Origin of the sequence: Oceanicella sp. SM1341 (assembly GCF_003448965.1) — a bacterium.
Taxonomy (GTDB): Bacteria; Pseudomonadota; Alphaproteobacteria; order Rhodobacterales; family Rhodobacteraceae; genus Paroceanicella.
Window position 1 is genome coordinate 1 of record NZ_QRGC01000004.1, and the last position, 112,056, is coordinate 112,056.

Sequence of the window (112,056 nt, forward strand, 5' to 3'; positions counted from 1 at the left end):
ATGCCGCCGCCCGGGCCGCGCAGGCCCGCCGCGCGCGCGAGGCCGCCGAGCAGCTCGGCGCGCAGCTCACCCGCGCCGAAGCCCAGCAGCGCAGGCGCGACGATGCAAACGCCCGGCTGAAGGCCTCCGCCACCACCCCGGCCTGGCTGGAGAAGGTGACCGCCGCCGAGGCCCGCCTCGGCCAGGCGCAGGCCGCCCTGCGCGCCGGCGCCGCCACCGCGCGCATCACGTATGACGGCCCCGCGCGGGCGCTGCTCGACGGCGCAGAGCTGCCCGGCGACACGGAGACGCCGCTTGGCGAAACGGCGGTCTTCACGCTGCCCGGCATCGGCCGGCTCACCCTGCGCTCGGGCGAGGGCAGCGATGCCGGCGCCCTCGCGCGCGCGGCGGAGGCCGCCGCGGCCGAGCTCGCCACCCTGCTGCGCGCGGGCGGGGTCGGCAGCCTCGCCGAGGCCCGCACCGCAGCGCAGGCCCATGCCGAGGATCGCAGCGCCGCCGAGCTCGCCGGGGAGATGCTCAAGGCCCTCGCCCCCGAGGGCCTTGACCACCTGCGCGCCATGAAGGCCGAAGCCGAGGCGCAGGCAGGCACCGCCGATACCACCGAGCACCCGCCGCTCACCGAGCTCGAAGCCGCCCTCGAAGCCGCAACCGCTGCCGAGGACAGCGCCCGAGCCGCGCTCGACGCCGCGATGGCCGATCTCTCCCGTGCCCGCGAGGCTGCCGCCGCCGAGGGCAGCGCGCGTGACGCAGCCGCGCGCGAGACCGGGCGCGCAGCCGCGGCCGCCGGCCCCGAGGAGGGGCAGGAGGATCGCCGCACCGCTGCCGCCCGCGCGCTCGCCCTCGCCGAGGAGGCAGAGGCCGCCGCGCGCGAGCAGCTCGACACCCTGCGCCGCGACGCCCCCGACCTCGACACCCTGCGCGCCGACCTCACCCGCGCCCGGCAGGCGATCGACGGCGTGGCCGCACAGCGTGGCCGCCTGCGCGACACGCTGCTGCGCGCCACCGGCCACATCCGCGCGCTGGCCGATGGCGCCATCGAGGAGCGGCGCGACGAGCTCGCCGGCCGGCTCGACGCGGCACAGGCCCGCGCCGCCCGGCTGGAGGCGGAGGTGCGCGCCCTGCAGCGCCTGCGCACCGCGCTGGAGAGCACCCGCTCGGCCGCGCGCGACGCCTATTTCGGCCCGGTGCGCGACGAGCTGAAGCCGCTCCTGAACATCCTGCACGCGGAGGCGGAGCTGAGCTTCGACAGCGACAGCATGCTGCCCGCCGCCCTCACCCGCGGCGCGGCGGAGGAGGCCTTCGACACGCTCTCCGGCGGCACGCAGGAGCAGATCGCCATCCTCACCCGCCTCGCCTTCGCCCGGCTGTTCGCGCGGCAGGGGCGGGAGCTGCCGATCATCCTCGACGACGCGCTGGTCTATTCCGACGACAGCCGCATCGTGAAGATGTTCACCGCCCTCACCCGCGTCGCCTTCGACCAGCAGATCCTGGTGTTCTCCTGCCGCCAGCTCGCCTTCCAGGACCTCGGCGGCGCCCGCCCGCTCATCGAGGTGGCCGAGACGGCCTGAGGGCGCCGCCCCTCAGCGCGCGGCCAGAAACCCCTCGGCCATCATCCGGAAGGCGGCCTGGGCGCGGGGCAGGACCTCCGCCGGGTCGGGGCTTTCGGCCACCCAGAGCGCCGCGTTCAGCGCCGCGCCGTTGAGCAGGCGGGAGGCCGCCTCGATGTCCACGGGCCGCAGCGTGCCCTCGGCGAGAAGCTGGCTCACCGCCTCGCGCGTGGCCTCGAGGCAGCGGTTCTGGCTCGGCCATTGCGTGGGGTCACCGAGAAAGGCCGGCCCGTCGAGCAGCACGATGCGCCGCACCTCCGCGTCGAGCGCCATCCCGATATAGGCGCTGCCCTCGGCCAGCAGCCCCTCCCAGAGCGTGGGCGCCTTGCCGCCGAGCGCCCGGGCGCGGGCGGCCATGTCCTCGTCGATCTGGTCGACCACGGCGGCGAGCAGCCCGCGCTTGTCACCGAAATTATGGTAGAGCGCGCCGCGGGTGAGGCCCGCGGCCGCGGTGAGATCATCCATCGAGGTGGCCGAAAACCCGTGTTCGGCAAAGGCCTTGCGGGCCGAGGCCAAGAGCTTTGCCCGGGTTTCCTCCATCATCGCGGCGCGTGTCCTGGCGGCCATCGGAGCCTCCTTTTCCAGATACGTCGCGTATGCCAGTTGACATACGAGACGTATGTGCACATGTTTTCCATACGCGACGTATGTCAGTGCGGCGCGTCGGTCAAGACCGGGGGCAGGGCCCGCCGCCCGCGTCTTGTCCGCTTCCCCCCACGAGGCCGGCCCTGCCGGCGAGAAAGGACCCGACCCATGGCACAGAGCCAGACCGTATTTCCCGCCAACCGCAACGCGCTCTACGAGAAGCACCGCTATTCCGCCGCCATCCGCTCCGGCGACCTGCTCTTCGTCTCCGGCCAGGTGGGCAGCCGCGAGGACGGCTCGCCCGAGCCGACCTACGAGGGCCAGGTGAAGCGCGCCTTCGAGAACCTGCGCGCCGTGCTCGCCGCCGCCGGCTGCGGGCTGGAGGATATCGTGGACATCACCAGTTTCCACACCGACCCGGAAGCCCAGTTCCCCGCCTTCCTCGAGGAGAAGGACCGCGCCTTCCCCGCCGCCCCCTTCCCGAACTGGACCGCGATCGGGGTGACCTGGCTCGCCGGTTTCGACGTGGAGCTGAAGGTGATCGCCCGCATCCCGCAGGCGTGAGCGCATGAAAAAGGGCTCTCCCCCGGCCGGGGGGAGAGCCCGTCGCGAAAGGCCTGCGCTCAGTCGAGCGTGGCGAGCAGCCCGGCCATGATGCGGGTGCGCGGCACGATCATGTCGGCCTCGATATGCTCGGTGAGCGTGTGCAGCCCGTTGCCCCAGACCCCGAGATCGCAGAGCGAGGGGATGCGCAGTGCGCCGGTGAAGTTGGTGTCGGCCCCGCCGCCCTGGCTCGCATGCGGCATGTCGAGCCCGATCGCGGCCGAGATCGCCTTCGCCTTCTCGTAGAGCGCCATGGTCTCGGGCTGGCCGTCTTCCCAGATCGGCCGGGTGAAGGTGCGCTCCACGGTGAAGCTCACCCCGTTGCGCTCCCCCGCGAGGGCCAGCATCTTCTCCACGCCGGCGTCGAGATCACCTTGCGTCTTGGCCATGGAGAGACAATCGGCGGCGGCGTGGCTCGGCACGCAGTTCACCCATTGCCCGGAGGAGATGTTGTTGCACGAGAAGGTGCAGCTCTCCGAGGTCATCTCCTCGATCTCGATGATGCGCTTCGCGAGCTCGCGCACCGCCGACACCCCGTCCTTGAGCCGCGCGCCGGCGTGGCTGGGCTTGCCGGTGGCGGTGAGGCGGAAGCGCGCGATGGCATAGCGCCCGGTGCACACGCCGTTGTCGGGCAGGGAGGGCTCGGGGCAGAGCACGTATTTCGCCCGCTTCGCCTCGGTCTCGATCAGGGTGCGGGTGGAGGGGGTGCCCACCTCCTCGTCCGGGGTGAAGAGGAAGGTGACGGGGAGCTTCGTCTGCATGCCGGCGGCGAGGATGGCCTTCATCGCCGCAAGGGTGATGAAATTGCCGCCCTTCATGTCCTGGATGCCGGGGCCGTAGACGCGGCCGCCTTCGCGGCGGAAGGGGTTCTTCTCCAGCGTGCCGACGGGGTGCACGGTGTCGAAATGCCCGGTGATCATGATGCCGGGCTTGCCCATGTCGGGGTGCGGGAAGCGCGCGCGTACCGAGCCGCCGAAGCCCATGGAGCCGGGAATGCGCTCGATGAAGGCGCCGAGGTTGGCGCAATCCATCGCCACCATGTCCATCATCCGGTCCACGGCCGCCGCGTCCCATGTCGGGCTTTCGCATTCGATCCAGGGGCGCATGCCGTCGATGATCTCGTCGGTGTCGAAGGCGAGGTTCTGCCAGGTGCTCATGCGGCGGCTCCCCGGGTTTCGGCCAGGCGGGCGAGCAGGCTCGCCCCCACGGGCAGGATACCGTCATCGAGCACGAAGCCGGGGTTGTGCAGCGGCACGTCGCCGGCATGGCCCACGGTGCAATAGGCGCCGGGCACCACGCGCAGCATGTCGGCGAAATCCTCCGAGCCCATCACCAGCTCTTCCTTGATCGAGACATTCTCGGCCCCCACCAGCGGCGTGGCGGCGGCGGCGAGCTCGTCGGAGAGGGCGGCATCGTTCATCAGCACGTCGAAGACGTTGCGCAGGTCGAGCGCGATGTCGACACCGTAGGATTTCGCGGCCCCCTCGCAGAGCTCGGTCATCCGCTCGGAGATGAGATCGCCCACCGCGGTGTCGAAGTAGCGGATGGTGCCGGCGAGCGTCGCGGTGTTGGGGATCACGTTGTAGGCCGAGCCGGAGTGGATCTGCGTGACCGAGACCACGGCCGGTTTCGTCGGGTCGACGTTGCGCGAGACGATGGACTGGATCTGCCCCACGAGGGCGGAGGCGATCACCACGGGGTCTTTCGAGGCCTGCGGCATGGCGCCATGCGCGCCGCGCCCGGTGATGGTGATGTCGAAGAAGTTCGAGCCCGCCATCGCCGGCCCCGGCTTCACGCCGATCTTGTTGGGCGCGTGGTAGGGGGAGTTGTGCAGCCCGTAGATCTCGTCGCAGGGGAACTTGTCGAACAGCCCGTCGGCGAGCATGGCGCGCGCGCCGCCCAGGCCCTCCTCGGCGGGCTGGAAGATGAACACCACGGTGCCGGCGAAGTCCCTGGTCTCGGCGAGGTATTTCGCGGCGCCCAGCAGCATGGTGGTGTGGCCGTCATGGCCGCAGGCATGCATCACGCCGGGGGTTTTCGAGGCATAGGCGAGGTTGGTCTCCTCGTGGATCGGCAGGGCGTCCATGTCGGCGCGCAGGCCGATGGTGCGGCCCGGCTTCGTGCCCTTGAGCACGCCCACGACCCCGGTCTTGCCGAGGCCGGTGGTCACCTCGATGCCCCAGGATTTCAGCTTCTCGGCCACGATGCCGGAGGTGCGCACCTCCTCGAAGCCGAGCTCGGGGTGCTCGTGCAGGTCGCGGCGGATGGCGGTGAGTTCGTCGGCATATCCGGCGATACGGTCAATGACCGGCATTGCTTGTCTCCTTCGGGGAGGTCTGTTCTGCAGGTTGGAACACGGGCCCGTGCGGGCGCATGCGCAGCCCCGGGCGCAGGCGCGTCCAGGGCAGCAGTGCGGGGTCGACGGCCATCGGCCCCGGCGCCGCACACACGAGGATCTCCTCGGCGATGGGCGCGAAATCGGCGCGGAAATGCACCGAGGATTTCACCACGAGGAGCGGCTCCTCCTCCGGGATGATGCCCAGCGTGCGGAACATCTCCCGGTCGGCCATCTGCGCCTTGGCGGAGGTGAGCGCGATGCGCACATCCCCGATGCGCAGGCAGGCGGAAGGGCCCATGTTCATCATCCGGCCGAGGTAGTAGGGCCCCTTGGCGAGGAACGCGCCATCGGTGAGCGCCTCCACCACGAACTCGGCCTCCAGCGGCGCATCGCCCGGGATGGCGGATTTCGCCCCGAGCGACAGGCGCACCGTGGCGCCCAGCCCGGCGGCATGGGCGGCGCGGGCGCTCTCGGGGTCGTAGAGATTGCCGATCGCCGCCCGGCCGCCCTCGGCGATGAGGGCGCGCAGCATGCCGGTGGTGTCGCTGTCGGCCCCCGCGCCGGGGTTGTCCTGCGTGTCCGACAGGATCACCGGGCGGGAGGCGCCGGCGGCGAGGCGGCGGGCCTCGGCGATGCCCTCCTCGGGCGTGTAGACCCGGCCGGCGAAGGCGGCCTCGGCGGCCTCCACCGCCTTCATCATCTCGCGCGCCGCGGTGTCGGCGCCCGCACCATAGGCGAGCACGGTCATGCCGCAGCCGGGGAAATCGGCGGCGGGGAAGCCCATGTTGAAGCTCATGGTGAGCTGGTCGCGCGCCAGCTCCTCCATCTTCGCGTAGAGGCCCTTCGCCGGCTCCATGTCAGTGCACTGCCAGGCGATGGCGGTGAGGAAGGGCGCCTCGAGAAACGCCTTGCCGGGACGCGAGCCGGTGCCGATCATCGTGGCGAGCGCCGCCGCGCCGCGCCGGCCGGTCTCGGCCATGTCGACATGCGGGTAGGTGCGGTAGCTCTCCAGCACGTCCGCGGTCTCCACCATCAGGGGTGTCACGTTGGCGTGCAGGTCGAGCGCCACCACCACCGGCATGTCCGGGCCGACGATCTCGCGCAGGCGGCGCAGCAGCTCGCCCTCGCCGTCGTCGAGATGCTCGGTCACCATCGCGCCGTGCAGGTCGAGGAAGATGCCGTCGAGCGGCAGGGCGGCCTCGATCAGCTCCAGCATCCGGGCGGAGATGCGCTCGAAGGCGTCTTCCGTCACGTGGGCGGAGGGGGAAGTGGCGCACCACAGGGTGGGGATCATGTCCCAGCCCCGGGCCTCGCCGGCCTCGATGGCGCCGGCGATGGCGGCATTCATGCCGCGCGCCCGGCCGAGGATCGCCTCGCCCTCCACCATGCGGCCGGAGCCGCCGCCGGAGGCGAAGTCCTCGTAGGTGGCCTTGGAGGGGCCGAAGGTGTTGGTCTCGTGGAGAAAGCCGCCGACGGCGATGCGCGGGGCGGTGGATGGGGCAGGCATGCAGCTCTCCTTCAGGCCGCGCTGACGGGCGCGAACGCGGCGAAATCCCAGTGACGGCCCGGCGCCGCCTCGAGCAGGGCGCGGGTGTACTCGTGGCGCGGATTGCCCAGCACGGTGGCGGTGTCGCCGATCTCCACCACCTCGCCGCGCCGCATCACCGCCACGTCGTCGCAGATCTGGGCGGCCACGCGCAAGTCATGCGTGATGAAGAGAATGGCGATGCCCATGCGCTCCTGCACTTCCGCGAGCAGGTCGAGCACCTGTGCCTGCACGGAGACATCGAGGGCGGAGACCGCCTCGTCCGCCACCAGCAGGTCGGGCTCCATGGCGAGCGCCCGGGCGATGGCGATGCGCTGGCGCTGGCCGCCGGAGAACTGGTGCGGGTAGCGCGCGGCGGCGGTGCGCGGCAGGCCCACGAGCTCGAGCAGCTCCTCGGCCCGGGCGCGGGCCTTTGCACGCGGCGTGCCGTAGTTCACCGGCCCCTCCATGATGCTCTCGGCAACGGTGATGCGCGGGTTGAGCGAGCGGTAGGGGTCCTGGAAGACCATCTGCAGCTTCTTGCGATAGGGCTTCATGCCGGTGCGCGAGAGGGTGGCGATGTCGTGCCCCGCCACGCGGATGCCGCCGGCGCTGGGGTCGATCAGCCGCATCACGCAGCGCGCGACCGTGCTCTTGCCCGAGCCGCTCTCGCCCACGATGCCCAGCGTGCGGCCGGCGCGCAGGGTGAAGTTCACGTCGTTCGCCGCCAGCGTCTCGGGGGATTTCGACAGGAACCCGCCGCCGCCATAGCGCTTCACCAGCTCGGTCACCTGCAGCACCGTGCGGTCGGAGGCAAAGCTGCGCGCCGCCCGCGGCGTCAGCGAGGGCACGGCGGAGAGCAGCTTGCGGGTGTACTCCTCGCGCGGGCTGCGCAGCAGCGTGTCCACCGGCGCGCTCTCCACCATGTCGCCGCGGTTCATCACGTAGACCCGGTGCGCGATCTCCGAGACCACGCCCATGTCATGGGTGATGAACAGCACCGCGGTGCCGTGCTTCTCCTGCAACTCCTTGATGAGAAACAGGATCTGCTTCTGGGTGGTGACATCGAGCGCGGTGGTGGGCTCATCGGCGATGAGCAGCTTCGGCTCCAGCACCAGCGCCATGGCGATCATGATGCGCTGGCGCTGGCCACCGGAGAGCTGGTGCGGGTAGGAGCCGGCGATGCGCGCGACATCGGGCAGGCCCACCTGGGTGAGCATGTCCATCACCTTCGCGTGGCACTCGGCGTTGGAGAGCTTCGTGTGGGCCTTGAGCACCTCGGTGATCTGGTCGCCCACCTTCATCACCGGGTTGAGCGCGGTCATCGGCTCCTGGAAGATCATCGACATGCGGGTGGCGCGCAGGTCTCGCAGCCGCGCGGCGGAGCAGGCGAGCAGGTCCTCGCCCTCCAGCCGGATGGCGCCGCCCACCGGCTTCAGCGAGCCCTTGGGCAGCAGCCCCATGGTGGCGAGCGAGGTGACGGACTTGCCCGAGCCGCTCTCCCCCACGAGGCACACGGTCTCGCCCTCGCTGATGGTGAGCGAGATGCCGCGCACCACCTCCGCGCCGCCGGGGGCGTCCACGGCCACGCGCAGGTTCTCGACGTTGAGCACTTCGGCCATGGCTCAGTCCTTCCTCTTGCCCATGCGGGGGTCGAGCACGTCACGCGCCGCGTCGCCCAGCAGGTTGATCGACAGGATGCACAGCGACAGCGCCAGCCCCGGCCACAGGATGAGCGAGGGCTTGAGCTGGAAGTAGATCCGCGCCTCGGCCATGATGTTGCCCCAGGTCGGGGTTTCGGTGGAGACACCGGCGCCGAGGAAGCTCAGGATCGCCTCGGTGAGGATGGCGGAGGCACACACGTAGGTGGCCTGCACGGTGAGCGGCGCGAAGGTGTTGGGCATCAGGTGGCGCCAGAGGATGCGCGGCATCGAGGTGCCGAGCGAGAGCGCCGCCTCCACGTAGGGTTCCTCGCGCGCCGAGAGCACGATGGAGCGCACCAGCCGCACCACGCGGGGGATCTCGGGGATGGTGATCGCGGCCATCACGGTCCAGATGCTCGCGCCGAAGAGCGAGACGATGGCGATGGCGAGCAGCACCGAGGGCATGGCCATCAGCCCGTCCATGATGCGCATCACGATGGCATCCGCCACCCGGAAGAAGCCGGAGACGAGGCCGATGGCGAGCCCCAGCACCACGGCGAGCACCGTGACACCGAGCCCGATGATCAGCGAGATGCGCGCGCCGTAGATCACCCGCGAGAGCAGGTCGCGGCCGTAGGCGTCGGTGCCGAGCGGGAAATCGGCCGAGGGCGGCTTGAGGCGCAGCACCGGGTTCTGGGCGATGGGGTCATGCGGGGTGATCTGGGGTGCGAAGATCGCGGCGAGCACGATCAGCAGCAGCACCACCGCGGCGATGATCGGCGCGAGCCCGAAGCCCGCCCCGGCGAGTTTGCCGGTGGGCAGGCGCAGGCCCGCGCGAATGGGCGTGGTGTCGGCCATCAGTAGCGGATCCTCGGGTCGAGCAGGGTGTAGGACAGGTCGATCAGCAGGTTCACCGCGACATAGATGCCCGAGGTGAGCAGGATCAGCGCCTGGATCACCGGGTAGTCGCGCGCGAAGATGCTGTCGACGGTGAGCCGGCCGAGGCCGGGGATGTTGAACACGCTCTCGGTCACCACCACGCCGGAGATGAGCAGCGCGAAGCCGGTGCCGATCACGGTCATCACCGGCACGGCGGCGTTGCGCAGCGCGTGGCGGAACAGCACCCGGCGCTCGGCGAGGCCCTTGGCGCGGGCGGTGCGCACGTAATCCTCGTTGAGCACGTCGAGCAGGCTCGCGCGGGTCATGCGGGCGATGAGGGCGATGTAGATCGAGGCGAGGGTGAGTGCCGGCAGCACGGCGCGGATGGCGAAGCCGCCGAAATCGCCGCTCGGGGCCTTGTAGCCCTGCACCGGCACCCAGCGCAGGTCGATGGCGAAGAGCTTGATGAGCAGGTAGCCGATCACGAAGACCGGGATGGAGAAGCCCAGCACCGAGAAGGTCATCACGATGTGGTCCACCCAGGTGCGGTGGCGCCAGGCGGCGAGCACGCCCATCGGCACGGCGATGATCACCGAGAGGGTGATGGTGATGAGCGCGATCCAGATGGTGGGCCACATGCGGTCCTCCACCAGCTCGATCACCGGCTTGTTGGAGATCAGCGAGGTGCCGAAATCGCCCTGCAGGATGCGGCCCATCCAGCTCAGGAACTGCACGTGCAGCGGGTCGTTGAGGCCGAGCGTGTCGCGGATGCGCTCGAGCTGGGCCGGGGTGGCCATGTCGCCGGCGATGATCGCGGCGGGGTCACCGGGCGTGAGCCGCAGCAGCAGGAAGACGAATACCGCCACGACGAGCATCACGGGGATGGCAGCCAGGACGCGGCGGACGAAATAGACGGGCATGGCTTTCCCCTCCGTCGGAAGTGGCCCCGGGCGGGGCATGGCCGGCCCGGGGGAAATCAGCAGGGAAGGGCGCGGCTCAGTCGGCCGCCTTCTCCACACCCCAGAACACCGGGAAGGGCGCGTCGGAGACACCGGAGAGCGAGGCGCCCCAGGCGGAGGGCGAGTTGTACTGGCCGAGATGGATGTAGTTCACGTTTTCCATCACATGGGCCTGGATCTTCTGCGCCACGGCCTTCTGGGCGTCGAGCTCGGAGGCGGCGGCGTATTCGCCGAGCAGGCTCTCGATCTCGGGGTCGCTCGGCCAGCCGAACCAGGCGTCGTCGCCGCGGCCGTTGAGCATGATGTTGGCGAGCGGGTTCGACACCTCGGGCACGATCCAGTTGGTGAAGAACAGGTTCCAGCCGCCCTCGGAGGGCTTGGCCTGGCTCGCGCGGCGGGTGACGAGGGTCTGCCAGTCCATCGGCTGCATGTCGACGGTGAAGCCCGCGGCGCGCAGCGCCTGGGCGGCCACGATCGGCTGGGCGGTGAGGGTGACCACGTCGGTGGGCTGCATCAGCACCACCGGGGTGCCGTCATAGCCGGCCTCCTCGAGCAGCGCCTTCGCGCCCTCGATGTCGCCGCCCGAGGTGAGCGTGTCGGAGCCGTCGGCGAATTCGAGCGGCGTGCCGCAGCCGAAGATCGCGCCGCAGACGGTGAAGTACTCGGGGTTGCCGATCAGCGCGGTGAGCACGTCCTCCTGGCTCAGCGCCATCAGGGCCGCCTTGCGGATCTTGGGGTCGTCGAACGGCGGGTAGAGGAAGTTCATCCGCCCGATGGTGACCGAGCCGAGCTTGGCGAGCACTTCGGTCTCCACCGTGTCCATGCCCTCGAGCAGCGGCAGCAGGTCGACCGGCACGGCCTCCATGTAGTCGATCTCGCCGTTCATCAGCGCATTGATCGAGGTCTGGGCGTCGGGCATGGTCACCCATTCCACCCGGTCGACCTTCACGTCCTTCGCACCCGAGAACCAGCTCTGCGGGCCCTCGGCCGGCACGTAATCCTCGAACTTCTCGTAGACCACCTTCACGCCGGGCTGGAACTCGTCCTCGACGAACCTGAACGGGCCGGAGCCGACATATTCGGTGATCGCCTGGTCGGCCGGGGTGCTGGCGATGCGCTCGGGCATCATGAACAGCGCGAGGCCGGAGGGCTTGGACATCGCCTGCAGCGTGTAGGGGAAGGGCTCCTTGAGCTTCAGGGCGAAGCTCTTGTCGCCGGTGGCCTCCAGGCTCTCCATGCGGTCGGCGATCATCTGGCCGCCGCCGTCGCGCACCATCCAGCGCTTGATGGAGGCGATGCAGTCGGCCGGGGTCACGTCGCCGCCGTCATGCCACTTCAGCCCGTCGCGCAGGGTGAAGGTGTAGGTGAGCCCGTCCTCGGACATCTCCGCCGAGGCCATCTGCGGCGTGACCTCGAAATCCGAGTTCATCGCCAGCAGCGTGTCGTAGATCATGAAGGCGTTGTCGCGCGTGATATGCGCGGTGGTGATCACCGGGTCGAGCACGCGCAGGCCCGAATGCATCACCGCGGTGATGGTCTGGGCCGAGGCCGGGGCCGCGAGGCCGAGGGCCACCGCGGCCGCCGCCACGAGCCCCTTTGGCCGGATCGAGCTGAAAGCGTTCATGAGTTCTCCTTCCTGCTGGGAAAACGACAGGATCTTGCACCGGCCCGCAGACCGGTCCTTTTCGGCTGTCCTGTCTTGTTGCGCCCGAGCCTAGCAGCACGTCACAGCGGCGAAACTAAAATTTAATTATTTTTGCGAATACGATTATTAAAGCCTGCAATTTGTGCAGCTGCCCGGCAGTCCGCACGCGCCGTATGCAATCGGACCGCGATACGGCCCGATTGCGCGCACATGCGGCCCCATCGCAGGGGTGCAAGGCTTGACGGGATGCCGAGCCGGGGCGCAGCATGCGGCCTCCGGGGTGGACGCGCGCCCGCGCGCGCGCCGCCCCGCTTCCCGTTTGCTTCCAAGGAGTTTGCCCCGTGGCCCTCGACAAGACCCTGCGCGACACCATCGAAGACGCCGTCTCGGCCGGTTTCGACGAGCAGATCGCCTTCACCTCCGCCCTCGTGGCCTGCGCCTCCCAGCGCGGCGAGGAGCACACCGTGCAGGACCTGATCTTCCGCACCCTCAAGGCGCGCGGCTACGCGATGGACCGCTTCGAGATGGACCGCGAGGCGCTCGCCCGCCACCCCGGGGCGGGGCGCTGGTCGGACACGCATTCCGAGGCGCCCATCGTGGTGGGCATCCACCGCCCGAGGCAGGAGACCGGGCGCTCCGTCATCCTGCAGGGCCACGTGGACGTGGTGCCCACGGGCCCCGAGCACATGTGGACCCACCCGCCCTACGAGGCCACCATCGAGGGCGACTGGATGTACGGCCGCGGCGCGGGCGACATGAAATCCGGCTTCGCCTGCCTGATCGGCGCGCTCGACGCGCTGCGCGCCGCGGGCTACCAGCCGGCGGGCACCTGCTACGTGCAGTCCGTGGTGGAGGAGGAGAGCACCGGCGACGGCGCGCTGATGACCCATCTGCGCGGCTACAAGGCCGATGCCGCGCTGATCCCCGAGCCCACCGGCGAGAGCCTCGCCCGCGCCAACGTGGGCGTGCTGTGGTTCCAGGTGGCGGTGGAGGGCTTCCCCGTGCACGTGCAGGAGATGGGCAACGGCGCCAACGCGATCGACGCGGCGATGCGCGTCACCGCCTCGCTGCGCGAGCTGGAGGCGGCCTGGAACGCCCGCAAGGACGAGCACCCGCTCTTCGCCGGGTTCGACCACCCGCTGAACCTCAACATCGGCAAGATCGCCGGCGGCGACTGGGCCTCCTCCGTGCCCTGCTGGGCGACGATCGACTACCGCATCTCGCTGCTGCCGGGCTGGAACGCGGCCGAGTGCGCGAAGGAGATCGAGGACCATATCGCCGCCTTCGCCCGCGCCGACAGCTACCTTGCCAACAACCTGCCGAAGGTGACCTTCAACGGCTTCTTCGCCGAAGGCTACGTGCAGCCCGAGGGCACCGAGGCCGAGGCGGTGCTCGCGCGCGCGCACGAATCCGCCATGGGCGAGCCGCTGGGCGCACATGCCATGCTCGCCTATCTCGACGCGCGGGTCTACGCGCTGTTCGACGGCATCCCGACCCTGTGCTACGGGCCGAAGAGCCGCGCGAGCCACGGGTTCGACGAGAGCGTGAGCCTGTCCTCGCTCAAGCGCACCACGCTCTCCATCGCGCTGTTCATCGCCGAGTGGTGCGGGCTGGAGCCGGTGGAGGGCTGACCCTCACGGCGTGCCGCGGGGTGACCGGCGCCTCGGGGGGCATCGAGCCCCCCTCGGCGCCTGGCCGCTTGCCGCGGCCGCCAGGCCCGGCGGAGGCGCGGGCACCGTCCGCCCGGCGGCGGCCGCACCGCCGGCACCGGGGCCGGTCCGCCACCGCCACGCCAGCCGCGGCTGCGTGATCGCGGCTGCGGGTGGCCCCGGGTTCAGGCCGGGGAGATGCCCACCACGGCACCGGCGGAAAAGATCTCGGTGAGGCCGGCCGCGAGCTCGGCCTCGCCGCCGCCCGCGGCCGCGGCTGCCTCGCCCAGCGTGCCGCCGGCGGCGAGCAGCTTCAGGAAGGCCGCGCGGGCAGGCGGGATCACCCGGGTCTGCACCTCCCAGTCCGGGCGGATGACGAGGGCGGTCTCGGCCCGCGCCATGTCGGGCTGCGAGGGTTCGGCGCGGCCCGTGGTCTCGGCCCAGATGGTCACCACCGGCCAGTCCGCCTCCACCAGCGCCAGCGAGGGATGCAGCGTGAGGCGCAGCGCGCCGAGCGCCCGGGGCGCGTAGCGGCCGAGGGCGGCGAGGGCGAGGGGCTCGGCATCGGCGGCATGGTACGCGCGCAACCGCGCCCATTCCAGCCGCGCCACCGCCTCGAGCCAGGGATAGCGGGCGAGCGGCGGGAAGCCCGCCACGAAGCCGGCCATCTCCGCCCCGTATTCATGCATCACCGGGCTTTCCGGCGGGTGGGCGTGCAGCACCTCCTGGCACATCGCCTCGAAGAAGCGCGGGCCGGTGAGGGCGCGCAGGGCGGGGTAGGTGGCCGCGAGCGCCCGGCAGCCGGAGGCCCGCACGTTGTTGCGCCACACGGCGAAGCCGGCGGCGGCGGCAGGGGGCGGCAGAGCGGGGTCGCGCAGGGCGGCCGCGGCGAGGGCTTCGAAGCTGGTGCCGCGGGCGCTCCCGGCGGTCTCGCCTTGCGCCGCGCTGCCCGCAGGGCCGCTTCCAGCCGCGTCTCCGGCCACAATTGCGGGCCCGTCACCGGCCCCGTCTTCGGTCCCGTCGCGCATGGTCATCGCGGCGCGCCGGCGGCGCCGAGCGCCGGGGCGCGCGCATCGGCCGGGGCCGCGGCCTCGGCCAGCAGCCGGTCGACCGTGGCCGCCTCGGCGGCGAGCACCGGCCAGGCGGGGATGTCGGCATCCCATTCCACCAGCGTGGCAACCGGGCCGGTGCGGGCGATCACCCGGGCGAAGAGCTGCCACACCGCCTCGGCCACCGGCCGGTCGTGGGTGTCGACGAGCAGGCGCGTGCCGTCGGCCGCGACATCCACGCAATGGCCGGCGAGGTGGATCTCGCCCACCTGCGAGAGCGGCAGCGCGTCGAGCCAGGCAAGCGCATCGAACCCCAGGTTCGTGGCGGAGATGTGCAGGTTGTTCACGTCGAGCAGCAGGCCGCAGCCGGTGCGCCGCGCCACGGCGGCAAGGAACTCGGGCTCGGGGATCTCGGAGCCGGGGATCACCGCGTAGGCCGTGGGGTTCTCCAGCAGCATGCGCATCCCCAGCGCCTCCTGCACCTGGTCGACATGGGCGCAGATGCGCGCGAGGGCGGTCTCGGTGTAGGGCAGGGGGAGGAGGTCGTGAAACGCCGTGCCCTCGTGCGTGGACCAGGCGAGATGCTCGGAGAAGCTCTCGGGGCGGTAGCGGCGCACCAGCTCGGCCAGCCGGGCGAGATGGCCCGTATCGAGCGCCCCCTCGCCGCCGATCGACAGGCCCACCCCGTGGAGCGACAGCGGGTAGGCCTCGCGCAGGGCGGTGAGCAGGCGGTGCGGCGGGCCGCCCGCACCCATGTAGTTCTCCGCATGCACCTCGAACCAACCCACGTCCGGCCGCCCGGCGAGAATGCCCCGGGCATGCTCGTGGCGGAAGGAGACGCCGGCGCGGGCGGGCAGGGTGGCCATGCGGGTCAGCTGTTCCCTTCGCCGGGTTCGGGGAGGTCCCGGTCCAGCGGCTCGAGCGAGCCGCGGCGGGTGCCGTACATCATGTAGTCGGCGTTGGCGCCGGGGGCGCCGTATTTCAGGCAGTCGCCCTCGGGCACCCATTTCCAGGCATTGCCCTGGAAATGCACGGTGGAGGTGCCGGCGCAATTGGTGCCGGGGCCGGCCGCGCAGTCGTTCTGCCCGGCAAGGGAGATGCCGAAGCACTGCTCCTTGTCCTTCATCGGCGGCGTGGCGGAGGCGGCGCCGGCAAGGGCCGTGGCCACGGCGCTGGCCAGCAGGGCGGTGTTGGTGGCGGAGCTTCGGCTGCTCATGGTCTGCTTGATCCCTCGGATGTCTGCCAAACGCACCGGGCCCCGAAACCCGGGCCCGGGCGGGAGCGCGGGGGCGGTGCGGGCCTTCACGCGCGCCGGCGATGTCTCGCCGCGGCGCCCGGGGGCCGTCTGCTCCGCGCTGTCCCTGCCTTTATGTGCTGCAACTGCGTCCATGGTCAACGTCCCTCGCTTTCGCGCGCGAAACCGTGACCGGGAAATGTGGAATTTCCGTGGCGCGACCCTATCTCCTGCTGCGCCGCACAGCACGGCACCCCATCACCAGCCAGACTGACGAGGCGGCCCGTTACCGTGACCGTTGCAAGACCTGTTGCCTGCCGCCGGGCCCCGCCCGGAGCCGCCCTGCGCCGGAGACCCGCGCGATGGAGCTGATTTCCTTCGCGCTGATCGGCTTTGCCGGCATCCTCACCTTCCTCGCCCTCGCGGTGCCGCTGGCGCGCTGGCTCTCGGTGCCGCTGCCGGTGGTGATCGCGGGCGCGGGGCTCGCCTATGGCGCGGTCGCCTCGGGCTGGGGGGTGACCCTCTCCGGCGCCACGCTCGACCCCTACGACTTCTGGTTCCTCCAGCAGATCTCGCTCGACAGCAACGCGCTGCTCTACCTGTTCCTGCCGCCGCTGCTCTTCGAGATGGCGCTGGCGGTGAACGTGCGCCGCATGCTCGACGAGCTGCCCATCGTGCTCATCATGGCGGTGCTCGCGGTGGTGGTGGCCACGGCCGTCATCGGCATGCTGGTGTGGTGGGTCTCGCCGCTCGCGCTCATCCCCGCGCTGCTGATCGGCGCGGCCGTGGCCACCACCGACCCCGCGGCGGTGGTGAGCACCTTCCGCGAGATCGGCGCGCCGCGGCGGCTCACGGTGATCCTCGAGGGCGAGAGCCTGCTCAACGATGCCGCCGCCATCACCATCTTCAGCCTGCTGCTCGGCGCGGCCGCGGCGGGGCCGGAGGCGCTGCAGGTCTCCGACCTGCTCATCGGCTTCGCCCGCACCTTCACCATCGGCGCGCTCACCGGGCTGGGCACGGCGCTGCTGGGCTCGCGCCTCTACCCGCTGCTGCGCGGCTCCACGGCGGCGGAGGTCTCGCTCACCCTCGCGGTGGCCTATGGCGCCTTCGTGATCGCGGAGGACTGGTTCGGCGCCTCGGGCGTGGTGGCGGTGGTGTTCGCCGGCCTCGCCACCGGCTCGGTGAGCTTCGTGCGCATGGGCCCGCGCAACTGGAGCACGGTGACGGCGATCTGGCAGCAGATCGGCTTCTGGGCGAGCGGGCTCATCCTGCTGCTGGTCTCCGCCCTCACCCCCGGCATGCTGGTGGCGCTCGAGGGCTGGCAGGCGCTCCTGCTGATCCCGGTCTATCTCGGCGCGCTGGCGGCCCGGGCGGTGGTGCTCTGGGGCGTGCTGCCGCTGATGGACCGCGCCGGGCTTGCCACGCCCATCACCCGGCCGCAGAAGCTGCTGGTGCTCTGGGGCGGCGTGCGCGGGGCGGTGACGCTGGTGCTTGCGCTCTCGCTGGGCAACCTGCCGGCGCTGGGGCCGGACGCGCGGCTGGTGGGCGCGATGGCGGCGGGCTATGCGCTGCTCACCCTGGTGCTCAACGCCTCCACCCTCGCCTGGGTCACCCGCAGGCTGGGGCTCGACCGGCTGTCGCTCGAGGACCTCGCCCTGCGCGAGCGCATCGTCGAGGGCTCATTCACCCGGGTGAAGGAGGCGGTGGGCCAGCTCTCCGAGCTGCGCCGGCTCGCGCCCGACACCCGCACCGCGGTGGAGGACGACCTGCGCGCCGCCCAGGCCGATGCCCGAGGCCGCTCGGGCGGCGGCAGCATCCGCTTCGGGCGGCGCCTGCGCCTCGGCCTCGCCATCCTCTGCGCGCAGGAGGAGCGGCTGGTGCGGCGCGGCTTCGAGGCCGGCGCCACCGGGCCGCGGGTGACCATGCGCCTGCGCCTGCAGGCCGACCGCATCTCCGACGGCGCGCGCCAGCACGGCCGGGCGGGCTACATGGCCGCCTGCGAGCGCGGCCTGCGCCACCCGCCCTACATGCGCGCCGCGGTGTTCCTGCAGCGCTGGCTGCGCTGGGACCGGCCGCTGCGCGCCGCCATCGAGCTGCATCTCGCGATGATGCTGGAGAGCGAGCGCCACCTCGGCATCCTCGACCGTTTCGCCGCCGGCAGCCTCTCGCCCATGGTGGGCGAGGACGTGACGGAAAACCTGCGCGCCCTCCTTGCCCGCCGCCGCGAGGCGGTGGACGCGGCGATCGGCGCCGTCGGGCTGCAATACCCCGCCTATGCCGCGGCCCTCGACCGCGCGCTGGTGGCGCGCGCCGCCCTGCGCCGCGAGCGGCAGGAGTATGACCGGCTGTTCCGCGACGGGGTGATCGGGCCGGAGCTGCACACCGATCTCTCCCGCGGGCTCGACCGGCGCGAGCGCCGGCTGGGCGCGCCGCCGCGGCTCGACCTCGCGCGGCCCGCGGCCGAGCTGCTCGAGCGCGCGCCGATCTTCGCGGCGCTGAGCCAGGCGCAGCGCGAGAAGGTGGCGCGCAAGCTGCGCACCCGCTTCACCACCCATGACGAGGTGATCGTGCAGCAGGGCGCGCGCGAGGACCGGATGTACTTCGTGGCCGACGGCGCAGTGGAAGTGCGCGGCGGCGAGGGGCGCCCGGTGCGGCTCGGCACGGGCGATTTCTTCGGCGGGCGGGCCATCGTCTCGCCCACGGGGCGGCGCGAGACCAGCGTGGTCTCGCTCGGCCTGTGCCGGCTGCTCACGCTCTCGCGCCAGGAGTTCAAGCGCCTCGCGCGCGCCGACCCGGAGATCGGCGCGGCGATCCGCGACGCGGCCGAGCAGCGCCTGTCGCACGGGCACAAGCGGCGGCGGCCGAGGGCCGCCCTGCCGGCGGCGCCGCCGCCCGCCGGAGCGGGGGCGGCGCCGCCCGGGCTCAGCCCAGCAGGGCCCGGGTAAGCGGACCCTCGGGGTCCTCCAGGTCGGCGATCACGTCGAAATGGTGGCGGCCCGGCTCGTGGTGGCAGGCGACAGGGGCGCCGAGCCCGGTCCAGACATTGGCCAGCAGGTCGTTCTGGCGCAGGAACTCGGGCAGCTCGTCGCCGCCCACCCAGGCGGTGATGCCCTTGCCCGGCGCCGGCAGGTGCAGCGCCGCACTCTCGGCCGTCGCCTCGGCGAGATCGAGCTTCAGGCCCTTGTTCATCTCGCAGTTCATCAGCGGGCGCAGGTCGTGCAGCCCGCTCACCGAGATCACCTTCTCCAGCCGCGCCATCACCGGCTCGGGCAGCGGGCTGTCATCGCAGACCATGCGCGAGACCAGATGCCCGCCCGCCGAATGCCCGGTGAGCCGGATCGGCCCCTCGACCAGGCCTGCGGCACAGGTGATCGCCCGGCCCACTTCCTGCGTCATGCGCGAGATGCGGGCCTCGGGCGCGAGCGTGTAGCTCGGCATCGCCACGGCCCAGCCCTGCGCCAGCGGCCCGGCGGCGAGATGCGACCAGACGGACTTGTCGAAGGCGAGCCAGAAGCCGCCGTGCACGATGATGGCGAGCCCCTTCGGCGTGCCCTCGGGCAGGAAGAGGTCGAGCTTCTCGCGCGCGGTCTCGCCGTAGGCGATGTCGGCGCGCAGCCGCTCACCCATGCTGTCGCGGAAGGCGGCGGCGGCGGCGATCCAGCGCGGCGGATAGTCCATGCCGGCGGGAATGGCGCCGGTGTTGGAATAGGCGGCGTCCCAGTCGGTGACCGGCAGCCAGCCGTGGCCGTCGCGCCCGCCGATGCCGGGGATGTCGGGATGGGTCATGGGGCGGGCTCCTCTCAATCCGGTTTCACGAGGCTCAGGGCCACGCCCTGGCCGACGCCGACACACAGCGTGGCAAGCGCGCGGTTCGCCCGGCCCTCGGCCACCGCGCGGGCGGCGGCAAGGGCGATGCGCGCCCCGGTCATGCCCAGCGGATGGCCGAGCGCGATGGCGCCGCCCTGCGGGTTCACATGGGCCGCGTCATCGGCGAGGCCCCAGGCCCGGGTGCAGGCCAGCGCCTGGGCGGCGAAGGCCTCGTTGAGCTCGATATGGTCGAAGTCGGACGGCTTCAGCCCGGCCCGCTCCTCCAGCCGCTTCAGCGCCGCGATCGGCCCCACGCCCATCACCCGGGGGGCGACACCGGCAGAAGCCGAGGCCTCGATGCGCGCAAGCGGGGTGAGCCCGTGCTTCGCCACCGCATCGGCCGAGGCGAGGATGAGCGCGCAGGCGCCGTCGTTCACGCCGCTGGCGTTGCCCGCCGTCACCGTGCCGTTCTTGCGGAAGGGCGTGCCGAGGGCGGCGAGCTTCTCGAGGCTGGTCTCGCGCGGGTGCTCGTCGGCCGAGACCACCAGCGGGTCGCCCTTGCGCTGCGGGATGGAGACCGGGGCGATGCTCTCGGCATGCCAGGCGCGCGAGGCCAGCGCCCGCTCCTGCGAGCGCAGGGCGAAGGCGTCCTGGTCGGCGCGGGAGACGTTGTAATCCTCCGCCACGTTCTCGCCGGTCTCGGGCATGGAATCGACGCCGAATTCCTTCTCGATGCGCTTGTGCACGAAGCGCCAGCCGATGGTGGTGTCGTGGATCTCGGCGGCGCGGGAGAAGGCGGTGGCGGCCTTGGGCATCACGAAGGGCGCGCGGCTCATGCTCTCCACGCCGCCGGCGACGATCACGTCCGAGGCGCCGGCCGCGATGGCCTGGGCGCCGGCGATCACCGCGTCGAGGCCCGAGGCGCAGAGCCGGTTCACCGTGAGGCCGGGCACATGGTCGGGCAGGGCGGAGAGCAGCACCGCCATGCGCGCCACGTTGCGGTTGTCCTCGCCGGCCTGGTTGGCGCAGCCGAAGATCACCTCGTCCACGGGCAGGCCCGGCGCGCCGGCGAGCACGGCGTCGATCACATGGGCGGCCATGTCGTCGGGGCGCACGGCGGAGAGGGCGCCGCCGTAGCGGCCGATGGGCGTGCGCTTGCCCGCGCAGATGTAGACCGGGGTCATCGGGTTTCCTCCAGCGAAGCGGCCGGCACGTAGCGCGGCCTGAGGTCTTCGGGGGCAGAGGCGGAGGCCTCCGCCAGCCGGGCGAGCACCGCCTCGCGCCCCATGGCGGCGAGGATCTCGAAGGGCCCGCGCGGGAAGTTCAGGCCCAGCTTCATCGCGGTGTCGATGCCGGCCTCGTCGGCCAGGCCTTCGTCGCGCGCGAAACAGGCCTCGTTCACCAGCGCGGCCTCGATGCGGTCGGCCACCGCCTCGGGCGCGGGCTCGGCCTCCACCGGCGGGGTGACGAAGCCGCGCCCGGTCTTGCGGCCCAGCTCGCCGCGCTCCACCTGGCCGCGCAGGGCGGCGAAGGGCAGGTAGCGCGGGTGGCGGCCGAGGCCGTTCCACACGCCTTCCGTGGCAGCGAGGTTGATGTCGGCGCCCACGAGGTCCATCAGTTCGAAGGGCCCCATGCGGTAGCCGCGCTGGCGCATGGCCGCGTCGATGGCCGGTGCGTCATGGTCACCCTCCTCGAAGATCGCCAGCGCCTCGCCGTAATAGGGCCGCGCGCAGCGGTTCACGATGAAGCCCGGGCTGTCGGCGCAGATGACCGGGGTCTTGCCGATGTCGCGGCCGAAGGCGGCGAGCCGGTCGGTGAGCCCCTCGGGACTTGCGGCATGGCTCACCACCTCGACCAGTTTCATCACCTGCGCGGGGTTGAAGAAATGCAGCCCCGCGAGGCGGCCCGGCGCGGCCAGCGCCGCCGCGATCTCGGCCACGCCGAGCGAGGAGGTGTTGGTGGCAAACACCGTCTCCGGCCCGCAGACGCGCTCGAGCGTGGTGAAGAGCGCCTGCTTGGGCTCGGCCTTCTCGATGATCGCCTCGATCACCAGGTCGGCGGGGGCGAGCTCTTCCGGCGTCGCCACCAGGCGGATGCGGGAGAGCACGCCATCGGCGGTGGCGCGGCTGATGCGGCCCTTGGAGATCTGCCGGTCGAGGTTCTGGGCGATCGCGTCGCGGCCGCGCTCGCGCGCGCCCTGCGACAGGTCGAACAGCAACACATCGCGGCCCGACTGGGCGCAGACCTGGGCGATGCCGCTGCCCATGGCGCCGGCCCCGGCGATGGCGATGGTGGCGAAGTCAGTCATGTCCGTCTCCCGGATGGGGGTTCAGCGGCCCTTGAACGCAGGCCGGCGCTTGTCGCCGAAGGCGGCGATGCCCTCGGCCTTGTCCTCGGTGTCGAGCAGGTCCTCGAAGGCGGTGCGGGTTTCGGCCAGGGTGGCGGCGAGGGGCGATTCGGCCGCGCCGATCACCGCGCGCTTGGCCGCGGCCAGCGCCAGCGGCGCGCGCCGCGCCAGCCGGCGCGCGAGGTCCTCCGCCGTGCCCTGCGCATCCTCCGCGAGATAGGCCGCAAGGCCCCAGTCATGCGCGAGGCTGCCGGGGATGATCTCGCCCGAGAGCACCATGCGCATCGCCCGCGCCCGACCGATGAGCGCGGTGAGCCGCTCCGCCCCGCCGGCGCCGGGAATGATGCCGAGGTTGGTCTCCGGCAGGCCGAGCTGCGCGGAGGGGGCGGCCACGATGACATCGGCCATCAGCGCCAGCTCGCAGCCGCCGCCGAGGCAATAGCCCTCCACCGCCGCCACCAGCGGCTTGGAAAAGCCGCGGATGCGCGCCCAGCTTTCCTTGCGCGGGTCGGCGCGGCCGTCAGCCGTGGTCTTGGTCGCGATCTCGCCGATATCGGCGCCGGCGGCGAAATTGCCCTCCGCCCCGGTGAGGATGACCGCGCGCATGGCGGGGTCTGCGTCCAGGCGCTCCAGCGCCTGCGCCACCTGCGCGAGAAGCGCGGTGTTGAGTGCATTGCGCCGCTCGGGGCGCGAGAGGGTGAGCCGGGCCCAGCCCTCGTGGAGTTCGATGCGAAGCGTGTCTGTGCTCATGGGTGTCATTAAGACCCTCTCGGAATGGTATTTCAAGCATAAAGGTTTATACTTGAAATGACGGGGAATCGGTGCAAGGCTGATGGTCGAGAACGAGATTCAGGAGTCCACGCCATGAAAGTCGCTTGCCTCGGTGGAGGGCCCGCGGGCCTCTATTTCGCCATCAGCATGAAGCTGCAGGATCCTGCGCACGAGGTCGTCGTCTTCGAGCGCAACAAGCCGGACGACACGTTCGGCTGGGGGGTCGTGCTGTCGGACGAGACGCTCGACAACCTCGCCGCCAACGACCCGGTGAGCGCGGCCGCGATCCGCGAGCATTTCGCCTACTGGGACGATGTGCAGGTGGTGCACAAGGGGGTGACCACGGTGTCCTCCGGCCACGGGTTCTGCGGGATCGGGCGCAAGCGGCTGCTGCTGCTGCTGCAGGACCGCGCGCGGGAGCTCGGCGTGGAGCTGCGCTTCGAGACCGACGTGGCCGACACCGAGACCCTGATGGGCGAATACGACCTCGTGGTGGCGGCCGACGGGCTGAACTCGCGCACGCGCACCAAGTTCGCCGGTGCCTTCAAGCCGGATATCGACGTGCGCAAGTGCAAGTTCGTCTGGCTGGGCACGCATCAGAAGTTCGACAACGCCTTCACCTTCATCTTCGAGAAGACCGAGCATGGCTGGGTCTGGGCGCATGCCTACCAGTTCGACGCCGACACCGCGACCTTCATCGTGGAATGCGGGCCCGAAACCTGGGAGGCCTTCGGCTTCGGCGAGATGTCGCAGCAGGAGAGCATCGCCACCTGCGAGAAGATCTTCGCGAAGCACCTCGGCGGCCACGCGCTGATGACCAACGCGAACCACATCCGCGGCTCGGCCTGGATCAACTTCCCCCGCGTGCTCTGCGAGAAATGGCACCACGAGAACGTGGTGCTGCTGGGCGATGCCTCGGCCACGGCGCATTTCTCCATCGGCTCGGGCTCCAAGCTGGGCATGGAAAGCGCCATCGCCCTCGCGCGGCTGGTGAACGAGGAGGCCACGCTCGAGGCCGCCTTCGAGCGCTACCAGGAGGAGCGGCGCACCGACGTGCTGCGCCTGCAGTCCGCCGCGCGAAACTCCACCGAGTGGTTCGAGGACGTGGAGCGCTACCTCGACCTCGACCCGGTGCAGTTCAACTACTCGCTGCTCACCCGCTCGCAGCGCATCTCCCACGAGAACCTGCGCCTGCGCGACCCCGAGTGGCTGAAATCGGCCGAGCGCTGGTTCCAGGCCCAGGCGGGTTCCAACTCCGACCGCGTGCCGATGTTCGCGCCGTTCCGGCTGGGCGACATGACGCTGAAGAACCGTGTCGTGGTCTCGCCCATGGCGCAGTACAAGGCGAAGGACGGCGTGCCGACCGACTGGCATTTCGTGCATTACGCCGAGCGGGCGAAGGGCGGGGCCGGGCTCGTCTTCACCGAGATGGCCTGCGTGAGCCCCGAGGGGCGCATCACCCCCGGCTGCCCGGGGCTCTACAGCCCGGAGGCCGAGGCGGCCTGGGCGCGGCTCACCGCCTTCGTGCACGAGGAGACGAGTGCGAAGATCTGCTGCCAGATCGGCCACGCGGGGCGCAAGGGCTCCACGCAGCTCGGCTTCCACAAGATCGACGCGCCGCTGCCCGAGGGCAACTGGCCGCTGATCTCGGCCTCCGCCATCCCCTACCAGCCCGGCAACCAGACCCCGAAGGCGATGGACCGCGCCGAGATGGACACGGTGCGCGAGCAGTTCGTGGCCGCCACCGAGGCCGCCGCCCGCGCCGGTTTCGACATGATCGAGATGCACGCCGCCCACGGCTACCTGCTCGCCTCCTTCATCTCGCCGGTGGCCAACACCCGCGAGGACGAGTACGGCGGCAGCCTGGAAAACCGCATGCGCTACCCGCTCGAGGTGTTCCACGCCATGCGCGCCGCATGGCCGGCGGGCAAGCCGATGACCGTGCGCATCTCCGCGCATGACTGGATGGAGGATGCGGGTGTGACCCCCGACGAGGCCGTGGAGATCGCCAAGCTCTTCACCGCCGCGGGGGCGGACGCGATCAACGTCTCCTCCGGCCAGACCACCAAGGCGGAGAAGCCGGTCTACGGGCGCATGTTCCAGGCGCCGTTCTCCGACCGTATCCGCAACGAGGCGGGCATCACCACGCTGGTGGCCGGCAACATCTACGAGCCGGACCACGTGAACTCCATCCTGATGGCCGGGCGCGCCGACCTCGTGCTGCTCGCGCGGCCCCATCTGGCCGATCCGTACTGGACGCTGCATGCCGGTGTCGCCCTGGGCGACACGGAGGAGCCCTGGCCCGCGCCCTACGAGGGCGGCCGCCGCCAGGCGATCACCCTCGCCGAGCGCGCCCGGGCACAGGCGGGTTCGTGACCGGGGGCGCCGACATGCTCGCCGGCCGCACGGTGCTCATCACCGGCGGCGGCACGGGGACGGGGGCCGACATGGCCCGCGCCTTCCATGCCGCCGGCGCGCGGGTGGTCATCACCGGCCGCCGGGCGGAGCCGCTGGAGGCGGTGAGCGAAGGCCGGATGCAGGTGGTGACCGGCGACGTGACCGACGAGGCCTCGGTGGCGGCGATGTTCGCCGCCGCGGGCAAGGTCGACATCGTGATCGCCAATGCCGGCGCCTCGGAAAGCGCGCCCTTCGCGCGTACGGAGCTCGATGCCTGGGAGCGGATGCTCTCGGTCAACCTCACCGGCGTGTTCCTCACCTTCCGCGAGGGGCTGCGGCAGATGGAAGGCTGGGGCCGGCTGATCGCCATCGCCTCCACCGCCGGGCTGAAGGGCTATTCCTACGTGGCGCCCTACACGGCGGCCAAGCACGGCGTGGTGGGCCTCACCCGCGCGGTGGCGCAGGAGGTGGCGCGCAAGGGCATTACGGCGAACGCGCTCTGCCCGGGCTTCCTGGAAACCGAGATGACCGAGCGCTCCGTGGCCAACATCATGGAGAAGACCGGCAAATCGGCGGAGGAGGCGAAGGCCGCCCTTGCCGCCACCAACCCGCAGCGCCGCCTCGTGCAGCCGGCGGAGGTGACGGCGGCGGCCCTATGGCTCTGCGGCCCGGGCTCGGACGCGGTGAACGGCCAGGCGATCTCCATCTCCGGGGGCGAGACATGAGCCCGGAGCCGACCCCGCCGCAGCACCCGGAGGTCACCCTCACCGAGGGCAAGCTCTCGCTGCGGCTGTGGCTGCAGATGCTCAAGACCACGCGCCACCTCGAGAACGGCATGCGCGAGATGCTGCGCACCGAGTTCGAGACCACGCTGCCGCGCTTCGACGTGATGGCGATGCTGGAGCGCTCGGGCAGCGGGCTGAAGATGTCCGAGCTCTCGCGCCAGCTCATGGTGTCGAACGGCAACGTGACCGGCATCGTCGACCGCCTCGTCTCCGACGGGCTGGTGCTGCGCGAGGCGGTGGCCGGCGACAAGCGCGCCACCATCGTGCGCCTCACCGCGAAGGGCGAGGAGGTGTTCGCCCGCATGGCCGCGCGCCACGCCGAATGGGTGGCCGCAGAGATCGGCGACATTCCCGCAGAGGACATGCGCCGGGCAATAAAGATGATGACCGACATACGGAGGAAAGAGCGATGACCAGCATGGCCGGGCTCACGCCGCAGCATTTCGACTGGCGCATGGAGGGCCGCGTGGCGGTGATCAACCTGCGCCGCCCCGACCGCAAGAACCCGCTCACCTTCGAGAGCTACGCCGAGCTGCGCGACACGTTCCGCGACCTCGTCTATGCCGATGACGTGGACGTGGTGGTGTTCGGGCCCAACGAGGGCAATTTCTGCTCCGGCGGCGACGTGCATGACATCATCGGCCCGCTGGTGAAGATGGACATGAAGGGCCTGCTGGCCTTCACCCGCATGACCGGCGATCTCGTCAAGGCGATGATCACCTGCGGCAAGCCGGTGATCGCGGCGGTGGACGGCATCTGCGTGGGCGCCGGCGCCATCGTGGCCATGGCCTCCGACCTGCGCCTCGCCACGCCGGGCGCCAAGACCGCCTTCCTGTTCAACCGCGTCGGCCTTGCCGGTTGCGACATGGGCGCCTGCGCGATGCTGCCGCGCATCATCGGCCAGGGCCGGGCCTCCGAGCTGCTCTACACCGGCCGGGTGATGAGCGCCGAGGAAGGCGCCGCCTGGGGTTTCTACAACGCGCTGCACGAACCGGATGCACTGATGGAGGCCGCGCTGAAGCTCGCCGGCCGCATCGCCTCCGGCCCCACCTTCGCCAACATGATGACCAAGACCCAGCTCAACCACGAATGGTCGATGACCCCCGAGCAGGCCATCGAGGCCGAGGCCCAGGCGCAGGCGCTCTGCATGCAGACGCAGGATTTCGAGCGCGCCTACCACGCCTTCGTGGCCGGTGAGAAACCGATCTTCGAGGGCAACTGATGGCGGACCGCAGCTTCCTCACCTGGCCGTTCTTCGAGGAGAAGCACCGCGCGCTGGCAGCCGAACTGGAGGCCTGGTGCACGGAGAACCTGCCCGTGAACCACGACGACGTGGACGCCGCCTGCCGCGGCCTCGTCACCGCGCTCGGGGAGGCGGGCTTCCTGCAGCACTCGGGGGGCGAGGCGCTCGACGTCCGCTCGCTGTGCATCATCCGCGAGACGCTGGCCCGGCATGACGGGCTGGCCGATTTCGCCTTCGCCATGCAGGGGCTCGGCATGGGCGCCGTCTCGCTCTTCGGCAGCCCGGAGCAGCGCGCGTGGCTGGAGAAGACCCGGGCGGGCAAGGCGATCTCGGCCTTCGCGCTCACCGAGCCCGCCTCGGGCTCGGACGTGGCCAACATCTCCTGCGCCGCGCGACGGGAGGGGGACGAGTATGTCCTCTCCGGCGAGAAGACCTGGATTTCCAACGGCGGCATCGCCGATCTCTACGTGGTGTTCGCCCGCACCGGCGAGGGGCCGGGGGCGAAGGGGCTCTCCGCCTTCCTCGTGCCGGCGGACAGCCCTGGCTTCGAGATCGTGGAGCGGCTGGAGGTGATCGCGCCGCACCCGCTCGCCCGGCTGCGCTTCAACGACGTGCGCCTGCCGGCCTCCGCGATGATCGGCGAGCCGGGGAAGGGCTTCCGCATCGCCATGTCGGTGCTCGACGTGTTCCGCTCCACCGTGGGCGCCGCGGCCCTCGGCTTCGCCCGCCGCGCGCTGAAGGAGACGCTCGCCCGCGCCACCAGCCGCGAGCTCTTCGGCGCGCCGCTGGCGGAAATCCAGATGGTGCAGGGGCATATCGCCGACATGGCGCTCGACATCGACGCCTCGGCGTTGCTGGTCTACCGCGCCGCCTGGACCAAGGACAGCGGCGCCCCGCGGGTGAGCCGCGAGGCCGCGATGGCCAAGCTTCATGCCACCGATCATGCCCAGACCGTCATCGACAAGGCGGTGCAGATCCATGGCGGAGACGGCGTGCGGAAGGGCTCGAAGGTGGAGGAACTCTACCGCGAGATCCGCGCGCTGCGCATCTACGAGGGCGCGTCAGACGTCCAGAAAATCATCATAGCCCGACAGACACTCGGAGGTTAGTCACATGCTCGGTCCCACTGCCCATGTCGATACATTCTGCCGTGACAACCTGCCCGCGGAGGCGGACCAGCCGGTCTACCTGCTCGAGCGGTTCCAGTATCCCGACTATCTCAACGCGGCGGTGGAGATGACCGATGCCATGGTCGCCAGGGGCTTCGGCGACCATGTGGCGCTGATCGGCAACGGCCGCCAGCGCACCTACAAGGAACTCACCGACTGGACCAACCGCATCGCCAACGCGCTGGTGGAGGATTACAAGGTCAAGCCGGGCAACCGGGTGCTCATCCGCTCGGCCAACAACCCCGCCAAGGTGGCCTGCTGGCTGGCGGCCACCAAGATCGGCGCCGTGGTGGTGAACACCATGCCGATGCTGCGCGAGAAGGAACTCACCCAGACGGTCGACAAGGCCGAGATCGAGTTCGCCCTCTGCGACACGCGGATGATGGACGAGATGATGGCCTGCGCCAACAAGTCGAAGTTCCTGCAGACCGTGATCGGCTTCGACGGCACCGCCAATCATGACGCCGAGCTCGACCGCGCCGCCCTCTCCAAGTCGGTGAAATACGAGGCGGTGAAGACCGGGCGCGACGACGTGGCCCTGCTGGGCTTCACCTCCGGCTCGACCGGCGTGCCCAAGGCCACGATGCATTTCCACCGCGACCTGCTCATCATCGCCGACGCCTACGCGAAGGAAGTGCTGAGCGTGACGCCGGAGGACGTGTTCGTGGGCTCGCCGCCGCTGGCCTTCACCTTCGGGCTCGGCGGGCTCGCCATCTTCCCGCTGCGCTTTGGCGCCACGGCGGTGCTGCTGGAAAACGCCTCGCCGCCGAACCTCATCGAGATCATCCAGAAGCACAAGGCGACGATCTGCTTCACCGCCCCCACCGCCTACCGCGCCATGCTGCGCGCGATGGAGGAGGGCGCCGACCTCTCCTCGCTGCGCTGCGCGGTCTCGGCGGGCGAGACGCTGCCCGCCCCGGTGTTCGACGAGTGGGTGAAGAAGACCGGCAAGCCGATCCTCGACGGCATCGGCGGCACCGAGATGCTGCACATCTACATCTCCAACCGCTTCGGCGAGGCGAAGGCCGCCTGCACCGGCCGGCCGCTCACCGGCTACGAGGCGAAGGTGGTCGATGACGACATGAACGAGGTGCCGCGCGGCACGCCGGGCCATCTCGCGGTGCGCGGGCCGGTGGGCTGCCGCTACATGGCCGACGACCGGCAGAAGAAATTCGTGCGCGACGGCTGGAACCTGCCCGGCGACACCTTCGTGCAGGACGAGGAGGGCTACTTCCACTTCGCCGCCCGCTCCGACGACATGATCGTGTCCTCGGGCTACAACATCGCCGGCCCGGAGGTGGAGGCCGCCCTGCTCTCCCACCCCGCGGTGCTGGAATGCGGCGTGGTGGGCGTGCCCGACGAGGACCGCGGCCATATCGTGGAAGCCCATGTGGTGCTGGCCCCGGGCTATGACGCCTCGCCGGTGATGGTGAAGGAGCTGCAGGACCACGTGAAGAACACGGTGGCCCCCTACAAGTACCCGCGCTCGGTGAAATTCATCGAGGCGCTGCCCAAGACCGAGAGCGGCAAGGTGCAGCGTTTCCGGCTGAAGACGGAGGCCTGATGTTCACCCTGCGCAGACAGGTCGAATTCCAGCACTGCGACCCGGCGGGGATCGTCTTCTACCCGCGTTACTTCGAGATGATCTCGGCCACGATCGAGCGCTTCTTCACCGACCATCTCGGCAAGAGCTTTGCCGAGATGCACCTCACCGAGAAGCTCGGCGTGCCCACGGCGCGCATCGAGGTGGATTTCCGCAGCCCGTCGCGGCTGGAGGACTGGCTCGATATCACCGTGTCCGTGGCGCGGCTGGGGCGCAGCTCGGTGGAGCTGGCGCTCGCCTGCCGCTGCGGCGAGACCCTGCGCTTCGAGGCGCGCAGCACGCTGGTCTATGTCGACCTCACCACCGGCAAGCCCCGCTCCTGGCCCGACGGGCTGCGCGCGGCGCTCGGCTCCGAACTGACTGAAAGCGAGAACCAAGATGTCTGACAGCCCGCATGAATTCCTCGACCCCAAGGGCTGGAAAGCTGCGAAGGGCTATGCCAACGGCATGGTGGCCGAGGGGCGCTTCGTGATCCTGGGCGGCCTGATCGGCTGGAACGCCGACCAGGAATTCGAGACCGACGATTTCGTCGGCCAGGTGAAGCAGGCGCTGCTCAACATCCGCGCCGTGCTTGATGAGGCGGGGGCGAAGCCCGAGCATCTCGTGCGCCTCACCTGGTACATCACCGACAAGCGCGAGTACCTCTCCAGCCTGCGCGAGATGGGCGCCGTCTACCGCGAGGTGCTGGGCAAGCATTTCCCCGCCATGGCCATGGTGCAGGTGGTGGCACTGATGGAAGACCGCGCGAAGGTGGAGATCGAGGCGACGGCCGTCATCCCCAACGCCTGAGCCGCGCGACAGGATGCGAAGGGGCCCCGGCGCAGGTCGGGGCCCTTTTCGTGTGTGCGTTCGGGGGGGAACGCCCGGCGCGCCGAGGGGGCTGGCGCCCCCGCAGCTTGCCGGGCGTGGCGAAGGCCCTTTCGGGCCTCCGCCGGCGCGGGGTGGCGACGGGGTGGAGGGCAGGGGCTGAGCTCGGAGGTATCGCCCGGGCGGCCAGACCGGGCCGCGCCCGACCCTCCCCCCGGGAGGGCGCGATGGCGATGTCGGTCGGAGTTCAGCCGTCGTCCGGGGCTTCGGAGATAAATCGCTGACCACGAGCGGAGATGCGCCCACCCAGGGTCGAGCGCGGCCCTCGGCGCAGAGCACGGATGGCAGGACCGTTGGGCACGGCCGGGCATAACGTGTTGATGCGCTGCGACTTTCACCCGATCGGGACCGATGCCCGAACGGCATCCGCGCCGGTCCGCGCGGGGGAAATCCGCCCGCGCCACGGAGGGCGCGGGCGGGTGATTCAGGCGCCCTGGGCGGAGCGCAGCACGTTCACCGAGAAGCCGGCAGTGCCGGCGTAGCCGCCGACGATGGCCTGGCGGTCGGCGCGCGAGAGCACCTCGTTCACGTCGTCGAAGCCGGCGGGGGCGCGCTTCTCGACCTCGTCGATCACCCGCTCGGGGCCGCCCTTGCGGTTGAGCATCACCACCTCGGCGGTCTTGGGCAGGCGCTCCTTCTCGTAGGCCCAGAGGGCGGCGCGCGGGTGCTCGGCCTTCGCGAGATTGTCGGCGAGGCAGCGCGCGTCGAGGATGGCCTGGGAGGCGCCGTTGGAGCCCACCGGGTACATCGGGTGCGCGGCGTCGCCCAGCAGGGTCACGCGGCCGAAGGTCCAGCGGGGCAGGGGGTCGCGGTCGGCCATCGGGTATTCGAAGATCTGCGGGCTGGCGCGCACCAGACCCTCGATGTCGAAGCCGGGCACGGAGAAGCGCTTCGCGAAGGGCAGCACCTGCTCGAGCCGCGCCGGGCGCGACCAGTTGTCGGGCGGGGGCGGGGACTGGGCGGGGTCCTTCACCCGGATGTTGACCACCCAGTTCATCAGCTGGCGGTCGCCCTCGGGCGGCGCGATGGGGTAGAGCACGAACTTGCCGCCCATGCCGCCGCCGATGGCCATGGTCCGGCCGTCGAGCCACACCGGCCAGTCGGCGGCACCGCGCCACATCACAACGCCGGTCCAGCTCGGCGCGCCCTCGTCCGGGTAGAAGCTGCGCCGGCCCACGGAATGGATGCCGTCGGCGCAGATCAGCACGTCGCCGCGGGCGGTGAGGCCGCCGGCGCCCTCCACCGTGTCGGTGAAATGCGCGGTGACACCGCCCTCGTTCTGGATGAAGCCGGAGAGGCGGCAGCCGGTGCGCACGGCGTCGGGGCCGAGGCGCTCGAGCACCGCGTCATGGATGACCTTCTGCAGCCGGCCGCGGTGGATGGAGAACTGCGGCACCACGTAGCCTGCGTCCATGCCGCGCTTCTCGCGCCACACTTCCTGGCCCTGGCGGGTGAGGTAGATCAGCTCACGCGTGCGCATGCCCACGGCGTCGAGCGCGGGCAGCAGGCCGATCTCGGCCAGCTCGCGGATGGCATGGGGCAGGGTGTTGATGCCGACCCCCACCTCGCGCACCTCGGGGGCTGCCTCGTAGATCTCGGCCTTGATGCCGCGGGCGTGCAGCATCAGCGCGGTGGTGAGGCCGCCGATGCCGGCGCCTGCGATGATGACCTTCATGGCTCACGCCTCCTCGGGCGGAAGGAAATCCACCTCGTGCTTCGCCGACACCGCCACCACGTCGGCCGGGTTCGCGTTCGGCCCGAGGTTGTGCAGCGCCCAGAAGAGGTCGAACAGCTTGCGCGAGGGCGAGACCCAGAACAGGCATTTTACCGAAGTGTCGGTCTTGTTGAAGATGCCGTGCGGCTGGCCCATCGGCAGGCGGACGAGATCGCCGGGCTCCGCGTGCTCCTCGGTGCCGTTGAGCACGAAGTCGAACCGGCCCTCGAGGATGTAGAGGAACTCGTCCTGCGTGGGGTGGATGTGCGGCGGCACGAAGGTTCCCACCGGGAAGGTGGCGTGCCAGGACATCGAGCTCTCCGAGAGCTGCTTGGGCACGTAGAGCTGGCCCATGACGTTCCACTCGATGCCCTCGAGGCTCTCTTCGGAACGGGTGATGCCGGCGGTCATGGTCATGGTTATCTCTCCTGTGAGACGGTGCGCGGGGCCGCGGGGCAGCCCTGCGCGGGTATGCGATGCTCAGACATGCAGGAAGCGGTCCTTGATGTCGGGGGTGGCGAGCAGATCGGGGGTGGAGCCCTGCCACACCACGCGGCCCTTCTCGATCACCACGTGGCGGTCGGCGAAGCGGGCGAGGGCGTCGACGTTCTTGTCGATCACCAGGATCGCCTCGCCCTCGTCCTTGAGCTTCGTGAGGCAGGACCAGATCTCCTCGCGGATCAGCGGCGCAAGGCCCTCGGTGGCCTCGTCGAGCACCACGAGGGAGGGGTTGGTCATCAGCGCGCGGCCGATGGCGAGCATCTGCTGCTCACCGCCCGAAAGCTGGTTGCCCATGTTGCGCCGGCGCTCCTTCAGGCGCGGGAACAGCGCGTAGACCCGCGCGAGGCCCCAGCGCGCGGCGCGCCCGCCGCGGGCGGTGGCCACGAGGTTCTCCTCCACCGAGAGGGTGGGGAAGATCTGCCGGCCCTCGGGCACCAGGCCCAGGCCCGCCTGCGCGATGCGGAACGGCGGGTGGCCGGTGAGATCCCGCCCCCCCACGCTCACCCGGCCGCCGCGCGGGCGCAGCAGGCCGAAGATCGAGTTCACCGTGGTGGTCTTGCCCATGCCGTTGCGGCCCAGCAGGGTCACCACCTCGCCGGCCTCCACCGTGAGGTCGATGCCGAACAGCACCCGGCTCTCGCCATAGGCCGCTTCGAGGCCTTCCACTTTCAGCATCAGGCCGCCTCCTCGCCCAGATAGGCCGCGCGGACCTCGGGGTTGTTGCGGATCTCCTCCGGCGTGCCGGTGGCGATCACCCGTCCGTAGACCAGCACCGACAGACGGTCCGCGAGCGCGAAGACCGCCTCCATGTCATGCTCGATCAGCACCACGGTGTGGCGGCGCTTCATGCCGCGCATCAGCTCCACCAGGGCGGCGGATTCCTCGTGGCCGGTGCCGGCCAGCGGCTCGTCGAGCAGCAGCAGCTTCGGCTCGGTCGCGAGCGCCACCGCGATCTCGAGCTGGCGCTGCTCGCCGTGGCTGAGGGAGCCTGCGAGCCGGTCGGCCCTGTCGGCCAGCTTCACCCGGCGCAGGCAGACCATGGCGTCGCGGTTCAGCTCGTCCTCCTTCGCCGCCTGGGCGAAGAAGCGGAACGAGGAGCCCGAGCGCGCCTGCACCGCCATCGCCACGTTCTCCAGCACCGTGAAGCCGGGCAGCAGCGAGGTGATCTGGAAGGAGCGCGCGAGGCCGCGGTGCACCCGCTCGGCCATGCTCAGGCGCATGATGTCCTCGCCCTGGTAGATCAGCGCGCCCGCGTCCGACGGGTTCTGCCCGGAGAGCTGGGAGATCAGCGTGGTCTTGCCGGCGCCGTTGGGGCCGATGATGGCGTGCAGCTCGCCCTCCTCGATGTCGAGGGTCACGTCGTCGGTGACCTTCAGCGCGCCGTAGGACTTTCGCAGGTTGCGGATCTGCAGGAGCGTGCTCATGCCCGTCCTCCCAGGAACCGGCGCAGCAGGCCGGTGAGGCCGCCGCGGGTGAAGAGCACCACGAGGATGAGCAGCGCGCCCATGCCAAGCTTCCAGTGCTCGGAGAAGATCGCCAGCCATTCCTCGAGCATCAGGAAGGCCGCGGCGCCGAGGATGCCGCCCACCAGCGTGCCGATGCCGCCCAGGATCACCATCACGATCAGCTCGCCCGAGCGATGCCAGGTCATGAAGGCGGGGGAGACGAACTCGGTCTGGTTGGCGAGCAGCACCCCCGCGATGCCGGCCATGCAGCCCGAGATCACGTAGGCGGTGAGCTGGTAGCGGAAGGGCGTGAACCCCACCGCCTGCATGCGCAGCGGGTTTTCCCGCGTGCCGGTGAGCACCCGGCCGAAGCGCGAGCCGATGAGCGCGTTGGCAAAGAGGAACAGCAGCACGAGGGCGGCAAGGGTGACGTAGAAGAACACCCGGTCGTCCTCCAGCAGCGCCATGCCGGCGAGGGTGGAGCGCGCCTGCAGGGTGAAGCCGTCATCGCCGCCGTAGGAGGAGAGCGAGACGAAGAAGAAGAAGGCCATCTGCCCGAAGGCGAGGGTGATCATGATGAAATACACCCCCTTCGTGCGCAGCGAGATCGCGCCGGTGACCGCGGCGAAGGCGGCGGAGGCGAGCACCGCGCCCAGCATCTGCAGCCCGAGGTCGCTCACCCCGTTGGAGGAGAGCACGGCCACCGTGTAGGCGCCGATGCCGAGGTAGGCGGCATGGCCGAAGGACACCAGCGCGCCGTAGCCCAGGATGAGGTCGAGCGAGAGGGCGGCGATGGCGAACACCATCACCCGCGTGGCGGTGATGACGATGAAATGGTCGTCGAGCGCGGTGGCGAGGAAGGGCAGCAGCGCGAAGAGGACGAAGAGCAGCGCCGCGGCGAGAAGCCGGGTGCGGGGGGCGAGGGCGATCATGCGCGGGCGCCTCCGGTTGCAATGGGGGCCATCACGACTTCCTTCCGAACAGCCCGGCGGGGCGGAAGAACAGGATGGCGGCCATCAGGATGTAGATGAGCATCGGCGCGAGGGTGCGGCCGGTCTGCGAGGCGGCGGAGGGCTCGAGCACCATGCGCAGCAGGATCGGCCCGAAGGTGCGGCCCAGCGTGTCGACCAGCCCGACGAGAATCGCGGCAATGAACGCCCCGCGGATCGAGCCGATGCCGCCGATCACGATCACCACGAAGGTGAGGATGAGCACGCTCTCGCCCATGCCGGGGTCGACCGAGAGGATCGGCGCCACCATGGCGCCGGCAAAGCCCGCGAGCATGGCCCCGAAGCCGAAGACGATCATGAACAGCCGGCGGATGTTCACCCCGAGCGCCGAGACCATCGCCCCGTTCGAGGCGCCGGCGCGCAGCAGCATGCCGATGCGGGTGTGCCCGATCATCAGGTAGAGCCCCAGGGCGGTGAGCAGCCCCGCGGCGATGATGGCGATGCGGTAGACCGGGTATTGCAGCGGGCCCACCAGCGGCACCGAGCCCGAGAGCAGCTCCGGCATCGGCACGCTCAGGGGCGCTGCCCCCCAGATGATCTTCACCCCCTCGTTCACGATCATGATCAGCCCGAAGGTGGCCAGCACCTGGTCGAGATGCGATCGGTCGTAGAGCCTTCGGAAGATCAGGAACTCCAGCACCAGCCCGAAGGCCAGCGCCACCGGCAATGCGATCACCAGCCCGAGCCAGAAACTGCCCGTGACCCCCACGAAGGTGGCCAGCAGGTAGGCGCCCACCATGTAGAGCACGCCATGGGCGAGGTTGATGAAGTCCATGATCCCGAAGACCAGCGTCAGCCCGGCGGCGACGAGGAACAGCAGGATGCCGAACTGCAGGCCGTTGAGGGCCTGTAGGAGGAGAAGATTTGTCATGGCATTCCGTCTCTGCCCGGGCGCGGGAAGGCCGCGCCCGGGAGGTCAAACCGGCGTGCGCCTTACGGCATCACGCATTCGGAGACGTAGTTGTCCTGGTAGTCGTCGAAGATCTTCTCGACGATCCGGGTCTCGTACTTGCCGTCCTCGCGCTTGGCCGCCTTCACCAGGTAGAAATCCTGGATCGGGAAGTGGTTGGGGCCGAGCGAGAACTCGCCGCGCAGGCTGTCGAAATCGGCCTTTTCCATCGCGGCGCGCAGGGCCTCGGTGTCATCGGCATTGCCGACCTCGCGCACGGCGGCGTCGATCATCAGCGCCGCGTCATAGGCCTGCATGGCGTAGGTGGCGGGGATGGAGCCGTATTTCGCCTCGTAATCCTTCACGAACTCGAGGGAGGCCGGCACGTCGAGGTCCGGCGCCCAGTTCGAGCCGGCGAGGAAGCCGTCGGCCGCGTCCTGCTGGGCGGGCAGGGTGGTTTCGTCCACGGTGAAGGCGGAGAGGAAGGGGATGCCCTCGAGCCCGGCCTGGCGGTACTGCTTGACCAGGTTCACGCCCATGCCGCCGGGCATGAAGGTGAACACCGCGTCGGGCTGCATCGCCGCGATCTGGGCGAGCTCGGCGGAGAAGTCGAGCTGGCCGAGCGGGGTGTAGATCTCGCCGGCCACGCCGCCGGTGTAGGAATGCTTGAAGCCCGCGAGGCTGTCCTTGCCGGCCTGGTAGTTCGGCGCCATCAGGAAGACGTTGCTGTAGCCCTGCTTCTGGGCGTAGGCGCCGAGCACCTCGTGCACCTGGTCGTTCTGGTAGGAGGACACGAACAGGTTGGGGTTGCACTCCTTGCCGGCGAAGCTGGAGGTGCCGGCGTTCGGGCTGATGAGGATCACGTCCGCGTCGGTCACCGGCTTGGCGATCGCCTGGAGGATGTTGGAGAAGATCGGGCCGACGACGAAGTCCACCCCGTCGCGCTCCACGAGCTCACGCGCCTTGTTCACCGCCACGTCCGGCTTCTGCTCGTCGTCGATGACCACGACCTCGGTGTCGAGCCCGCCGAGCTTGCCGAGCTTCTCGACCGCGAGGAGGAAGCCGTCACGGCCCTGCTCGCCCAGCACCGCCGCGGGGCCGGAAAGGGTGAAGACGAGGCCGATCTTGACCTTGCCGTCCTCGGCCATGGCGCCGGAGGTGAGGAAAGTGGAGGCCGCGAGGCCGAGGGCAATCCTGCTAAGCGAAGACATTTGCATCTTCTCCCTGTTTTCTGCGGCGGCGCGGTGCAGAGCCGCCGCCCCCGTATGCGGCACCGTCCCTTCGGGGGCAGGCGCCAATTCCCTGTTGTGGCGGACCAAAGCTGACAATGGCGCGGACCGTGGAGATATTTTATGCATGAAGCTTCTCGGGCCGCAACAGATTCATGCTGCCGCCATCGGCATTTTTCCGCCACCGCCCGGATATTGTGCACTGCACAAGAAACCGGCGGCAACGGCAGGCCACGGGGGGGCGGGGGTTGAACCACGCGCCGGAGGGCTTACCCTCAGGACAGGGGCCGGCGCCCGCTGCGGTGCGCCAGGGCCACACGGACACGATCAGACCAGACATGGCAGGAAAGGACGGCACCAGATGATCTACAGGGATCTCGGCGGAATGCGCATGCCCGCCCTGGGCTTCGGAACATGGGAGCTCACCGGCGAGAGCGGCATCGAGGCCGTGCGCACGGCGCTCGACACCGGCTTCCGGCACATCGACACCGCGGTGCGCTACGAGAACGAGCGCGAGGTGGGCACGGCGCTGAAGGCCTCCGGCATCGCGCGGGACGAGCTGTTCGTCACCACCAAGGTCTGGCACGATTCGCTGCGCCCCGAGCAGGTGGCCCGCTCGGTGTCCGAGAGCCTGGAGCGGCTGCAGCTCGACCGGGTGGACCTGCTGCTGGTGCACTGGCCGTCGCCCGAGGGCGTGCCGCTCGACGAGACGCTCGCCGCCTTCGCCGAGGCCCGCGCCGCCGGGCAGACCCGCGCCATCGGCGTGAGCAATTTCCCCGTCGCGCTCATCGAGCAGGCGGTGGACCGGCTGGGCAGCCCTATGGCAGCGAACCAGGTGGAGTATCACCCGTTTCTCGACCAGTCGGCGCTGCTCGGCGCGCTGCGGGCGCGCGGCATGGTGCTCACGGCCTACCAGCCCATCGCCGGCGGCGCGGTGTTCGGCAACCCGGTGCTGGAGGAGGTGGGCCTGCGCCACGGCAAGTCGGCCGCCCAGGTGGCGCTGCGCTGGCTGATGCAGCAGGAGGGCGTGGCCGCCATCCCGCGCTCGGGCAACCCGGCGAACATCCGCGCCAATTTCGACATCTTCGACTTCGAGCTCGCGCCCGAGGAGATGAAGGCCATCTTCGCGCTAAGGGGCAACGGCCGCCGGGTCAACCCCGACTTCGCGCCCGACTGGGACGTGCTGGAAAGCGCCTGAACCCGCCACGCCCGGCGCGCGGAACAGGCGCGCCGGGCATGACGGAGGCCCCGAGAAACCCCATAATCCATCTTATGTTAAGTTTTCGATTTCCCGCGGCTCACGAGAAACATGAGCTTCCTGCCGCACGCCTTTATCATGCCTTTCCTTTCAGCTCAGGCACCCATCCTGCAGCCGCAGGCGCCGGGTCGCGAGGCGGTCCACCAGGCCGGCATCATGCGACACGAGGATCATCGCGCAGCCGAGGCCCTCGAGCAATTCGGTCATCCGTGTGGCATGCTGTTCGTCGAGCGCGTTGGTAGGCTCGTCGAGCAACAGCACCTCGGGGTCCATCGCCAGCACCGCGGCCAGCGCCACCAGCCGTTTCTCGCCGCCCGAAAGCCGGTGCGTGAGCCGGCCGGCCAGCGCACCGATGCCGAAGGCCTCGAGCCGCCGGCGCGCCACCGCCTCGGCCTCGCGGCGCGGCAGCCCGAGGTTGAGCGGGCCGAAGGCCACGTCCTCCAGCACCGTTGGCGAGAAGAGCTGGTCGTCCGCGTCCTGGAACAGCAGGCCCGCGCGGCGGCGCACCTCGCGGAAGCCGGCCTCGTCGCGGCGCTCGGCGCCGAAGGCGATCACCCGGCCTGAGGCCGGCCGCTCCAGCCCCACGAGGGTGCGCAGCAGCGTCGACTTGCCGGCGCCGTTGCCCCCCGTGACAGCCAGCCGCTCTCCGGGCGCGAGGCTGAAGCTCACCTCGCGCAGCACCGGGCGCGCGTCACGCAGCACGGTGACGGCGTCGAGCGCCAGCAGCGGCGCGGCGCTCATGCCAGCCGGTCCAGCGCCACCAGCGCCAGGGCGGCCAAGGCGGCGGCAAGCGGCAGCGCCAGCTCGCGCGCCGCCAGCGGCGGCAGCGCGGGGCCGCGCGGGGCCTCGCCGGTCCAGCCGCGGCAGCGCATCGCGTCCTCCACCCGCTCCGCCCGCTCGAAGGCGCGGACAAGAAGCATGCCCATCATGTTGCCGTAGCTGCGAAATCCGTGCAGCGAGAGCCGCGGGGCAAAGCCGCGTGCCCGCATCGCCTCGTCGAGCCGGCGGAACTCGGCGCGGAACAGGTGCACGTAGCGCGGCACCAGCTCCATCAGCCGCACCAGCCCGCGCGGCAGGCCCAGGCGGCCGAGCGCCGCGGCCAGCTCGGAAGGCTCATACGGGTCGAGCAGCGCGAAGACACAGAGCATGGCAGCCGCGGCGCGCAGCATGATCGCGGCGGCAAGCTCCAGCCCCTCGGCGCTGAGCGCAAGCGGCCCGAGCGAGAGCACAGCCGTGCCCGGAACCGTGAGCGGCAGCAGCACCAGCAGCACCGCCATGAACCCCTCGAGATGCAGCAGCCGGCGCAGCACGCGCCCCCGGCCCGGCACAGCCAGCAGGCACAGCCCGAGCGCCAGCGCGAAGCCAAGCCCCAACGCAGGCAGCCCGCGCAGGCAGATCATCCCGCCCACGAGGAGCACGGCCGCGAGGCAGGCCGCCCGCGCGTCCGGCCTCCGCCGTGCGGCACCGATGCCCTCGATCAGGCTCACGGGCGGCCTCCCCGGCGCGACATGGCCCAGAGGCCGATGCCCGCAAGCCCGACGATCATGCCAACTCCGCCCATTATGTCATTGAAGCGTATGCGTGATTCCGCCTCGGCCTGGGCCTCCAGCAGCGGGCGCATCTGCCGCTCCACCGCGAGGTCGACCGCCTTCACCAGCCGGGCCTCGAAGGCGGCCTGGTCTTGCCTCTCGTCACTTTCAGGCGTGGCCACCGCCGCCGCGGCCTCGAACCGCTCCGCCCCTAGGGCGAGCCGGGCGACATGGCCGTCGCCCGCGTCGATCACCAGCGCATGGGCTCCGGGCGCCACCGGGCCGAGCGCGAAACTGCCGTCTTCCGCCGTGCGCACCTGCGCGAGCGGCGCGCCTTCGCCGTTGAACAGCGTCACCTCGGCGCCGCGCGGCCGGCCGCCGCCGATGAAGAACCCGTAGCCCGACACCGTGTCGCCCTCCACCGCGGCGAAGAGCTTCAGCCGGTGCGCCGCCGCCGGGCCGGCGAGCGCGAGCGCCAGCGCGAGGCCGGCGAGCAGCGTGCCCCGCCTCATGCCGTGGCCCCGCGCGGCCGGAAGGTCTCGGGCCGCACGCGCTTCAGGAAGGCGACGGCAAAGCCGGTCACCAGCGCCTCGCCCAGCATCAGCGGCAGGTAGGTGAGGCCCAGCACGCGCGCCGAGGGCACGTAGGCCGAGGAGGAGAGCGCCAGCGCCAGCGCCACGCCCCCCGCGGTCATCGCCGTGGCGAGGGCCGCGGCGCCGCCTGCCATCACCCCGGCCGCACCGGGCCCGGCGCGGTCGACCAGCGGGCGCAGCGCGAGGCCCGCAAGCGCGCCGGGCAGCGCGATGTTCACCGTGTTCACCCCCAGCGTGCTGAGCCCGCCGAAGCCGAACATCAGCACCTGCAGCACCAGCGCCACGAAGACCGCGGGGAAGATGGCCGGCCCCAGCACCAGCCCCATCAGCGCCGTGAGCAGCAGGTGCACGCTCGACGGCCCGACCGGCACCGACACGAGCGAGGCGGCGAAGAACACCGCCGAGAGGATGGCCCCGCGCGCAAGCCGCGCCTCGTCGAGATGGCGCAGGCCGATGCCGATGCCGGCGGCGGCGATCACCCCGCCCGCCGCCAGCACCGGCAGCGACAGCAATCCGTCGGGGATATGCGCCATCCCGCGCGCCCTCAGTCGGCCGCGGGGGCGGGGGCGGTGGCCTTCACCCAGATCAGGCCGCCCTCCTCGACCGGGGCCATGGTGCCGTCCGGTGCCTCGAGCTGCAGCGGCCCTTCGGTGAGCGCCGCGAAGCCCCACCAGCCGGGAAACGGCATGGCATAGGCGAAGCTGCCGTTCGCGTCGGCCTTGATGACCTGCGTGACGAAGGCGTCGTTGGGGATGTCGTAGCGGCCGTCGTTGACGAACTCGACCTCGATCTCGGCGCCAGGCAGCGGCGCGCCGTCACGCAGCACCACGCCGCGGAAGATGTTGCCCGCCCAGAGCCCGGTGGGCCGCACCAGCGGGGCGATCTCCACCGGCAGGCCGACCAGTTCGTCCCAGCCCTCGCCGGAGGCCCAGGAATCCACCACCACCTTGGTGTAGTGCACGATGAACTTGCCCTCCGCCGGCTCCCAGTAGGGCGCGGGGCTGACATGGAAGATGGCCGCTCCCGGCTCCGGCAGGGAAACCTCGGCACTCCAGGCAGTTGTGCCGCCTTCCTCAACTTCCGTGAGAGCAGGCAGAAGGTCGTGATCGGCGCCGCCCTGCCACATGCCGAAGCTCTGCGGGCGCGCCATCTCCATCTGCGGGCCGCCCTCCACCGGATGGGTGAAGCGCAGCGCGAGGCTCAGCGCGCCGCCCTCCGGCAGCACGTCGGCCGAGGGCAGCAGCTCCTGGAAATGGGCGGCGGCCGGGGCGGCGGTGAGCAGGATCGCGGCGAGGGCTGCGGGCAGTCGGGGGGTCATGCGGGCTCCGGTACGGCTCACCGGGCCGCGGCCCGGTATGACAACTTTCAAGAAAGTTCATACCAAGCCGGCGACTCGTGTCAACCGCCGATGCCCGCGCGGGCGCTACATCGCGTCCACCAGCCTGTCGAAGAGATCGGGCCGGCCCATCTGCCCGCCCTTGAGGATGAGCGGCAGACCGGCGGCCGGCCCGCTCCCGGTGGCGCGGCAGAGCGCCACGCCGGGGTCGACATCGCAGACGTATTCGATCGCGTCCGGGGCGAGCGCGCGCATCGCGAGGCTCGAGGTGTCGCCGCCTGCGATGGCGAGCGCGCCGGCGGCACCGGTCTCGCACAGGGCGGTCACCAGCCGGGCCGAGGCGGCGGCGATCTCCGCGCCGCTGTGGCCATGACCGCTTTCGGCGGTGAGGCGCAGCAGCACGTTCTCGCCCTGCCCCAGTGCCGCCGCCGCCTCGGAGGCCGCCGCCGCGCCACCGGCACAGAGCGCCTCGGGCGAGACCGGCACGAGGCGGAAGCGCGAGGCGGCCTCCACCTGCGCATCGGTGAGCGGCGAGCGCGAGCCGGCGAAGAGCAGCACGGGGCGCGCGCGGGGGCCGGGCGCGGGCACGGGCGGGGCGGCGCGCGGCGGGCGCAGGGCCTCCATCACGCTGCTCGGGCCGATGCAGACCAGCGGCGCTTCGGCGGCCAGCGCCTCGAGGGCTGCGCGCAGCGCCGGCAGGTCGTCGTTGCGGCCGAGGTCGAAGAGGAAGCGGCGCGCGCCGGAAGCCCTTGCAGTGGCGAGGGTTTTGAGCGGCGCCGTGGCAAGGTCACGCTCGTCGATCAGGGTGAGCCCGTCGAGGCCCTGGGCGGCGAGATGCAGCCGCAGGTCGGCCTCGGCCATCGGTGTCACCGGGTGGCGGGACATGATCGGGTGGCGGTCGATCCGGTGCACGGCGCCGTCGGCGGTGGCGGCGAAGAGCGTGCCGTGGTGGCAGTAGCGCCCCAGACCCGGCTGGCCGCCCACCACGGCGATGAAGGGCTCCCCTGCCCCGGCATGGCGGAACGCGTCGCGAAATCCCTCCGCCGCAGCGCCGATGGAGCCGATCTCCGGGCTCGAATCGAAGGTGGAGCACACCTTGTAGTGCAGCACCCGCGCGCCCCGCGCGATCAGGCCGGAGGCGAGCCGGGTGATCTCGGCGCGGATCTCGTCCGGCCCGACCGAGCGCAGCGCGGTGGCGACACCGGCGATGCCGTCATAGCCCGGGCCCGGCAGGTCGAGATGCAGGCGCACCTTGTGCCCCGCCCGGCCGAGCACGCCCAGCGTGTCGGAGGCGCCGGTGAAATCGTCGGCGATGAAGGCGAGGTCGGTGCTCACGTGCGCGCCCCGAAGAACTCGAGCGCCTCGGCGAGCGGGCGGCTGTCGCGCGCGGCCTCTTCCAGGCCCACGCCGTCGCGCACCGCCTCCCAGGCGTCGAGCAGCGCGCGCACCCCGGCCTCGGCGCCGGAAGGGTGGGCGAGGATGCCGCCGCCGGCCATGAACAGGAAGTCGCGCGACTGTGCCGCGGCATGGGTGGCCGCCAGCGTGCCCGCCCACTGGCCGGAGGAGAAGGCCGGCATCACCGGGTCATCTGCCCCGGGCGCGAGCGGCGCGAGGCAGAGCCGCGCGCCCTCGGCCACCTCGGCCGGATCGTCGGAGAACTTGCCGCCGATGCCGTGCACATGCATGTGGTCGACGCCGGCGAGCCGGTAGAGCGCCTGGTAGGCCGGGAAGGCCATGCCGATGGCCGGGTGGCGGCCGAAGCCGCCGAAGCCGTTGCGGTGGCCGTGGATGGCGAGCGGCGTGGAGCGGCGCAGGCTCTCGACCGAGGAGAGGCCGACCCAGTTGAGGCTCACCATGGCCGAGGTGCCGCCCTCGGCTTCGATGAGGTCGGCGTGGCGGCGCATGGCGTCGGTCTCGTCGGTCACGTTGAAGGCCATCATCACCTGGCGGCCGGTGCGCTCGCGGTGGCGGCGGATCACCTCCATGATGGCGGGCACGCGCTCGGCCAGCGGGGCGTGGCGCGGGTTTGCGCAGGTCTCGTCATCCTTGATGAAGTCGAGCCCGGCGTCGCAGAGCCGCTCCACCAGTGCCACCAGCTCAGGCGTGCGCAGGCCCACGTTGGGCTTGATGATGGTGCCGAAGAGCGGCCGGCCCTGCACCCCGGTGGAGGCGCGGGTGCCCGCGACGCCGACCAGCGGGCGCGGGTAGTCGGCCCGGATGTCGGCCGGCACCAAGAGCCGCTCCAGCCGCAGGCCGGTCACCTCGCCGAGATCGAACAGGTTTCCGGCCACGGTGGCGGCCATGGTCGGCAAGTTCACGCCGAAATTTGCCTCCGGGAAGGCCACGCGCACCCGCGCGCGGCGCCAGGGCGCGCCCAATCCCTTGCGGTCGAGATAGGAGGAGGAGAGCGAGGGCCGCTCGGCCGGGGCCAGCTCCTCCACCGAGAGCACGCGGGCGGCGGCGCGGGCGCGCAGGTCGTCGCTCTCGCCCTCCACGCGCACGAAGGTGCCGCAGCTCTGCTCGCCGGCCATGATCTCGGCGACGCGGGCGGGGTCGAGCGGGGTCTCGACGAGGTATTGCGCTTCGAGCATGGTTCAGATCCTCGAGAGGTCCGGGAAGGGGCGGACGGGCTCTGAGCCGTCCCAGCCGGTGGAGGCCTCGCGGATCAGATCGAACATGCGCCCCTTGGGGCCCATCACCTCGGAAAGCTCGATGACCGTGCCGGGATGCGCCTCCTTCGAGAAGTAGACGAAGCGCCCGTTCGCCCCCACGCAGCCGCTCATCTTCACCTCGAAGCCGGCCTTCTCGGCCCGGGCCAGATCGGCGTCGAAGCTCTGGGTCCAGTAGGCGACATGCTGGAGGCCGAGGTTTCCGGCCGCCTGGAAGTCGCGGTACATGGAGGGGGCGTCGTTGCGGGTCTCGATCAGCTCCACCTGGATGAAGCCGGAATTGGCCAGCGCCACCGAATTGTGCACCTCGTAGGGCTTGCCGTCGTAGCGGTAGTCCTCGATCGGCACTTTCGGGTTGTAGAACCACGGGCCCACGCCGAGCTCGGCGCTCCAGTGCGCCATCGCGGCCTCGATATCCTCGACCACATAGCCGAGCTGGCGGATTTCACCGAAAATGGTGCTCATGGCGCCTCACTTGATGAGTAGGTTGGGAAGCCAGGTGGAGAGGCCGGGAAACAGCGTGACCACCAGAAGCGACAGGAAAAGCGGGATCAGGAAGGGCACCACCCCGGCGATCACCCGGTGCAGCGGCATCTTCGCGATGATCGAGACCATGTAGAGGCTCATGCCCACCGGGGGCGTGAGCAGCCCGATCATCAGGTTGAGCACGAAGACGATGCCGAGCTGCAGCGGGTCGACCCCCGCCATGGTGAGCGCCGGCGCCACGATGGGCGCGATGATCAGGATGGCGGCGATGCTCTCGAGCACCATGCCCACCACCAGCAGGATCACGTTGACGATGAGCAGCAGCACGAGGGGGTTGTCGCTCAGCCCCAGCAGGAAGGCCGACACCTCCGCCGGCGCGCGCGCCACGGTGAGCACCCAGGCGAAGAGGGCGGCGGCCGAGACGATGAACAGCACGTTGGCGGTGCTCTCCACCGTCTCGCGCGCGGAGGCGAGGAAGGCCTTCACGCTCAGCGCGCGGTAGATGAAGATGCCGACGAAGAGCGCGTAGGCCACGGTGATGCCCGCCACTTCCGTGGGCCCGAACAGCCCGCTCATCAGCCCGCCGATCAGCAGCACCGGCGCGAGCAGAGCGGGCGCCGAGATGCCGGCCTTGCGGGCGATGTCGCGCCTCGTGGGGCGGATCGTGTCGCGCGGCAGGTCGGAGATCCGGCCGATGATGGCGATCTGCAGCATCAGGAACACGGTGATGATCAGCGCCGGCACCACGCCCGCGAGCAGCAGCTTCACGGCCGAGACATTGGCCGCGGCGGCGTAGATGATGATCGGGATCGAGGGCGGGAAGATCGGGCCGATGGTGGCGGCCGCCATGGTGATGCCGGCGGCAAACTCGCGCCGGTAGCCCTGCTCGGCCATCTGGCGGATCTGGATGCCGCCGAGCGCGCCGATATCGGCCAGCGCCGCGCCGGAGATGCCGGAGAAGATCAGGCTCACCAGCACGCTCACCTGCGCCACGCCGCCGCGCAGCCGGCCCACCAGCATGCGGATGAGATCGAACAGATGGGTAGTCACCCCGGTCGCGTTCAGCAGGCTGGCGGCGAAGATGAACAGCGGCACGGCGAGGAGCGGCCCGCTGTCGAGCGCGTTCTGCAACCGCTGCGCCATCACCGCCACCGGCTGGCCGAAGGCGAGGATCGTGGCCGCGGCCGAGAGGCCAAGGCACACCGCCACCGGCGCGCCCATCACCAGGAGGCCCAGGAACAGGCCCAGAAGCATCAGTGTCATACCCGGCCCTCGAAGCCCTCTCCCGCCTCGTCGACCTCACCGCCGGCGAGCAGCGTCACGAGCCGCGCCAGCGCGATGAGGCCGAGGAGGACGAACCCCGCCACGGCCGGGGCATAGAATATCGAATTCGGCATCCCCATCGCCGGCGTGGCGAATTTCGCCGCCCGTTCCAGGAAGGCGGAGAAGCCGTGCAGCACGATGCCGGCAAAGCCGAGCACCGCCAGTTCGGTGAGCGCCAGCACCCCGCGCCGCCAGCCGCCGGTGAGCCGGGCCGAGACCAGGTCCACCGCGATATGCCGGCCGCGCAGCGCGAGATACGGCACGCAGAGATAGACGAGCGCGATGCCGCAGAACCGCGCCCCCTCGTCGGCCCAGGGCAGGCCCAGGTCGAGGAGGTTGCGCGCCAGCACCTGCAGCACGATCAGCCCGGTGATGGCGAGGAGCAGGGCCATGCCCGCCCAGAGCCCCGCCGTGCTCACCGCGCCGAGCAGCCGGAAGACACCGCGCCCGAGCATCATTTCACCGCGTCGATCTGGGCGTAGAGATCGCCGTATTTCTCGTCGAAGCGCTCGTGCACGAGGGCCTGGACCGAGGCGCGGAAGGCCTCGATGTCGAGCCCCTCCTCCGGGCCGATCACGGTCATGCCGGCGGCCTTCAGCTCCTCGATCTGCTCGGCCTCCTTGTCGCGCACCGCGGCGGTGGCGCGATCGCGCACGGTGCTGGCGGCGGCGCGGATGCCCTCGCGCTCCTCCTCGGTGAGCGACTGCCAGACATCCTCGTTGATCACCACCAGCTCGGCCGAGGCGATGTGCCCGGTGAGCATCAGGTGGGACTGCACGTCGAAGAGCTTGTTCGACAGGATGATGTTGACCGGGTTCTCCTGCCCCGCCACCACGCCGGTGGCGAGCGCCGTGGGCACCTCCGACCAGTCGACCGGCACCGGGGCCGCGCCCAGCCCCTCGACCGCGGTGAGGTAGATCGGGAAGGGCACGGCGCGGATCTTCTCGCCGGCAAGCTCGGAGGGCGACCGGAACGCCTCGTTGGCGGTGAGCTGGCGCGCGCCGAAGTAGAAGGCGTAGAGCACCCGCACCCCGGCGGAGGCGATCAGCCCCTCGTTGAGCCCGGTCATCACCGGCCCGTCCACGTCCATCACCTTCATCAGGTGGTCGACGTCGCGGTAGAGATAGGGGGTGTCGAGCGCGCCGAGCGGCTCGTAGAGGGTGGAATAGGCCCCGGCGGTGTTGTGCGACAGCGCCACCGTGCCCAGCGACACGGCCTCCGCCAGCTCCTGCAGCTTGCCCAGCTGCGAGGCGGGATAGACCTCCACCTCCACCGAGCCATTGGTGTTCTTCGCGATCTCCTCGGCCAGCCAGTCGGCCTGCTGGCCCACCACGCTGTCGGGCGAGTTGTTATGGCCGTAGCGCAGCACGGTCTGGGCCGAGGCGCCAGCGCCCAGTCCGGCCAGTGCCGCAGCGAACCCCGCGCCCAGCAGGACGCGCCGCGTGAGTGAAAATGACATTCCTATCTCCTCCCTTGATGCTTTTTGAGCGCGATGCGCCTTTTTCTTGACGTGTGCCCCCTGTTTGTGCGCCATTCCCCCTGATGCGTCAAAACGTAGATTATGAGGCTTTTTGAGGTACCGCATGAAGGATGGCCCTGCCCCGCGCCCGCTGATCGAGGATGTCGCCGCCCGCGCCGGCGTGTCGCGCGCCACGGTCGACCGGGTGCTGAACCGCCGGCCCGGCGTGCGCTCGCGCACGGTGGAGCGGGTGCTCGCGGCGGCGGCGGAGCTGGGCTATCTCTCGGGCGCCGACGTGGCGCGCATGCACCAGCCGGAGGCGGCGCAATACACCTTCCTGCTGCCGCGCGGCGGAAACCCCTACCTGCGCCTGCTCGGCGCGCGGCTGCGCGAGATCGCCGCCCAGCCCGCCCCCGGCAGCCCGCGCATCCGCTGCCATTTCGAGGAGAGCTTCAACCCCGCCGCCATGGCCGAGGCGCTGCGCCGCCACGGCGAGCGCTCCGACGGCGTGGCCTTCATGGCGGTGGACCACCCGCTGGTGCGCGCCGCGGCCGACCACCTCGTCGACCTCGGCAAGCGCGTGGTCACCCTGGTCTCGGACGTGCCAAACGCCCGCCGCCACGCCTATATCGGGCTGGAAAACCGCCAGGTGGGCCGCACCGCGGGCTACCTGATGGCGCGCTTCGCGGCGGGGCGCACCGGCTCGGTGGCGCTCATCGCCGCCACCCGCGCCTACCACGCGCATGGCGAGCGCGAGATCGGCTTCCTCTCCATCCTCGACGAGATGATGCCGGGCATGCGCCTCACCGGCACGCGCGAGGGCCATGACGACCGCGACGAGAACTACCACCACGCCCGCGAGCTCATCGCCCGCAACCCCGACCTGGTGGGGATCTACAATGTCGGCGGCTCGTCGGATGGCATCGCCCGCGCCCTGCGCGAGAGCGGCCGGCGCATCCTGTTCATCGGCCACGCGCTGACCCCCGACACCCGCGCCGCCCTGCTCGACGAGACCATGGACGCCTGCATCAGCCAGAACCCGGAGGCGGTGATCACCACCGCCCTGCGCGCGCTGGCGGGCGAGGAGCTGCCGGTGCCGGTGCTGCCGATGCTCATCATGCTGCGCGAAAACCTCGACTGACCGGGCCTGGGGAAATTTTTGCAATTTTTCGGCTATGTGCGCCGCAACAAACGAAAATTTGGCTGGCACCCCGCGCGCAAGCTGATAAACGGGACCCCAGCCGAAATACCAAGAAACGATCACGTCAGGAGGAGATCATCATGGACCGGCGTTCATTCATCCGCACCGCTGGCATCGGCGGCGCAGCGGCAGCCCTTGCGACGCCCGCCATTTCCCAGGGCAACGAGACCTGGCGCATGGTCACGACCTGGCCGAAGAACTTTCCCGGTCTGGGCGTCGGCGCGCAGCGCCTCGCGGACCGCATCACCGCCGCCTCGGGCGGCCGGCTCACCGTGCAGCTCTACTCCGCGGGCGAGCTGGTGCCGCCGCTGCAGTCGCTCGACGCGGTGATCGACGGTTCGGCCGAGATGTGCCACGCCGCCGCCTACTACTGGCAGAACAAGAGCGCCGCGCTCAACTTCTTCACCGGCGTGCCCTACGGCATGACGGCGCAGGAATACGGCGCCTGGATGCGCTTCATGGGCGGGCAGGAGATCTGGGACGAGGTCTACGACCAGTTCGGCGTGCAGGCCTTCCCCTCGGGCAACACCGGCACCCAGGCCGGCGGCTGGTTCCGCAACGAGATCACCAGCCTCGAGGACCTGCAGGGCCTGCGCTTCCGCACCCCCGGCCTCGGCGGCCGCGTGTGGGAGAAGATGGGCGTCACGGTCACCAACATGGCCGCCGGCGAGATCTTCCAGGCGCTGCAGTCCGGCACGCTCGACGCGGCGGAGTTCGTGGGCCCCTACAACGACCTCGCCCTCGGCTTCTACCAGGTCGCCAAGAACTACTACATGCCGAGCTTCAACGAGCCCGGCCTCGCCACCGAATGCGTGGTGAGCAAGGAGAAGTTCCAGGCCCTGCCCGAAGACCTGCAGGCCATCGTGCGGGATTGCTGCCAGGCGGAATACGACAATGTCTCCGCCGACATGTACGCGAACGACCCCCGCGCGCTGAAGACCCTGGTCGACGACCACGGCGTGATCGTGCGCCCCTTCCCCGACGAGGTCTACGAGGCCGGCGCCAAGGCCGCGGCCGAGATCATGACCGAGCTGCGCGACAGCGGTGACGAGCTCACCAAGAAGACGGCCGAGAGCTTCCTCTCCGCCCTCGCGCTGCTGCGCTCGCGCACGGAAGGCACCGAGGTGCCCTATCTCGAGGCGCGCCAGAAGTACTACCAGATCTGAGCGGCACTCCCGCGCGGACAGGCGAAAGGCCCGGTGGCATCCCACCGGGCCTTTTTGCTGCGCCCGTGCCGGGCGGCTGCGGCCTGACCGTCAGCGGATCTCGGCAACACGCCCGTCCCGGGTCACCCAGCAGTTCGCCCGCGCACCGCCGGCGTTGAGGGTGACGACATCGGTCTGCCCGTTGCCGGGGCGCGAGGAGACCATTTCCACCTGCCCCACCGGGATGCCACGGTTGCGCGACACGGCGGCCACGCAGGCCTGCTCCTGGGTGTGGCTGGTGGCGCGGTCGTTCGGCGCCGGCTTGGAGCGCGCGTCGGTGCCGAAGCTCTTCAGCTCGCGCACCTGGTCGCGGGCGCTCACCCGGCAATGGGCCAGCTCGCCGCGCACCGACATGTGCACCATGGCGCCACCGTTTGGCCCCAGCTCGGCGCCGGTGACGGCAATGTCGCCCACGGCGGTGTCGTACTCGCGCGAGGCGGCGGCCACGCAGGCCTGCCGCTGCTGCGGTGTCACGGTCTGCTGTGCGGCGGCGAAGGGGGCGGCGGCGACAAGCGCGAGCGCGGCAAGGGGGGCTGCGCGCAGGACGGTCCTGTGGAGCGGCATCGTTTCTCTCCCGTTGCGGGAGGGGGCCCCGGCGGGCCGCTCGCCTCCCTGACTGAAGGAGAAACGCCGCGCCGGGGGGAAGGTTCCGCCCCCCGGCGCGGCGTGACCGGCGCCGTCGGCCCGCGCCGGCGCGCTCAGCGGTAGATGGCCGCGGGCAGCCAGGTGGCGATGCCGGGGAAGATGAACAGCAGCGCGATGGCCAGGATCTGGATGCCCACGAAGGGCACCACGCCGCGGTAGATCATCGAGGTCGAGATCGCGCCCGGCGCCACGCCGCGCAGGTAGAACAGCGCGAAGCCGAAGGGCGGCGTGAGGAAGCTCATCTGCAGGTTCACCCCCACGAGGATGCCCAGCCACACCGGGTCGACCCCGAGGTCGAACAGCACCGGCGCGGTGATCGGGATCACGATGAAGATGATCTCGAACGTGTCGAGGATGAAGCCGAGCAGGAACATCACCAGCATCACCGAGATCAGCGCGCCGGTGACACCGCCCGGCAGGCCGGAGAGCAGCTCGTGCACCAGGTTGTCGCCGCCCATCAGCCGGAAGACGATGGAGAACACCGAGGCGCCGAACAGGATGATGAACACCATCGAGGTGATGCTCGCCGCCGACACCGCGACGTCGCGCAGCACCGAGAGCGAGAGGCGCCAGCGCGCGGCGGCGAGGATGGTCGCTCCCACCGCCCCCACGGAGGCGGCCTCCGTCGGCGTGGCGATGCCGCCCAGGATCGAGCCCAGCACGGCGATGATCAGCAGCAGCGGCGGCACCAGCGCGGTCACCACCTCGCGGGCGAGGTGCTTCTTCTGCTCGGGCGGCACCGGGGTGGCCGGGCAGCTCTCGGGGTCGATGATCGCCTTGATGAAGATCCAGGCGAGGTAGAGCCCCACCAGCATCAGCCCGGGCAGGAAGGCGCCGGCGAAGAGGTCGCCCACCGAGACCGGCGTGGGGGCGAAGTTGCCCTTGGCCATCTGCACCTGCGCGTTGATGCCCGAGAGCATGTCGCCCATGAAGATCAGCACGGTGGAGGGCGGGATGATCTGGCCCAGCGTGCCCGAGGCGCAGATGACACCGCAGGCGAGCTTCGGGTCGTAACCCGCTCTGGTCATTGCCGGAAGCGAGATGAGACCCATGGTGACCACCGTGGCGCCCACCACGCCGGTGGAGGCGGCGAGCAGCGCACCCACCAGGATCACCGAGGCGCCCAGGCCGCCGCGCATGTTGCCGAAGAGCTTGCCCATGGTGAGCAGAAGCTGCTCGGCGATCTTCGAGCGCTCCAGCATCACGCCCATGAAGATGAACAGCGGCACCGCCACCAGCACCTCGTTGGTCATGAAGCCGGTGTAGCGCGGCGCGAGGGAGGAGAGGTTTGAGGGGTCGAACACCCCGAAGCCCAGCCCCACCAGACCGAAGATGAGCGAGACCCCGGCGAGCGTGAAGGCCACCGGAAAGCCCAGCATCAGCACCCCGATGATGCCGAAGAACATGACACCGGCGAGAACCTCGCCGATCAGAACCGTATCCATCGGAGGTTACTCCTGGCCAGATTTGTAGCGCAGCCGTTCGGGCAGGTCTGCCTCGCGCCCGGAGAGCACGAGGATGCTGCGCCCGGCCATGGCGAGCCCCTGCAGGGCGACAAGAGCCGCGAAGGCGATGATGAAGGCCTTGAGCACGTAGAGCCCGGGCATGCCGCCGTAGTTCGCCGAGCCCTCGCCATAGCGCCAGGCCCGCGCCACGAAGGGCCAGGCATAGAAGGCCACCACGTAGCAGTAGGGCAGCAGGAAGACGATGACGCCGAACAGGTCGATCGCCGCCTTCCGCCGGATCGGCGCCTTGCGGTAGAAGACATCGACGCGCACATGGTCGTCGCGCATCAGCGCGAAGCCGGCGACGGCGGTGAACATCGCGCCGTTGAGCCAGATGTAGAGGTCCTGCATCCAAACGTAGCTGGTGGAGAACAGGTAGCGCTGCACCACCACGGCGAAGCAGACCACCACGATGCCCAGCGACAGCCAGGCAAAGACGGAGCCGACCAGGCGGTTCAGGCCGCTGATCAGTCGGACGAGAGCAACAAGAGCAGACATGCCGGGGCCGGCCTTCCTCAGTTCGGCCCGCGGGGCCGCTTCGCGTGTGTGACGTGCCGCGCCGCTGCCCCGCACCGGGCTGCAACGGGTTCGGCGACGGGCGGTTGACGCTCCGTCGCACGGGCCTTTCCCTTGCCGCCCCGGCCCCCTCGATGCAACCGGAATCTTGGCGAATCCCTGCCGCGCCGCAAGAATCGGCCCCGAAACCGGCGAAACAGCGGCCCGAACCCTCCGAAAAGGTCAGCATTACAGCCATATATGCGAATATCCGCCCGCCGTCGCGCATCGAGGGCTTTTGCAGCTTGCAAGGGCCGGGGCGCTGCTGGTTCACTCTCCTCCCCTGGCCCCGAAGGAGGTGAACCCGGCGCATGGCAGCGGAACCCGAGCAGAAGACCGACCGCGCCGCCCTGCGGCCGCGCACGATGTATCTCCTCAACCAGGTGAACCAGTCCATCCGCACGGTGCTGGAAACCCGGCTGCGCGACCATCGGGTGACCGGCAACCAGTACACCGTGCTCGCCATCGTGCGGGCGCGAGACGGCATCTCCTCGGCCGATCTGGCGCGCCGCTTCTTCGTCACCCCGCAGACGATGAACGAGATCGTCACCGGGCTGGAGAAGCGCGGGCTGATCGAGCGGCGCGAGCTGCCGGAGAACCGGCGCATCCTGCTCACCTACCTGCGCCCCGAGGGCGCGCGGCTGCTCGAGGCCTGCGACGTGATCGCCGACGAGCTGGAGGCCGGCGCCTTCGACGAGATGCCGGAGGAGGATTTCATCGCCCTGCGCCGCATCCTGCGCGACCACCTGCACCGGCTGCTCGACCTGCCGCTGCCGCCGCGCTGAGCCGCGCTCTCAGATCGCCACGTAGCGGTCGCGCCGGTGGTTGAAGGCGAGGATGAGGTTCATCACGACAGCGCCCGCGATGGACATCAGCACCGAGACCGGCGGCACCACGAGGAAGGCGAGCACCAGCACGCTGAGGTCGACCGCCATCTGCACCCAGCCGGCGCGGATGCCGTGCCGGTCCTGCAGGTAGACCGCCATGATGCCCACGCCGCCGAGGCTGGCGCCATGCCGGAACAGCGCCAGCAGCCCCACGCCGGCCACGCAGCCCCCGAGCAGCGCCGCGGCCAGCGGCGGCACCTGCCCCAGCGGCACCACCTGCGGCGCGATGGTGGTGAGCAGCGACACCCCCGCCACGCAGCCCAGCGTGCGCAGGGTGAAGCCGCGCCCCATCTGGCGCAGCGCGAACCAGTAGAACGGCAGGTTCACCACGAAGAACACCGGCCCGAAGCTCCACCCCGTGGCATAGGCGATGAGAAACGCCACCCCCGCGGTCTGCCCGGTCAGCAGCCCGGCCTGGCCGATGAAGCTCACGCCGAGCGAGGTGAGCACCATGCCTGCCGTGAGGCCCTGGGCGTTTTCGAGGGGGGAATGGCGGGGGGCGGTCATGTCGGGCATCGCGGGGATCCGGCGCAGGGGAATGCTGTCTTGCTCCCCGACTCTACCGCTCCCGGGCCGCGGGTTCACCCGCTTTTTTGCACCGCACCACCGCCCGGGGCACCAGCCATCCTTCCCGGCCGGGCACAGTGCCCGCGGCCCCTGCCTCACGGCCCCCGCGGGTTTAAACCTCAGCCCTTCTCGGGCATTTTGCTTGACAGGCGACCCTCCCGCGAAAATCCTGCAAATATTGTGCAATGCATTACTGAGATGCGGACCCCAACTCGATCCGCGCTCCGCCCGGCCGTTTCTTTTCTTCCCCGGCCCGCGCGCGGCACGTGACTTCCGGGCGAGGCGAAACCGCATCCCGGCCCTGGGCCCGGAAGCCTCCGGGACATCGGCCGCAGCAGCGAAGGAGAGACAGGGAAATGGCATTCCAGGACACGCTCGGCACCCCCGCACAGCTTGCCGACCCCGATTACACACCCCCGCTCGCCCGCGCGGTGCCGCTGGGCATCCAGCACGTGCTGGCGATGTTCGTGAGCAACGTCACCCCGGCGATCATCGTCGCCGGCGCCGCGGGTTTCGGCTTCGGCACGCCCGGCGTGGGCGATCTCGTCTACATGATCCAGATGTCGATGCTCTTCGCCGGCATCGCCACGCTGTTCCAGACCATCGGCTTCGGCCCGGTGGGGGCGCGGCTGCCCATCGTGCAGGGCACCAGCTTCGCCTTCCTGCCGATCATGATCCCGCTCGTGGCCGGCAAGGGGGTGGAGGCGATGGCCGCCCTCACCTGCGGCGTGGTGGTGGGCGGGCTGTTCCACGCCTCGCTCGGCACGGTGATCGGGCGCATCCGCTTCGCCCTGCCGCCGCTGGTGACCGGGCTCGTGGTCACGATGATCGGGCTCGCGCTGGTGCGCGTCGGCATCCAGTATGCCGCGGGCGGGGTGCCGGCCATCGGCACGCCGGAATACGGCTCCGCGCAGAACTGGACCGTGGCGCTGGTGGTGCTCTTCGTCACGCTGGGGCTGAAGTTCTTCACCCATGGCATGATGTCCATCGCCTCGGTGCTGATCGGGCTTCTCGCCGGCTACGTGGTGGCCTGGGCCTTCGGCATGGTCGATTTCGCCTCCGTGGGCCGGGCGGCCTGGTTCACCCTGCCCACGCCCTTCCACTTCGGCTTCGAGTTCAGCCTCGCGGCGGTGATCGGCTTCGCGCTGATGGGTTTCATCTCCGCCATCGAGACGGTGGGCGATGTCTCGGGCATCACCAAGGGCGGCGCGGGGCGCGAGGCGACCGACCGCGAGATCTCCGGCGCCACCTTCGCCGACGGGCTGGGCTCGGCGGTGGCGGGCGTGTTCGGCGCCCTGCCCAACACCTCGTTCAGCCAGAACGTGGGCCTCATCGCCATGACCGGCGTGATGAGCCGCCATGTCGTCACCTGCGGGGCGATCTTCCTCATCCTCTGCGGGCTGGTGCCCAAGATCGGCGCGGCCATCTCCACCGTGCCCATCGAGGTGCTGGGCGGCGGCGTGATCGTGATGTTCGGCATGGTGGTGGCCGCCGGCATCTCCATGCTCGCCGATGTCGACTGGAACCGCCGCAACATGGTGATCTTCGCGGTCGCCCTCTCCGTGGGCCTCGGCCTGCAGCTCGAGCCCGGCGCGGTGCAGCACCTGCCCCAGACCGCACAGGTGCTGATGACCTCGGGCCTGCTGCCCGCGGCCCTCATCGCCATCGTCCTCAACCTCGTGCTGCCCGACCCGGTGACGGCGGACCAGACCGAGGAGGTCTCCGGCGGCCTCGCCGGGCATCGCAATGACGCCTGAATCGGGGCCCGAGCCGGGGCCCGAGCCGGACCCGAGCGCATAACTTCGACTTATCGAAAGCACGGCACAATATATTTGCGCCGTGCTTTCCCCCGCGCCATGCTCCGCCGCGAAAGGATGGCGAGATCATGGCGTTCACCAGACTGGCCGAGACCGGCCGCCCGCCCGTGGCCTTCACCGTGGACGGCATTGCCGCCGAGGGCTGCGAGGGCGATACCGTGATGGTGGCCCTGCTCACCGCCCGGGGGCACCTGCGCCGCGAGGAATTCGGCGGCACTCCGCGCGCCGGCTTCTGCATGATGGGCGCCTGCCAGGACTGCTGGGTGCGCCTCGCCGACGGCAGCCGCATCCGCGCCTGCACCACGCCGCTCAGCCCCGGCATGGACATCCGCATCGACACCCCGGAGGATACGTGGCCGACCCTCGCGTGATCGTGCTCGGCGCCGGCCCCGCCGGGGTGCGCGCCGCCCAGACCCTTGTCGCCGCCGGCCTGCGGCCGGTGGTGATCGACGAGGCCCCCCGCGCCGGCGGCCAGATCTACCGCCGCCCGCCGCCGGGCTTCACCCGCTCCGCCGCCGCGCTCTACGGCACCGAGGCCGGCCGCGCCACCGCCGTGCACGAGGCGTTCGACGCGCTGAAGGCGCAGGTCGACTACCACCCCGAAACCCTCGCCTGGGCGATCTGGGACGGGGTGGTTCACGCCGCAAAGGGCGCCACCGCGCTCGAATTTCCCTATGACGCGCTGCTGCTCGCCACCGGCGCCACCGACCGGCTGATGCCCGTGCCCGGCTGGGACCAGGCCGGGGCATGGAGCCTCGGCGCCGCCCAGATCGCGCTCAAGGCCCAGGGCTGCGGCATCGGCCGGCGGGTGGTCTTCGCCGGCTCCGGCCCGCTGCTCTACCTCGTCGCCGCGCAATACGTGAAGGCCGGGGCCGAGGTGGCCGCCGTGCTCGACACCGCGCCGAAATCCGCCCAGATCCGCGCCCTGCCCGGGCTGATGGCGCGCCCCGCCGTGCTCGCCAAGGGGCTCGTGCTGCGGGCAAAACTGCTGCGCGCCGGCGTGCCCGTGCACCAGGGCGTCACCCTCACCCGCATCACCGGCAGCGGCGAGGCGGATGGCATCAGCTGGCGCGATGCGCGCGGCGCCGAGCATCACATCGCGGCCGAGGCGGTGGCCCTCGGCTGGCACCTGCGCCCTGAGACGCAGCTCGCCGATCTCGCCGGCTGCGCCCTGCGGCTCGACCCCGAGACCCGGCTCTGGCTGCCCGAGATCGACCCGGACGGGCGCAGCTCCGTGCCCCGCGTCTACCTCGCGGGTGACGGCGCGCGCCTGCTCGGCGCCGACGGGGCGGAAGCCGCGGGTCGCCTCGCCGCCCTCGCCGCACTGCAGGACATGGGCCGCCCGGTATCGGCTGCCGAGCAGGCCCGGCTGCGCCGCGAGATCGCCCGGATGGACCGTTTCCGCCGCGGCCTCGTCACCGCCTTCCCCTGGCCCGCCGCGCAGGCCGCAGCCCTCCCCGACGAGACGATGATCTGCCGCTGCGAGGCGATCACCGCCGGCGAGATCCGCGCCGCCGTCACCGGCAAGGGGGCGAAAGAGATCAACCGCGCCAAGGCGTTGAGCCGGCTCGGCATGGGCCGCTGCCAGGGCCGGTTCTGCGGCGTGGCGGGGGCCGAGCTGATCGCCGCCGCCGCGGGCTGCGGGCTGGACGAGGTCGGGCGCATCCGCGGCCAGGCCCCGGTGAAGCCCCTGCCCGTCGCCGCCACGCCGGAGGGCGCGGCATGATCCGCACCGACGTGCTCGTGGTGGGCGGCGGGATCATGGGGGCGGCCACCGCCTTCTTCCTGCGCCGGCGCGGGATCTCCGTGGCGCTGGTCGAGCGCGCGCTCATCGGCCAGCAGGCGAGCGGGGTGAACTTCGGCAACGTCCGCCGCCAGGGCCGCTTCCTCGGCCAGCTCCCGCTCGCGCATCGCTCCCGCGCGCTCTGGGGCCGGCTGCCCGAGCTGGTGGGCGAGGATTGCGAGTTCACCGTCACCGGCCATGTGCGCATCGCCCGCGATGCCGCCGGGGTGCAGCGCCTCACCGACTACGCCGAGGCCGCGCGCCCGCTGGGGCTGGAGCTGGAACTGCTCACCCCCAACATGCTGCGCAGCCGCTTCCCCTTCTTCGGGCCGGAGGTCACCATCGGCTCCTATTCGCCGCATGACGGGCAGGCGAATCCCCGCCTCGTTGCGCCTGCCTTCGGGCGCGCGGCGGCGCGGGCGGGCGCGCAGGTGTTCGAGGGCACCGAGATCGTCTCGCTCACGCATGGCAGCACCGGCTTCGAGGCCGAGACCGCCGACGGGCAGCGCCTCAGCGCCCCCGTGGCGGTGGTGACCGCGGGCGGCTGGGCCGACCGCCTCTCCGCCGCCCTCGGCGAGCCGGTGCCGCTGGAGCTGCACGCGCCGCAGATGGCGGTGACCGAGCCGCTGCCCCACCGCATCACCCCGGTGATCGGCATCTCCACCGAGATCCAGGAGGAGGGGCTCTACATCCGCCAGGTGGAGCGCGGCAACGTGGTGTTCGGCGGCGGCCGGCGCGGCGCCATCGTCGATGGCCGCGCGAAGGCCGTACCGTCGAACCTGCTGCTCCAGCTGCGCGAGCTGCAGCGCTTCCTGCCCGGCACGCGGCATGCCCGCATCATCCGCACCTGGGCGGGAGTGGAGAGCTACCTGCCCGACCACCTGCCGGTGATCGGCCCCAGCGCCCGCGTGCCCGGCCTGCACTATGCCTTCGGCTTCTGCGGCCACGGCTTCCAGCTCGGCCCCGGCGTGGGCGACGTGCTGGCCGAGATCATCGACACCGGGCGCACCGACGTGCCGCTGGAGCCCTTCTCCATCGCCCGCTTCGCCGCTCCCATGCCATAATGGCAGATTATTCCTCGGGGGCACTTTTTAATTTCCGTGTAGCGCCATCGCGTGGTGAAATCGTATGCGAAGGCCGCCGCCCGGCCCAGTTCCGAAACCAGTGGGGATGACCACCGACATGTCCAATTCCGTCCTCTCGGTCCGCAATGCGGTGAAACGCTACGGCCCGGTGCGGGCGCTCGACGACGTCTCGCTCGAGATCGGCGACGGCGAGTTCCTCACCCTGCTGGGCCCCTCCGGCTCCGGCAAGACCACGCTGCTCACCGCCATCGCGGGCTTCACCGAGCTCGATTCCGGCTCGCTGTCGCTGCGCGGCACCGACATCACCGGCCAGACGCCGGACAAGCGCAACTTCGGCATGGTGTTCCAGGGCTACGCGCTGTTCCCGAACATGACCGTGGCCGGCAACATCGCCTTCCCGCTGAAGGTGCGGAAGTGGAACTCCTCCGACATCAACACCCGCGTGGCCGAGTGCCTCGCCCTGGTGCAGATGGAGAAATACGCCGACCGCCTGCCCAGCCAGCTCTCCGGCGGGCAGCAGCAGCGCGTGGCGCTGGCGCGGGCGCTGTCGTTCCGCCCCTCGGTGCTGCTGCTCGACGAGCCGCTCTCCGCGCTCGACAAGAAGCTGCGCGCCGACCTGCAGTGGGAGCTGAAGGACCTGCACCGCCAGCTCGGCGTCACCTTCATCTACGTCACGCACGACCAGGACGAGGCGCTGTCGATGTCCGACCGGATCGTGATCCTGAAGGACGGCTCGATCCAGCAGATCGGCGGCCCGGGCGAGCTCTACAACGCGCCGCGCACCCCCTTCGTGGCCGATTTCCTCGGCAAGTCGAACTTCATCGAGGCCGAGGTGACCGGCGGCGCCCCCGGCGCGGTGCAGTGCGCTGCGGGGGGCGAGAGCTTCACCGTGGCCTCCGCCGCGGCACCGGCCACCGGCAGCCGCCGCAAGCTCGCCCTGCGCCCCGAGCGGGTGCGCATCGGCGCGCCGGGCGCGGAGGCCTTCACCGGCCAGGTGCGCCAGCTCTCCTACCTGGGCGAGCGCGCGCATGTCATCGTCACCCACCCGGGCCTGGGCGAGATCCTCGTCTCCTGCCCGACCTGGAAGGCCGGGATCACCCCCGAGCCCGGACTCGGCGTCTCTTTCGGCTGGGACAGCGACGCCTGCGTGTTCCTCGAGGACGCGTGAAGAACACCAGCCTTCAACAAGGAGCTTTCCGATGACTGATTCCGTCGATCACGAATTCCGCAGGGACCTCGTCGAGGTTGCCGCGCACCGCTACCGCGAAGGCCGGCTGACCCGCCGCGGCTTCATCGCCGCGCTCGGCGCGCTCGGCGTGCTGCCGATGATGGGCAAGGGCGCGATGGCCCAGGCCAGCGAGCTGGTCATCGTGAACTGGGGCGGCACCGCCGCCGACATCATCAAGGAAGTCCTCGGCGACACCTACACCGCCGAGACCGGCGTGCCGGTGGTGATCGACGGCTCCGGCCCCTCGGCCGGCAAGATCCGCGCCATGGTCGAGAGCGGCGCCGTGGTCTGGGACGTGTGCGACAGCGGCCCGGGCTCGGCCATCATCCTCGGCCAGCAGGGCGTGATCCAGCCGATCGACTACAACGTGGTCGACAAGTCCAAGGTCATCGAGGGCGCCACCTGGGAATACGGCGTGGGCAACTACGTCTACTCCTACGTGCTGGCGTCGAATCCGAAGATGCTGGGCGGCAACACCCCGCAGACCTGGGCCGACGTGTGGAACGTGAAGGACTTCCCCGGCATGCGCACCTTCCGCAAGTCGGTGCGCGGCATGCTCGAGAGCGCCACCATGGCGATGGGCGTGGCGCCCGAGGACGTCTACGAGGCGCTCGGCACCCAGGACGGCATCGACGCCGCGATCGACAAGTTCCGCCAGCTGCGCGAGAACATCATCGTCTGGGGCTCGGGCTCGGACAGCCAGAACCTGTTCCTGCAGGAAGAGGTGTCGATGGGCAACATCTGGTCGACCCGCGCCCACCTGCTGAAGGACGAGATGGAAGAGGGCAGCTTCACCGTCACGTTCAACGGCGGCGTGCTGTCGCCCGGTGTCTGGGTGGTGCCGAACGACAACCCGGCCGGCACCGAGGAAGCGATGAAGTTCATCGCCTTCGCGCAGGACCCCGAGCTGCAGGTGAAATGGCTCGAGCTCATCGGCTCCGGCCCGGCAAACCCCGCGGCCTCGCCGCTGGTGCCGGACGCGCTGAAGCCCTGGAACCCGTCCTCGCCCGAGAACCTCGCGACGCAGATCCTCTACAACGACGAGTGGTACGCCAAGAACCAGATCGCCGCCGAGGAACTCTACGTCGACGCGCTGATCAACTGATACCGGCGCGCGCCGCCGACCGGCCCTTCCTCCGCCGCCCCGGGCCTGACCCGGGGCCTCCCGGCCTCCGCCGGGGGATGCGCGGGGAGCTTCGAGGCCCCGGGTCAAGCCCGGGGCGCCGGGGCGCGGGGGCGGGGGCGGCGCGCTCCCTGCCGCACCGGAGGGGACACATGACACCCGGCCTGCTCACCGACCGCCACCGCTACTGGCTCCTGATCCTGCCCGCGCTGGCGGTGATGATCATCTTCTACATCTGGCCGCTGGTGAACATCCTCGGCATCTCGGTCACCGAGCCGGAGCCGGGCCTGGGCAACTATGCCCTCCTCGCCGAAAGCCGGCCGATCCAGACCAGCTTCATCATCACCTTCCGGGTGGCGGCGATCACCACCGTGTTCTGCCTGGTGCTGGGCTACATCGTGTCCTACGCCATCTACAACGCCTCGAAGCGCGGCGTGGGGCTGATGGTGGCCCTCGTGCTGCTGCCGTTCTGGATCTCGGTGCTCATCCGCTCCTTCTCCTGGATCGTGCTGCTGGGCCGCTCGGGGCTGGTGAACGACGCGTTGATGGGCATGGGGCTGATCGACCGGCCCCTGCGGCTGATGCACAACGAGTTCGGCGTGCTCATCGCCATGGTGCACGTGATGCTGCCCTTCGCGGTGCTGCCGATCATGGCCAACATGAAGGGCATCGACCGCTCCTTCGTGAACGCGGCCCGCGGCCTCGGCGCCTCCGAGTGGACCGCCTTCTGGCAGGTCTACTTCCCGCAGACCAAGCCCGGCGTGCTCTCGGCCGCGCTGCTGGTCTTCGTGCTCTCGCTCGGCTTCTACATCACCCCGGCGCTGCTGGGCGGCGGCCGCGTGCTGATGATTTCCGAATACATCACCTACCAGATCCAGGAGTTCCTCAAGTGGGGCACCGGGACGATGCTCTCCGTCACCCTGCTGGTGGCCACGGGCGTGGTGATCCTTGCCGCCGCGCGCTTCGTGAACCTGCGCCGCGCCTTCCTGGAGAGAGGCTGATGCACAACCGCTCCTTCTTCCGCATCTTCATGCAGACGGGTGCGTGGCTGATCCTCGCCTTCCTGCTGCTGCCGATGCTGGTGGTGATCCCGGTCTCGCTCACCGACAAGAGCTACATCTCGCTGCCCCAGGACGGGCTGTCGATGCAGCATTACACCAACTATTTCACCTCGGCGGAGTGGCTCTGGGCCACGGGCACCAGCCTGTTCATCGGCGTGGGCGTGGCGCTCTGCGCCACGGTGCTGGGCACCGCCTTCGCCATCGGCTGCTGGTTCCTCTCCGACCGGATGTCGACCATCGCGCGCTGGATCCTGATCACCCCCATCCTGGTGCCGCCGGTGGTGCAGTCGCTCGGCTTCTACCGCTTCTGGGTGCAGCTCGGGCTGATCGACACCTATACCGGCGTGATCCTCGCCCACACGCTGCTGGCCCTGCCCTATGTCTCCATCTCGGTCTTCGCGGCACTGGCAAACCTTGATCGGCGCATCCCGCAGGCGGCGCGCTCGCTCGGCGCCTCGGTCTGGACCACGGTGATCTCGGTGGTGGTGCCGGCGGCAAAGCCGGGCATGATGGCCGGCGCGATCTTCGCCTTCATCGTGTCCTTCGACGAGATCGTCGGCGTGCTGTTCATCACCGTGCGCAACGTGCAGACCCTGCCGAAGATGATCTGGCAGGGCATCCAGGACAACATCGACCCCACCATCGCCGCGGTGGCGACCGTGCTCACGGTTATCACCCTGGTGCTGATGGCGGTGGGGGCGCTGCGCAAGTCATGACCCGCCTGCTGCTGCGCGACGCGCGCTACATTGCCCATGACGGCACCGGCCCGGTGCTGCGCGCCGGCCATATCGCCATCGAGGGTGACCGGATCGTCGCCCTGCCCGAGACACTCGAGGGCAGCGATTTCGAGAGCTTCGAGCCGGTGGAGTGCTCCACGAAAGCCGTCTCGCCCGGCTTCATCAACGCCCATACCCACGCGGTGCTGCTGGCGCTGCGCGGCACGGTGGAGGACATCGAGGGCAACCTCGTCTACCAGTACATGGTGCCGGCGAGCTACCTGCTGGAACCGCATGAGCGCGCCGCCATCGCCCGGCTCGCCTGCGTGGAGGCGATCCGCTGCGGCACCACCACCATGGTCGACCCGCTGCGCCACGTGGCCGATTACGCGCCCGCGATGATCGACACCGGCATGCGCCTGTGGCTGGCCGAAAGCTGCGCCGACGCGGTGACCACCGAGGTGGGCCGCGGCACCTACCGCTTCGACCGCGACTGGGGCGAGACCTTCCTCGCCCGCACCCGCGACCTGATCGAGCGCTTCCACGGCGCCGAGGACGGCCGGGTTCAGGTGATGATCGCCGCCCATGCGCCGGACAATTGCTCGCCCTGGATGCTGGCCACGCTCAAGGAGATGGCCCGCGCCCACGGCCTGCGCCGCACGGTGCACCTCAGCCAGATCGTCTCCGAGGTGGCGCAGGTGCGCGCCCTGCACGGCTGCACCTCCACCGAATACCTCGCCCGCGAAGGCTTCCTCGGCGATGACCTGCTCGCCGTGCACTGGACCTTCTGCACCGAGGAAGACGTCGCAATCCTCGCCGAAAGCGGCACGCATTTCGCCCATTCCCCGGCCTCGATGTCGGTGAAGGGGCCGCACCAGCTGCCCATCCGCGCCATCCTCGAGAGCGGGGTGAACATCGCCTTCGGCACCGACAACATGACCGAGGACATGTTCCAGGCGATGAAGCTCGGCCTCACCGTGCACCGCGGCGCCTGGGGGCGCTCGGTCACGCCGCAGCCCGGCCGGGCCTTCGACTGCGCCACGATCAACGGCGCGAAGGCGCTGGGGCGCGACGATCTCGGCCGCATCGCGGTGGGGGCGAAGGCGGATCTCGCCTTCCTCGACCTCGGCGCCCCGGCGCTGAACCCGCGGCTCTCGCTGGTCTCGAACCTCGTGCATTACGGCCACCCCGGCGTGGTCACCGACACGATGGTGGACGGCCGCTTCCTGATGCGCGACCGCCGCCTCACCACGGTCGACGAGCGCGCCGCCGTGGACGAGGCCCAGGCCGCCACGGACGCGATGTGGGAGCGCTTCGCCGCGCAGGAAAAGGACGTACCGCTGCCGCAGCGCGACACGGTCTGAGAACAGGCAAGGGACTGGACACGAAATGACTTTCTCCATCATCGGCCGCTGCGAGCGCACCGGGGCCTTCGGCGCCGCGGTCACCACCTCGAACCTCGCGGTGGGCTCGCGCTGCGCGCGGCTGAGCCACCGCAAGGGCGCCTTCCTCAGCCAGCACCGCACCGACCCGCGGCTGGGCGACCTCGGCATCGAGCTGCTCTCGCAGGGTGTCTCGGCCGACGAGGCGGTGGCCCGCGTCTGCGAGAGCACCCCGGACGTGGAGTGGCGCCAGCTCGCCGCACTCGACACCGAGGGCCGCGCCTCGGTCTACCACGGCCGGCGCATGTACTCGATCTACACCCATTCGGTGGGCAAGAACTGCGTGGCGGCGGGCAACATCCTCGCCAATGACCGCATCACCGCCGCGATGGTCGCCGCCTTCGAGGAAGACCCCGAGGAGGTGCTGGCCGAGCGGCTGATGCGCGCCCTCGAGGCCGGCCGCGACGCGGGCGGCGAGATCATCGGCCCCCTGCGCTCCTCGGTGCTGCGCGCCACGGGCGAGCACGGGCTCGACCGCTGCGACCTGCGCGTCGACATCTCCGCAAAGGACGCGGTGGCCGACCTGCGCGCCCTCAAGACCGCCTACGGCGACCAGGAGGAGGAGCTGCGCCGCATCGCGCTCGAGCCCGACGCCCTGCCGGTGTCGCGCACGCTCTTCGAGGCCTCCATCGAGCGCATCGAGGCCCTCGGCCTCGCCGACCGTTTCCCCACCGCGCGGCGGCGCGACACCTGGGTCCTGCGGGGATGACAACCGCCCCGGCGCGCACCGGCTTCGCGCCGGTCGCGGCAGTGATGGTGGCCGCGCAGGCGGTGTTCTGCCTCAACGACGGCTTCGTGAAGGCGATCACCGCCGAGGTGAGCGCCATCCAGTACGGCGTGCTGCGCGCCGGCTTCATCTTCGTCTTCCTGTGCATCGGCGCGCTCATCTTCACCGGCATGCGGGCGCGGCCGGTGAAGCTGCTGCCGGTGCTGGCGCGCAGCGGCTTCCAGGCCTGCTCGATGCTGCTGCAGATCTTCGCGCTGTCGCTGCTGCCGCTCTCCACCGCCGCGGTGTGCTTCTACACCTTCCCGCTGTTCTCCACCCTGCTCAGCGCCCTCGTGATGCGCGAGCGGGTGAGCCGCATGCAGGTGGGTGCCGTGGTGCTCGGCCTCCTCGGCGCGGTGCTCATCATCGGGCCGGCGCGGGCCGAGGGGCTGGCGCTCGTGCTGCCCTTCGCCGCCGCCTTCTGCTACGCGGCCTCGGTGCTGGTCACGCATTACCACTGCAAGGAAGAACAGCCGGTGGCGCTGGTGCGCACCCAGGCGCTGGTGGCGCTCTGCGTGGCGGGCGTGGCCCTTGCCGTGGTGCCGGCGGCGGCCGGGGGCACCTGGGTTTCGATGCCGCTCGAGCTCTGGGGCGCGGTGGCGCTGGTGGGGGTGGCCAGCATCGGCTCGGGCTTCCTGCTGGTCTGGGTCTACCAGCGCGCCGCCCCGCCCGACCTCGCGCCCTTCAGCTACACCTACCTGCTCTGGGTCATGCTGCTCGACTTCGCCGCCTGGGGCCACCTGCCCCGCCCGGCGGCGCTGCTCGGCTCGGTGCTCATCGCCCTCGGCGGCATCATGGTGCTGCGCGAGGGCCGCAAGCTCACCCGGAGGTTCAACCAGCCGCTTCGATGAAGCCGCGGAAGAACTCCATGAACCGCCCCGCGAGGTTCGAGGTCGGGAACAGCCGCGAGGTGATGGAGGACATGCGGATGGGCAGCACCGGGTCCGTCGGCACCTTCACGATGCGTCCCGGCTCGCGCCCGATCAGCGCGAAACTGTCCACCAGCGCCACGCCCATGCCGGAGGCCACCAGCTCCAGCGCCGTCGCGGTGTGGCGCACCTCGCAGGAATAGCGCCGCTCCAGCCCGCGCTCGGCGAACACCTGGTCCACCAGCCGGCCCAGCGGCGTGTTGGTGGCGTAGGAGATGTGGTTCACCAGGTTGAGGTCGGTGATGCTCACCCGCTTCATGTAGGCGAAGTCGTGCCCCGGCGGGCAGACGCACACCAGCTCCCCCGCCGCGATCGGCCCGACCGAGAGCGACGGGTGCCGCGGCACGGTGATCGACAGCCCGAGGTCGGCCCGCCCGCTCACCAGCTTCTCGGAGATCTCGTCCACCGAGCCGAGCTCGAGCGACAGCCGCAGCTTCGGCCGCGCCTTCGAGAATTCCGCCAGCGCCCGCGGCAGCACCCCCAGCCCGATGGAGGGCGAGGCGATGATGTTGAGCGTGCCCATGGTGCCGCCGCGCAGCTCCTCCACGATGGAGGAGATGCGCTTCTGCTGCATGAACAGGTGCTGCGCCTCCTGCGCGATGTGCCGCGCCTCGCGCGTGGGGATCAGCCGGCCGCGGTCGCGCTCGAACAGGGTGAGGCCGGTGATGTCCTCCGTGTGGCGGATCATGTTGCTCACCGCGGGCTGCGATACATTGAGCAGCTCCGCCGCGCGCGCCGTGGTGCCGACCTCGATCACGGTGCTGAGCACCTCCAGCTGACGGGCATTGATCATATAACGTGACCTTATTTCCAAGGGGGTGCTATTTTATTTCAACATATCGGCGTGCTCGTCTAGTCCTGTTTGTGATCCGTTAAGGAAGGGAGCTGCCATGAGCCGCAAGGAAATCCTCGCCGTCGCCCAGATGGGCCCGGTCCATCTCAGCGACACCAAGGAAGCGGTGGTCGCCCGTCTCATCGACATGCTGCGCGAGGCGGCGGGCCGCGGCGCGAAATGGGTGACCTTCCCCGAGCTCGCCCTCACCACCTTCTTCCCGCGCTACATCTACGACACGCCCGAGGACTACGACCGCTTCTTCGAGGAGGGCCTGCCCTCCCCCGCCATGGCGCCGCTCTTCGAGGTGGCGAAGGACCTCGGCGTCGGCTTCTACCTCGGCTATGCCGAGAAGATCACCGAGGGCGGCGAGACGCATCGCTACAACACCGCCGTGCTGGTGGGCCCGGACGGCACGATCCTCGGCAAGTACCGCAAGGTGCACCTGCCCGGCACCAAGGACCCGCTCCACAAGGCGAATTTCGAGCATCTCGAGAAGCGCTACTTCGAGGTGGGCGACCTCGGCTTCAACACCTTCAAGTCGCCCATCGGGCGCATCGGCATGTGCATCTGCAACGACCGCCGCTGGCCGGAGACCTTCCGGGTGATGGCGCTGCAGGGCGCCGAGATCTTCATGCTCGGCTACAACACGCCGACGCTGAACATCCACCACCCCGAGCCCGCCCACCTGCGCGCACTGCACCACAAGCTCTCCATCGAAAGTGCCGCCTACCAGAACGGCGCCTGGGTGCTCGCCGCGGCCAAGTGCGGCGCCGAGGACGGGTTCGCGATGATCGGCGGCTCGGCCATCGTGGCGCCGACCGGCGAGACGGTGGCCTACGCGGTGTCGGAGGATGACGAGGTCATCACCCATGCCTGCGACATGGAGCTGGGCGCGTACATCCGCCGCTCGGTGTTCGACTTCGCCCGCCACCGGCGCATCGAGCATTACGGGCTGATCACCTCGCAGACCGGGGTGGAGATCAAGGAATGACCTTCTCGCTCGCCGGCATCTGCGCCGAGACCGGGGAGATCGGCTATGCCGTGACCACCTCGAGCGTCTGCGTGGGCGCCCGGGTGGGGGCCATCGGGCCCGATTGCGTGGTGTTCTCCCAGGCCCGCACCGACCCGCGCCTGCACGGCGTGGGCCTTGCCGCCCATGCCGCCACCGGCTCGGCCGCGGCGGCCATCGGGGCGATGCAGGGCGCGGCCGTGGCGGCGCACTGGCGGCAGCTCGGCATCCTCACCCGCAGGGGCGAGGCGCTGCATTTCACCGGCGCCTCCTGCCTGCCCGAATGCGGCGGGCTCACCGGCGAAGGCTGCCTCGCGCTCGGCAATTTCCTCGGCGCGCCGGAGGTGATGCCGGCAATGGTGGCAGGCTTCGAGGCGGCCACGGGCCCGCTCGCGGCGCGGCTCATCGCCGGGCTCGCCGCCGGCGTGGCGGCCGGGGCGGAGCGTGACCCGCTGCAATCCGCCGCCCTGAAGGTGCTGGGCTCCGAGGGGATCTTCTCGGCCGACCTGCGGGCCGACCGCTCGCCCACCCCAGTGGACGCGCTGGCCGAGCTCTGGGCCGACTGGGCGCCCAAGGCCGATGCCTACCGGCTGCGCGTGCTCGACCCCGATTCCGCCCCGCCCTCGCGCGAGGTGGAACACGCGAACCGGGGCTGAGCCCCGCGCCCGGCCGGCCCGCCCGGCGCACGGGCGGCCGATCGGCCGCCGGGACACCGTCTCACACCCGCCCGGGCGCTTCCCCCCTGCCGCCACGGGCGATGACGCCGCTCCACGCACACCCGGCGAGGACGTCCCGGGCCGGAGGGCGGGCAGCAGCAGGTCCCGGAGGACGTGTCCGCCCCGCTCGGGCCCCGGCGCGGTTGCCCCGGATGCTGGCGCGGCCGGAACCCCGGCGAAAGCCGGGGTCGCCCCGGTGTCTCCGTCAGGCCGCCGCCCCGCGTCCCCTGCACCCTCCCGCGCCCGCCGGGCGAAGCCGCCTACCACGGGCCGTCTGACCGTTGCGGCCGGGGGCTGGCGGCCTCAGAAGGCCTCCTCGTCCACGTAGGTCACCGCGCCGTCGCAGATGGTGAGGACAGGGCGGATCTCGGGGAATTCCTCGGCATCCGCCGCCTCGAGATCGTCGTCGAGCACCACGATGTCGGCGAGGAAGCCGGGCGCGAGCCGGCCCTTCTCGTGCTCGCGGAACTCGGCCTTCGCACCGGCCAGCGTGTAGCCCTCCAGCGCCTGCAGCAGGGTCTGGCGGTTGTCGGGCTGGTCGTCGTCCCATTTCTCCCGGGTCATCGCGGCAGCAACGCCGGCCAGCGGGTCGACAGGCGACACCGGCCAGTCGGAGGCGAAGAGCATCTCGGCCCCGGCTGCGCGCAGCGCCGCCCAGGGGTAGGCCAGCGGCCAGCGCGCCTTGCCGATGCGCGACAGCGTGGGTTCCAGCGGCAGCCCGGCCTGGCCCGGCGGGTGCGGCGGCTGCACGGAGGCGATGACCCCGAGCTCAGCAAAGCGCGGGATGTCGGAGACGAGCGCCACCTCGATATGCTCCACCCGGTGGCGGCTGTCGCGCGGCCCGTTCGCCGCCCGGGCCTTCTCGAACCCGTCGAGCACCATGTTCACCGCCCGGTCGCCGATGGCATGCACCGCCACCTGCAGGCCCCGCCGGTCCGCCTCGGCGATGATGGCGTGGAAGCGCGCCTCCTCGAAGCGCGGCTCGCCGCGCCAGCCCGGGCGGTCGGCGTAATCCTCGGCCATCAGGGCGGTCCAGCCGTCGAGCACACCGTCGATGAACAGCTTCACCGTGCCCGAGGCGATGCGCGGCGAGGCATAGCGCGCCGCCATCCCGGAGGCCTGCTCCAGCGCCTCGATCTCCATCTCCGGCACGAAGTGGAAGGGCACGCGGGCGCGGCAGGTGAGCTCGCCCCGGCGCTCCAGCTCGGAGAGCAGCTCGAGCTGGTAGGCATTGCCGTCCATGTTCTGGAAACTGGTGATGCCGTGGGCGGCGAGATGCGCGAGCCCCTTGCGCAGCGCGGCGAGATCGGTCTCGCGCTGCGCCGCGTCCGGGGCGGGAACCGGGTCGGCGCCGGTGCCGAGCCCCGCCCCCTCGCGCCCCCCGGTCGGGCCCATCGCCTCCACGGGGCCGAAGGCGGCGGGCTCGCGCAGCTCGCCGGCCGCCAGCCCGTCCTCCCCCATGACGATCTCGTTGCCCGGCGGCAGCGCGCGCCCCTCCAGCAGGCCCGCGGCCTTCAGCGCCGCGGTGTTCGCCCAGGCGGTGTGGTGGTCGGGGGCGACCAGCAGCAGCGGGCGGTCGGGCAGGATGGCGTCGAGCACGTGCCGGTCGAGCGCGCGCCCCTCTCCGAGGATGGTGTAGTCGCAGGCCTTGCCGACCAGCAGGTCGAGCCCCGGGTGCTCCGTGTCGAAGTCCCGCACCCGCGCGCGCAGCTCCGCCTCGCCGCTCACGCCCGCGAGCGAGAGCTGGTCCAGCGCCACCGAGCCGGGGAAGATGTGGATATGCGCCTCGTTGAACCCGGGCAGCACGGTGGCGCCGCGCGCGTCCACCGTGCGGGTGCGCGGGCCGGCGAGGCCGGCGATCTCCTCCGCATCGCCGACGGCAATGATCCGCCCCCCGGAGACGGCCAGAGCCTCGGCGCGGGGCCGGCTCGGGTCCATGGTGAGGAGGATGCCGTTGGTGATGATGATGTCGGCGGTTTCGCCCATTCTTGTCTCCCTGTTGCCCTGCTGCGGCGCTGCCCCGGCTTAGCCAGTGGCGGAGGCGGATTGCAACCACCTGCCGCGGTTTAATTTCTCCCGGGGCCCGCCCCCCGGCCCTGCCGCCTCAGCCCGTCACCCGCGGCAGCCACTCCCGCACGAAGAGCAGCTTCTCGCGCACGCCCGCCGAGACCACGAAGGGATAGAGGTCCGGCAGGCCCATCGACCGGGCCATGTGGTTCATCGCGATGGCAAGGTCGAGGGCGGCGGCCAGAGTGTGCTCGTCGGCCGGGTCGTCGTAGGCATCGCCCTCCACCTGCGAGCGGGGGGTGGCGAGCTGCATGGCCGCGGCACTGTCGAGCATGTCGGTGAGGTGCAGGGCATGGGCCACGGTCTCGGCCCAGTCCTCGTGCGGGTGGGCGCGGGCATATTCGCTCACGTGGCTCTCCTGCCAGCCGGCGGGCGGGCTGCCGGAGGCGTAGTAGGCCTCCAGGGCGGCGCCGTAATCGGCGGTCTCGTCGCCGAACAGGGCGCGGAAGGCGGGCAGGAACCCCTCGCGCGGCTCGAGCCGCAGGAAGAGGTAATGCGCCAGCTCGTGGCGGAAATGCCCGGTGAGGGTGCGGTAGGGCTCGCCGAGCTGGTCGCGCCGCTTCTCGCGCAGGGCGGTGTCCGCCTCCAGGACATTGATCGTGATCACGCCGTCGGCATGGCCCATCATCACCTGCTCGCGCCCCCCGGCCACCAGCTCGGACAGCAGGTCGAACACCGGCGGGCTCGCGGGGTCGCGCGCGGTGAAGATGCCCCAGCGCATCAGGTTGGCGAGCACCCAGCGCTTGGCGGCCTCCGCCTCGGCCCAGAGCGCCGCGTTGCGCCGCACCGAGAGGTCGGGGCGGGTGCGGGTCATCGCGCAGGAGGCGCAGAGCCCGCCGCTGCCGGCCGCCGCCCAGTTGCAGTCGATCCCGGCGCGGTTGGCGCAGCCGGTCACCTGGTCGGCATCGCGAAAGACGCGGGCGCCGGGGTCCCAGACCACCGGCTGGCCGCAGGCACAGGCGAGGTTCTCGAAGTAGAGGGTTCCGGAACAGCTCGGGCAGGCAAAGGTTTCCATCCTGGAACTCCGGGGCAGAGAGGGGGGCAGCGGGACTGTCTGGCTCCTCAACCTAGCGCGCGGAAGCCGCCGCGCAACGGCGCGCGCGAGGTGCCTGTGGCAGCGGCTGCGGCCCGCGCGCACATCGCGAAAAGTTCCCCGGCCGGGGCGAAATTTCCTTGAGAAGAAAATCGGAACTCTCCTCGTGGCGGCACGTTGAACCGGCAGAACACCCGGCACGAAACGCAATACCCGCCGGGAAGGAAACAAAAGGAAGAGGAGATTCGATATGAAACGCCTTATTGCTACTACCGCGATTGCTCTCGTCATGGGCGGGGGTGCTGTCTATGCGCAGGACGTTACCGAGTCTACTTATCTCGAGGCGCCGACTGCCAGCGACGTCTACGCGTCCGAGCTGATCGGCAGCCGCGTCTACGGCTCGGAGACTCCGGCCGAGGCCGACATGGCCCGCCCCGCCGACGGTGACGAGAACTGGGAAGACCTCGGCGAGGTGAGCGACGTCGTGATGGACGAGAACGGCGACATCCGCGCCGTGCTGGTCGATGTGGGCGGCTTCCTCGGCATCGGCGAGAAGACCGTGGCCGTCGAGATGAGCGACCTGTCGTTCCTGCACGAGAACGACGACCCGGACGACACGTTCATCGCCATCAACACCACCCGCGAGGCGCTGGAAAACGCCCCGGCCTTCGAGCGCGAGGACGACACCGCGGCGATGGCCACCGACAGCGACACCGCGGCGGTCGAGGGTGACAGCATGGACAATGCCGACACCGCGATGACCACCAACGAGAACGGCACCGACCAGATGTCGGCGGACAACGTGCCCGACACCGAGATGGCCGAGGCCGACACCGACATGGGCGCCGACCGCACCACCAGCGCCGGCGGCGGCACGATGATGGCGGCTCCCGAGGGCTACACCGAGACCCCGGCCGACCAGATCAAGTCCGACGCGCTGATCGGCGCCACGGTGTACGACCAGAACGAGGCCGAGATCGGTGAAGTGACCGAGATCGTGCTCAACGAGGACGGCACCGCGCAGGACGCGATCGTCGACGTGGGCGGCTTCCTGGGCCTGGGCGCCAAGCCGGTGGCCGTGGACTTCAAGGAACTGCAGGTGATGCAGGGCGAGGACGAGAACGACCTGCGCATCTACGTGCCGACCACCGAGGAACAGCTCAACGACATGCCCACCTACGAGGGCTGAACCCCGACAGATCGGAACGGCCGCTCTTGATCCCCATCCCTGACGGCCGGACCGAGGCCCGCCGACGCCCTCCGTCGGCGGGCTTTTTCCACCCCCCCGCGCCCCCCGCGCGGGGGGTTTCGCTGTTCCGGGCCCCTCCCCCGCCGTATGTCGCCCGAACCGGCCCGCCTCGCGGGCGGAGGCAGAGAGGCAGAGAGGCAGAGAGGCAGAGAGGCAGAGAGGCAGAGAGGCAGAGAGGCAGAGAGGCAGAGAGGCAGAGTCGCGCGGGAACCGCGCCTGGCAAGGGCAGAATTGATCGGGCAGCAGCACCGATGACATGAGCGCGCCCGAGCGGGGTGACCACGTGGCGCGGCGTGTCGACACCTCCCCGCCGGGATCGCCGCGCCAATGCAGCGCCGTCGGTCTGGCCTTGCGCCGGAGGAAGACGTCCTGCCTGCTTCGGCCGGCCTCCCCGGAAGTGGTGGCTGAACCGGAGCCGGGCTGGCGATTGCGCCGCCAGGCCATGCGGCTCACCAGCTGCGGCGGGCCTCCCCGGAGGCGGCGGCAGAGCCGGAGCCGGGCAGGCGACGGCGCGGGGGCGGGCAGGCGCGCGCAGCCGCGGCGCATCCGTCCGTGTCACTGAGCAGCGCGAGCCGGTCCGTCGGCGGAGCCGCGGCGCTCCGCTGAATGCGCAGATCCGGAGCCGGTCTCCCCGGTAGCCGACTGCCGTGTCGACATGAGGAGCGCGCCGGCATCCCCGCCAGGGATTCCGGCCGGGGCCCCGGTTCCCGGGCATCCGGCGCGATCTCCGCCAGTCATCCCCGAGCGCCCGGATGCGGCCGATCGGAACGCTCACGACAGAGCTCCGGCATTGCTTCGGCATCCGCACGCGCAAGGAGGCGACCAGGCCGGCGCACACCGCGCCCGGCCTCGTCTCTAAATCGCAAGGCCGCCCGCCGCCGGCAACACGCGGACGTGACGTTCGGCATCCCCCGAGCAACTCCGCCGCGCGCCCGGCCCCGGGGAAACCGGACGGCCGCCTCCGCTTGCCCGCGCCCGGCGGGCGCGGGGGGAGCCTCAGAAGTCGGTCTTCCAGCCGATACCGATGTTCGAGCTGGTGGTGCCGACATTGCCCTCCGCGGTCACGCCCTCGAAGATGTCGACCTCGACGGTGACAGACTCGCCGCCCTCGCCGCCCACTTCCTTCGAGGCGCCCACGAACACGCCGTCGGCCACGTTCTTGCCCACGGTCACCTCGGCGCCGTCCTCGGTGGGGTCGACCTGCAGCACGTCCACGCCGAGGGCGGAGCGCGCGGTGTCGAGGGGGCCCGCGTCGCCGGTGGTGAGGGTGCGGATGCCGATGGCGAGCTGGATCGCCTGCGCACCGGAGAGCGACTGTTTCGAGGTGCCGAACAGCAGGCGCGGCAACACCTCGTCCTGCGGCAGGGCCGGGGTGGAGTCGAAGCTCACCTCCGGGTCGGAGGCCGGGCCCTGCACCCGCACGCGGCCGGTGATGTCGTTGTCCGAGCGCTCCAGCACCACGTCGAGATCGGGGTCGATGTTGCGGCCGCCGTTGAAGCGCACCTCGCCCTCCGAGAGGTTGAAGGTCTTGCCGATCAGGTCGAACGTGCCGCGCACCCGCTCCACCGAGCCGGTGATCTGCGGCGCGGCGGCGGTGCCGCGCACGTCGATATCGGCCTGCCACTCGCTGTCGAGGCCGCGGCCGCGCACGAAGATGTTGCCCGGTGCATTCACGTCGACGTTCAGCCGCACGGTGCTGCCGGCCTCCGCCTCCTCCTCCGGCGGCTCCTCGCCCTTGATGCGCACGTCGCCCAGCGTGACGATGGAAGGCGGCAGCGCATCGACCAGCCGCACCTCGGCGCGGTCGATGGTCACGTTGCCCTCCACCCGCAGCGCGGTGAAGGGCCCGCGCACCACGATGTCGGAGGAGATCATCGCCGTCACGTCATCGCGGCGCACCAGCACGGCGCGGTCGGCCTTCACCTCGGCGCGCAGGCGCGGCTCGCCATCGCCCGAGAGCAGCCGCACCCGGCCGGTGACCGTGCCCTCGTTGCCGTCCTGCCCGGAGATGTTCAGCACCAGGTCCTGCGGGCTTTCCAGCCGCGAGCGCACGGTGAGATCGGTGAGGATCACGCCCAGGGCGAGGTTCTGGTAGCGGCCGTTCTCCAGCCCGATGCGCCCGGCCACGCTGGGCGCGTCCGGCGTGCCGGAGAGCTCGAGCGCCACGTTGGCATCGCCGGTCACCTCGTGGTCGGCCAGCGGCACCAGCGCCCAGAGCGGCGCGATCTCGCCGCGCCAGTTCACCGAGCCGGTGAGCGAACCGTTGCCCACCACCTGCGGAATGCCGCCCGCGCCCGCGCGCAGCGGCACGCCGGCCTTCACCCGGATGGGCTCGCCGAAGCCGCCCTCCACCCGCAGGGAGACATCGGCCAGCCGGCCGTTCCAGTTTGCCACCAGCCGGCTGCGGAAGGGCTCGGCCTCCGGCGCCACGTCGCGCAGCTTGAGGTTTTCCGCGCGCAGGTCCACGTCGGCGCTGGCGCGGCCGGGGCGGGTGTCGAACACCGCCGTTCCGTGCAGCGTGCCCGACTGCACGGGCGCCTCGCCGAAGTTGTTGGCAAGCGTGAGATCGAGCCGCTCCACGTTGAGATCGCCCGAGAACCCGGCCGCGGAATAGCCCGCGTCGCCGCTCACCCGGCCGCCCTTCGGGAAGCTCAGGTCGAGCCCCTGCACGTCCACCGCCCCGCCCGAGGAGCGCAGGGTGAGCGGGCCTTGCTGGCTCACCTCCAGCTCGCCGTGGCTGGCCTCAAGCCGGCTCACCCGCGCGGTGATGGTGCTGCCCTGCACCGCCAGCGCCGAGGTGAGCCCGGCGGCGAACGGCTTTTCCATGATCTCGCCCGCGGTGTCGGCGGTCACCTGCATGCCGCTGAGCGGGCCGCTCGCGCGCAGGGTGATGGTGTCGAGCCGGCCGGTCTCGCCGAGGTCGAGCACCGCCACGTCGGCGGTGGCGTTCACCGAGGGGGTGCCGAGCGCGTCCGCCACCCGGGCGTCGAGCCGCACCGTCTCGGTGGAGATGTCGGCGGTGCCGATGCCGCGGCCGTTGAGCCGGGCGGCCACGGACTGGCCGCTCTCCGCGGCCTCCAGCGTCACCGTGCCGTCGAGCGCGCCCGCCAGCGGCGTGCCGGCGAAGCGGCCGAGCGGCGCGAGATCGCGGCTCGAGAGCTTCAGCGCGCCGGTGGAGAGCGTGGTGCCCAGATCGGTCGTCATGTCGCCGGTGATCGCGAGGCCGAGGGCCGAGACATCGATGCCGCTCAGCGCCAGCTCCTCGCCCGCGAGGCGGAAGGCGGTCTCGATGCGCGCGTCGCCGATGGCGCCGTTGCTCGCGTCCACCTGCAGCGTGCCCTCCGGCGCCTCGCCCAGCGTCACGTCATGGGTGGCGACGATGTCGCCGTAGCCGGTGCCGGCATAGGCGAGGTCGCGCAGCGCCGCGGTGCCGGCGATGGCGGGCACGGCCTGAGCGAGGGTGAGCGTGCCGTCGGCCTCCACCGCGCCGGTGACATCCTGGTCATAGGCGGCGGCCACGGGGCCGATCTCGGGCGCGCGCAGGGTGTAGTCGAAGCTGCCGTCGGTGGCCGCGAGGTCGAGCGCGCCGCTCACCGAGGCCTGCAGGCGCGGGCCGTCGAGGGCCGCGGTCTCGAGCGTGAGGTCGTCGCCCTCCATCGCGCCGCGCACGGTGAGCTGCGTGGTGCCCAGAACGTCCGGGCCGATGCGGTCGAGGCGCAGGCGCTCCACCGTGCCGTCGGCGGCGAAGGTGAGGCGTTCGCCCTCCTGCGCCACGTCGGCGGTGAGGTCGAAATTCCCGAGGTCGGCCATGGGTGAGCGCACGTCCGAGACCGTGCCCTCCACATGCGCGGTGGGCGCGCCGCCGGCGATCTCCACCCGGCCCTTCACGTCGGCCGCGCCCTCGATGTCCTGGCCATAGGCGCGGGCGAAGGGGCCGAACTGCGGCAGGCGGGCGGTGAAGCTCAGCCCCGCCTCCTGGAAGGCGAGATCGGTGCTGCCCGTGGCCGTCACCTGCATCAGCGGCCCGGCGAGCGAGAGGATGGTGAGGTCGAGCTGCTCGCCCTCCTGCGTGCCCGAAGCGGTGAGGTTGATATCCCCCACCACGTCGGGCTGCAGCTGGTCGAGGCGCACCTGCGTGCCCTGCCCGTCGACGTTGAAGGCGATGCGCTCGCCGGTGCGGGTGACATCGATGTTCAGCTCCAGGTCGCCCGCGTCGGCCGGCGCGGTCTTCAGCGCCGCGAGCGAGGCGACACCGTTGGCCGCGAGATTGTCCGGCGTGCCCTGCACCGTGCCGCGGAAGCCGAAACGCTCGAAATCCACCCCGTCCGCCAGCTTCGCGAGGCCGGACTGGCCGGCGAGGTCGAGCACGAGGTCCATCGCCCCGCTCTCGCGGGCAAAGGTGCCCTGGGCGTTGAGGTTCAGCTCCGGCGAGGTGAGCGCGAGCTCCTGGAAGCGGATCACCCCGGCCTCCTCCGAGACCCGGGCGCGGATGTCGGCGGAGGGGGCGAGCAGGCCGCGCACGTCCTCGGACATCGCCTCGCCGGGCCGCAGGGCGAAATCGGCCGTGACCGAGAGCGGCGCCACGTAGGAGACGGTGGCGGTGCCGTCGGAGGAGAACACCCGGTCGACCGAGGCGTCGAAATCGACCTTCCAGTCCTCCTTCGGCCCGTCGGCGACGAGGCTTACCTGGCTGCGGCTGTCATCGGGGAAGCCGGCGGCGGTGGCGACGATGCCGCCCGGGGCCTCGTCGGCGTCGAGCTGGATGCGCAGCGTGTCGTTGGAGAAGTCGCGCAGGTAGTCCACCGCGATCTTGCCTTCGATCGCGTCGGTGCGGGTGACGTCGAGTTTGAGCGACTGCTGGTCGCCCTCGTCCACCGCCGAGCCGAGCGCGTCGAAGGTGATCTCCTGGGGCAGCACGCCCTCGGCGATGTGGATGTTGTCGAGCCGCATCTCGGAGATGCGCAGGGTGATCGGGCTGCGCGGCCAGTCGAAGGGCGAGGCGTTGGGATCCTCCTCGCCCTCCTTCAGCTCCGGCGCCTCCTGGCCCGGCGCGGGCGGGCGGATCACGTCGAGGTCCTGCACCAGGATCTGCGGGATCTCCAGCTCGCCGCGCAGCAGGCGCGAGGCATTCCACTCCAGCGAGACCACCCCCGCGGTGATCCACACCCCTTCTGAATCGGCCACCTTCAGCCCCTGCAGGCGGGTGACCCCGCTGTCCGGGCTGTCGACCTCCTCCACCGTCACCTCGAAGGATCCGGGCGTGGAGACCTGCTCCAGCAGGAACTGCACGAGCCGGCTGCGCACGTTGAAGATCGAGGTCTGCGCCTGCGCCTCCGGCGCGGCGAGGGCGAGGATCAGCGCGAAGCCGAGGAGGTGGAGAAAGCGCATCAGAAGGCCTGCCCGATGGAGAAGTAGAGCTGGAAGTCGTCGTCGTCGTCCCGCGGGTTCAGCGGCACGCCGATATCGAAGCGGATCGGGCCGACGGGGGAGTAGTAGCGCCCGCCGATGCCCGCCGCGGTCTGCACGCCGTCATCGAAATCCGGGTAGGATTCGGGCGAGACGGAGCCTGCCTCGAGGAAGGCGACCACGCCGATGTCGCCCCAGACCTGCGCGCGCATCTCCGCGCCCACTTCCATGGCCGAGAGGCCGCCCACCGGGTCGCCGTCATCGTCGAGCGGGCCGACCATGTCGGTGCCGTAGCCGCGGATCGAGCCGCCGCCGCCGGCGTAGAGCCGCCGGGTGGGGGGCACGCGGTCGAGGTTTTCCGCCAGGATGCTGGCGAGCCGGCCGCGCAGCGCGAGCACGTACTTGCGCTCCTCGTCGAGCGGCACGTAGGTCGAGGCGTTGCCGTCGAGGGTAAGGAAGGTGGTGCCCTCGTCGTTGTACTCGCCGCCGAAGGGCGTGGCGCTCACCCGGAAGCGGATGCCCTCGCGCGGGTCGAGCAGGTCGTCGGTGTCGTCGTAGCGCACGAACACCGGGATGCCGCCGAGGAAGGCGTCCGAGGTCTCGCCCTCGTCCTTGATGCGGCTGACCTCGACGAGGCCGCCGGCGCCCACCGTCCAGACATCGGAGAGCTCGCGCTCGATGCCGAGGGTGAGCGTGCCGCCCTGCTCCTCGTAGGCGTCAATGTCCTCGTTGCGCAGCTCCAGCCCGCCCACCAGGCTCTGGCCGTCGCGCTTGAACTGCGGCTCGAGGTAGGAGAACTGCAGGCGCTGCGTGTCGAGCCCGGCCTCCAGCGCCACCGAGCCCTGCTCGTTGCGCCCGAAGAGGTTGCGATGCGCGAGCGAGCCCTTCACCAGCACGCCGTCGGTGGTGTCGTAGTAGAGACCGGCCGAGACCGTGCGCGGCGGCCGCGGCTCGCCCGAGACGGTGATCGGCAGGGCGCGGCTCTTCGGCGCGTTCTCCGGCGTGTCGGCGCTCACCGCAGTGAACAGGCCGGTGTCGGAAAGCTCGCGCTGGTAGTCGCGCAGCTTGGCCTGGGAGAAGGTCTCGCCCGGCTCCCAGTTGATGTAGGTGCGCAGGTACTCGTCCTCGACCACGGTGATGTTGTCGAAGGTCACGTCGCCGAAGGTGTAGTGCCGGCCGACCTGGAACGAGGACTGCACCTCGATGGTGTGGGCGGCGGGGTCCGCCACCGCGTCGCGCCCGAGGAAGCGCGCATAGGCGAAGCCGCGGCGCTGCAGCTCGCCCACCGCGGCGTCCTCGGCGGTCACGATGTCCTGGGCCACTGCGGGCCCGCCCACCGGCGAGCCGAGCGCCTTCGCGTCGAGCGGCGGCGGGGTGTCCTCCACCTCCACGAGCTGGAAATCGTGCGCGGCGAGCTCGTAGCGCGGCCCGGGGATCACGTGCAGGGTCACGGTCACCTCCTCCGCCTCGGGGGGCGAGAGCTCGATGGAGGCCGTACCCTCGTAATATCCCTGCGATTTCAGCATCTTCACCAGGGTCTCGATGTCGCCCTCGGCGCGGCGACGCAGGAAGGCGCGGGACTGGGCGCCGTTCTCCTCCAGCCGGTAGACCTGCAGGGCTTCCTCGGCGAGGTCGGAGAACGCCTCGTCCGGGGCGCCGTCCAGCACGATCTCGTAACCTTCGATCTGGGTTTCCGGGGGCGAGGCTTCCGCCAGCGAGAGCTCGTCGCTGCAGCCGCTCGCGAGCCCCGACAAGGCGCAGAGAAGCAATCCGCGCCCCAGCACGTTTCTGTCCAACCGTTCGTCCTGTTCTTCTGTTGGTGAGCCCGCCCTGCGTAGCCGAGGGCGCCGCTCTTGGCCAATCACACTTGGCCACACTCCGCCGGAATTCGCAACAGGTCGGGGGCCGGCTGACGCTACTGTACCAGTTCTTGCGCCGAGCGCGCCAGGGCGAAGGCGCGCTTCTCGAGCAGCACCGGCGTCTCGCAGACATAGGTGAGCGACTGCGCGCGGTCGCGGTAGATGCGCGTGTCCCAGGCGAGCTCGTCCTCCAGCTCCTCGATGCGGTCGGGGTCGCGCTCGGCCTCGGGCAGGCCGGAGAGCCGGTGCAGCTCCTGCTGCTTGGTCTCGATGCGCCCGGTGAGCGCCTGCTGCTTGTGCGCATAGCGCGCGATGCCGCCGATGAGCGCGGCGCGCTCGCGGTCGATGAGCTCGAACGCCCCCTCGAAGGCCAGCAGCAGCTGCGCGCGCCGCGCCGCGCCGCCGTCCTCCACGAAGCCGCTCATCAGCGCCTTCGCCTCCTCCAGGCTGGTGCGGCGCTGCGCCAGCCGATGGGCCAGCGCGGCCACCTCGCGGTCGGCCTTCCAGTCGCCCTCCGGAAGCGGCCCGGCCCACATCTGCCCGATGGAGATATGCCCCACCTTGGGCTGGATGCAGGGCCAGTCGGGGTCCTTGTAATCGGCCGCGGCGGCGGCGCCGGCGAGCCAGATCCCCGCCAGCCCCGCGGCCAGCCCCGGCAGGGCCCGGCGGATCACGTTTTCGCGAGTGATGCTGCACTGCGACATTTCGCACATCCTATATTCATCGCTTCGTGTTTCATATGTTGGAAAGCGCGGATCGAGCGGGGGCCAACCCCGCCGCGCCGGAGCCCCGAAGGGGCATCCACGCTGTCCTGGGGGGAGAGGAAGCCGAACCGTCGGGCGCCAGCCCGGCTCAACAGCCACCGATCCACGGACCTCGTCATGATCGAACTCATCTTTGTCGCCTGCCTCCAGTCCTCGCCGAGCCACTGCGAGCAGAATGCCGTCCAGTACGCCGAGCCCATCAGCGCGATGGCCTGTGCCATGGGCGCCCAGCCCGAGCTCGCGAAATGGAGCGAGACCCACCCGGGCTGGACCATCGCCCAATGGAAGTGCCAGTCCGTGCGCGAGCGGGAAATCCACATCTGAGGCGGGCCGGCTCGGCCGCGCGTCCGGGGCCTCCCGGAGCCCTGCCGCCCCGCCGGACACGGCCCGGAAAGACTGGCCGCGCCGGGGCGCGGCCGTCAAAGCCTTTCGACTAATAAGAGAATCATAAGAATCGGGCCGCTTTCGAGCCCTTCCCCCGAAGTCTCTGGAATCGCGTGCACTTCCCCGCGCCCCGCGCCGGATTCCGGTCGCCCTCGGCGCGGCCCTGTACTAAGGTATGAGGATGGAGGGGGGTGAAAGGACTGGACGCAAAGCGCCCGGTCCGATGAAACTCACCCCAATCCGTCGCGCCCGGAAAACCGGGCCGCGATCCATCTACCAGATCGAACGGGGGAGTACCTCTATGAAGACCCGCGCAGCCCTTGCCATCCAGGCCGGGAAGCCTCTGGAAATCACCGAAGTCAATCTCGATGGCCCGCGCGCGGGCGAGGTGATGATCGAGATCAAGGCGACCGGACTGTGCCACACCGACGAGTTCACCCGCTCCGGCGCCGACCCGGAGGGCATCTTCCCCGCCATCCTGGGCCATGAGGGCGCGGGCGTGGTGGTCGAGGTCGGCCCGGGGGTCACCTCGGTGAAGCCGGGCGACCACGTGATCCCGCTCTACACCTGCGAATGCCGCGAGTGCGAGTATTGCCTCAACCCCAAGACCAACCTCTGCCAGGCCATCCGCACCACCCAGGGCCAGGGCCTGATGCCGGACGGCACGTCGCGCTTCTCCACCCTCGATGGCGACCCGATCTACCACTACATGGGCTGCTCGACCTTCTCGAACTACACCGTGCTGCCGGAGATCGCCGTGGCGAAGATCCGCGAGGACGCGCCCTTCGACAAGGTCTGCTACATCGGCTGCGGTGTCACCACCGGCATCGGCGCGGTGATCAACACCGCCAAGGTGGAGATTGGCAGCCGCGCCGTGGTCTTCGGCCTCGGCGGCATCGGGCTCAACGTGATCCAGGGCCTGCGCATGGCGGGGGCCGACCAGATCGTGGGCGTCGACCTCAACGACTCGAAGAAGGAAATGGCCGAGCGCTTCGGCATGACCGACTTCGTGAACCCCAAGGAGGTCGAGGGCGACATCGTTCCCTACCTCGTCAACCTCACCAAGGGCGGGGCCGACTACACGTTCGACGCCACCGGCAACACCACGGTGATGCGCCAGGCGCTCGAATGCGCGCACAAGGGCTGGGGCGAGTCGATCATCATCGGCGTGGCCGCGGCCGGCGCCGAGATCTCCACCCGGCCCTTCCAGCTGGTCACCGGCCGGTCCTGGCGCGGCACGGCCTTCGGCGGCGCGCGCGGCCGCACCGACGTGCCGAAGATCGTCGACTGGTACATGGAGGGCAAGATCGAGATCGACCCGATGATCACCCACCACCTCAAGCTCGACGAGATCAACCACGGCTTCGACCTCATGCACGAGGGCAAGTCGATCCGCGCCGTCGTCGAATACTGATCCGGAACGGAGAAGCCCCGCGCGAGACACTCGCGCGGGACTTTTCGAACTCGTGCGGGCCGGAACCGGCCGGGTCAGGCCACGAAACTGATGATGGCGCCGACGACAACAACCAGACCGACGAGATAGATGATGGAATGCATTGTTCCTCTCCGTTCTACAGCTTGTATTCGGGTAGGTAACGTCATCGCATCGTCACTGGTTCCACGCGACGCGAAAGGAAGATGATGGAGATCAAATCGGAGAACGCGAGCTTCGGCGGTGTGCAGGGGGTCTATACCCATGCCGCGACCTCGACCGATTGCGAGATGACCTTTGCCGTGTACCTGCCGCCGCAGGCGAGCCGCGGCCCCGTGCCCTGCCTGTGGTACCTTTCCGGCCTCACCTGCACGCATGAGAACGCGATGACCAAGGCCGGCCTGCAGGAACACGCCGCCCGCCGCGGCATCGCGCTGGTCTTCCCCGACACGAGCCCCCGCGGCGAGGGCGTGGCCGATGACGACGCCTACGACCTGGGCAAGGGTGCGGGTTTCTACGTGAACGCCACCGAGGCGCCCTGGGCCGCGCATTACCGCATGTACGACTACGTGCTCACCGAGCTGCGCGCCCTGGTGCAGGCCGAGTTCCCGGTGCTGCCGGACCGCCAGGGCATCACCGGCCATTCCATGGGCGGGCACGGCGCCATCACGCTGGCGCTGCGCAACCCCGGGGCCTACCGCTCGCTCTCGGCCTTCGCGCCCATCGCGAACCCCACCGCCTCGGACTGGGGGCGCAAGCAGCTCACCGCCTATCTCGGCAGCGACGAGAGCAAGTGGACCGGCCACGATTCCACCCTGCTTGTGCGCGACGCCGGCTGGAAGGGCGACATCCTCGTCGACCAGGGCGCCTCGGACCAGTTCCTCGACCTGCTCAAGCCCGAATCGCTGTCCGCCGCCCTGGCCGCCAGCCGCACCCCCTCCGTGTTCCGCATGCAGCCGGGATACGATCACAGCTACTTTTTCGTTCAGAGTTTTGCGGCAGATCATGTCGACTGGCATGCCGACCGCCTGAAGTGAACGCCCGGAAGAAGCCAGAAGAAGGATAACCACATGAAGCGCCTGCTCTTCACCGCCACGCTCCTCGCCCTCGCCACCCCGGCCTTCGCCGATGGCGACCCGGCCAAGGGGGAAAAGGTGTTCCGCAAGTGCCAGGCCTGCCACGCGGTGGGTGAGGGCGCCACCAACAAGGTGGGCCCGGAGCTCAACGGCATCGTGGGCCGCGCCGCGGGCGCGCTGGAGGATTTCAAGTATTCCTCCGCCATGGAGGAAGCCGCCGCCGGTGGCCTCGTCTGGACACCCGAGCACATCGCCGAGTTCCTCGAGAAGCCGCGCGACTTCGTGAAGGGCACCAAGATGACCTTCGCCGGCCTGCGCAAGGAGGAGGAGCGCGCCGACGTGGTCGCCTATCTCGCCACGTTCGAGTAACGGGCCGGCGGCACGCCGCAGACCGCGGGCCCGGCCGGGAGACCGGCCCCGGGCGGCGGGTCCCGAGGGGGAAGGGCGCGCGCGCCCCGAGTCCCAGCGCACAGGCGCCGGAGCCCGTCTCCGGCGCCTTTCGCATGCCCCCCGGCGCCGCCCGCGCGGGCTACTACTTTAGCCCAACAAGACCCTGCTCCCCGTTGACGCAGCGCCGCCGCCCCCGCTCTTATGAAGTCCTTAGGAACGGTCTCGCGGCCGGGTCCGAGCCCGGGGCGCGCGGGTCGCCTCGAATAACAGCGCGGAGGGGAGCCCGGCTCCGATATCCGCGGCCACAAAGGGAGAAAACGATGCGTAACACGCTCATGGCCACTGCGGCGTTGCTGCTCGCCGGCGGCTTCGCGGCCCAGGCGAACGACAAGGTGCTGGAGTTGACGCAAGACCCCGAACAGTGGGTCCTGCAGACCGGCGACTACGCCAACCAGCGCTACTCCAAGCTCGACCAGATCAACAAGGACAACGTGGGAGACCTCCAGGTCGCCTGGACCTTCTCGACCGGTGTGCTGCGCGGACATGAGGGCTCGCCCCTGGTGGTGGGCGACACGATGTACGTCCACACGCCCTTCCCGAACGTGGTCTACGCCCTCGACCTCGCCAATGACGGCGCGATCAAGTGGCGCTACGAGCCCAAGCAGGACACCGACGTCATCCCGGTGATGTGCTGCGACACGGTCAACCGCGGCCTCGCCTATGCCAACGACATGGTCTTCCTCCACCAGGCCGACACCACCGTGGTGGCGCTCGACGCCAACAGCGGCGAGGTGAAATGGACGGCGGTCAACGGCGACCCCACCAAGGGCGAGACCAACACCGCCACCGTGCTGCCGGTGAAGGACAAGATCATCGTCGGCATCTCCGGCGGCGAGTTCGGCGTGCAGGGGCATGTCACCGCCTATGACATGAACTCCGGCGAGCAGCTCTGGCGCGCCTATTCCGTGGGCCCGGACGACCAGCTGATGTTCGACGAGAACACCACCTCGCTGGGCAAGCCGGTGGGCGCGGACAGCTCGATCAACACCTGGGAAGGCGACCAGTGGAAGATCGGCGGCGGCACCACCTGGGGCTGGTATTCCTACGACCCCGAGACCAACCTCTTCTATTACGGCTCGGGCAACCCCTCCACCTGGAACCCCACCCAGCGCCCGGGCGACAACAAGTGGTCGATGACCATCTTCGCGCGTGACGCGGACACCGGCATGGCCAAGTGGGTCTACCAGATGACCCCCCACGACGAGTGGGACTACGACGGCGTGAACGAGATGATCCTGGCCGACCAGGAGATCGACGGCGAGATGCGCAAGCTGCTCGTGCACTTCGACCGCAACGGCTTCGCCTACACGATGGACCGGGTGACGGGCGAGCTGCTCGTGGCCGAGAAATACGACCCCGCGGTGAACTGGGCCACCGAAGTGGTGATGGACCCCGAGTCCGACCAGTACGGGCGCCCGCAGGTGGTGGCCGAATACTCCACCGAGCAGAACGGCGAGGACATGAACTCCACCGGCATCTGCCCGGCGGCCCTCGGCACGAAGGACCAGCAGCCCGCCTCCTTCAGCCCCAAGACCGGCCTGTTCTACGTGCCCACCAACCACGTGTGCATGGATTACGAGCCCTTCCGGGTGAGCTACACCGCCGGCCAGCCCTACGTTGGCGCCACGCTGGCGATGTACCCCGCCCCCGACAGCCACGGCGGCATGGGCAACTTCATCGCCTGGGACGCCACCACCGGCGAGATCAAGTGGTCGCTGCCCGAGCGCTTCTCGGTGTGGTCGGGCGCGCTGGCCACCGCGGGTGACGTGGTGTTCTACGGCACGCTGGAAGGCTACCTGAAGGCGGTCGACGCCGAGACGGGCGACGAGCTCTACCGCTTCAAGACCCCCTCGGGCATCATCGGCAACGTGATGACCTACAGTCACGAGGGCAAGCAGTACGTGGCCATCCTCTCCGGCGTGGGCGGCTGGGCCGGCATCGGCCTCGCGGCCGGCCTGACCAACCCCAACGACGGCCTGGGCGCGGTGGGCGGCTATGCCTCGCTCAACAACTACACGGCCCTGGGCGGGCAGCTCACCGTCTTCGCCCTGCCGGACTGATCCTCCCTGCCGAACAGGCATACGACCAATGTCGGGGGCCGGGCTTCTTTGAAGCCCGGCCCCTTGGCTTTATATTTTGTTTCAGGGTGTTGCCCCCAATCAAACACAAGATTCGCCGCCAAGGCGCGGTCATAGGGAGAGACGAATGCCATCCATTCTTTCACGGGGCCTTTCATCGGGCCGGTCATGGGGCCTGCTCGCGCTCTGCGCGGCACTCGGCGCCGCCGGCGCGGCCCCGGCGCAGGAGGCCGACAATGTCACCGCCGAGTACGAGGACGGCGGCAAGTGGTTCACAGCCGACGACATTCCCACCTACAAGGTCCAGGAGGACGGCACCGTCGACTGGTACACCTTCTCCGGTTTCCGCCGCTACCACGCCGAGTGCCACGTCTGCCACGGCCCCGATGGCGAAGGCTCCACCTACGCGCCCGCGCTGAAGAAATCGGCGCTGAACATGGACTACTACGACTTCATCGACGTGGTGACCAACGGCAAGAAGGAGGTGAACGCGGCGCAGAACCAGGTGATGCCCTCCTTCGGCACCAACAAGAACGTGATGTGCTACCTCGACGACATCTACATCTACCTCAAGGCCCGCGGCACCGAGGCCATCCCGCGCGGACGCCCGGCCAAGAAGGAACAGAAATCCGACATCTATACCGAGAACGAAGATGCCTGCATGGGCGGCTGAGGCGCCGGGCCACGCCGGAGGCACTCCCGGGCCCGCCGGCCGGGCCGCGCGGATGCGCGCGGGGCACATCGCGCGACTGCGCGCGGCAGGCATCGCGCGACTGCGCGCTGGGGGCGTCGCGCTTGCGGCGCTCCTCGGCCTCTGCGCCGGGCCGCTCGCGGCGCAGACCTCCGACCTCACCTCGGAGAGCGCCTTCCGCGTCTGCGCCGACCCCGCCGCCTACCCGTTTTCCGACCGCGAGGAGACCGGCTACGAGAACCGCATCGCCGCCCTCTTCGCCGAGAAGCTCGGCCTGCCGCTGGAATACTACTGGTTTCCCATGGCCACCGGCTTCATCCGCAAGACCCTCGGCGAGGACCGCTGCGACGTGGTGATGGGCTATGCCCAGGGCCACGAGCTGGTGCTCAACACCAACCATTACCTCACCTCGGCCTACGTGATCGTCACCCGCACCGACAGCCCGCTTTCCGCGGTGGACACGCTGTCGGACCCGGCGCTGAAATCGGCGCGCATCGGCACCGTGGCCGGCACGCCGCCGGCCTCGCATCTCGCGCGCAACGGGCTGATGGGGCAGGTCGAGGGCTACCAGCTCATGGTCGACAGCCGCCACGACTCGCCCTCGGCGCAGATGATCGCCGACCTCGAGGCGGGCCGCATCGACGCCGCCCTGCTCTGGGGTCCGATCGGCGGCGCGCTGGCGCATGACGCGCAGGTGCCGCTCACCGTCACCCCGCTGATCAAGGAGACGCTGCCGCCGCGGCTGTTCTACCGCATCACCATGGGCGTGCGGCAGGGCGAGATGGTGTGGAAGCGCGAGCTCAACTCGCTGATCCGCCGCAACCAGGCCCAGATCGACGCCATCCTCGCGGAGTACGGCGTGCCGATGCTCAACGACAACGGCACGGCGCTCAAGGACATCCCGTGAGGCCCGGGGCCGCCCTGCTGGCGCTGCTCCTGGCAGGCCCGGCAGCGGCGGCCACCGAAGCCGCGCCCGAGCCCGAGGGCTACCGGCAGGAGCACTACCGCGCCCCGGTGCCGGCCACCCTGCAGGGCGCCGAGGTGATCGACACCGAGGAGGCGCACCGGCTCTGGGCCGCCGGCGTGCCCTTCATCGACACGCTCCCGCATGATTTCCGCCCCGCGAACCTGCCCGAGGGCACCGTGTGGCGCGACACGCCGCATGACACGATCCGCGGCGCGGTCTGGCTGGCGAACACCGGCTACGGGGCGCTCGACCCCGCCACCGAGGCCTGGTTTCTCGACATGCTCGGGCAGCTCGCCCGCGGCCGGCCGGACCGCAGCATGGTGATCTTCTGCAAGGCGGAGTGCTGGATGTCCTGGAACGCCGCGCGCCGCGCCGTGGCGCATGGCTTCACCGGCATCCGCTGGTACCCCGAGGGGGTGGACGGCTGGGCCGCCGCGAATTACCCGATGGAGCGCGCCACGCCGCTGCGCGGCGCGCCCTGATCCGCCCGCCTCAGGGGCACTCCACCGAGAGCTGGGCCCGGTTGTCCTTGATGGCGTCGAGGGTGAGGGTGCAGTCGGTCTCCTCGTAGCGCACCGGCATGGTGTCGCCCGCGCGCATGGAGGTGAGATCGAAGCCGTTCACCGCCAGCCGCGCGCGGCGGTCGTAGCTGCCCGCGCTGAGGCCGGAGAGGTAGACCCGGATCTTGCCATCCTCGAAATACTGCGCGTGGCCCACCGCCAGGCCCTCGGCATCATCCTCGCCCGCCGCTTCGCCGGCATCGGCCTCGTCCTGCTCCAGCGTCGCGGGGTCGGAGGCGGCGGCATCCTCCGCACTCTCGCCCTCCGGCGCCGGGGCCTGCCCGGAGGAGGAGGACGACGACGCGGTCACCGCGTCGATGCGCCTGCCGATGTCCTCCATCGCGGCATTCAGCGCGTCCTGGCCGGCGGAGGCACCTGCCTCGAGCTTCTCGGCGAGGCCCTGGCTGGTGGCGTCGATCTTGTCGGAGAGCGTGCCCGCCCCTTCCTCGATGCGCGCCATCGCCTCCTCCAGCCCGGTCAGCCGGCCCTCCATCCCGCCCACGCGCTCGCCCGCGCTCTCGGCGGCGGCGCGGGTGGCGGCGAGCTCCTCGCGCAGCGCCTCTTCCGTGTCGCTGCCCGAATCCGTCACCGCCACGCCCACCAGCATGCCGATGATCAGCCCTCCCGCGCCGAACAGAATGCGTCCGATCTCTCCTGACTTCATGTCGTCCTCCCTGTTGGTCAGCCCCGTCTTGATCAGTCTGCCGGCCCGGGGGCCGTGGCGATGAACAGGCCGAAGGCGCGCGGGCCGTCGCCCACGGCGATCTCCCCCACGGCTTCCAGCGCATTCGCGTCGATGAGCGTGAGCGTGTTCGAGGCCCAGTTCGCCACCACCACCCTGTCACCGCTCACGCCGATGCCCTCGGGGTATTCGCCCACCCCGATCTCGGTGACGGGGGCAAGGCTCTCGCGGTCGAACACGCTCACCGTGTCGGCATACTGGTTGGTGACGAAGCCGTGCCGGGCGGTGAGGGCCACGCCGTAGGGCCGGCTGCCCACCGGCACGCGGCCCACCAGGCTCCGGGCGGCAATGTCGATCACGCTCACCGTGTCGTCAGCCACGTCGGCGGTATAGGCGAAACGCCCCTCCGGGCCGATGGTGATGCCGAAGGGCCGCCCGCCCACACCCACCTGCGCCACCACGCGCAGGCTCGCGGTGTCGACCACCGACACCGCGTCCGCGTCGCGGTCCGCGCTGAGCAGGAAGCGCCCGTCCGGTGTCACCGCGAGGCCGGAGGGCGAGGCGCCCACGCCGATCTCCCCGGTCACCGCACCGCTTCCGGGGTCGACCACGAAGATGCGCGCGCCGTACCAGTCACCGACATAGACCGGCGCCCCGGAGGGGTGCACCGCCACGCCGAAGGGCCCGCCGTCGAGCGCCACGGTGCGCAGGGCGCCGCCGGGGCCGATGATGTCGAGGGTCTTCGTCTCCGGGCTCACGGCATAGACCGTGGCACCACCGGGCGCCACGGCCACCCCGGCGGGCTTGCCGGGCACCGGGATCTCGCGCAGCACCCGGGCCGCGTCGAGATCGACCACCGAGAGGCTCTCGGAGAGCTGGTTGGTCACGTAGGCGAGGTCTCCCGCCGCCGCCGGGGCCCCGGTGAGGAGTGCCAGCGCCAGCGGGAGCCCCCTCAATTCAGCGCCCCGAAGCGCTGCTGCAGTGCCTGGAGCCCGGCCTCGTACACGCCGGTCACGGCGGCGATGGCCGCCTCGTCGTTGAGGTTTTCCGGCGGGTCGTTGTTGGGGTAGCCGCGGTAGAAGGCGCCGCGCCATTCCACCTCCGAGCCGCCCTCGACCGCTTTCACCGTGAGATGCGAGGAATAGTTCGTCACCGGCAGCACCTCCACCGCAACCTCTTCGATGCGGTAGGAATAGCTCATCTTCTCGGCGCTGTACTTGTACAGGATCTCCGAGATGGTCGGGTCGCCCTCGCCCTTGAGGTGCAGCACCCGGGTGGCGTCGATCTCGTTGCCGCCCGCGCCCTCCTGGCTTGCCACCGCCGGGTGCCAGCTCATGTCCTGGAAATCGCCGATCGCGGCCCAGACCTCCTCCGGCGGGGCCGCCACCTCGGTGGTGATCGTCACCTTCTGCCGCGTGGGCCCGTGCGCCTCAGCCGACAGCGGCGCGAGGGCCAGTGCCCCCAGCGCCACGATCCATGCCATGCGTTTCATCGCTCCTCCCCTTTCCGGAATATGTTGTTGCGCAGGATGTAGGAAAACCCGCGATGCCAGCTCTCGTCAGTGTTGCCGCGGATATCCACGGAGATGCCGCGCACCTTCGCCCCGCTCTGCGGCTCGCGCACCACGATGTTCATCGACAGGATGAGGTTCGACACCTTCTGCACCTCGGCCACCATGGCGTAATCGGCGCCCAGCTCGCGCGCCATGCGCAGCTCGCAGCCGTTGCAGTCGGCCGGGTTCACCACCCGGTCGAGCTGCGCGCGCACCGGGTCGAGCGCCAGGGTCTCGAGCCCGTGCTCGTGCAGCGCCGCCTCGATCTGGGCGGCCCCGTCCGCCACGCGCTTCGCCTCGTCCGGGCGCGGGCCGTTCACCGCGCCCTCGTGGCTGGTGTCGATGAAATGCACCCCGAAGAAGGCCACCTTCGCGCCCGCCTCCAGCCCCGGGCCCAGCTCGGCCGCGGCAAGCGGCGAGACCAGCGCCGCGAGGGCGATCAGCAGGAGGGTGGCAAGGGCTTTCATGCCCCCAGCGTCCCCCATCGCCCGAGGGCAGGCAACTGCGACCAAGGTCGGACAAGCATCGCCCAAGTCATTCTTATTATTTCCTTATTCGCACTTTTGCGCCGCACTCGGCTTGACGCATGCCCGGTTTACCATCGTTACTTCGGCCCGAGGAGACACGCCCATGAAACGCTTCGCCGGCCCGATTCTCGCCAGCCTCGGCATCGCCCTGCTCAGCCCCCTCGGGGCCATGGCCCAGGACGCGGCCCAGCCCGTGCGCGCCGCCGTCCTGCGGGTGGAACGCGGGCCGGAGCTGCCGATCTCGCGGCTCGACCTGCCGCCCGACGACCTCGGCTTCGCCGGCGGCCGCCTCGCCACCGAGGACAACCAGACCACCGGCCGCTTCATGGGCCAGGACTTCACCACCGAGGACGTGGACGCCGACCCCGACACCGCCGTGCAGGCGCTCGAGACGCTCATCGCCGATGGCACCACCTTCATCGCGGTGATGGCCGGGCCCGACACGCTGCTCGCCCTCGCCGATGCCGCCGGCGACCGGGCGCTGATCGTGAACGCCACCGCGCAGGACACCCGCCTGCGCGAGGCCGATTGCCGGGCCAACGTGATGCATGTCGCCCCCTCGCGGGCCATGCTGGCCGATGCGCTCACCCAGTTCCTGGTGTGGAAGAAATGGACCGACTGGCTGCTGGTGCCCGGCTCCCACCCCGAGGACGCGCTCATGGCCGATGCCTACCGCGCCTCGGCGAAGAAGTTCGGTGCCCGCATCGTGGAGGAGCGGGTGTTCGAGGACACCGGTGGCGCGCGGCGCACCGACACCGGGCATGTGCTGGTGCAGCGCCAGATGCCGGTCTTCACCCAGCGGGCGGAGGCGCATGACGTGCTCGTGGCCGCCGACGAGGCCGATGTCTTCGCCGCCTACCTGCCCTACCAGTCCTGGGATCCGCGCCCCGTGGCGGGCTCCGCCGGGCTGCGCCCGATGTCCTGGCACCCGGCGCTGGAGGCCTGGGGCGCCACCCAGTTCCAGCGCCGCTTCGAGCGCGCGGCAGGCCGCACCATGCGCCCGGAGGACTACCAGGTCTGGATGGCGCTGCGCGTGCTCGGCGAGGCCGCAACCCGCACGAAGGCCACCGATTTCGCCACCTTGCGCGACTACATCCTCTCGCCCGCCTTCGAGCTCGCCGCCTTCAAGGGCCAGAAGCTCACCTTCCGTCCCTGGAACCACCAGCTCCGCCAGCCGGTGGTGCTCGCCGCCGACCGGGTGATCGTCTCGGTCTCGCCGCAGGAGGAGTTCCTGCACCGCGTGTCGCGGCTCGACACGCTCGGGGTCGACGAGCCCGAGACCACCTGCGACCTGAACTGAGGAGATCCGACGATGCGCCGACACGCCCCCGCGCTTGCACTTGCCCTCGCCGCTCTCGCCGCCCCCGGGCCGGCCGCCGCCTACATGGTCTACGTGAGCAACGAGAAGGGCAACACGGTCACGGTGATCGATTCCGAGACGCTGGAGGTGGTCGACACCTTCGACGCCGGCCAGCGCCCGCGCGGCATCACCATCTCGCCCGACGGCACCGAGCTCTACGTCTGCGCCTCCGACGACGACACGGTGCGCGTGTTCGACCCGAAGACCTACGAGCAGCTCCACACCCTGCCCTCGGGCCCCGACCCCGAGCTCTTCGTGCTCCACCCTTCCGGAAACCCGCTCTACATCGCCAACGAGGACGACAACATCGTCACCGTGGTCGACGTGAAGACCCACCAGGTGCTCGCCGAGGTGCCGGTGGGGGTGGAGCCCGAGGGCATGGGCGTGAGCCCGGACGGCGCCTTCGTGGTCAACACCTCCGAGACCACCAACATGGCGCATTTCATCGACACGAAGACCTACGAGATCGTGGAGAACGTGCTGGTCGACCAGCGCCCGCGCTTCGCCCAGTTCACCGATGACGGCAAGTGGCTCTACGTGAGCGCCGAGATCGGCGGCACGGTGAGCGTGATCGACCCCGCCTCGGCCGAGATCGTGAAGAAGATCAGCTTCGAGGTGCCCGGCGTGGTGCCCGAGGCGCTGCAGCCGGTGGGCGTGCGGGTGACGAAGGACGGCAGCAAGGTCTTCGTCGCCCTCGGCCCCTCGAACCGCGTGGCGGTGGTCGACGGCGAGACCCACGAGGTGCTCGACTACCTGCTCACCGGCCAGCGCGTGTGGCAGCTCGCCTTCACGCCCGACGAGAAACTGCTCTTCGCCACCAACGGCAACACCAACGATGTCTCGGTGATCGACGTGGAGGAGATGAAGGTGATCAAGTCCATCCCCGTGGGCCAGCAGCCCTGGGGCGTGGTCGTCGCCCCCGAGTGAGGGGCCGCAACAACACACGAAACGGGAGGATACCATGCCAGCCAGACCCCTTCTCGCCGCCGCGGCGGCCATAGCCCTCGCGCTGCCCGCCGCAGCCCAGGACAACGTGCTCGAGCTCGGCTTCGCCGGCCTGCTCGACCGCAACAACCGCGAGGACCTCGCGCCCATCACCCTCGCCTCCGGCAAGCCGCTGGCCGAGGCGCCCTACGAGCTGCGCTCGGGCGGCTACTACCGCATCAAGATCGTCTCCGACGGCTCGGCCGAGCTCGCCATCGCGGGCCCGGAGTTCTTCCGCAACATCTGGGTGAACGAGGTGGTGATCAACGAGATCGAGGTGCGGCCCATGGGCGTCTCCTCGCTGGAATTCGACGACGAGGGCGAGGCGGAAATCTCCTTCATCGCCATCGTGCCCGGCCAGTACACGCTTGGCATTCCCGGCGCGCGCGGCGACACTCAGCTCGCCCATTTCACCATCCGCTGAGGAAGGGGGCGAGCCCGCTCCGCCCCCGGAGCCAGCCAGCCCCCGACCTGCCCTGCCCGGAGGCCCCGCGTGCCCGTCCCCGAACCAGCCCTCAGCGTGCGCGGCGTGAGCCACGCCTTCGGCCGCGTGCAGGCGCTCGACAACGTCTCGCTCAGCGTCGCCCCCGGAAGCTTCACCGCCCTGCTGGGCGTGAACGGCGCGGGCAAGACCACGCTGTTCTCGCTCATCACCCGGCTCTACGACAATGTCTCGGGCGAGATCCGCGTCTTCGGCCATGACGTGCGGCGCAGGCCCGGCCCGGCGCTCGCCGCGCTCGGCGTCGTCTTCCAGTCCCGCGCGCTCGACCGCGACCTCACCGTGCGCCAGAACCTCGCCTACCACGCCGCCCTGCACGGGCTCACCCGGGCCCAGACCTGGGCGCGCACGGAAGGGCTGGTGGACCGCGTCGGCCTCACCGAGCAGATCGACACCCCGGTCTCCGCCCTCTCCGGCGGTCAGGCGCGGCGGGCCGAGATCGCCCGCGCGCTGCTGCACGCGCCCCACCTGCTGCTGCTCGACGAGGCCACCGTGGGGCTCGACGTGCGCTCGCGCCGCGAGGTGCTGGGCACGGTGCGCGAGCTGGTGGCCGAGGAGAACGTGGGCGTGCTCTGGGCCACGCATCTCTTCGACGAGATCGCGCCCGAGGACGACGCCGTGGTGCTGCACCGCGGCCGGGTTCTGGCCACCGGCACCGCGCGCGACATCGCCCGCGGCGGCGACCTCGCCTCCGCCTTCCTCGACATGACCGGGCTCGAGCCCGCGGAGGGCCGCCTGTGAACCCCGAGCGCAGGCTGGGCTGGCGCGGCCGGATGCGCGCGCTCGAAGGCATCGTGTGGCGCGAGGGGCTGCGCTTCCTGCGCCAGCGCGAGCGCTTCCTCTCCGCGCTGGTGCGCCCGCTGGTGTGGCTGTTCATCTTCGCCGCCGGCTTTCGCGCCGTGCTCGGCATCTCCATCACGCCGCCCTACGAGACCTACGTGCTCTACGAGGTCTACGTCACCCCCGGGCTCTGCGCGATGATCCAGCTCTTCAACGGCATGCAATCCTCCCTCTCCATGGTCTACGACCGCGAGACCGGCGCCATGCGCACCCTGCTGGTGAGCCCCTTCCCGCGCTGGTTCCTGCTCTCGGCCAAGCTCGCCGCCGGCGTGGCCGTGTCGCTGCTGCAGGTCTATGCCTTCCTCGCCATCGCCTGGTTCTGGGGGGTGGAGCCGCCGCCCTGGGGCTATGTCGCGGCCCTGCCGGCGCTGGTGCTCTCGGGGCTGATGCTGGGCGCGCTGGGGCTGCTCATCTCCTCCACCATCCGCCAGCTGGAGAATTTCGCCGGGGTGATGAACTTCGTCATCTTCCCGATGTTCTTCGCCTCCTCCGCGCTCTACCCGCTGTGGCGCATGGCCGAGGCCTCGCCGCTGCTGCACGACATCTGCGCGCTCAACCCCTTCACCCATGCCGTGGAGCTCATCCGCTTCGCCCTCTACCTCGAGGTGAACTGGCTGTCGCTCGCCGTGGTGCTGGGGTGTGGATTGGCCTTTCTCGCTGCCGCGATCTATGCTTATGATCCCTCCAAGGGGATGATCGGCCGCCGCGGCCCCACCCGCTAGGCAGGTCGCGGGCCCGGAAGGATCACGGGGCCGGAAGGGCAACGGGGCCGGAAGGGCAACGGAGCCGGCAGGCTCGCGGAACCGATGCCGGGCGGGCCGGGCCTGCGCGGCGGGAAGGGCCGGAAATTCCGCGCCCGGAAGGGCCGGATCGGAACCTTTTACCATTTGCTTCATTATGGTTGAAAACAGTTAACCGTTTCGTCGCCGCAGGCCGCGGCGAAGCGCCAGAGGGGCCCGGGGTTCTCCCCCGGGAAAGACAGACCGGACACATGCGCAGTACGCTCTTCAACAAGGCGGGCGAGAAGCTCCTCGATCGCATCGCCAGCCCTGAAATGCTCGATGTCATGGACCAGTTCGACTGGTCCGCCACGCCACTGGGACCGGTCAGGGAATGGTCCGGGGCCTTGTGCTACACCGTGCGCATGATGCTCTCCTCGCGCACCGCCATGGCGGTGATGGTGGGGCGCGAAGGCATCCTGCTCTACAACGACGCCTATGCCCGCATCGCCGGCAGCCGCCACCCGGACATTCTCGGCCGCCCGACCGAGGAGGCCTGGCCGGAGGTGGCGAGCTTCAACCGCGACCTGATCGACCGGGTGCTCGAGGGCGAGACGGTGAGCTTCGACAACCAGCGCCTCACCCTCAACCGCGGCTCCGAGCCCGAGGACATGTGGTTCGACCTCGAGTACGGGCCGGTGCTCAACCGCTCGGGCCAGCCCATCGCCGTGCTCGCCCGCGTCATCGACGTCACCGACAAGGTGCGCGCCGAGGATGCGCTGGCGCGCAGCGAGGAGCGCATGGAACTGGCGCTGGAGAGCGCCGGGCTCATCGGCGTGTGGGACTGGGACGTGGTCGCGGACCGCATCGTCGCCGACCAGCGCTTCGCCCGCATGTTCTGGGTCGACCCGGAGGAGGCGGCGCGCGGGCTGCGCGTCGAGGCCTTCCTCGCCGCCCTGCACCCCGACGACGACCAGCGCCTGCGCGCGGCCATGGCGGAGTCGATGGAGCGCGGCAAGAGCTTCGCGGAGGATTTCCGCCTGCGCAGCCCCCGCGGGCAGATCCGCTGGGTCAACGCGCGCGGCGACTGCACCTTCGACGATTCCGGGCGCTGCGTGCGCTTCACCGGCGTGGCGGTCGACCTTACCGACCGCCGCCAGGCCGAGGACGCGCTGCGCGAATCCGAGCAGCGCTTCCGCGCCCTCGCCGACAGCATGCCCCAGATGATCTGGACCGCCCTGCCCGACGGGCGCCACGACTACTACAATGCCCGCTGGTACCAGTTCTCCGGTGGCGAAGACCCCGGCGCCGTCGTGGCGGAGGACCGCTGGGAGAGCCTCCTGCACCCGGAGGACCGCGAGGCGGCGCTGGAGAACTGGGAGCGCTGCCTCTCCACCGGCGAGGTCTACGAGGACGAGTACCGGCTGCGCGACACCGCCGGGCACTACCCCTGGATCCTCGCGCGCGCCGTGCCGATGCGCGACCGCTGGGGGCGGGTGACGCGCTGGTTCGGCACCTTCACCGACATCAACGAGCAGCGCATCGCGGCGGAGGAGCGCGAGGTGATCGCGCAGGAGCTCAGCCACCGGATCAAGAACATCTACTCGGTGCTCTCCGGGCTGATCAGCCTCTCGGCCCGCTCCTACCCCGGGGTGCGCGACTTCGCCGAGCAGCTGCGCCAGCGCATCTTCGCCATGGGCCAGGCCCATGACCTGGTGCGCCCGCATTCAAACGCCTCGCAGCCGCACGTGGGCGACACCACGCTGCACACGCTGATCGCCAAGCTGCTGGGGCCCTTCATGGAAAACAATTCCGCCCGGGTGCAGATCACCGGCGAGGACCTCAAGATCGACGACCAGGCGGCCACGCCCATGGCCCTGCTGGTGCACGAGCTTGCCACCAACGCGGCGAAATACGGCGGGCTCACCCCCACGGGGGGCGGCATCACCGTCGACACCCGGCTGGAGGGCGACCGCGTGCACCTGCTGTGGTGCGAGCAGGCGGTGCCGGGCTACGCGGCCGAGGGCATGGAGGCGGGCTTCGGCTCGCGGCTCATCAGCCTGAGCATCGAGGGCCAGATGCGGGGCCGCTTCAGCCGCGAATGGACCGAGGAGGGGCTGCGCATGTCGGTCGACGTGCCGCTCACCGCGCTGCGCCGCGCCCACCACTTCGGCGCCTCCCCCGCCCCCGCGGCCTGACCCCCCGGCCCCCGGGGACAGCAGGACAGGGAAAAACGCCGGACGGGGGCATCGAGCCCCCGCCCGGCGTGTCGCCGCGTGCCGCGTCTCCGGCGCCCCCCTCTCCCTGCGCGCTCCGGCCCACGCCGCATGTGGCGGGCGAGCGGCAGGCCGGCAACGGGCAACGCGGCGGACCCGACCACAGGGGTGACAACACGGGTGCAGGAGACCACGGGACGCGAAAACAAGACGGGGCGCCGAAAGCAGACGGGGCGCAAAAAAGAAGACGGGGCGCTCAGCGGCGCCCCGACTTTCTCATGCCCGTGTCCCCGGGCGGGGTAACCTGGTCGCGCACGATGGCCAGCGGCCACCGCGATCGGCGCTCACGCCACGGCGGAGAACACCCGCATGCGGCGCGGGGGGGGCATGGTGACCTTCTCGCGCGCGGCCACCGCGTAGGCGATCACATCGCGCATCTCGGTCTCGGTGACGGGCTTGGGCACCACGCCGAGGGTTCCGGGCACGCCTTCGCCGAGCTGCGAGGGGTTGGCGGTCACGTAAAGCACGGTGATGCCGTAGGAATCGCGCAGCTTGCGCCCCAGGCCGACCCCCGTGGGGCCATCGGCGAGATTGAGATCGACCAGGGCGACATCCGCATCGCTGCCCCGCTCCATGGCGGCGGCACTGTCGGCGGCGATACCTGCGGATTCATGACCCAGCTCGCGCACGATCGCCTCGACCTCGAGGGCGATGAAGATTTCGTCCTCTACTATCAGTATCTTCTTTGACATGGATCTGCCTGCATTCTGTTCACTGTTGCCGGATCAACACCCCAACCGGCTCGAGAGTTCCGCCTTTCAGCCCCGGACGGGGGGCATAGCGGCTTTGCGGGAAACAATGGCGTCCGGGAGCCTCAGGTCAACCCGATTTTTGGCACAAACTTGCCGGAGACGGCCGAAACCGGCAATTTGTTGCCGGAAGGTGCCGCGTCACAACGGGTCCAGTTGCAATTTCGCCGGCTGGCCGGACATCACGATCACGTGATCCGCCAGGGCCTCGGCCTCCGCCGGCGCGTGGGTGACGAACAGCGTGGTGGCGCCGCTCTCGGCCACCAGCCGCGCGGTGAGGGCGAGCATCTCCGCCGCGGTGCCGGCGTCGAGCGAGGCGAAAGGCTCGTCGAGCACCAGGAAGTCGGGCCGCGCGGCGAGGGCCCGGGCCAGGGCGAGCCTCCGCTGCTGGCCCAGCGAGAGCCGCCCCGGAAACGCGTCGCCCCGCCCGGCGAGCCCCACATCGGCCAGCGCCTGCTCCGCGAGGGGCGCGGAAATGCCGGTGGTGAGCGTGAGGTTGTCGCGCGCGTTGCGCCAGGGCAACAGGGTGGGCTCCTGGAACACCATCGCCACGCGCCCGGCGCCCCGCACGCTGCCCTCGAAGGCGCTGTCCAGCCCGGCGGCGATGCGCAGCAGGGTGGACTTGCCCACGCCGGAGGGCCCGAGCAGCGCCACCCGCTCGCCGGGCGCGAGGGTGAGCGAGATGTCGCGCAGCACCTCCTGCCCGCCGAAGCGCTTGGAGCGGATGTCGATCTCAACCCGCGCACTCATGGCCCGCGCCAGCGCCGCACATGCGCCTCCCAGGGCTGGAGGAGCAGCTTCTCGATGGCGAGCATCACCGCGATGAAGGCGAGCGCGTAGGCCAGCACCATGCCCACGTCGAAGAGCTGGAAGTAGAGGTGGATCTGGAAGCCCACCCCGCTGGAGCGGCCGAGGAACTCGACCACCAGCACGATCTTCCAGATCAGCGCCAGCCCCGCGCGCGCGGCGGCGGCGAGATGCGGGGCGAGCTGGGGCAGCACCACGTGGCGCAGCCGCGCGGAAGGGCTCATGCGGAACACCCGCGCCATGGCGTCGAGCCCGGGGTCGAGCGCGCGCACGCCTTCGCGCAGCATCACGGTGACCATGGGCACCTTGTTGAGCGCCACGGCGGTGACGGCCGCCGCCTCGGTGAGGCCGATCCAGATGTAGCACAGCACGATGGTGACCAGCGCGGGGAGGTTGAGCAGCACCACCAGCCAGGGGTCGAGCCAGCGGTCGAGCCGGGGCAGACGACCCATGGCCAGCCCCAGCGCCGTGCCGAGCAGCATCGCGAGCCCGAAGGCCGCCGCCACCCGGGCGAGCGTGGCGCCGAGATGCAGCCAGAGCCGGCCCGACACCGCCTCCTGCCACATCAGCGGGCCCACCAGCCAGGGGCCGGGCATCAGCCCGGGGTCCGCCGCCAGCAGCGCCGCGGCCGACCAGAGCGCCAGCAGCCCCGCGAGCGAGGCGGCGGTCACGGCAAGGGAGCCGCGCGCGGGCGGCACGTCGGCGGGCATCGCGGGTCAGCTGCCGGGCTGCACGAAGAGCCCCTCGGGCAGGCCGCGCACCTCGCCCACCAGCTCGGCCCCGCCGATCTCGGCCATCAGTGCGAGCAGGCGGCCGGCCGCGGCCTCGTCCACCGGGCCGGGGCCGGGAATGCCGGCGCGGAAGCCCTCGCGCAGGGCGGCGAACTCGGCCTCGTCCCCGGCGTTCATCATCGGGCGCAGGCGCTCCCAGGCGGCGTCGGAGGTGGCGAGCAGCGCCTTCGCATCGCGCGAGGCGGCCATCATGCCGCGCACCAGCTCCGGGCGCTGCGCGAGGTCCTCGCCGCGGAACACATAGCCCAGCAGCGGCGTGTCGGGGTCGAGCCCCAGCGCCTGTGCGGCGTCCGAGACCGAGACCAGCTCGCGCAGCCCCGCCGCGCGCATCCGCGCCATGAAATGCCAGAAGTTCACCGCGCCGCCGAAGGCGCCCGAGCGCGCCTTCTGGTAGATGAGCGGCGGGGCGCCGAACACCTGCTCGGTGCGGCCCGCGAGGTCGAACCCCTCCTCGGCCTGCGCGTAGGCGCGCAGGATGAGCCAGCTCTTGTCGAGCGGCCCGCCGGCGATGCCGATGGTGGTGCCGGCAAGGTCGGAGAGCCGCCGCGCGGGGCTGTCCCCCGGCACCATCAACCCGCCCACGGCGCGCGAATAGGGCACGAACACATAGTCCCGCCCCGCCGCGCGCTGCCGCGCCACCCAGATGAAATCGGCGACCATCGCCTCGGCCTCGCCGGCCTGGAAGGCCACGCGCGCCGCCTGCTCGCCGGCCATGGGCATCACCTCGAGGGCAAAGCCATGTGCGGCGTCGAACCCCTCGGCACGGATGGTCCGGGCCTCCCAGTTCACCGTGCCCACCTGCAGCAGGGCAAGGCGCAGCACCGGTGTCTCGGCCCGCGCCGCCCCGCCGGCGAGCGCGGCCACCGCCAGCACCGCGAGCGCCCGAATGAGCCGCATGGCGATATCCCCCCTGTTGCGTTTCTTCTCCCGCCCCCGCCGCGGCGAAAGTTGACAGCTGTCAACTCCGCCCGGCCCCGGAGGCCGCCCCTCAGGCTATCACCACGGCCGCGCGGGGAAATACGACCAAGGGCCCATCCCCGCCTCCGCCCTTGGTCGTAGGGCGGGGCGCGAAACGGCTGTGCTAGGCTGTCGCACAGCGACACGAATTACAGGATACTGCCCATGCAACCACCAGCCGCGCACACCGGGAGGAGCCAGGGCATGACCGTCAGCGAAGTTCTCGTCATCGACGATCATCCGCTGTTCTGCGAAGCCCTGTCGATGACCCTGCAGAGTGCGCTCGGTGTCGCGAAGGTGGCCACGGCCTCGCGGCTGTCGGAGGCGCTGGAGCTGCTCTCGGGCGGGCTCTCGCCCGAGGCCATCCTGCTCGACCTCAACCTGCCGGACGTGGCCGGGCTCGACGGGCTCATCCGCCTCAAGGGGGCGGTGCCGGGCATCCCGGTGATCGTGGTCTCCTCGCTGTCGGACAACCGGATCGTGACCTCGGTGGTGCAGGCCGGCGCGGCGGGCTTCGTGCCCAAGGACAGCCGGCGCGATGTCTTCGTCTCCGCCTTCCGCGAGATCTGGAACGGCGGCTCCTACACGCCCGACGGCTACTGCCCGCCGGCCGAGGCCGAGACCGACCGGGGCGCCGAGGCCAATGCCGTCGCCCGCCTCGCCGACCTCACCCCCCAGCAGGGCCGCATCCTGCAGCTCGTGTGCGAGGGCAAGCTGAACAAGCAGATCGCCTGGGAGCTCTCCATCGCCGAGACCACGGTGAAGGCGCATATCACCGCCATCCTGCGCAAGCTCGGGGTGCAGAGCCGCACCCAGGCGGTGCTCATCGCCCAGCAGGCCCGCTTCGCATCCATCTTGCACCCGCCGACAAGCTAGGGCAGCCTTTCCGCAACAAGGGAGGAAAGATGGCCGGTCCGCTGGTGAACCCGGGCGAGAGCCTGGAGCGTCAGAACGAGAAGCTGCGCAAGATCACCGCGGCGCTGATGCGGCGTGTCGAGCAGGAGAGCGAGGCGGGCGACCCGAGCTATTTCCACACCCAGACCGCGATGGCGCTGGAGGCGCAGATCCGCGCCCGCACCCGCGACCTCGAGGAAACCCTCGAGCTGCTCAACCAGTCGAACGCCCGGCTCTCGGCGGCCAAGCTCGAGGCCGAGCGCGCCCGCGCCGACCTCGCCAACGCGCTGGAGGCGGTGCACGAGGGCTTCGCGCTGTTCGACAGCGAGGACAACCTGGTGATGCGCAACTCGCGCTTCTCCATCGCCCTGCCCGACGTGCGCGAGCGCATGCTGCCGGGGCTGCATTTCACCACCTACGTGCATATCGTGGCCGACAGCCCCAGCCTGGTGCTGCCCGAGGGCATGACTCGCAGCATGTGGGCCGAGCGCCGCGCCCGCGCCCACCAGCAGCGCCACGTGAACTTCAACGTCGAGCTCACCGGCGATCGCTGGATCCAGGTCTCCGAGCAGCGCACGCCCGACAACGGCACCGCCATCCTGCAGACCGATGTCACCGAGATGATCCGGCTGGAGCGCCAGGAGCGCGACAAGCTGCTCGACGACCAGTCGCGCCTGGTGCGCGCCACGCTCGACCACATCAACCAGGGCGTGGGCATCTTCGACCGTCGCCACCGCATGGTGGGCTGGAACGACCGGCTGCGCGAGCTGATGCAGCCGCCGCCGCGCCTGCTGCGCATGGGCATCAGCTTCGAGGCCATCGCCGCCTTCTTCTCCACCGACCAGGCCCTGCGCGGCGAGGCCGACCCCGAGCGCCTGCTCGAATGGGTGCGCCGCCCGCCCGGCCGCCCGCCGCTGAAGCTCGAGCTGCACCGGGCGAACGGGCTCATCCTCGACGTGTTCTGCCAGGAGACTCCCCAGGCGGGCTTCGTGATCTCCTTCACCGATGTCACCGCCGAGCGCCAGGCCGTGGCCGCCATCCACCTCGCCAACGAGACATTGGAGGCGCGGGTGCTCGCCCGCACCGAGGAGCTTTCGGCGGCGCGCGACGAGGCGGAGCGGGCCAATGCCTCGAAGTCGCGCTTCGTGGCGGCGGCGAGCCATGACCTGCTGCAGCCGCTCAACGCGGCCAAGCTCTTCATCGCCTCGCTGGGCGAGACCGCGCTCGACCCCCACCAGCAGGCGATCACCGGCCGCATCGAGAACGCCTTCGAGAGCGTGGAGACCATCCTCGGCGCCCTGCTCGACATTTCCAAGCTCGACGCGGGTGCTGCCACCACCGACATCTCCTCCTTCCCGCTCGACCGCCTGCTGCGCCCGCTCGCCGAGGAATTCCGCGAGACGGCGGCGCGCAAGGGGCTCGACCTGCGCGTGGTGCCCTGCTCGGTGCCGGTGGAGAGCGACCCCTCCTACCTGCGCCGCATCCTGCAGAACCTGGTGAGCAACGCCCTGCGCTACACCCGCACCGGCAAGGTGCTGGTGGGCGCGCGGCGCGAGGGGCGGAGCCTGCGCATCGAGGTGCGCGACACCGGCCCCGGCATCCCGCCCGACAAGACCCGCGAGGTGTTTCAGGAGTTCCAGCGCCTCGACACCTCGCCCGGCGCGCCGCCCGGCATGGGGCTGGGCCTCGCCATCGTGGAGCGCGCCTGCACGCTGCTGGGCCACGGGCTCACCCTCACCAGCATCGAGGGGCGGGGGACCTGCTTTGCCGTCACCGTGCCGCTGGGCCATGCCGCCGCCCCCGCCGACGGCGCGCAGCCGCACGGGCCGGGCCCGCTCGCCGCCGATCTCACCGACATGATGGCGCTGATCGTGGAGAACGATGCCGAGATCCGCGTGGCGATGATGACCATGCTGGAGAACTGGGGCGTGAGCCCGTTCGACGCGGCCAATGCCGAAGGCGCGCTCGCCGCCGTCACCGACCTCGGCCTCGCGCCGGACGTGATCCTCGCCGATTACCATCTCGACAACGAGGAGACCGGGCTCGACGTGATCCTCGCCCTGCGCGCCTGCTACGGCCATGTGCCGGCGGTGCTGATCACCGCCGACCGCTCGGAGGAGCTGCGCGCCCTCGCGGCGGGCACCAACACCCTGCTGCTGCACAAGCCGCTGCAACCCCAGACCCTGCGCTCGATCCTCGCCTGGATCCAGGCGAGCCGCCTCGCGGTGGAGGCCGCGAGCCCGGGCTGAGGCTCAGGCGAGCGCGGGCACCTCGGCGCAGAACCAGGCCGTCCCGGTCACCGCGTGCATCCGCGCGCCCTGGCCGATGAGCAGCGCCTCCTCCAAGGAGGCGCCTTCGGGAAGCACGCCGGTGAGGAGCGTGCCGTGGTCCGGGTCGGCGCGGCTCACGAGGTGGAAGCCGGACCTGTCCGGATCGCGAAACGAGAACGGAAACAGGAAGGCCTCCGGCGAGACGGCCAGCGCGTGCGTGGAGCCGACATCGGGTTTGTCGATGCGCAAGCCCAGGTCAGCATCCACCTCGCAGACATAATAGAAACTGTAGTAATAGGCCCAGACCCTGTCCGCGGAGACATTCAGGGCGTAGCAGTCATCGATACAGTTGCGGGCTAGGCTGCCATTGAAGCGCCAGAGCTGGTTGCCCCTGTCGTCGAAGCACACGAGGCCGCCCGCGCCCGGGCCCTCGGGCCCCTTGCACGCCCGGCCCCAGCCGTGATGGCCGAAGACGCCCTCGTCGCAATAGCCTCCCCAGATGCGGCCCTGCCCGTCGATGCCGACATGGTCGAGACCATCGCCGAGCAGGAAGCGTTCCAGACGGCCGGTGGCGGGATCGAAGATCATGACGTTCAGGTCGTGATCATCCGGGCCGCGGTACTTGGAGCGTGCGCCGGCCAGCAAGACCCGACCGTCCGGGAACATGGCGACATGGTCGATGGCCACTTCGAGCGGCGGCAGGTCGATTTGCTGCAAGCCCCTTTCCTCACCGACGCGCAGAAGCCGGACGGCATGGCCCATGTCCATCTTCGGGCGGGGAGGTGCCGCGCCGGCCGGGGAAGGCGCGAGCGGATACAGCACCGGCGCATCGCGCGCGTCGCGCCACAGGAGCAGCAGGTCTCCCTCGCAGGTCACGCCGCGCACCACGCAGCGGAAGCCGGGCTCCGGCGCGGGAAGGCTCCGGACCAGCCGGAAGGGAAGGATGGTCCACCCGGTGGCGGATGCTGGCGATGCCACGTTTTCCATGGCCCGGCGATAGCACGTTGCGCGGGCACGGCGTGAGCGCGCCGGGGCCCCGGCGCGCGATTGCCCGCCCGCGTGGCGGCCGCGCCACGATCGGCTCTGGGCATCGGCGGCGTTTCGCTCCATGGTCGGGCGGCGCGGAGGCGGGAACCGGGTGGCTGCAGGGTTGCGCGCACCGCGCGGCGAAACGGCTTGCACGCCCCGCGTGGCGACACCAGATTGCACACCCCGCGTGACGGCAGGCAATGCACGCCGCGCGGGGCGGCAGCAGAGGGCACGCCGCCCGCCGCGGCGGGCGGGAGACAGGAAAGGGCCGGCGCATGCATGGCGAATACAAGGTTCACGGCGGCAAGCTGGTGGTGGCGGATGTCGAGCTGCGCGACGGGCGGCTGGCCGATGTGCAGGTCTCGGGGGATTTCTTCCTCGAGCCGGCCGAGGCGCTCGACGATATCCGCGCCGCGCTGAACGGCCTCTCCGCCACCGCCTCGGCCGAGGAGATGGTGGCGGCCCTGCGCGCCGGGCTGCGGCCCGATGCGGCGCTGGTGGGGTTCTCCCCCGAGGCCATCGCCATCGCCGTGCGCCGGGCGCTGGGGGTCAGCCGCGGCTGGCGCGATTTCGAGTGGCAGATCATCGACAGCGGGCCGCAGACGCCTTCCATGCACCTCGCGCTGGACGACGTGCTCTCCCGCGCCGTGGCCGAGGGGCGCCGCGCCCCCACCCTGCGCTTCTGGGAATGGGAGCGCCCGGCGATCATCATCGGCAACTTCCAGTCGCTGCGCAACGAGGTCGACCTCGAGGCGGCGGCGGAGATGGGGGTGGAGATCGTGCGGCGGGTCACCGGCGGCGGCGCGATGTTCGTGGAGCCGGGCACCGCGATCACCTATTCGCTCTACGCCCCGGGCGAGCTGGTGGCCGACATGAGCTTCGCGGATTCCTATGCCTTCCTCGACGCCTGGGTGTTGAAGGCGCTCAACGCGCTCGGCATCGACGCGTTCTACAAGCCGCTCAACGACATCACCAGCCCGAAGGGCAAGATCGGCGGCGCGGCGCAGAAGCGCTACGGCGGCGGCATGGTGCTGCACCACGTCACCATGGCCTACGACATGGACGCGGAAAAGATGACCCGCGTGCTGCGCATCGGCCGCGAGAAGATCTCCGACAAGGGCATCGCCAGCGCCGCGAAGCGTGTCGACCCCGTGCGCAGCCAGACCGGGCTGGAGCGGCGCGAGGTGATCGCCCGCATGAAGGAGGTCTTCACCGACCTCAACGGCGGCACGCCCGGCGACATCACGGCCGAAGAGCTGGCCGCCGCCGAGACGCTGGCACGGGAGAAGTTCTCCGACCCCGACTGGCTGCACCACATCCCCTGAGCCTCAGGGGGCCCTGAAGGCCGCCCGGGGGTCGAAGCCGCACCACTCGGAGGCCTTCAGCCATGCGGCGGTGAAGCCGTCGAGCAGCCAGGTGTCGATCACCCGCAGCGCGCCCTCCCGCCTGGCGCCGGCGACGAGGACGTTGCCGGCGCGCAGGGCCCTCACCGCCTCCGGGACATCCGCGCTGCCGAGGCTCGCATCCACCGAGGGCTCGCCGTATTCGTCGGGACCCTCGAAGACCTCCATCGCTCCCGAGAGCGGGCTCTCCTGCCCGTCGAGGAGCAGGACCATCTCGTCGTCGAGGGTGATCGGCTGTTCCATGCCGCGAAACCACACCGGCAGCCAGGTGAGCGCGGCGTCCGAGCCGCCCTCCCCCACGGTGATGCGGAGACTGCCGTTGCCGTCTCCCCCCGTGAACACCTCGCATTGCCGGATGTCGACGCCGACCTGCTCGATCATCGCCACCCGCCAGGAGCCATGTTCCCAGTAGGCGAGTTCGCGCCGCTCCGCGGCCGGGGCGGCGCCGGCAAGCGCGAGCAGCCCGGGAAGCAACAGGGCGGCCAGGACCCGGGAGGGGGCGAGAGCGGCGCGCGCGCCGGCTGCGATGCGGTACATGAAGGCAGGCTCCGTCTCGGGTTTCTCCGCCGCAAGGGTAGCGGAGCGGGGGTGAAAGGAAGGTTGCGCGCCGCGGCCCCGGCCCTGCGGCGCGCAGGGCCCGTCAGGCGGCGCCGGCCGCCAGCGCCTCGCGCACCGCGATCTCGGCCATGGCCATGATCGCCTCGCGGCTCTTCGCGGCGGCGATGAAGCGGCCGTTGTGGCAGAAGCTCGCGCCCTTCACCCCCGAGACGGCCTCGAGCTCGCCGTTGGTGAGCCCGGCCCAGGCGGCGGGCAGGTCGGCGCGCAGCTCGAAGCCCTCGTCGTGCAGGCGGATGCCGCCCAGCGTCCAGTCGCCCTCCCCGCGCGGGGTGACGACGAAGAGCAGGTGGTCGGCGCCCGCCTTGATCACGGCGGGGCGGAAGGGCATGCCCATGGGCAGCACCAGCACCCGGCCCTCGCCCGCCTCCTCGATGGCGGCCTGCACCAGGCCCTCGGCGCGCAGCTTGGCGGCCGAGCGGGCGACGCGCGCCTCGACGAAGGCGCGGGCGATGGCGAGGGCTTCGTGGAAGGTGCGGGTCTCGGCCTCGGGATCGGTCTCGTCGAAGACGGGCTTGAGGGTCTCGAGCAGCGCGGTGAGGGTGAGCCCGGCCAGCGGCCCGGCCGCCGAGGGGCTGAGGGCCCCGTTGTCCACCAGGTCGACCGGCAGCACGAAGCTGCCGTCGAAGGAGGCGTGGACGGTCTCGACATGCGCCTCGGGCACGCCGGAGGCGGCGAGGTAGTCCCGCCCGAAATGCTTCCACACGAGGCCGAAGGAGCTGTAGGGCTGGCCGTCCTCGCGGGTGGGGGCGCCGCGCTGGTGATGGTCGAAGACGCGGGCCTCGGGGTCGTAGGCGCCGCCCACGTCGTAGATCACCCGGTCCTCGGCCGGGGTGATCCACTGCCGATCACGGCTGCGCACGATCTGCGCCTGCGGGAAGAGCCGGGTGAGGATGACGCTCGAGAGCAGCTCATCGGCGTGGAAGCCACCGGAATGGGTGACGAGAAACTCAGGGGTCATGGTCGGTGCGCCTTGCGGAGTGAGATCGCGGTTCGCGCGCAGATAGAGCGCTCCGGTGGCGAAAATCAACCGCGCAGTCGCGCAGACCGGACCCGCGCGGGGAGCGGGGCCGCGCTTTCGGCCGGGGCCGGGGGGCGGGGGCGGCTCACTCCGCGGGGTAGATGGCGACGCCGGTGAGGGTCTGGTTCACGTGCAGCATGTCGAACTGCTCGCCGTAGGTGTTGAACCCCACCACCCCGTGGCGCGCGAGGATGCGCGACACCTCGCCCACGGCCTGGGTCTCCTCCGCCTCGAGCCGGCGCAGGATGCAGTCGCAGCCGATGATGGCGAGCGGCGGCTCGGGCGCCGCGAGGCCGCTCAGCGCCTGGTCGAGATGGGCCGCCATGTCGCGCGCCTCGGCGACGGTGAGCACCAGCCCCTCGTCGACCGGGCTGTAGAAGCGCAAATCACCGTTCGGCTCCACCTTCTGGATGGCGCGGACATGGTGGCTGCCGCCGTGGCGGATCACCACCGGGTGGGCGGCGAAGACCCGGGGGGAGAGCTGGGAGGCCTCGAGCCCGATCATGCGGGCGTATTCATCGGCCGCGGGCTCGGCGTTGATCTCGCGCACCAGGCGCTCGCCGGGCAGCGCCTCGGTCACCACCATCTGGGCGTCGGTGGGGGTGAAATGGTCGAAGCGGAACACGCGGATGCCGCAGCGGGTGCGCACCAGGGTGATGAGGGCGGCATCGGTGTGGAAGCGCCCGCCCTCGAAGACGAAGGTGCGGCGGAAGTCCATGCCGTCGCCCGCCGAGCCGCCGAAGAGCGGCGTGGGCCCGAGGTTGCGCGACAGGGTGGCGACGACCTGGTCCTCCTTCCGGCTCAGCCCGTCGCCGAGGAACATGGCGAACTCGGAGTGCCAGTCCGGCCGCTCGGAGGCCACGCGGGCGCGCAGGTCGAGCACGCCCATCGTGGTCTCGCGGGCGTCGAAGGCGGAGAGATCGGGGATCAGCCGGGTGGCGGCGGTGAAATCGCGCGCGGCGAAGCCCGCGGCGGTGATGCCGCCCTCGCCGTAGCCATGCGCGCAGATCTCGCCGGCGGTGGTGCAGCCCACCACGTGCTCGCCGTCGAACAGCCGGGCGACGGCGGCGGCCACCGCGTCGCGGTCGTATTTCGGCGAGACGAAGAGCAGGACAAGCGCCATCGGGTCGTTCCCGAGCCGGTGACGGATCTCGCGAATGGCAATGAACGCATCGTCCGCATCGGTACAGGCCCGGCGGACGGATTGATGGGTGGGGCGGCTCGTTTCAGAGCCGCCCGGCGCATCGCACCGCAAAAGCATTGGGCGTTTCCTCAAAGTTTATCTGTTTTGTAAAACCGTAGCGCCCGACCCCGGCGCACGCAAGATAATTACACGCATGCCGGGAGTGCGCACGCCACGCCCTCTCCCTCCGGCAGCGGGCCCGCGCGCGGTTCCGGGGGCAAAAGACATCGGGGCCGGGGCGGCTGTCACACCGGCCCCGGCCCCGACGCCGACAGGGAAGGCGTATCGCCTCAGGCCGCGGCCTTCTGCTTGGCGACCTGGCTGGCGATGAAATCCATCAGCGGCGGCGAGAGCACGTCGTAGGGCTCGAGCCCAAGCTCGCGCAGCCGGCCGCGAATCGCGTCCATCTGCGAGGGGTCCGTGCCGGTCTCGATGATCGAGGAGACGAAGGCCGCGAAGGTGGGCGGCGACCAGCCCTGCTCGTCGGAGAGCTCGGTGTGGAAGAAGTCGAACCCGTAGAGCGGGTGGCCGGTGTTCTCGATGCGCCCGTACATGTGGGTGCCGCACTCGCGGCAGGCGTGGCGCTGGATGGCGGCGGTCTCGTCGACCGTGACCAGCTTCTCCGGGTGGGCGGTGACGCTGACGTTCTCGCGCGGGGCGACGGCGATCTGGCTGAAGATGGCGCCCTCGGGCTTCCAGCACTTCGAGCAGCCGCAGACATGGTTGTGCGCGCAGTCGGACGTCACCGTGACCTCGACCTTGTCGGTGGCGCATTTGCAGTGCAGCTTGCCCCCCGAGAACCCCGGCCTGCCCTGCGGCACCCCGTGGTCGACGGAGGGGTGGATCGTTACGCTCATGGTCTGACCTCCCTGGCAAGCGGGTTTGCCCCCGCATTGTTCCGACTGCCAGTGACGCTAGACCCGGCCCGGATTCGGAAGAATTGCCAAATGGTCGTACGACCCCGCCGGGCTTGACAGGCGCGGCGGGGCGGGGCGCGCTCCGCGCGGCACCCCGGGCACCCGCGACGGCGGGGGGCCGACGGGGCCGCGGGCGCCGCGGGTCACTGCGCGGCGTCGTCCGGGGCCGGTTCCTGTGCCAGCAGGCTGCGCCGCAGGGTGTCGAGGTCGCGCTGCAGCTCGGTGAGGCGGTCCTCGCTCATCCCCGTGGCCTCGAGGACGCAGCCCGGCACGGTCTGTGCCTGCGCCCGCAGGGCCCGCCCCTCGGGCGTGAGGCGGATGCGCACCCGGCGCTCGTCGGCCGCGTCGCGGTAGCGCTCCAGCCGCCCCGCCGCCTCCAGGCGCTTGAGCAGCGGCGTGAGCGTGCTCGATTCGAGCGCGAGCTTGCGGCCGAGCTCGCCCACGGTGATGTCGTCGGTCTCCCAGAGCACCACCATCACGAGATACTGCGGATAGGTGAGGCCCAGCGGGTCGAGCAGCGGCTTGTAGAGCCGGTTGAAGGCGTGGCCGGCGGAATAGACCGAGAAGCACAGGAACCGGTCGAACTCGGGGAAGCGCCCCGTGGCGGTATCGGTATCTGACATGTCGCGTCTCCTGGTGGAGCCGGCCCGGCGCCCTGCAGGCGCGCGGTCCGGCGGCTGCCCCATAAAATATTTCGCGCACGACATGATCGCAAGCTCTTGACTCCGGCGTCGGCATGTCTAT

At 70.7% G+C, this 112,056-nt stretch carries 104 protein-coding genes; 47 read left to right on the plus strand and 57 right to left on the minus strand.

The genetic code is table 11. From position 1 onward, the window contains the following. On the plus strand, nt 1-1,568 hold a 1,568-nt coding region (locus tag D3P35_RS05290; protein WP_370030223.1), incomplete at its 5' end, for an ATP-binding protein. Between the two features lie 12 nt (nt 1,569-1,580). Here the strand turns inward: D3P35_RS05290 and D3P35_RS05295 are convergent. After that, the gene (locus D3P35_RS05295; protein ID WP_118133435.1) at nt 1,581-2,174 is read right to left on the minus strand and encodes a TetR/AcrR family transcriptional regulator; all 594 of its coding nucleotides are present in this window, start codon (nt 2,172-2,174) and stop codon (nt 1,581-1,583) included. Between the two features lie 186 nt (nt 2,175-2,360). Between D3P35_RS05295 and D3P35_RS05300 the strand changes: the two genes are divergently transcribed. Beyond that, nucleotides 2,361-2,756 (plus strand): RidA family protein, encoded by a 396-nt coding sequence (locus D3P35_RS05300; protein ID WP_118133436.1) that lies wholly within the window; start codon nt 2,361-2,363, stop codon nt 2,754-2,756. A gap of 59 nt (nt 2,757-2,815) precedes the next feature. Here the strand turns inward: D3P35_RS05300 and D3P35_RS05305 are convergent, their stop codons facing one another. The 7 genes from D3P35_RS05305 to D3P35_RS05335 form a co-directional block, all read right to left on the minus strand. Further along, nucleotides 2,816-3,952 carry a M20/M25/M40 family metallo-hydrolase gene (locus tag D3P35_RS05305; RefSeq protein ID WP_118133437.1) on the minus strand — a complete coding sequence of 379 codons (1,137 nt, stop codon included), beginning with the start codon at nt 3,950-3,952 and terminating at the stop codon, nt 2,816-2,818. Next, nucleotides 3,949-5,109, minus strand: a complete 1,161-nt coding sequence (locus D3P35_RS05310; protein WP_118133438.1) for a M20 aminoacylase family protein — start codon at nt 5,107-5,109, stop codon at nt 3,949-3,951. The genes D3P35_RS05305 and D3P35_RS05310 overlap by 4 nt, the downstream gene beginning before the upstream one ends. Beyond that, entirely contained in the window at nt 5,096-6,640 is a 1,545-nt protein-coding gene (locus tag D3P35_RS05315) for a M81 family metallopeptidase (protein WP_118133439.1), read from the minus strand. The genes D3P35_RS05310 and D3P35_RS05315 overlap by 14 nt, the downstream gene beginning before the upstream one ends. An 11-nt stretch (nt 6,641-6,651) precedes the next feature. After that, a complete protein-coding gene (locus D3P35_RS05320) occupies nt 6,652-8,280 on the minus strand; it encodes an ABC transporter ATP-binding protein (RefSeq protein WP_118133440.1) in 1,629 nt (542 codons plus the stop codon). A gap of 3 nt (nt 8,281-8,283) precedes the next feature. After that, the gene (locus D3P35_RS05325; protein ID WP_118133441.1) at nt 8,284-9,159 is read right to left on the minus strand and encodes an ABC transporter permease; all 876 of its coding nucleotides are present in this window, start codon (nt 9,157-9,159) and stop codon (nt 8,284-8,286) included. Next, complete coding sequence (locus D3P35_RS05330) at nt 9,159-10,100, minus strand: ABC transporter permease (protein ID WP_118133442.1); 942 nt, start codon at nt 10,098-10,100, stop codon at nt 9,159-9,161. Before D3P35_RS05330 ends, D3P35_RS05325 begins: the two co-directional genes overlap by 1 nt. Before the next feature lie 76 nt (nt 10,101-10,176). Further along, entirely contained in the window at nt 10,177-11,763 is a 1,587-nt protein-coding gene (locus tag D3P35_RS05335) for an ABC transporter substrate-binding protein (RefSeq protein WP_118133443.1), read from the minus strand. A gap of 362 nt (nt 11,764-12,125) precedes the next feature. Between D3P35_RS05335 and D3P35_RS05340 the strand changes: the two genes are divergently transcribed. Continuing rightward, nucleotides 12,126-13,415, plus strand: coding sequence for an ArgE/DapE family deacylase (locus D3P35_RS05340; RefSeq protein ID WP_118133444.1), 1,290 nt, complete (start codon nt 12,126-12,128; stop codon nt 13,413-13,415). 203 nt (nt 13,416-13,618) lie between these two features. Here the strand turns inward: D3P35_RS05340 and D3P35_RS05345 are convergent, their stop codons facing one another. The 3 genes from D3P35_RS05345 to D3P35_RS05355 are packed head-to-tail and all read right to left on the minus strand — an operon-like array spanning nt 13,619 to nt 15,698. Next, the gene (locus D3P35_RS05345) at nt 13,619-14,467 is read right to left on the minus strand and encodes a DNA-binding domain-containing protein (protein ID WP_118133445.1); all 849 of its coding nucleotides are present in this window, start codon (nt 14,465-14,467) and stop codon (nt 13,619-13,621) included. Beyond that, nucleotides 14,464-15,348 (minus strand): DUF692 domain-containing protein, encoded by an 885-nt coding sequence (locus tag D3P35_RS05350; protein WP_118133446.1) that lies wholly within the window; start codon nt 15,346-15,348, stop codon nt 14,464-14,466. The genes D3P35_RS05345 and D3P35_RS05350 overlap by 4 nt, the downstream gene beginning before the upstream one ends. Before the next feature lie 5 nt (nt 15,349-15,353). Further along, nucleotides 15,354-15,698 carry a DUF2282 domain-containing protein gene (locus tag D3P35_RS05355; RefSeq protein WP_118133447.1) on the minus strand — a complete coding sequence of 115 codons (345 nt, stop codon included), beginning with the start codon at nt 15,696-15,698 and terminating at the stop codon, nt 15,354-15,356. A 380-nt stretch (nt 15,699-16,078) separates the two neighbouring features. Between D3P35_RS05355 and D3P35_RS05360 the strand changes: the two genes are divergently transcribed. Beyond that, nucleotides 16,079-18,661, plus strand: a complete 2,583-nt coding sequence (locus D3P35_RS05360; protein WP_198670473.1) for a cation:proton antiporter — start codon at nt 16,079-16,081, stop codon at nt 18,659-18,661. Here the strand turns inward: D3P35_RS05360 and D3P35_RS05365 are convergent. Genes D3P35_RS05365 through D3P35_RS05380 form a run of 4 tightly spaced genes read right to left on the minus strand, consistent with a single transcriptional unit; the run spans nt 18,639 to nt 22,629 of the window. Further along, nucleotides 18,639-19,502: an alpha/beta hydrolase gene (locus D3P35_RS05365; protein ID WP_118133449.1), complete on the minus strand. Its 864-nt coding sequence runs from the start codon at nt 19,500-19,502 to the stop codon at nt 18,639-18,641. The two genes, D3P35_RS05360 and D3P35_RS05365, sit on opposite strands and share 23 nt — an antisense overlap. A gap of 14 nt (nt 19,503-19,516) precedes the next feature. Beyond that, nucleotides 19,517-20,707: an acetyl-CoA C-acyltransferase gene (locus D3P35_RS05370; RefSeq protein ID WP_118133450.1), complete on the minus strand. Its 1,191-nt coding sequence runs from the start codon at nt 20,705-20,707 to the stop codon at nt 19,517-19,519. Then, complete coding sequence (locus tag D3P35_RS05375) at nt 20,704-21,831, minus strand: 3-hydroxyacyl-CoA dehydrogenase NAD-binding domain-containing protein (RefSeq protein ID WP_118133451.1); 1,128 nt, start codon at nt 21,829-21,831, stop codon at nt 20,704-20,706. Before D3P35_RS05375 ends, D3P35_RS05370 begins: the two co-directional genes overlap by 4 nt. A 21-nt stretch (nt 21,832-21,852) precedes the next feature. Beyond that, entirely contained in the window at nt 21,853-22,629 is a 777-nt protein-coding gene (locus D3P35_RS05380; RefSeq protein WP_198670474.1) for an enoyl-CoA hydratase-related protein, read from the minus strand. A 105-nt stretch (nt 22,630-22,734) separates the two neighbouring features. Between D3P35_RS05380 and D3P35_RS05385 the strand changes: the two genes are divergently transcribed. The 8 genes from D3P35_RS05385 to D3P35_RS05420 are packed head-to-tail and all read left to right on the plus strand — an operon-like array spanning nt 22,735 to nt 30,627. Continuing rightward, nucleotides 22,735-25,017 carry a bifunctional salicylyl-CoA 5-hydroxylase/oxidoreductase gene (locus tag D3P35_RS05385; RefSeq protein ID WP_118133452.1) on the plus strand — a complete coding sequence of 761 codons (2,283 nt, stop codon included), beginning with the start codon at nt 22,735-22,737 and terminating at the stop codon, nt 25,015-25,017. 14 nt (nt 25,018-25,031) lie between these two features. Further along, nucleotides 25,032-25,763, plus strand: coding sequence for an SDR family NAD(P)-dependent oxidoreductase (locus D3P35_RS05390; protein ID WP_118133669.1), 732 nt, complete (start codon nt 25,032-25,034; stop codon nt 25,761-25,763). After that, a complete protein-coding gene (locus D3P35_RS05395; protein ID WP_118133453.1) occupies nt 25,760-26,236 on the plus strand; it encodes a MarR family winged helix-turn-helix transcriptional regulator in 477 nt (158 codons plus the stop codon). The genes D3P35_RS05390 and D3P35_RS05395 overlap by 4 nt, the downstream gene beginning before the upstream one ends. Next, nucleotides 26,233-27,045: an enoyl-CoA hydratase family protein gene (locus D3P35_RS05400; RefSeq protein ID WP_118133454.1), complete on the plus strand. Its 813-nt coding sequence runs from the start codon at nt 26,233-26,235 to the stop codon at nt 27,043-27,045. Before D3P35_RS05395 ends, D3P35_RS05400 begins: the two co-directional genes overlap by 4 nt. Beyond that, entirely contained in the window at nt 27,045-28,175 is a 1,131-nt protein-coding gene (locus D3P35_RS05405; RefSeq protein WP_118133455.1) for an acyl-CoA dehydrogenase family protein, read from the plus strand. The genes D3P35_RS05400 and D3P35_RS05405 overlap by 1 nt, the downstream gene beginning before the upstream one ends. Before the next feature lie 4 nt (nt 28,176-28,179). After that, nucleotides 28,180-29,799, plus strand: coding sequence for an AMP-binding protein (locus tag D3P35_RS05410; RefSeq protein ID WP_118133456.1), 1,620 nt, complete (start codon nt 28,180-28,182; stop codon nt 29,797-29,799). Further along, nucleotides 29,799-30,224 carry a thioesterase family protein gene (locus D3P35_RS05415; protein ID WP_198670475.1) on the plus strand — a complete coding sequence of 142 codons (426 nt, stop codon included), beginning with the start codon at nt 29,799-29,801 and terminating at the stop codon, nt 30,222-30,224. Before D3P35_RS05410 ends, D3P35_RS05415 begins: the two co-directional genes overlap by 1 nt. After that, on the plus strand, nt 30,217-30,627 hold the full coding sequence (locus tag D3P35_RS05420; RefSeq protein ID WP_118133458.1) for a RidA family protein: 411 nt from the start codon (nt 30,217-30,219) through the stop codon (nt 30,625-30,627). The genes D3P35_RS05415 and D3P35_RS05420 overlap by 8 nt, the downstream gene beginning before the upstream one ends. A gap of 502 nt (nt 30,628-31,129) precedes the next feature. Here D3P35_RS05420 and D3P35_RS05425 read toward each other — a convergent pair. From D3P35_RS05425 to D3P35_RS05455, 7 genes are all read right to left on the minus strand, one after another. Continuing rightward, complete coding sequence (locus tag D3P35_RS05425; RefSeq protein ID WP_118133459.1) at nt 31,130-32,380, minus strand: flavin-dependent oxidoreductase; 1,251 nt, start codon at nt 32,378-32,380, stop codon at nt 31,130-31,132. Nucleotides 32,381-32,383: 3 nt separating this feature from the next. Then, nucleotides 32,384-32,836: a cupin domain-containing protein gene (locus D3P35_RS05430; protein ID WP_118133460.1), complete on the minus strand. Its 453-nt coding sequence runs from the start codon at nt 32,834-32,836 to the stop codon at nt 32,384-32,386. Between the two features lie 63 nt (nt 32,837-32,899). Further along, a complete protein-coding gene (locus D3P35_RS05435) occupies nt 32,900-33,595 on the minus strand; it encodes an ABC transporter ATP-binding protein (protein WP_118133461.1) in 696 nt (231 codons plus the stop codon). Beyond that, on the minus strand, nt 33,595-34,344 hold the full coding sequence (locus D3P35_RS05440; protein ID WP_118133462.1) for an ABC transporter ATP-binding protein: 750 nt from the start codon (nt 34,342-34,344) through the stop codon (nt 33,595-33,597). Before D3P35_RS05440 ends, D3P35_RS05435 begins: the two co-directional genes overlap by 1 nt. After that, entirely contained in the window at nt 34,341-35,297 is a 957-nt protein-coding gene (locus D3P35_RS05445; protein ID WP_118133463.1) for a branched-chain amino acid ABC transporter permease, read from the minus strand. Before D3P35_RS05445 ends, D3P35_RS05440 begins: the two co-directional genes overlap by 4 nt. 31 nt (nt 35,298-35,328) lie before the next feature. Next, nucleotides 35,329-36,246 (minus strand): branched-chain amino acid ABC transporter permease, encoded by a 918-nt coding sequence (locus tag D3P35_RS05450; RefSeq protein ID WP_118133464.1) that lies wholly within the window; start codon nt 36,244-36,246, stop codon nt 35,329-35,331. A 62-nt stretch (nt 36,247-36,308) separates the two neighbouring features. Further along, nucleotides 36,309-37,475 carry an ABC transporter substrate-binding protein gene (locus D3P35_RS05455; RefSeq protein ID WP_118133465.1) on the minus strand — a complete coding sequence of 389 codons (1,167 nt, stop codon included), beginning with the start codon at nt 37,473-37,475 and terminating at the stop codon, nt 36,309-36,311. Between the two features lie 379 nt (nt 37,476-37,854). On the opposite strand from D3P35_RS05455, the gene D3P35_RS05460 reads away from it, so the two are divergent. After that, nucleotides 37,855-38,691, plus strand: coding sequence for an aldo/keto reductase (locus D3P35_RS05460; RefSeq protein WP_118133466.1), 837 nt, complete (start codon nt 37,855-37,857; stop codon nt 38,689-38,691). A gap of 150 nt (nt 38,692-38,841) precedes the next feature. On the opposite strand, the gene D3P35_RS05465 is transcribed toward D3P35_RS05460, so the two are convergent. From D3P35_RS05465 to D3P35_RS05515, 11 genes are all read right to left on the minus strand, one after another. Further along, nucleotides 38,842-39,492, minus strand: a complete 651-nt coding sequence (locus D3P35_RS05465; protein ID WP_118133467.1) for an energy-coupling factor ABC transporter ATP-binding protein — start codon at nt 39,490-39,492, stop codon at nt 38,842-38,844. Beyond that, complete coding sequence (cbiQ, locus tag D3P35_RS05470; protein ID WP_118133468.1) at nt 39,489-40,238, minus strand: cobalt ECF transporter T component CbiQ; 750 nt, start codon at nt 40,236-40,238, stop codon at nt 39,489-39,491. The genes D3P35_RS05465 and cbiQ overlap by 4 nt, the downstream gene beginning before the upstream one ends. After that, complete coding sequence (locus D3P35_RS05475; RefSeq protein ID WP_118133469.1) at nt 40,235-40,792, minus strand: carboxypeptidase-like regulatory domain-containing protein; 558 nt, start codon at nt 40,790-40,792, stop codon at nt 40,235-40,237. Before D3P35_RS05475 ends, cbiQ begins: the two co-directional genes overlap by 4 nt. Next, nucleotides 40,789-41,406 (minus strand): cobalt transporter CbiM, encoded by a 618-nt coding sequence (cbiM, locus tag D3P35_RS05480; protein ID WP_118133470.1) that lies wholly within the window; start codon nt 41,404-41,406, stop codon nt 40,789-40,791. The genes D3P35_RS05475 and cbiM overlap by 4 nt, the downstream gene beginning before the upstream one ends. An 11-nt stretch (nt 41,407-41,417) precedes the next feature. After that, the gene (locus D3P35_RS05485) at nt 41,418-42,191 is read right to left on the minus strand and encodes a DUF4198 domain-containing protein (RefSeq protein ID WP_118133471.1); all 774 of its coding nucleotides are present in this window, start codon (nt 42,189-42,191) and stop codon (nt 41,418-41,420) included. A gap of 105 nt (nt 42,192-42,296) precedes the next feature. Beyond that, nucleotides 42,297-43,544: a four-carbon acid sugar kinase family protein gene (locus D3P35_RS05490; protein ID WP_118133472.1), complete on the minus strand. Its 1,248-nt coding sequence runs from the start codon at nt 43,542-43,544 to the stop codon at nt 42,297-42,299. Beyond that, nucleotides 43,541-44,800, minus strand: a complete 1,260-nt coding sequence (locus D3P35_RS05495) for a RuBisCO large subunit C-terminal-like domain-containing protein (protein WP_118133473.1) — start codon at nt 44,798-44,800, stop codon at nt 43,541-43,543. The genes D3P35_RS05490 and D3P35_RS05495 overlap by 4 nt, the downstream gene beginning before the upstream one ends. 3 nt (nt 44,801-44,803) lie before the next feature. Further along, entirely contained in the window at nt 44,804-45,343 is a 540-nt protein-coding gene (locus D3P35_RS05500) for a VOC family protein (protein ID WP_118133474.1), read from the minus strand. 6 nt (nt 45,344-45,349) lie between these two features. Beyond that, a complete protein-coding gene (locus tag D3P35_RS05505) occupies nt 45,350-46,627 on the minus strand; it encodes a TRAP transporter large permease (RefSeq protein ID WP_118133475.1) in 1,278 nt (425 codons plus the stop codon). Next, on the minus strand, nt 46,624-47,145 hold the full coding sequence (locus D3P35_RS05510; protein WP_118133476.1) for a TRAP transporter small permease: 522 nt from the start codon (nt 47,143-47,145) through the stop codon (nt 46,624-46,626). Before D3P35_RS05510 ends, D3P35_RS05505 begins: the two co-directional genes overlap by 4 nt. After that, nucleotides 47,142-48,146 (minus strand): TRAP transporter substrate-binding protein, encoded by a 1,005-nt coding sequence (locus D3P35_RS05515; protein ID WP_118133477.1) that lies wholly within the window; start codon nt 48,144-48,146, stop codon nt 47,142-47,144. Before D3P35_RS05515 ends, D3P35_RS05510 begins: the two co-directional genes overlap by 4 nt. A gap of 124 nt (nt 48,147-48,270) precedes the next feature. Between D3P35_RS05515 and D3P35_RS05520 the strand changes: the two genes are divergently transcribed. Beyond that, nucleotides 48,271-49,287, plus strand: coding sequence for a LacI family DNA-binding transcriptional regulator (locus D3P35_RS05520; protein WP_118133478.1), 1,017 nt, complete (start codon nt 48,271-48,273; stop codon nt 49,285-49,287). A gap of 140 nt (nt 49,288-49,427) precedes the next feature. After that, entirely contained in the window at nt 49,428-50,513 is a 1,086-nt protein-coding gene (locus tag D3P35_RS05525) for a TRAP transporter substrate-binding protein (protein WP_118133479.1), read from the plus strand. 90 nt (nt 50,514-50,603) lie between these two features. Here D3P35_RS05525 and D3P35_RS05530 read toward each other — a convergent pair whose 3' ends face one another. The 3 genes from D3P35_RS05530 to D3P35_RS05540 form a co-directional block, all read right to left on the minus strand. Next, nucleotides 50,604-51,116 (minus strand): hypothetical protein, encoded by a 513-nt coding sequence (locus tag D3P35_RS05530; RefSeq protein WP_118133480.1) that lies wholly within the window; start codon nt 51,114-51,116, stop codon nt 50,604-50,606. 134 nt (nt 51,117-51,250) lie between these two features. After that, a complete protein-coding gene (locus tag D3P35_RS05535) occupies nt 51,251-52,642 on the minus strand; it encodes a TRAP transporter large permease subunit (RefSeq protein WP_118133481.1) in 1,392 nt (463 codons plus the stop codon). A 6-nt stretch (nt 52,643-52,648) separates the two neighbouring features. Beyond that, entirely contained in the window at nt 52,649-53,200 is a 552-nt protein-coding gene (locus D3P35_RS05540; protein ID WP_118133482.1) for a TRAP transporter small permease subunit, read from the minus strand. Nucleotides 53,201-53,568: 368 nt separating this feature from the next. On the opposite strand from D3P35_RS05540, the gene D3P35_RS05545 reads away from it, so the two are divergent. Further along, on the plus strand, nt 53,569-54,042 hold the full coding sequence (locus tag D3P35_RS05545) for a MarR family winged helix-turn-helix transcriptional regulator (RefSeq protein ID WP_232830394.1): 474 nt from the start codon (nt 53,569-53,571) through the stop codon (nt 54,040-54,042). Between the two features lie 9 nt (nt 54,043-54,051). On the opposite strand, the gene D3P35_RS05550 is transcribed toward D3P35_RS05545, so the two are convergent. Further along, nucleotides 54,052-54,660: a YitT family protein gene (locus D3P35_RS05550; RefSeq protein ID WP_118133483.1), complete on the minus strand. Its 609-nt coding sequence runs from the start codon at nt 54,658-54,660 to the stop codon at nt 54,052-54,054. A gap of 407 nt (nt 54,661-55,067) precedes the next feature. On the opposite strand from D3P35_RS05550, the gene D3P35_RS05555 reads away from it, so the two are divergent. The 11 genes from D3P35_RS05555 to D3P35_RS05605 all read left to right on the plus strand — a co-directional run bounded on the left by D3P35_RS05555 (nt 55,068) and on the right by D3P35_RS05605 (nt 66,583). Further along, the gene (locus D3P35_RS05555) at nt 55,068-56,468 is read left to right on the plus strand and encodes a uracil-xanthine permease family protein (protein ID WP_118133484.1); all 1,401 of its coding nucleotides are present in this window, start codon (nt 55,068-55,070) and stop codon (nt 56,466-56,468) included. Between the two features lie 128 nt (nt 56,469-56,596). Beyond that, nucleotides 56,597-56,899, plus strand: a complete 303-nt coding sequence (locus D3P35_RS05560; protein ID WP_118133485.1) for a (2Fe-2S)-binding protein — start codon at nt 56,597-56,599, stop codon at nt 56,897-56,899. Further along, complete coding sequence (locus D3P35_RS05565; protein ID WP_118133486.1) at nt 56,881-58,254, plus strand: NAD(P)/FAD-dependent oxidoreductase; 1,374 nt, start codon at nt 56,881-56,883, stop codon at nt 58,252-58,254. The genes D3P35_RS05560 and D3P35_RS05565 overlap by 19 nt, the downstream gene beginning before the upstream one ends. Beyond that, nucleotides 58,251-59,375: an FAD-binding oxidoreductase gene (locus D3P35_RS05570; RefSeq protein WP_118133487.1), complete on the plus strand. Its 1,125-nt coding sequence runs from the start codon at nt 58,251-58,253 to the stop codon at nt 59,373-59,375. Before D3P35_RS05565 ends, D3P35_RS05570 begins: the two co-directional genes overlap by 4 nt. A gap of 118 nt (nt 59,376-59,493) precedes the next feature. Further along, complete coding sequence (locus tag D3P35_RS05575) at nt 59,494-60,564, plus strand: ABC transporter ATP-binding protein (protein ID WP_232830395.1); 1,071 nt, start codon at nt 59,494-59,496, stop codon at nt 60,562-60,564. Between the two features lie 31 nt (nt 60,565-60,595). Next, nucleotides 60,596-61,729, plus strand: coding sequence for an ABC transporter substrate-binding protein (locus D3P35_RS05580; protein ID WP_118133489.1), 1,134 nt, complete (start codon nt 60,596-60,598; stop codon nt 61,727-61,729). Nucleotides 61,730-61,899: 170 nt separating this feature from the next. Further along, the gene (locus tag D3P35_RS05585; protein ID WP_118133490.1) at nt 61,900-62,748 is read left to right on the plus strand and encodes an ABC transporter permease; all 849 of its coding nucleotides are present in this window, start codon (nt 61,900-61,902) and stop codon (nt 62,746-62,748) included. Next, on the plus strand, nt 62,748-63,524 hold the full coding sequence (locus tag D3P35_RS05590; RefSeq protein WP_118133491.1) for an ABC transporter permease: 777 nt from the start codon (nt 62,748-62,750) through the stop codon (nt 63,522-63,524). The genes D3P35_RS05585 and D3P35_RS05590 overlap by 1 nt, the downstream gene beginning before the upstream one ends. Beyond that, complete coding sequence (locus D3P35_RS05595; protein ID WP_118133492.1) at nt 63,521-64,888, plus strand: amidohydrolase family protein; 1,368 nt, start codon at nt 63,521-63,523, stop codon at nt 64,886-64,888. Before D3P35_RS05590 ends, D3P35_RS05595 begins: the two co-directional genes overlap by 4 nt. A gap of 25 nt (nt 64,889-64,913) precedes the next feature. After that, nucleotides 64,914-65,675 (plus strand): DUF1028 domain-containing protein, encoded by a 762-nt coding sequence (locus D3P35_RS05600; protein ID WP_118133493.1) that lies wholly within the window; start codon nt 64,914-64,916, stop codon nt 65,673-65,675. After that, nucleotides 65,672-66,583 (plus strand): DMT family transporter, encoded by a 912-nt coding sequence (locus D3P35_RS05605; protein WP_118133494.1) that lies wholly within the window; start codon nt 65,672-65,674, stop codon nt 66,581-66,583. The genes D3P35_RS05600 and D3P35_RS05605 overlap by 4 nt, the downstream gene beginning before the upstream one ends. Here D3P35_RS05605 and D3P35_RS05610 read toward each other — a convergent pair. Next, entirely contained in the window at nt 66,564-67,454 is an 891-nt protein-coding gene (locus tag D3P35_RS05610; RefSeq protein WP_118133495.1) for a LysR family transcriptional regulator, read from the minus strand. The genes D3P35_RS05605 and D3P35_RS05610 overlap by 20 nt on opposite strands. Nucleotides 67,455-67,551: 97 nt before the next feature. Between D3P35_RS05610 and D3P35_RS05615 the strand changes: the two genes are divergently transcribed. Both D3P35_RS05615 and D3P35_RS05620 read left to right on the plus strand, forming a co-directional pair. Next, nucleotides 67,552-68,487 carry an N-carbamoyl-D-amino-acid hydrolase gene (locus tag D3P35_RS05615; protein WP_118133496.1) on the plus strand — a complete coding sequence of 312 codons (936 nt, stop codon included), beginning with the start codon at nt 67,552-67,554 and terminating at the stop codon, nt 68,485-68,487. Continuing rightward, entirely contained in the window at nt 68,484-69,161 is a 678-nt protein-coding gene (locus D3P35_RS05620) for a DUF1028 domain-containing protein (RefSeq protein WP_118133497.1), read from the plus strand. Before D3P35_RS05615 ends, D3P35_RS05620 begins: the two co-directional genes overlap by 4 nt. A gap of 363 nt (nt 69,162-69,524) precedes the next feature. On the opposite strand, the gene D3P35_RS05625 is transcribed toward D3P35_RS05620, so the two are convergent. Both D3P35_RS05625 and D3P35_RS05630 read right to left on the minus strand, forming a co-directional pair. Next, nucleotides 69,525-71,207: an amidohydrolase gene (locus D3P35_RS05625; RefSeq protein WP_118133498.1), complete on the minus strand. Its 1,683-nt coding sequence runs from the start codon at nt 71,205-71,207 to the stop codon at nt 69,525-69,527. Nucleotides 71,208-71,325: 118 nt separating this feature from the next. Then, a complete protein-coding gene (locus tag D3P35_RS05630; RefSeq protein WP_118133499.1) occupies nt 71,326-72,303 on the minus strand; it encodes a putative zinc-binding metallopeptidase in 978 nt (325 codons plus the stop codon). Between the two features lie 268 nt (nt 72,304-72,571). On the opposite strand from D3P35_RS05630, the gene D3P35_RS05635 reads away from it, so the two are divergent. Beyond that, the gene (locus D3P35_RS05635) at nt 72,572-73,510 is read left to right on the plus strand and encodes a PRC-barrel domain-containing protein (RefSeq protein ID WP_118133500.1); all 939 of its coding nucleotides are present in this window, start codon (nt 72,572-72,574) and stop codon (nt 73,508-73,510) included. 1,056 nt (nt 73,511-74,566) lie between these two features. On the opposite strand, the gene D3P35_RS05645 is transcribed toward D3P35_RS05635, so the two are convergent. From D3P35_RS05645 to D3P35_RS05655, 3 genes are all read right to left on the minus strand, one after another. Further along, nucleotides 74,567-78,958 (minus strand): translocation/assembly module TamB domain-containing protein, encoded by a 4,392-nt coding sequence (locus tag D3P35_RS05645; protein ID WP_118133501.1) that lies wholly within the window; start codon nt 78,956-78,958, stop codon nt 74,567-74,569. Further along, nucleotides 78,958-80,772: an autotransporter assembly complex family protein gene (locus D3P35_RS05650; RefSeq protein ID WP_157982045.1), complete on the minus strand. Its 1,815-nt coding sequence runs from the start codon at nt 80,770-80,772 to the stop codon at nt 78,958-78,960. Before D3P35_RS05650 ends, D3P35_RS05645 begins: the two co-directional genes overlap by 1 nt. A 119-nt stretch (nt 80,773-80,891) precedes the next feature. Continuing rightward, nucleotides 80,892-81,539 carry a hypothetical protein gene (locus D3P35_RS05655; protein WP_232830396.1) on the minus strand — a complete coding sequence of 216 codons (648 nt, stop codon included), beginning with the start codon at nt 81,537-81,539 and terminating at the stop codon, nt 80,892-80,894. A 177-nt stretch (nt 81,540-81,716) separates the two neighbouring features. Between D3P35_RS05655 and D3P35_RS05660 the strand changes: the two genes are divergently transcribed. The 8 genes from D3P35_RS05660 to D3P35_RS05695 all read left to right on the plus strand — a co-directional run bounded on the left by D3P35_RS05660 (nt 81,717) and on the right by D3P35_RS05695 (nt 89,159). Continuing rightward, nucleotides 81,717-81,923, plus strand: coding sequence for a hypothetical protein (locus D3P35_RS05660; protein ID WP_118133503.1), 207 nt, complete (start codon nt 81,717-81,719; stop codon nt 81,921-81,923). Nucleotides 81,924-82,284: 361 nt separating this feature from the next. After that, nucleotides 82,285-83,397 carry an S-(hydroxymethyl)glutathione dehydrogenase/class III alcohol dehydrogenase gene (locus D3P35_RS05665; RefSeq protein WP_118133504.1) on the plus strand — a complete coding sequence of 371 codons (1,113 nt, stop codon included), beginning with the start codon at nt 82,285-82,287 and terminating at the stop codon, nt 83,395-83,397. A 227-nt stretch (nt 83,398-83,624) separates the two neighbouring features. Further along, the gene (fghA, locus tag D3P35_RS05670; RefSeq protein ID WP_118133505.1) at nt 83,625-84,452 is read left to right on the plus strand and encodes an S-formylglutathione hydrolase; all 828 of its coding nucleotides are present in this window, start codon (nt 83,625-83,627) and stop codon (nt 84,450-84,452) included. 33 nt (nt 84,453-84,485) lie between these two features. After that, nucleotides 84,486-84,860, plus strand: coding sequence for a cytochrome c family protein (locus D3P35_RS05675; protein WP_118133506.1), 375 nt, complete (start codon nt 84,486-84,488; stop codon nt 84,858-84,860). 341 nt (nt 84,861-85,201) lie between these two features. Next, entirely contained in the window at nt 85,202-87,001 is a 1,800-nt protein-coding gene (locus tag D3P35_RS05680; RefSeq protein ID WP_118133507.1) for a methanol/ethanol family PQQ-dependent dehydrogenase, read from the plus strand. Nucleotides 87,002-87,146: 145 nt separating this feature from the next. After that, on the plus strand, nt 87,147-87,692 hold the full coding sequence (locus D3P35_RS05685) for a c-type cytochrome, methanol metabolism-related (protein WP_118133508.1): 546 nt from the start codon (nt 87,147-87,149) through the stop codon (nt 87,690-87,692). A gap of 52 nt (nt 87,693-87,744) precedes the next feature. After that, entirely contained in the window at nt 87,745-88,617 is an 873-nt protein-coding gene (locus D3P35_RS05690) for a substrate-binding domain-containing protein (protein WP_118133509.1), read from the plus strand. Continuing rightward, entirely contained in the window at nt 88,614-89,159 is a 546-nt protein-coding gene (locus D3P35_RS05695; RefSeq protein WP_118133510.1) for a PQQ-dependent catabolism-associated CXXCW motif protein, read from the plus strand. The genes D3P35_RS05690 and D3P35_RS05695 overlap by 4 nt, the downstream gene beginning before the upstream one ends. 10 nt (nt 89,160-89,169) lie before the next feature. Here D3P35_RS05695 and D3P35_RS05700 read toward each other — a convergent pair whose 3' ends face one another. Genes D3P35_RS05700 through D3P35_RS05715 form a run of 4 tightly spaced genes read right to left on the minus strand, consistent with a single transcriptional unit; the run spans nt 89,170 to nt 91,938 of the window. After that, entirely contained in the window at nt 89,170-89,901 is a 732-nt protein-coding gene (locus tag D3P35_RS05700) for a hypothetical protein (protein ID WP_118133511.1), read from the minus strand. A 32-nt stretch (nt 89,902-89,933) separates the two neighbouring features. Next, on the minus strand, nt 89,934-90,875 hold the full coding sequence (locus D3P35_RS05705) for a beta-propeller fold lactonase family protein (RefSeq protein ID WP_118133512.1): 942 nt from the start codon (nt 90,873-90,875) through the stop codon (nt 89,934-89,936). Further along, entirely contained in the window at nt 90,872-91,411 is a 540-nt protein-coding gene (locus tag D3P35_RS05710) for an SRPBCC family protein (RefSeq protein WP_118133513.1), read from the minus strand. Before D3P35_RS05710 ends, D3P35_RS05705 begins: the two co-directional genes overlap by 4 nt. Next, nucleotides 91,408-91,938, minus strand: coding sequence for a DUF3280 domain-containing protein (locus D3P35_RS05715; RefSeq protein ID WP_118133514.1), 531 nt, complete (start codon nt 91,936-91,938; stop codon nt 91,408-91,410). The genes D3P35_RS05710 and D3P35_RS05715 overlap by 4 nt, the downstream gene beginning before the upstream one ends. Before the next feature lie 163 nt (nt 91,939-92,101). On the opposite strand from D3P35_RS05715, the gene D3P35_RS05720 reads away from it, so the two are divergent. The 6 genes from D3P35_RS05720 (at nt 92,102) to D3P35_RS05745 (ending at nt 98,598) form a co-directional block, all read left to right on the plus strand. Beyond that, nucleotides 92,102-93,298: an ABC transporter substrate-binding protein gene (locus D3P35_RS05720; RefSeq protein WP_118133515.1), complete on the plus strand. Its 1,197-nt coding sequence runs from the start codon at nt 92,102-92,104 to the stop codon at nt 93,296-93,298. 12 nt (nt 93,299-93,310) lie between these two features. Then, the gene (locus D3P35_RS05725) at nt 93,311-94,285 is read left to right on the plus strand and encodes a YVTN family beta-propeller repeat protein (RefSeq protein ID WP_118133516.1); all 975 of its coding nucleotides are present in this window, start codon (nt 93,311-93,313) and stop codon (nt 94,283-94,285) included. A 34-nt stretch (nt 94,286-94,319) separates the two neighbouring features. Beyond that, a complete protein-coding gene (locus D3P35_RS05730; protein ID WP_118133517.1) occupies nt 94,320-94,766 on the plus strand; it encodes a hypothetical protein in 447 nt (148 codons plus the stop codon). 69 nt (nt 94,767-94,835) lie between these two features. Further along, entirely contained in the window at nt 94,836-95,582 is a 747-nt protein-coding gene (locus tag D3P35_RS05735) for an ATP-binding cassette domain-containing protein (protein ID WP_118133518.1), read from the plus strand. Nucleotides 95,583-95,614: 32 nt separating this feature from the next. Further along, nucleotides 95,615-96,403: an ABC transporter permease gene (locus D3P35_RS05740; protein ID WP_118133675.1), complete on the plus strand. Its 789-nt coding sequence runs from the start codon at nt 95,615-95,617 to the stop codon at nt 96,401-96,403. Between the two features lie 269 nt (nt 96,404-96,672). Continuing rightward, nucleotides 96,673-98,598, plus strand: a complete 1,926-nt coding sequence (locus tag D3P35_RS05745; protein ID WP_118133519.1) for a PAS domain-containing protein — start codon at nt 96,673-96,675, stop codon at nt 98,596-98,598. A 362-nt stretch (nt 98,599-98,960) separates the two neighbouring features. Here D3P35_RS05745 and D3P35_RS05750 read toward each other — a convergent pair whose 3' ends face one another. From D3P35_RS05750 to D3P35_RS05765, 4 genes are all read right to left on the minus strand, one after another. Continuing rightward, the gene (locus D3P35_RS05750) at nt 98,961-99,368 is read right to left on the minus strand and encodes a response regulator (protein WP_118133520.1); all 408 of its coding nucleotides are present in this window, start codon (nt 99,366-99,368) and stop codon (nt 98,961-98,963) included. A gap of 198 nt (nt 99,369-99,566) precedes the next feature. Continuing rightward, nucleotides 99,567-100,175: an ABC transporter ATP-binding protein gene (locus D3P35_RS05755; RefSeq protein ID WP_118133521.1), complete on the minus strand. Its 609-nt coding sequence runs from the start codon at nt 100,173-100,175 to the stop codon at nt 99,567-99,569. Continuing rightward, entirely contained in the window at nt 100,172-100,942 is a 771-nt protein-coding gene (locus D3P35_RS05760) for an ABC transporter permease (protein WP_118133522.1), read from the minus strand. Before D3P35_RS05760 ends, D3P35_RS05755 begins: the two co-directional genes overlap by 4 nt. Nucleotides 100,943-100,948: 6 nt before the next feature. Then, on the minus strand, nt 100,949-101,920 hold the full coding sequence (locus D3P35_RS05765; protein ID WP_118133523.1) for an ABC transporter substrate-binding protein: 972 nt from the start codon (nt 101,918-101,920) through the stop codon (nt 100,949-100,951). 264 nt (nt 101,921-102,184) lie between these two features. Here D3P35_RS05765 and D3P35_RS05770 point away from each other — a divergent pair, with 264 nt between their 5' ends. Continuing rightward, on the plus strand, nt 102,185-102,856 hold the full coding sequence (locus tag D3P35_RS05770) for a response regulator transcription factor (protein ID WP_118133524.1): 672 nt from the start codon (nt 102,185-102,187) through the stop codon (nt 102,854-102,856). Nucleotides 102,857-102,885: 29 nt separating this feature from the next. Then, nucleotides 102,886-105,123, plus strand: coding sequence for a NahK/ErcS family hybrid sensor histidine kinase/response regulator (locus tag D3P35_RS05775; protein WP_118133525.1), 2,238 nt, complete (start codon nt 102,886-102,888; stop codon nt 105,121-105,123). Between the two features lie 3 nt (nt 105,124-105,126). Here D3P35_RS05775 and D3P35_RS05780 read toward each other — a convergent pair whose 3' ends face one another. Then, on the minus strand, nt 105,127-106,122 hold the full coding sequence (locus D3P35_RS05780; protein ID WP_198670478.1) for a hypothetical protein: 996 nt from the start codon (nt 106,120-106,122) through the stop codon (nt 105,127-105,129). 326 nt (nt 106,123-106,448) lie between these two features. Here D3P35_RS05780 and D3P35_RS05785 point away from each other — a divergent pair, with 326 nt between their 5' ends. Continuing rightward, nucleotides 106,449-107,498: a biotin/lipoate A/B protein ligase family protein gene (locus D3P35_RS05785; RefSeq protein WP_118133527.1), complete on the plus strand. Its 1,050-nt coding sequence runs from the start codon at nt 106,449-106,451 to the stop codon at nt 107,496-107,498. A 3-nt stretch (nt 107,499-107,501) separates the two neighbouring features. Here the strand turns inward: D3P35_RS05785 and D3P35_RS05790 are convergent, their stop codons facing one another. The 5 genes from D3P35_RS05790 to D3P35_RS05810 form a co-directional block, all read right to left on the minus strand. Further along, a complete protein-coding gene (locus tag D3P35_RS05790; RefSeq protein WP_118133528.1) occupies nt 107,502-108,113 on the minus strand; it encodes a hypothetical protein in 612 nt (203 codons plus the stop codon). A 103-nt stretch (nt 108,114-108,216) separates the two neighbouring features. Then, nucleotides 108,217-109,152, minus strand: coding sequence for an MYG1 family protein (locus tag D3P35_RS05795; protein WP_118133529.1), 936 nt, complete (start codon nt 109,150-109,152; stop codon nt 108,217-108,219). Nucleotides 109,153-109,297: 145 nt separating this feature from the next. Further along, nucleotides 109,298-110,335 carry an FIST N-terminal domain-containing protein gene (locus D3P35_RS05800; protein WP_198670479.1) on the minus strand — a complete coding sequence of 346 codons (1,038 nt, stop codon included), beginning with the start codon at nt 110,333-110,335 and terminating at the stop codon, nt 109,298-109,300. A gap of 350 nt (nt 110,336-110,685) precedes the next feature. Next, nucleotides 110,686-111,252, minus strand: coding sequence for an S-(hydroxymethyl)glutathione synthase (gfa, locus tag D3P35_RS05805; protein WP_118133531.1), 567 nt, complete (start codon nt 111,250-111,252; stop codon nt 110,686-110,688). Between the two features lie 203 nt (nt 111,253-111,455). Continuing rightward, nucleotides 111,456-111,935: a MarR family winged helix-turn-helix transcriptional regulator gene (locus D3P35_RS05810; RefSeq protein ID WP_118133532.1), complete on the minus strand. Its 480-nt coding sequence runs from the start codon at nt 111,933-111,935 to the stop codon at nt 111,456-111,458. Nucleotides 111,936-112,056: the final 121 nt, after the last annotated feature.

Coding starts and splice junctions, on each gene's coding strand:
- D3P35_RS05295 (WP_118133435.1), bottom strand. CDS start 2,174: ATGGCCGCCAGGACACGCGCCGCGATGATGGAGGAAACCCGGGCAAAG.
- D3P35_RS05300 (WP_118133436.1), top strand. CDS start 2,361: ATGGCACAGAGCCAGACCGTATTTCCCGCCAACCGCAACGCGCTCTAC.
- D3P35_RS05305 (WP_118133437.1), bottom strand. CDS start 3,952: ATGAGCACCTGGCAGAACCTCGCCTTCGACACCGACGAGATCATCGAC.
- D3P35_RS05310 (WP_118133438.1), bottom strand. CDS start 5,109: ATGCCGGTCATTGACCGTATCGCCGGATATGCCGACGAACTCACCGCC.
- D3P35_RS05315 (WP_118133439.1), bottom strand. CDS start 6,640: ATGCCTGCCCCATCCACCGCCCCGCGCATCGCCGTCGGCGGCTTTCTC.
- D3P35_RS05320 (WP_118133440.1), bottom strand. CDS start 8,280: ATGGCCGAAGTGCTCAACGTCGAGAACCTGCGCGTGGCCGTGGACGCC.
- D3P35_RS05325 (WP_118133441.1), bottom strand. CDS start 9,159: ATGGCCGACACCACGCCCATTCGCGCGGGCCTGCGCCTGCCCACCGGC.
- D3P35_RS05330 (WP_118133442.1), bottom strand. CDS start 10,100: ATGCCCGTCTATTTCGTCCGCCGCGTCCTGGCTGCCATCCCCGTGATG.
- D3P35_RS05335 (WP_118133443.1), bottom strand. CDS start 11,763: ATGAACGCTTTCAGCTCGATCCGGCCAAAGGGGCTCGTGGCGGCGGCC.
- D3P35_RS05345 (WP_118133445.1), bottom strand. CDS start 14,467: ATGACCATGCGCGACGGGACCGAAGACGGGGCCGGTGACGGGCCCGCA.
- D3P35_RS05350 (WP_118133446.1), bottom strand. CDS start 15,348: ATGGCCACCCTGCCCGCCCGCGCCGGCGTCTCCTTCCGCCACGAGCAT.
- D3P35_RS05355 (WP_118133447.1), bottom strand. CDS start 15,698: ATGAGCAGCCGAAGCTCCGCCACCAACACCGCCCTGCTGGCCAGCGCC.
- D3P35_RS05360 (WP_198670473.1), top strand. CDS start 16,079: ATGGAGCTGATTTCCTTCGCGCTGATCGGCTTTGCCGGCATCCTCACC.
- D3P35_RS05365 (WP_118133449.1), bottom strand. CDS start 19,502: ATGACCCATCCCGACATCCCCGGCATCGGCGGGCGCGACGGCCACGGC.
- D3P35_RS05370 (WP_118133450.1), bottom strand. CDS start 20,707: ATGACCCCGGTCTACATCTGCGCGGGCAAGCGCACGCCCATCGGCCGC.
- D3P35_RS05375 (WP_118133451.1), bottom strand. CDS start 21,831: ATGACTGACTTCGCCACCATCGCCATCGCCGGGGCCGGCGCCATGGGC.
- D3P35_RS05380 (WP_198670474.1), bottom strand. CDS start 22,629: ATGACACCCATGAGCACAGACACGCTTCGCATCGAACTCCACGAGGGC.
- D3P35_RS05385 (WP_118133452.1), top strand. CDS start 22,735: ATGAAAGTCGCTTGCCTCGGTGGAGGGCCCGCGGGCCTCTATTTCGCC.
- D3P35_RS05390 (WP_118133669.1), top strand. CDS start 25,032: ATGCTCGCCGGCCGCACGGTGCTCATCACCGGCGGCGGCACGGGGACG.
- D3P35_RS05395 (WP_118133453.1), top strand. CDS start 25,760: ATGAGCCCGGAGCCGACCCCGCCGCAGCACCCGGAGGTCACCCTCACC.
- D3P35_RS05400 (WP_118133454.1), top strand. CDS start 26,233: ATGACCAGCATGGCCGGGCTCACGCCGCAGCATTTCGACTGGCGCATG.
- D3P35_RS05405 (WP_118133455.1), top strand. CDS start 27,045: ATGGCGGACCGCAGCTTCCTCACCTGGCCGTTCTTCGAGGAGAAGCAC.
- D3P35_RS05410 (WP_118133456.1), top strand. CDS start 28,180: ATGCTCGGTCCCACTGCCCATGTCGATACATTCTGCCGTGACAACCTG.
- D3P35_RS05415 (WP_198670475.1), top strand. CDS start 29,799: ATGTTCACCCTGCGCAGACAGGTCGAATTCCAGCACTGCGACCCGGCG.
- D3P35_RS05420 (WP_118133458.1), top strand. CDS start 30,217: ATGTCTGACAGCCCGCATGAATTCCTCGACCCCAAGGGCTGGAAAGCT.
- D3P35_RS05425 (WP_118133459.1), bottom strand. CDS start 32,380: ATGAAGGTCATCATCGCAGGCGCCGGCATCGGCGGCCTCACCACCGCG.
- D3P35_RS05430 (WP_118133460.1), bottom strand. CDS start 32,836: ATGACCATGACCGCCGGCATCACCCGTTCCGAAGAGAGCCTCGAGGGC.
- D3P35_RS05435 (WP_118133461.1), bottom strand. CDS start 33,595: ATGCTGAAAGTGGAAGGCCTCGAAGCGGCCTATGGCGAGAGCCGGGTG.
- D3P35_RS05440 (WP_118133462.1), bottom strand. CDS start 34,344: ATGAGCACGCTCCTGCAGATCCGCAACCTGCGAAAGTCCTACGGCGCG.
- D3P35_RS05445 (WP_118133463.1), bottom strand. CDS start 35,297: ATGATCGCCCTCGCCCCCCGCACCCGGCTTCTCGCCGCGGCGCTGCTC.
- D3P35_RS05450 (WP_118133464.1), bottom strand. CDS start 36,246: ATGACAAATCTTCTCCTCCTACAGGCCCTCAACGGCCTGCAGTTCGGC.
- D3P35_RS05455 (WP_118133465.1), bottom strand. CDS start 37,475: ATGTCTTCGCTTAGCAGGATTGCCCTCGGCCTCGCGGCCTCCACTTTC.
- D3P35_RS05460 (WP_118133466.1), top strand. CDS start 37,855: ATGATCTACAGGGATCTCGGCGGAATGCGCATGCCCGCCCTGGGCTTC.
- D3P35_RS05465 (WP_118133467.1), bottom strand. CDS start 39,492: ATGAGCGCCGCGCCGCTGCTGGCGCTCGACGCCGTCACCGTGCTGCGT.
- D3P35_RS05475 (WP_118133469.1), bottom strand. CDS start 40,792: ATGAGGCGGGGCACGCTGCTCGCCGGCCTCGCGCTGGCGCTCGCGCTC.
- cbiM (WP_118133470.1), bottom strand. CDS start 41,406: ATGGCGCATATCCCCGACGGATTGCTGTCGCTGCCGGTGCTGGCGGCG.
- D3P35_RS05485 (WP_118133471.1), bottom strand. CDS start 42,191: ATGACCCCCCGACTGCCCGCAGCCCTCGCCGCGATCCTGCTCACCGCC.
- D3P35_RS05495 (WP_118133473.1), bottom strand. CDS start 44,800: ATGCTCGAAGCGCAATACCTCGTCGAGACCCCGCTCGACCCCGCCCGC.
- D3P35_RS05500 (WP_118133474.1), bottom strand. CDS start 45,343: ATGAGCACCATTTTCGGTGAAATCCGCCAGCTCGGCTATGTGGTCGAG.
- D3P35_RS05505 (WP_118133475.1), bottom strand. CDS start 46,627: ATGACACTGATGCTTCTGGGCCTGTTCCTGGGCCTCCTGGTGATGGGC.
- D3P35_RS05510 (WP_118133476.1), bottom strand. CDS start 47,145: ATGATGCTCGGGCGCGGTGTCTTCCGGCTGCTCGGCGCGGTGAGCACG.
- D3P35_RS05515 (WP_118133477.1), bottom strand. CDS start 48,146: ATGTCATTTTCACTCACGCGGCGCGTCCTGCTGGGCGCGGGGTTCGCT.
- D3P35_RS05520 (WP_118133478.1), top strand. CDS start 48,271: ATGAAGGATGGCCCTGCCCCGCGCCCGCTGATCGAGGATGTCGCCGCC.
- D3P35_RS05525 (WP_118133479.1), top strand. CDS start 49,428: ATGGACCGGCGTTCATTCATCCGCACCGCTGGCATCGGCGGCGCAGCG.
- D3P35_RS05530 (WP_118133480.1), bottom strand. CDS start 51,116: ATGCCGCTCCACAGGACCGTCCTGCGCGCAGCCCCCCTTGCCGCGCTC.
- D3P35_RS05535 (WP_118133481.1), bottom strand. CDS start 52,642: ATGGATACGGTTCTGATCGGCGAGGTTCTCGCCGGTGTCATGTTCTTC.
- D3P35_RS05540 (WP_118133482.1), bottom strand. CDS start 53,200: ATGTCTGCTCTTGTTGCTCTCGTCCGACTGATCAGCGGCCTGAACCGC.
- D3P35_RS05545 (WP_232830394.1), top strand. CDS start 53,569: ATGGCAGCGGAACCCGAGCAGAAGACCGACCGCGCCGCCCTGCGGCCG.
- D3P35_RS05550 (WP_118133483.1), bottom strand. CDS start 54,660: ATGCCCGACATGACCGCCCCCCGCCATTCCCCCCTCGAAAACGCCCAG.
- D3P35_RS05555 (WP_118133484.1), top strand. CDS start 55,068: ATGGCATTCCAGGACACGCTCGGCACCCCCGCACAGCTTGCCGACCCC.
- D3P35_RS05560 (WP_118133485.1), top strand. CDS start 56,597: ATGGCGTTCACCAGACTGGCCGAGACCGGCCGCCCGCCCGTGGCCTTC.
- D3P35_RS05570 (WP_118133487.1), top strand. CDS start 58,251: ATGATCCGCACCGACGTGCTCGTGGTGGGCGGCGGGATCATGGGGGCG.
- D3P35_RS05575 (WP_232830395.1), top strand. CDS start 59,494: ATGTCCAATTCCGTCCTCTCGGTCCGCAATGCGGTGAAACGCTACGGC.
- D3P35_RS05580 (WP_118133489.1), top strand. CDS start 60,596: ATGACTGATTCCGTCGATCACGAATTCCGCAGGGACCTCGTCGAGGTT.
- D3P35_RS05585 (WP_118133490.1), top strand. CDS start 61,900: ATGACACCCGGCCTGCTCACCGACCGCCACCGCTACTGGCTCCTGATC.
- D3P35_RS05590 (WP_118133491.1), top strand. CDS start 62,748: ATGCACAACCGCTCCTTCTTCCGCATCTTCATGCAGACGGGTGCGTGG.
- D3P35_RS05595 (WP_118133492.1), top strand. CDS start 63,521: ATGACCCGCCTGCTGCTGCGCGACGCGCGCTACATTGCCCATGACGGC.
- D3P35_RS05600 (WP_118133493.1), top strand. CDS start 64,914: ATGACTTTCTCCATCATCGGCCGCTGCGAGCGCACCGGGGCCTTCGGC.
- D3P35_RS05605 (WP_118133494.1), top strand. CDS start 65,672: ATGACAACCGCCCCGGCGCGCACCGGCTTCGCGCCGGTCGCGGCAGTG.
- D3P35_RS05610 (WP_118133495.1), bottom strand. CDS start 67,454: ATGATCAATGCCCGTCAGCTGGAGGTGCTCAGCACCGTGATCGAGGTC.
- D3P35_RS05615 (WP_118133496.1), top strand. CDS start 67,552: ATGAGCCGCAAGGAAATCCTCGCCGTCGCCCAGATGGGCCCGGTCCAT.
- D3P35_RS05620 (WP_118133497.1), top strand. CDS start 68,484: ATGACCTTCTCGCTCGCCGGCATCTGCGCCGAGACCGGGGAGATCGGC.
- D3P35_RS05625 (WP_118133498.1), bottom strand. CDS start 71,207: ATGGGCGAAACCGCCGACATCATCATCACCAACGGCATCCTCCTCACC.
- D3P35_RS05630 (WP_118133499.1), bottom strand. CDS start 72,303: ATGGAAACCTTTGCCTGCCCGAGCTGTTCCGGAACCCTCTACTTCGAG.
- D3P35_RS05635 (WP_118133500.1), top strand. CDS start 72,572: ATGAAACGCCTTATTGCTACTACCGCGATTGCTCTCGTCATGGGCGGG.
- D3P35_RS05645 (WP_118133501.1), bottom strand. CDS start 78,958: ATGCGCTTTCTCCACCTCCTCGGCTTCGCGCTGATCCTCGCCCTCGCC.
- D3P35_RS05655 (WP_232830396.1), bottom strand. CDS start 81,539: ATGTCGCAGTGCAGCATCACTCGCGAAAACGTGATCCGCCGGGCCCTG.
- D3P35_RS05660 (WP_118133503.1), top strand. CDS start 81,717: ATGATCGAACTCATCTTTGTCGCCTGCCTCCAGTCCTCGCCGAGCCAC.
- D3P35_RS05665 (WP_118133504.1), top strand. CDS start 82,285: ATGAAGACCCGCGCAGCCCTTGCCATCCAGGCCGGGAAGCCTCTGGAA.
- fghA (WP_118133505.1), top strand. CDS start 83,625: ATGGAGATCAAATCGGAGAACGCGAGCTTCGGCGGTGTGCAGGGGGTC.
- D3P35_RS05675 (WP_118133506.1), top strand. CDS start 84,486: ATGAAGCGCCTGCTCTTCACCGCCACGCTCCTCGCCCTCGCCACCCCG.
- D3P35_RS05680 (WP_118133507.1), top strand. CDS start 85,202: ATGCGTAACACGCTCATGGCCACTGCGGCGTTGCTGCTCGCCGGCGGC.
- D3P35_RS05685 (WP_118133508.1), top strand. CDS start 87,147: ATGCCATCCATTCTTTCACGGGGCCTTTCATCGGGCCGGTCATGGGGC.
- D3P35_RS05690 (WP_118133509.1), top strand. CDS start 87,745: ATGCGCGCGGGGCACATCGCGCGACTGCGCGCGGCAGGCATCGCGCGA.
- D3P35_RS05700 (WP_118133511.1), bottom strand. CDS start 89,901: ATGAAGTCAGGAGAGATCGGACGCATTCTGTTCGGCGCGGGAGGGCTG.
- D3P35_RS05710 (WP_118133513.1), bottom strand. CDS start 91,411: ATGAAACGCATGGCATGGATCGTGGCGCTGGGGGCACTGGCCCTCGCG.
- D3P35_RS05715 (WP_118133514.1), bottom strand. CDS start 91,938: ATGAAAGCCCTTGCCACCCTCCTGCTGATCGCCCTCGCGGCGCTGGTC.
- D3P35_RS05720 (WP_118133515.1), top strand. CDS start 92,102: ATGAAACGCTTCGCCGGCCCGATTCTCGCCAGCCTCGGCATCGCCCTG.
- D3P35_RS05725 (WP_118133516.1), top strand. CDS start 93,311: ATGCGCCGACACGCCCCCGCGCTTGCACTTGCCCTCGCCGCTCTCGCC.
- D3P35_RS05730 (WP_118133517.1), top strand. CDS start 94,320: ATGCCAGCCAGACCCCTTCTCGCCGCCGCGGCGGCCATAGCCCTCGCG.
- D3P35_RS05740 (WP_118133675.1), top strand. CDS start 95,615: ATGCGCGCGCTCGAAGGCATCGTGTGGCGCGAGGGGCTGCGCTTCCTG.
- D3P35_RS05745 (WP_118133519.1), top strand. CDS start 96,673: ATGCGCAGTACGCTCTTCAACAAGGCGGGCGAGAAGCTCCTCGATCGC.
- D3P35_RS05750 (WP_118133520.1), bottom strand. CDS start 99,368: ATGTCAAAGAAGATACTGATAGTAGAGGACGAAATCTTCATCGCCCTC.
- D3P35_RS05755 (WP_118133521.1), bottom strand. CDS start 100,175: ATGAGTGCGCGGGTTGAGATCGACATCCGCTCCAAGCGCTTCGGCGGG.
- D3P35_RS05760 (WP_118133522.1), bottom strand. CDS start 100,942: ATGCCCGCCGACGTGCCGCCCGCGCGCGGCTCCCTTGCCGTGACCGCC.
- D3P35_RS05765 (WP_118133523.1), bottom strand. CDS start 101,920: ATGCGGCTCATTCGGGCGCTCGCGGTGCTGGCGGTGGCCGCGCTCGCC.
- D3P35_RS05770 (WP_118133524.1), top strand. CDS start 102,185: ATGACCGTCAGCGAAGTTCTCGTCATCGACGATCATCCGCTGTTCTGC.
- D3P35_RS05775 (WP_118133525.1), top strand. CDS start 102,886: ATGGCCGGTCCGCTGGTGAACCCGGGCGAGAGCCTGGAGCGTCAGAAC.
- D3P35_RS05785 (WP_118133527.1), top strand. CDS start 106,449: ATGCATGGCGAATACAAGGTTCACGGCGGCAAGCTGGTGGTGGCGGAT.
- D3P35_RS05790 (WP_118133528.1), bottom strand. CDS start 108,113: ATGTACCGCATCGCAGCCGGCGCGCGCGCCGCTCTCGCCCCCTCCCGG.
- D3P35_RS05795 (WP_118133529.1), bottom strand. CDS start 109,152: ATGACCCCTGAGTTTCTCGTCACCCATTCCGGTGGCTTCCACGCCGAT.
- D3P35_RS05800 (WP_198670479.1), bottom strand. CDS start 110,335: ATGGCGCTTGTCCTGCTCTTCGTCTCGCCGAAATACGACCGCGACGCG.
- gfa (WP_118133531.1), bottom strand. CDS start 111,252: ATGAGCGTAACGATCCACCCCTCCGTCGACCACGGGGTGCCGCAGGGC.
- D3P35_RS05810 (WP_118133532.1), bottom strand. CDS start 111,935: ATGTCAGATACCGATACCGCCACGGGGCGCTTCCCCGAGTTCGACCGG.